The organism is Streptomyces sp. S.PB5, assembly GCF_030403745.1.
In the GTDB taxonomy this organism is placed as follows: domain Bacteria; phylum Actinomycetota; class Actinomycetes; order Streptomycetales; family Streptomycetaceae; genus Streptomyces.
The window spans coordinates 227,725-343,067 of sequence record NZ_JAQMWP010000011.1; the positions used below are offsets into that span (position 1 = coordinate 227,725).

Below are 115,343 nucleotides of genomic sequence, written 5' to 3' on the forward strand. Positions count from 1 at the left end.
ATGCGCCCCGGCGTGCTCGGCGATGCGCGCAGCGGTGGCGCGGACCGTGTGCGGTGCCATGACGCGCGGCTGGTGACGCCAGCCCTGGTCCGCGTGGCGGTACACGTAACAGTGGTCACAGGCGAGATCGCAGCGACTGTGGATCTTGAGCACGAACTGCTGGAAGGGGCGGATCCGGGCGGCCATCGGCGCAGCCGGTCACAGGGCGGAGCTGAACCCATAGGACGCCGGGCCGCCCGCCGGTACGAGACGTTGCACTGCCAGTTCGTCCTCGGGAGTCATCAGATCGAGCGGAACGTCCCGGCGGTCCACGAGCAGGCTGACCGGACCGTCGTCGGCGAGCCCGTTGCTCGATTCCTCGGCAGCTCCACGCATCGCGGGCCCGGCGGAGCGGTTCAGCTCAACGCTGTCCATGACGGTTCCCCTCGGGTCTGCGCCACTGGAGCACTGCGTCCGCGTCGCTTCGCACCACGCTCGACTATCCGGCGGCGGCTCGAGCATCTCGATGTCTTCATGCTGTATTCCCACTGAGAAGCGCGGCAAGACCGACACCAGCCAACCAACGGGCGACGCAGAAGTGGGCCGGGAAGCCGGGTGATCTGCTGCCGGAGGTTGGCCGGCAGCGCGTTCACCATGTTCGTAGCAGGTCAGTGCGGCGATGGAGATGCGGCGACGGGAGCAGCCGCGCGGATCCGGATGACCGGGTACCTCATAAGAGACGGCGTGCCGCGAAGGTCAAGTTCTGTCAGCGACCACGACGACCCACGTTGGAATATGAAGTTCCGTCAGCCTCTTCTTTACATGCATGTAAGAGAACGAGGGCGGTCGACTGTTCACGAAGTGCAGCAAGCAGGTGGCGCCACAAGAAACAGCGGACTGGACCGGCGTGCAGTTTCGGCCATGAAACCTCTCGACCCGTCGTTCGGTACAGATGTCCGCAGGCGCTTGAGCAGGTGTGACCATCTCGGGGACGGCTGACGAATTCCCGCCATTTAGTTCACCTGCCATTGACGGCGCTATCGATCAGCACTGAAGATCCAACAGGCCATTACAGATGTGCGCCAACCACTTCATAGCCGTCGACGACACGTCAGCAACAAGCAGTGCGGGTTACATCAACTCGGCTCTTCCTGCGACGTACACAATATGCGGGCTTCCTACGAGCGCACGCCCCTCCCCTCCCCCTCCTCGACGGCCTTTGCCTGGTCCGGAGTTCCAGCTGGGCGGCCTGGGCGGAGGCGTCCGACAGGCACTGTTCGTGAACAGTACGCACGTTTGGCAAGAGGGAGTCCATGAAGGCTTCATCACCGACCATGACGATCCCGGGATCGTCACCGGCGTGGAGCAGGCGCTGGGCGTGCACGAGCTGCTCGTGGCAACCGCCTGGACGCGAGCGGCCCCCGCGGTGCGTCGGCCGCCGCAGGCAGCAGGCAGGAAGGCGCCTGCCCGGTCGGTACGGGTCTCCTGCCCCAGGGCGACGTCGACGAGGTCACCGCCCTGGCCGCCTTCCTGATCCCGGTGCCGCCTCCCGCCCGCAGCCGGGTCCGAGGGCGGCGGGAAGCCCGTACGGCCGCGCGCCGAGGTGAGGACCACATCATGTCTCGACCACGAGGACTGCCCATGTTCACCGAGTACAACCGCGCGTTCCTGGAGGCCCAACGCGCCTCGCCGGACCATGCGATGGCCGCCCGCGGTGCCGACCAGCTCCTGGACGATCTCGGGATCGCCTTCCGGTCGCTGCCGTACTACTTCCGTATCGACCCCGCGACCCACGCCGCGCTCGCCCGTGCGACGCGCACACTGGTCGACGCGCAGGAGAAGCTCGTGCGGCATCTGTGCACGACGCGAACGCCGGACGAACTGCGGGCACTGTTCCACGTGCCGCCCAAGATGGCAGCTCACATGGACTGGTCCACCGTCGCCTCGCGTGGCTTGCGGATGCTGCGGGCCGACATCATCCCGACCGAGTCCGGCTATTACTTCTGCGAGGTCAACCACTTCTCCGGGGTCGGTGCGACCGAGGGCTACTACAGCGCGTACGTCATGGCTGAGTTGCTGGGGCGGTCCGTGACCGGGGTGTCGCCGATCCGGCAGCAGGCGCATCTGTACATGACCGAGTGCCGGCGCGGCGGTTTCACCCGCTTCGTCATACTCGACTCGACCAAGCATCGGGCCTACGGGTTCAGCCCGCACTGGCTGTTGCAGCGCTATCTCCGGCTGATGGCGCCGGACATCGAGATCCACTACCACGACGAGCTGACGTACCCGTCCGAGTGGCTGGCCCCGGATGAGGCCCGCAAGACACTCATCCACCGCCTCGTCACCGTCGAAGACACCTCTGACGAGGGTGAGTTCCTGGTGGCGCTGCGGGACAGCGGGGCCACCTTCTCGTGCCTGTTCGAGGGCGAGCTGAAGATGCACCGACGATGGTTCTCCATGCTCTGCGACCCCGAGTACCAGAAGATCCTCAGCGAGGAGGAGCGGCAGGTCGTCCAGCAGTACGTGCCGCACACCTTCGATCTGTCCTGCGACACCCTGGAATCGGCGCTGGCGGACAAGGACCGGCTGGTTTTCAAACGCAGTTACACCTACGGCGGCAAAGAGGTGCTCATCGGCGACCGGTACACGCCCGAAGAGCTCCGCGCGCTGCTGAGCGCCGACGTCTGCGGATGGAGCTGCCAGCGAAGGCTGCACACCTCAAGCCTGGAGCTGCCCGGCCCGGACGGTGAAGTCGTGCCGTTCTACTACGTCTTGGGGATGTACCTCTACGGCGAGGGCGCCAGCGGTCTCCTCGTGCGGGGTACCGCGCATTCCCCGGTGGTCAACCTGTCGCAGGGCGGAGGGGTTTCGTGGGCGTTCGTCGAGTAGCCGTACCGATGACCCACCCGGAGTCGATGGCCGCCTCCGACCGGCAGCGGTGGCTCGCGGAACGTATCGCGGCGCTGCGGGTGGACGACCCGGAGTTCGCCGGGGCGATCCCGTCGGTCACGGTGGCGGACGGCATGCGCCGGGCCGAGGGAAGTCTGGCGGACACCGTCTCCGCCGCCATGACGGGATACATCGACCGGCCCGCTCTCGCACAGCGGGCGCGGGAGGTCGTCACGGATCGCACGACCGGCAGAGCCTCCCTGGAACTCCTCCCGCGCTTCGACGCGATCACCTACGGCGAGCTGTGGTCGAGGGTGGGCGCGCTGGCGGGGGCATGGACGACCGGTGTGTCCGGAGGGTTCACAGCAGGCGACTTCGTCGCGGTCCTGGGGTTCACCGGCATCGACTACGCGACCATCGACCTCACCTGCATGGTGCTGGGCGCGGTGTCGGTCCCGTTGCCGAGGAGTGCCTCCGCCGCGCACCTCGCGCCGGTCGTGGACGAGACACGGCCGCGGATCCTGGCGGCGGATGTCGAATCGGTCGGCATCGCGGTGGATGTGGTGCTCCGGAGCGACTCCATCGAACGGCTCGTGGTCTTCGACTACGACGGCAGGGTCGACGACCACCGTGAGACATTCGCGGCAGTCGTCGACAGGCTGCACGGACGCGCCACCGTGGTGACGTTCTCCGCTGAACTGGAGCGCGGTCAGGGGCGGTCGGCGATCAGCACCCCCGCGGACAGCGATCCCGACCGCACGGACAGCGATCCCGACCGGCTGGCCGGCCTCATCTACACCTCCGGCAGTACGGGCACCCCGAAAGGCGCCATGTACACCGAGGGAATGCTCACTCAGATGTGGCAGCGTTCTCGTGGCGGCATGACCAACGCCGGAGCGAGCGGTGACGCGCCGCTGCCGACCATCGTCCTGCACTACATGCCGATGAGCCATGCGAACGGCCGCTCCTGGCTGGTCTCCGGGCTCGCCTCGGGCGGAATCGGCTTCTTCGTGGGACGAAGCGACCTGTCCACGCTGTTCGAAGACATTTCCCTCGCGAGGCCCACCGTACTGAGCCTGGTCCCCCGTATCTGCGACATGGTCTTCCAGCTCTACCAGATCGAGGCGGAACGATACGCGGAACAGGGAACGGAAGACGATTCCGCGCATGCCGCGGCGCGCGCGGAAATACGTGACCGGCTCCTGGGCGGCCGCATTCTCAGCGCGCTGTGCGGTAGCGCCCCGCTCTCCGGACAGATGCGTGACTTCATGGAGTCGGTCCTCGGAATAACGGTGACCGACTGCTACGGGTCGACGGAGACCGGCCGGCCGGTCGTCGTCAACCAGCAGGTCCGGCGACCACCCGTCATCGACTACAAACTGGTCGATGTGCCCGAACTGGGATACTTCCAGACCGACAGGCCCTATCCGCGAGGTGAACTTCGGCTCAAATCGGACGGTCTGGTCCACGGCTACTTCAGACAACCCGAAGCCACCGCTCGGGCATTCGACGAGGACGGGTATTACAGGACCGGCGACATCATGGCGGAGGTCGCACCGGACCGCTTGGTCTACGTCGACCGCATCAACAACGTCGTAAAGCTCTCCCAGGGCGAATTCGTCGAGATCTCCCGCCTGGAAGCCCTGTACTCGAGCAGTCCATGCATCGAGCAGATCTATCTGTACGGCAGCAGCGAGCAGGCGTTCCTGCTCGCGGTGGTCGTCCCGGACTTCGCGAGAATCGGCTCGTCCGACACCGAAAAGGTCCGATCGGCTGTCAGCGATTCCATCCGGCGACTCGCGGCGGAAGCCGAACTGAATCCGTATGAGATTCCGAACGACTTCCTCCTCGAACCCGACAGGTTCTCCGTGGCGAACGGTCTGCTCTCCGGTGTGGGGAAACATCTGCGGCCCGAGCTCAAGGCTCGTTACGGCGAGCAACTGGAGTGCATGTACCAGGAGATCGCGGACCGCAGGGCCGGACTGCTCGCCCGGGTGCGCGCCACCGGCGGCAGCCGGCCGACGCTCGACACCGTCACCGGCACCGCACAGGTCGCCCTGGGACTTCAGCCACCGGAATGCCAGCCGGATCAGAGCTTCAGGGATCTGGGCGGGGACTCGCTCTCCGCGCACACCTTCTCGACGATGCTGGGGCAGGTCTTCGGCATCGAGATACCCATTCAGGTCATCATCGGGCCGACAGCCACCCTGAGCAGCATCGCCGCATATGTCGACACCGTTCGAGGCTCCGAGGCGAGCCGTCCGAGTTTCGCCTCGGTGCACGGCCGTGACAGCTCGCGGGTGAGCGCCGCCGACCTGAAACTCGGCACATTCATCGACGCCGGGACACTGGCCCGGGCCACGCGTCTGCCGCGGGCGGCCGACTCGACCCGGACGGTGCTGCTCACCGGCGCGAACGGCTTCCTGGGCCGCTTCCTGTGCCTGGAGTGGCTTGAGCGGTTCGCCCTGACGGGCGGGAAGCTGATCTGCATCGCGCGCGGACACGACGACGCGGCGGCCCGGCAGCGCATCGAGGACGCGTTCACCAGCGGGTCGGCGGAACTCGACGAGCGCTTTGCCACGCTGGCCGACCGCCACCTGGAGGTGCTCGCGGGAGATGTGTCCGCCCCGAGACTCGGCCTGCGGGACGCTGACTGGGACCGCCTGGCGGGGACCGTGGACCAGATCGTCCACTCGGCCGCGCTGGTCAACCACGTGCTGCCGTATGCCCAGTTGTTCGAACCCAACGTCGTGGGCACGGCTGAGCTGATCCGGTTGGCGCTGACCACGCGCCGCAAGCGATTCGGTTACATCTCGACGGTCGGTGTGGCGATGCTGCCGGACGGATCGTTCGTCGGCGAAGACGCCGACATCCGCACCGCGAGCGCGGTACGCCCCCTCGATGACACCTACGCGAACGGGTACGCGACCAGCAAGTGGGCGGGCGAGGTGCTGCTGCGCGAGGCGCACGAGCGCTGTGGTCTGCCGGTCGCGGTGTTCCGCTCGGACATGATCCTCGCGCACAGTCGTTTCGCCGGCCAGTTGAATGTCCCCGACCGGTTCACCCGGCTGCTGCTGAGTGTGGTCGCCACCGGTGTGGCGCCGCGATCGTTCTACGCGATGGACGCGGACGGCAGACGCCGACGTGCCCACTACAGCGGCTTGCCGGTCGACTTCACGGCAGCCGCTGTCGTCTCCCTCGGCGAGACGCTGAAGGAAGGCCATTCGACCTACAACGTCGTCAACAACCATGACGACGGAGTCTCGCTGGACCAGTTCGTCGACTGGCTCATCGAACTCGGCTGCCCCATCACCCGCATCGACGACTACCAGGATTGGCGTTCGCGGTTCGAGATCGCGCTGAAGGCACTGCCCGAACGACAGCGGAAGCTCTCCCTCCTGCCGCTGATCCACGCGTACGACGCGCCGGCACGGCCGGTACCGGGAGCACTGGTTCCCGCTGAACGGTTCCACGCCACGGTCCGGGACTGCGGAGTGGGCGGCGATCAGGGTGTTCCGCACCTCTCCATGAAGTTGATCGAGAAGTATGTGGCGGACCTCAGACTACTGGCGCTGCTGTAGGAGCTGACACGAGACGATGTCCGAAAAGAATCCCACCGTTGCCGTCGACGGCCCCGGAGAACGGGATGCCGACACGGTTCGGCCCGGCCGGGTACTGACGGCCGCCTGCCTCGGCTACGGCATGGTCGTCCTGGACACCACCGTCGTCAATGTCGCCATCCCCGCGATGCAGACGAGCCTGCACGCCGACCTGGCCATGATGCAGTTGGTCGTGGACTCCTACGTGATCGTCCTGGCGAGCCTGGTTCTCGCCGGCGCCACGGCTGTCGCACGGTTCGGGGCCGTCCCCATGTACCGGGTCGGAGTCGGCGTCTTCGGGGTGGCGTCCCTGCTGTGCGGTGTGGCCCCAGGCGGCCCAACTCTGGTCGCGCTGCGCATTCTGCAGGGCATCGGTGCGATCCTGTTGATGCCGGCCACCTTGGTGATGCTGACGAAGGCGTACCCGAGTCCCGAGGCGCGCGCCAAGGCCATGGCCGTCTGGGCCACCGTTGCCGGAAGCCCGGTGGCGTTCGGGCCGATTCTGGGCGGGGCTCTCGTCGGCGTGATCGGATGGCGCAGCATCTTCCTCATCAACGTACCTGTCGTGGTGGGTGCGTTGTGGATGGCGTCGCGGTTCATGCCTCCTGACGACCAGGGCCGCGCGGAACCACAGGACTTCGTGGGTCAGGCGCTCGCCGCGGTCTTCCTCGGGGGAGCCACGCTGGCGCTGGTCAAGGGCCACGAAATCGGCTGGGGCCGACCCGTGTGGGCCGCGATCGCGGTCGTCTGCGTGGCGTTGGCCGCGTTCGTGGTCAGACAGAGAACCTACGCGTATCCCATGCTTCCGGCCGACCTCCTGCGCAGCCGTGGATTCAGCGGGTTCGTCGGCGTCGGCCTCCTGCTGTTCGCCGGGTACTACGGGTTGGTCTTCGTGGTCAGTCTCTATCTGCAACAGGTACGTGGCTACGGACCCGTGGCCACCGGGCTCAGCTTCCTGCCGGCCGCGCTGCCCATCACGTTCACGCCCTTGCTGGCCAGCAGGATCAGTGCGCGACTGGGCGCCCTGCGGATGCTGCTGATCGCGCTGTCCCTCACGGCTCTGGGCGCGGTGCTTCTGATCGCGTTCGGCAGCTCCGGACCGGTGGGGATGAGCGTCGGCCTCTTCGCGATCGGACTGGGCTTCGGGCTGGCCACCGTTCCGCAGATCACCCTGGTCATGGCCGCGGCGCCGAGCCATCGCACCGCGATCGCGAGTGGCATGCTGACCGCGGGGCGGCAGTCCGGTGCCTCCCTCGGAGTGGCGCTGCTGGGCGGCCTGCAGTCCGGCGACACCATCGTGATCCCGGCATGCGCGGCATTCGCGGTCTATCTCCTGATGCTCCTGGTGGGTGCCGCCGCGGGCAGGCACACCCGCGGCGGCTCACCTCGGCCGGCGCAGGGCTAGAAGCTCGACCAGCTCCTGCGCGACTGTCATCGGCCGGCAGTCGTCTCGCGGGGAACGCTGCTCGCCAGGTCCTGCTGGAGGTCCTCGTGCAGGTGGATGATCCGCCACGAGCCGTTGACGCGTAGCAGGACCGCGGTGTTGCGGATCATCCGGGCGGGGAGGGACGCGTAGTCGACCCGCAGCCAGTACCGGGCGAGGGCGAGGTGCCCGAAGACGTCGATGGTCTCGCCGTGGGCTTCGAGACCGGTTTCCCGGGGGCCCGATTCGGTGGGGGGACGCCGGTCGCGTACTTCGTCCAGTTCCGTCTTGCCCCTGATGAGGCCCGGGGTCGCCGAGTCGAAGACGGTCGCGTCGGGGTCCAGGAAGGAGTCGATCCGCGGCCGGTCCCCCGCGGTGAAGGCGTGGTACATCCCGGTGATCACCGCCCACACGGCCGCGAGGTCGTCGGGGGATCCGCCGGGGCGGGCGCCGCCGGTGGGGGACGGGACGGCAACGTGCATGTGCGATGGCTCCTGTGCAGAGGGAGAGACGTTCGGGGGGCGCGGCGTGGCCGCGCGCCGGGTCAGGGCAGGACGGTCAGTTCGCGGCTGGTGAGGTTGAGTCGCTCACCGCCGCCGTCGGAGCAGAGCACGATGTCCTCGATGCGGGCCCCGAACCGGTCGGGCAGGTAGATGCCGGGTTCGACGGAGAAGGACATACCGGGCTCCAGCACCAGGTCCGAGCCGGTGACGATGTACGGCTCCTCATGGCCCTCCAGGCCGATGCCGTGCCCGGTGCGGTGGATGAAGTGGGCGCCGTAGCCCGAGTCGTCGATGAAGTCCCGGCCGATCGCGTCGAGTTCACCGGCGGTGATGCCGGGGCGGACGCCCTCGGTCTGGAGCCGCTGCGCGGCCAGGAGCACCTCGTGCAGCCGCAGATAGTCCGGCGACGGCTGCCCGACCACGTAGTTGCGGGTGCAGTCGGAGCAGTAGCCGTCCTCGGTCGTGCCCCCGATGTCGACCAGGACCGGATCGCCGGGCCGGATGACCCGGTCGGACACCTCGTGGTGCGCACTGGCGCTGTTCGGGCCCGAGGCGACGATGACGAAGTCGGTCCGGACATGGCCCTCGGTGACGATCGCGTCGGCGATGTCCCGGCCCACCTCGCGCTCGGTGCGCCCGGCCCGCAGCCACTCGCCCATGCGGGAGTGCACCCGGTCGATGGCGGCACCGGCCCGGCGCAGCGCTTCGGCCTCCTCCGGCGTCTTGCGGATCCGCAGGTCGTTCAGCACGGCTCCGGCGAGGCTCTGGTGGGTGTGGGGAAGCGCGGTGCGGAAGGCGGTGGTCTTCTCGGCCCACATGTGGTTGTCCACGGCGACCCGGGCTGCCCCGCGGGGCAGCCGCGCGGCGACCAGGGCGTAGGGGTCCTCGGTCTCGCCCCAGCCCGTGATGTCGATGCCGAGGCTCCCGGCCGGCGAGGCGTGTGCGGCGGCCCGCTCCAACTCCGGTACGACGAGGAAGGCTTCGCCGTCGGCGGGCACGACCAGACAGGTGAGCCGTTCGAGCGGCTTGGCGTCGTAGCCGGTGAGGTAGCGCAGGTCGGCGCTGGGGCTGATCAGCAGGGCGTCGAGGCCCGCGGCGGCGGTGGCCTTGCGGGCACGGGCCAGTCGGTCGCTGAGGTGGAGGGCAGGGGTGCTCACTCGGGTGGTCTCCATGCAGAATCGGGTGCGGGTTCAGTGGGGGGTAATGGGGGCAATGGGGGCAATTGGGAGTAAAGGGTCAGGAGTCCGTGGCCTCACGCCGCGTACAGGCGGCAGGCCACACCTCCCGCGATCAGCTGCGGCTCCTCGCGGTCGCAGCCGTCGAAGGCGGCCGGGCAGCGCGGGTGGAAGCGGCAGCCGGCGGGCGGGGCGGCGGGGTCGGGCACGTCACCGGGGAGTTCGGCGGGCAGGACCCCGGCGCCGTCGGCCCGTGGGACGGCTGCCAGCAGGGCCTTGGTGTACGGGTGCCGGGGAGCGTCCCAGACCTCGGCTGTCGGCCCGGTCTCCACGATCCGGCCGAGGTACATGACCGCGATCCGGTCCGCGATCAGCCGTACGACGGACAGGTCGTGGCTGATGAACAGCAGCCCGGCACCGGACTCCACGGCCAACGACCGCATCAACGTGGCCACTTGGGCCTGCGCGGAGGCGTCCAGGGCGGAGATCGGTTCGTCGCCGACCAGCAGCCGGGGCCGCGCGGCCAGGGCCCGGGCGATGGCGATGCGCTGGCGCTGACCGCCCGAGAACTCGTGCGGGTAGCGCCCGGCGGCGGATTCCGGCAGTCCTACGCGGGTCAGGTACCGCTCCGCGGTGGCGTCGTCCGCCGCCTCACCGCGCTCGGCGGCCGTACGGATCCCGTCCGCGATCTGCGCGCCGACCTGCCGGCGCGGGTTGAGCGAGCCGTAGGGGTCCTGGAACACCATCTGGACGCGGGTGAGGGCGGGGTCGCGCCGCCGTACGCCGAGCGGACGCACCACAGTGCCGTCGAAGTCGATCCGGCCCTCGGCGGGTGCGGTGAGACCGCAGACCGCGCGGGCGAGCGTCGACTTGCCGCAGCCCGACTCGCCGACCAGTCCGACCACCTCGCCGGGGGCGACGTCCAGGCTGACGCCCGCCACGGCCCGGACCGGCGGCGCGCCGGAGCGATGGTACTGGACGACGAGGTCGGAGACCGTCAGCAGGGGCGGGGTCATGACGTACTCCTGGAGGAATCGACGGGGCCCGTGGGTGCGTGGTCCGGCAGCGCGTCCAGCAGACTGCGGGTGTACTCGTGTTCCGGCGCGGTGAGCACCCGGGCGCGCGGTCCCGTCTCCACGATCCGGCCGTGGCGCATGACGCTGACCGTGTCCGCGAGCGCGGACATCACCCCCAGGTCGTGGGTGACCAGCAGGACGGCGAGGCCCAGGTCGTCGCACAGACGGCGCAGCAGTCGCAGCACTCCCGCCTGGACGGTGACGTCGAGAGCGGTGGTCGGCTCGTCGGCGATCAGGACCCTCGGGTCGCAGGCGAGGGCCACGGCGATGGCGATGCGCTGGCGCATGCCGCCGGAGAACTGGTGCGGGTAACGCCCCAGCGCCTCCTCGGGGTTGGGGATCCGCACCTGGCCCAGCAGCTCAACCGCCCGCGCACGGGCGGCCTTTCGGTCCAGCCGGAGGTGGTGGCGAAGGTGGTCGGTGAGCTGACGTCCGACGCTCAGCATGGGGTGCAGGCTGGTCGACGGGTCCTGGAAGACCATGCTGATCGCCTTCCCCCGCAGGGAGTTGAGCTCCTTGGGGGAGAGCGTGAGCAGGTCGGCGGACGCGCCTTCGAGCGTGATCCGGCCACCCGTCCGCGCACCCTGCGGCAGCAGCCCGAGGGCGGCGAGGCCGGTCATCGTCTTGCCCGAGCCGCTCTCCCCGGCCAGGCCGTGGATCCGGCCGGCCTCCACCACGAGGTCCACACCGTGCAGGATCCGTCCGCCCGAGGGCAGGTCCACGGTCAGACCGGTGATCTCCAGCGCGCTCATGCCACCCGCTCCTTCTCCGCGCCGAGCGTGCGGGCGGTGCCCGGGTCGAGGGCGTCCCGCAGCGTGTCACCGAGGAAGTTGAAGGCCAGGACCACGGTGAGGATGGCCAGGCCGGGGAAGACCCCGATCCACCACTTGTCGAACTGCTGGGTGCCCGCGGCCACCATCGAGCCCCACTCGGGCGCGGGCGGCTTGGCGCCGAGGCCCAGGAAGGACAGCCCGGACAGCAGCAGGGTCGCGGTGCCGATGTCCAGGGTGGCCAGCACCAGCAGCGGCCCGAGGACGTTCGGCAGCACGTCGACGCGCAGCGACCGCCAGGGCGAGAAGCCCAACAGGCGTCCGCTGAGCACGAATTCGCGGGAGCGGATGCCCATCACCAGGCCCCGGGTGACGCGTGCGTACGACGGCCAGGAGACGACCAGTACGGCCAGTACGGCGTTCTGGAGGCTGGCGCCGAGCGCCGCCGCGACGACCATCGCGAGGATGACCGTGGGGAAGGCGAAGACGAGGTCGGCGACGCGCATCACGGTCTCGTCGACCCACCGGCCGAAGAACCCGGCGCAGGCGCCGAGCACCCCGCCGATGAGCAGGGACAGGGCGACCAGCAGCAGGGCCAGCGGGATGGAGATGCGGGCACCGTGGAGCACCCGGCTCAGGACGTCCCGGCCTAGTTCGTCGGTGCCGAACCAGTGACCCGCGCCGGGCGCGGCCAGCCTGGGCAGGTCCTGGGCGAGCGGGTCGTGCGGGGCGAGCAGCGGCGCCGCGAGGACGACGACCAGCCAGAAGACGGTGACCAGGGCGCCGATGACCGCGAGGGGCCGGCGCCAGGCGCTCGGCAGCCGCTTCAGGACGCTGAATCTCAACTGACCCTCACCCTCGGGTCGATCACGCCGTACAGCACGTCCACGGCGAGGTTGACCAGCAGATAGATCACGCCGACCACCAGACCGACCCCCATCACGGCGGGCAGGTCGAGCGTGGTCGCGCTGCGGTAGGCGTACGCGCCGAGGCCGGGCCAGGCGAAGATCGCCTCCACCAGGACCGTCCCGGACAGCAGCGCCCCGAAGGCCAGGCCTGCGACCGTGATGACCGGGACCAGGGCCGCGCGCAGCACGTACTGCGTGAGCACCGTCCGGCCGGGGAGTCCCTTGGCGCGGGCGGCCCGGACGTAGTCCTGGCCCAGCACTTCGAGGACCGCGGACCGGGTGAACCGGGTCAGCAGGCCGACCGTGTAGGCGGTCAGCACCAGGGCGGGCAGCATCAGATGGCCCACCGCGCTCCAGAAGACCGGCCACTGTCCGGCCAGCGCAGCGTCGAGCGTGTACAGGCCGGTGACGTCCGGCGGCGCGGTCATGCCGGGGTCGAGCCGTCCGCTGCCGGGGGCGATGCCCAGGCGGTAGAAGAAGAGGTAGAAGGCGAGCAGCGCCAGCCAGAAGGTGGGCACGGAGACCCCCAACAGGCTGAGCACGCGCAGGAGTTGGTCGGTCAGCCGGTCCTTGCGCAGGGCCGCGATCACCCCGAAGGCCACGCCGATGACGAGGGACAGCACGATCGCCGTGCCCGCGAGCTCCACGGTGGCCGGCACCGCCGTGCGCAGATCGTCCAGGACGGCCTGGTGGCTCTGCTGCGACTCGCCGAGGTCGCCCTGGAGCAGATTGCCCAGGTAGGTGACGTACTGGAGGGGCAGCGGCTTGTCGAGGCCGTAGTGCTCCCGGAACTGCGCGACGATCGCCGGGTCCCCGACCGCGCGCTGCCCGAGGGCGGCGGCGGCCGGGTCGCCCGGCACCAGGTTGGTGAGGATGAAAGTCACCAGCGTCACGCCCAGCATGAGCAGGACGGCCGTACCGGCGCGCCGGGCCAGGAAGTTCGCGAACGGGTGGCGGTGCCGGGCGGCGGCGACTCGGTCGCGCAGCCGCCCGGCCCCACCCTTACTTGCTGCCGACGGCCGCGACATCGAGCGTCCAGACGGGGTTGTAGGTGACGCCGGTGACCGAGGCGGCGGTCACCGTGTGCCGGCTGGGCTGGAGGAGCGGGACGAACGGGCCGGAGGCGTTGAGCTTCGTCTGGATCTGCTCGTACAGCGCCTTGCGGGCGTCGTCGCCGATGGTCGTGGCCGCCTTCTCGCCCAGCGCGGTCAGCTCCGGGTCGGCGCCCGCCTTCCAGCCGGCACGCAGGCCGACCAGGTTGCCGGGCAGGAAGACCAGGTAGTCGCTGGGGTCCGGGTAGTCGGGGCCCCAGTACCAGAGCCCGGCCTCCTCCTTGCCGCTGCGGTACTTCTCCAGTTCGGTGGTGGTCGGCGCCGGGGCGAGGTTCACCGTGATGCCGACCTCCTTGAGCTGGGCCTGGAGGCGCTCGGCGATCGTCTGCAGGGACAGGCCGTCCACGGTCAGGTCGCTCGGGTAGCCGAGCGACACCGACGGGTTCTTCAGACCGCTCGCGGCGAGCGCCGCCTTGGCCCCGGCCAGGTCCCTGGAGGTGGCCTGCGCGGCGGGCAGCGCCCCGAGGAAGGTCGACGGGATGACGCCGGCCGCCTGGACCGAGCCCTTGCCCGCGATGGACAGCAGTCCGGCGTAGTCGACGCCCTTGCGCACGGCCTCGGCGAACTTCGCGTTCGAGGTGGTGGAGCTGATCTTCTTGTCCTGGTTGAGCAGCAGGAACACCACGTCGGAGGAGGTGCCGCTGAGCACCTTCAGGCCGCCGGTCAGCCCCTCGGCCTGGTCGGCGGTGAGGTCGAGGGCGATCTGGCTGTCACCGCGCTGCACGTTCAGCTTCTGCGTCGGTGCCTGGACGTTGCGGATCACGATCTTGTCGTAGGCGGGCTTCGCCGAGCCCGTGTACTTCGCGTTCTTCTCCAGCACGACCTGGGTGTTGGTGTTGAACGAGGTCAGCGTGTACGGGCCGGAGCCCGCCGAGTGGGTGTTGAGGTAGGTCTCCGCCTTGTCGGCGGCGGTCGTGGAGCCGCCGTTGGCCTTGACCGTCTTGCTGTTGAGGATCCCCAGCGCCGGGTTGGGCAGGATGTACGGCAGCGCCGGGTTGGCCTTCTTCGAGGTCAGGGTGATGGTGGTGGCGTCCGTCTTCGTCACCGTCACGCCGTCGAGGAGGAAGGACGGGTTCCCCTTGAGGCCGATCACCCGGTTCAGGGAGAACACCACGTCGTCGGCGGTGAGCGCGCTGCCGTCGGAGAACTTCGCCCCCGGCTTCAGCTTCAGCGTGAGCGTCTTTCCGTCCGTGGACTGCTCGTACGTCGCCAGCTCCGGCACGGGCTCGGTGACATCACCGCCCTTGAAGGTCAGCAGGGTCTGGTAGAGCGCCTTGTCGACGATCCCGCCCGTCGGCTCGAACTCGCGCCCGGGGTCGGCGGTCTTGAGGTTGAACGACGTGTCGATCACCAGGGTCTTGCCGCCACCGGCGGAACCCGACGTGGACCCGCCGGAGCAGGCGCTCAGGGTGAGCGCCGCAACCGCGAGCAGGGACAGAGCGGCGGCCGGGGAGGACCCGGTACGTAGTCTCGACATGCGTGTCTCCGTGCTTGGGGCAGAGCTGAGGCAGAGCGGGGAAGGGGGGCCGGGCATCGTCGCCGACGGCGTGAGGAGAGGAACGCCCTGGACAATTCATCGCCAGGGTGGGGTGAAGCTACACAGAAGTTCCAGTGAAGTGGGAACCTCTTGGATGAAAGTCTTGGGAAGGGGTTCTTCATGGGAGATGTGTCCAGAGGCGACTCGTCATCCGGCGACCGGACTGGACGAATCGGCATCGGTCTCACCCTCGACGCCGTCCATCTGAAGATCCTCGACGTCCTGCGGACCCAGGGCCGGATCTCCGTCGCGGCCCTCGCGCAGCGGATCGGCATCTCCCGGGCGAGCGCCTACACCCGCTTCGAGGCCATGGTCGACGACGGGGTCATCGAGGGCTTCAACGCCCGCGTCGACCCGGCCCGGGTCGGCCTGGACATCTGCGCCCTGGTCTTCGTGACGGTCCGCCAGGACATGTGGAAGCAGTTCCGCGCGACCCTCGCGGCCATGCCGGAGGTCGAGTACTGCGCGGTCACCACCGGTCAGCACGACGCCATGATCCAGATCCGGGTGCCCAACGTGGCAGCGGTGCACCGTCTCGTCACCGAGCGGCTCGCCAATGTCCCCGCGGTGCGGGCCACCGAGACCGTCTTCGTCCTGGACGAGGTGTTCCGGCGCCCGTACGTCCTGCCCTCCGACGGGCCGGCCGGTGAGGCGTCGACGACCGCACCCGCGGACCCGCCGGGCGCGAGCCAGTTCGGCATGACGCGGTTCATCCGTGCCAGCGAAGGCCGGGCCGACATGGAGCGGGGCAGCATCTGACGGGTAGCCAGTTTGTGTTGGATGCGGGCGAGTTGACCGCCGCGCGCAGGCACCCACGGGCTCGAATGTCTTGACATCCGAGAATCGCGGCGGCTCTAATTTCCTGCGTGGAGAGGCGAGAGATTCTCGCGCAGGAAATACCCATGTGGACAGCGTAGAGCCCAGTGTGCCGCCGCTCGAGCGTTCGTGAGTAACGCGCAGGTTCGCCAAGGGGAAAATCTATGAAGTCACCATCGCCCGCCCGCAGTTCGTCCGACGTTCAGCCTTGGTGGAACCCGCAGCAGCCGTCCGGGATGCCGATCCACCGCTACCAACGTCCCGGACCGCTGGAACCGCACCGGCCCCTCTCGCGCACCTGGCTGGACCGTCCGCTCGACCACGCCCCCCTGTGGAGCTCGGTGGACCTGCGCGACGGCAACCAGGCCCTGGCCAACCCGATGGACCAGCGGCGCAAGCGCAAGCTGTTCGACCTGCTCGTCCGGCTGGGCTTCAAGGACATCGAGGTCGGCTACCCGTCCGCCAGCGAGGCAGAGTTCGAGTTCGTACGTCACCTCGTGACCGGCGATCGTATACCGGACGACGTCACCGTCACCGTCTTCACACCGGCCCGCCCCGACCTCATCGACCGCACCTTCGAGGCGGTCCGGGGAGCGGACCGTGCCGTGGTCCATCTGTGCCACGCCACCTCCTGCCTGTGGCGCGAGGTCGTCTTCCGGATGACCCCGTCCGAGGTGCTGACGCTGGCCCGGCAGAGCGCGGAGCGCATGGTGCGGCTCGCGGACCGCGCCGACGGTCAGATCCGGTTCGAGTACTCGCCGGAGACCTTCAACGTCACCGAGCCCGACTTCGCACTGGAGATCGCGAACACCGTCGCCGAGATCGTCGACGCCACCCCGCAGCGGCCCCTGACGCTCAACCTGCCGAGCACCGTCGAGATGCACGCACCCGGTGTGTTCGCCGACCAGATCGCGTGGATGCACCACCACCTCGACCGGCGCGACGCGATCATCCTCTCGGTGCACCCCCACAACGACCGCGGCACCGCCGTGGCCGCCGCCGAATACGCGCTCGCCGCGGGCGCCGACCGCGTCGAGGGCACCCTCTTCGGCAACGGCGAACGGACCGGCAACGTCTGCCTGGTCACCCTGGCGCTGAACCTGTTCAGCCGCGGCATCGACCCCCAACTCGACCTCTCCGACCTCCCCGGGATCCGCCGGATCGTCGAGGAGTGCAACGAGATGCCGGTGCCGCCCCGTCACCCGTACGCCGGCGAACTCGTCTTCACCGCCTTCTCCGGCACCCACCAGGACGCCATCGCCAAAGGACTCGCCGGCCTCGACCGGCAGGCCGCCGAGGCACGGGTGCCGGCCCGCGAACTGCCCTGGGACGTGCCGTACCTGCCGATCGACCCGAAGGACGTCGGCCGCGACTACGAGGCGGTCATCCGGGTCAACAGCCAGTCCGGCAAAGGCGGTATCGCCCACGTGCTGCGCTCCCGGTGGGGGCTCGACCTGCCGGTGGAGCTGCGGGCCGAGTTCGCCGGGGCGATCCAGCGGATCACCGACGTCACCGGCGTGGAGGTGGAGCCGGACCGGATCTGGGACACCTTCCGCGCCGAGTACTGCGCCGCGGGCGACCGGTCCGCGCTTCCCTCCCCCGCTGACGACGCCGACGACCCCGTCGAGCTGCTGCTCGCCGCGGTCCGTGCCCGCGGGGTCCGCGCGGAGGTGGACCAGATGACCCCCGGCCCGGCCGGACTCGACACCGGCGCCGCGCACGCCTGCTACGCCAGGCTGCTGGTGGAGGACCGCCCGGTCTGGGGCGTGGGCCTCGCCGAGACGCACCGGGCCGCCGTGGTCCTGGCCGTGCGCGCCGCACTGCACCGCAGCGGTGTCCGGCCCCTCGGAAGCGATCCCACACCGCATCTGGCCGGACCGAGGGGGACTGCCCGTTGAGCGACACGACACCGCCGGCCTACGTCGAGATCGAACCGGGACGCTTCCGCGAGGACGCAGGCCTGCACTACGAGGACTACGTGGTCGGCCAGGTCTTCGAGCACCGCCCGGGCCGCACCATCACCGCGACGGACAACATCTGGAGCTCGCTGCTCAGCCTCAACCAGCACCCGCTCCACATCGACGACGTCTACGCCTCCGGCACCCCCTTCAAGAAGCTGCTCGTCTCCAGCCTGGTGACCTTCGGGATCGTCAACGGCATGACGGTCAGGACGATCAGCCAGAAGGCCGTCGCCAACCTCGGCTGGGACAAGGTCCGGCTGAACGCCCCCGTGTTCGTCGGGGACACCCTCTACGCCGAGACCACCATCGTCGCCAAGCGCCCGTCCGCCACCCGGGCGGGCGAGGGCATCGTCACCGTCCACACCGTGGGCCGCAACCAGGACGGCGTCCAGGTCATCGAGTTCGACCGCACGCTTCTGGCCTCCCTGCGCACCCCCTGAGAACAGGAGACCCACCATGACGGCACTCCCGGTCATCAGCCTCGATCCGGCCCGGTACGGAGACGAGAAGAAGGTCGCCGACGAGATCTCCCGGGCCTGCACCGAGGTCGGCTTCTTCATCGTGCGCGACCACGGCATCGACCGAAAGGTCTTCGACGACGCCTACGAGCTGTCCCTCGACTTCTTCCGCCGGCCCGCCGAGCAGAAGAACGCCCTGCCGATGCGCACCAGCACCGCCCGCGGCGACAACGACTACAGCCCCTACGGCTACAGCGCCCTGCTCTCCGAGAACGCCTACGCCTACACCGGCAAGCAGGGCATGCCCTCGGACTACGTCGAGAAGTTCAGCGTCGGCCGGCTCGTTCTCGACGACACCGAGGACCTGCCCTTCCCCGCCGACCAGGACGGGGCCAGGCTGCGGACCGCGCTGAAGACCTACTTCACGGCCTGCGAGAGCATCGCCGCCCGGCTGACCGAACTGCTCACCGTCGCCCTGGAGTTGCCGCGCGACTTCTTCGCCGTACGCACCGACCGCTCCAACGACTCGCTGCGCTCGCAGTTCTACCCCGGGGTGAAGACGGAGTTCCTCAACGACCAGGGCATGGGCGAGCACACCGACGGCACCCTGATCACCCTGCTCACCGAGGACGGGCCGGGGCTGCAGCTGCGGGACCTGTCGGGCGAGTGGATCGACGTCGACGTGCCCGAACGCGACTGGTTCATCGTCAACATCGGTGACCTGATGGCGCGTTGGTCCAACGACGAGTACGTCTCGACCCCGCACCGGGTCAGGCTCGTCGACCGCCCGCGCCAGTCGATCGTGTTCTTCAAACTGGCCAACGACGACGCCGTCATCGAGTGCTTCCCGATGTTCACACGGGAGCGGGAGGCCCTCTACGAGCCGATCCGCTACGAGACGTTCTCCCTGCAGAAGATGGACGCCCTCTTCGGACGCGAGGTCCGGTCATGAGGGTCGACCCCTGCCTGTTCTACGTGCCCGCGTCGCGCGCCGACGCCCTTCTGAAGAACGTGCCCCGGCACTCGATCGCGCTCGTCCTCGACCTGGAGGACTCCGTTCCCCGGCACGCCAAGCCGACCGCCCGCGAGCGGCTCGCCGACGTCGACCTGACCGGGACGGGACTGTCCGGGGTCTCCGTGCGGATCAACAGTGTGGAGACGCCCGACGGACTGCTCGACATCCAGACGCTCCTCGCCCTGGGCGGGGAGGTCGGCGGCCTTCCGGTGCAGACGGTCCTGGTGCCCAAGGTCGCCGCCGGACGGGACGTGGCCATCTACCGCTCCCTGCTGTCGGGCCTCGCCGATCCGCCGGAGATCTGCAGCTTCATCGAGACGGTGGACGCGGTCGAGAACGCCTTCGACATCGCCGCGGCCAGCGACGGACTCTGCTTCGGACAGGCCGACCTGATCGCCGAGATGTGGGCGCCGGACGAGTCGTACCTGGCCCACGCGCGGGCCCGGATGTGCGTGGCGGCGGCACGCCACGGCCTGCCGGTCATCGACACGAACTCCTTCGAACTGTGGGACATGGACGTCGTACGCGCCCAGTGCGAGGCCGCCAAGCAGTGCGGCTTCACCGGAAAGGCGGCCATCCACCCCAAACACCTGATGCCCATCCTGGAGACCTTCGCCGTCGGCCCCGAGGAACTGGACGGCTTCCGCCAGACGATCAAGGACTACGAGGCCGACGAACGGGGCTTCGCCGTGAGCAAGGACCAGGTCCTCGCCCCGCCCTTCGTCCTCAGAGCCCGCCGCATGCTCGCGCTGCACGACGGACAGGCACGCCCGGTCCGCTGACCCCGCCCGCCCACGACCACGCACCCGCCAGCCGAGACCAGCCCCGGCAACCGTGGAGGACACAGTGAGCACCACGATCACGGACATCGTCAAGCAGGCCGACATCGATGTCTCCACCTACGAAGTGAGCCTGGTGGACGGCAAGTTCACCCCCGTGCCCGGCGACCTCGTCACCCGCCTCGTGGACCTCGTCGCCGACGGCGCGGGCCTGGCCGTCCTGCGCGGCGCGAGCGCGCTGCTCGCCCTGCACGGACGGGACATCCGCAACGAGGCCGACGCCGCGCTCGTGCGCGACTACTTCGAGACGATCTTCAAGGAGTTCAGCGCCGAGGTCGACTTCTCCCTGCACACCCCGGTCGTCATGGGATACGACCAGGTCGCCAGCATGGACGTCGACGGCTTCAACAAGAACACCAGCTTCACGCCCAACTCCGACCACACCGAGTCGCGCGAGTTCCTGACCACCAAGTGCGTCCACTTCGACGCGGCGACCACGTTCATCGGCAATGTCTACGGCCCGTACACGAACATCACCGGCGGCCTGCCGATCGTGAGCGACACCCGTGAGTTCTGCCGGGCCAACGGCGTCGACCCGGCCGACCTGGTCGAGCTGATGCCGCACAGCTACAACGTCGCGGTCAAGGAGGAGTACACCGAGGAGATCCTCGCCCACCACTCCCTCGCGCTCGACGTCGACCTGGACTCCGACATGGTCATGGTCGTCCTCAACAACGAGGTCTCCGGCGGACTGGCCCACGCCGGCACCACCCCACGCCTGACCGACCCCGCCAAGCCGGGCAAGCGCCCCCTGCGCCACATAGAGCTCCAGTTCGCCGACGGCGAGAACCTCGACAACTGGTACCGGCACTACCGCCTCCCCCTCCCCGAGGTCCACGTCACGGTGCCGGAGGTCGACACCCCGGACCACGACCGCTACCACCGCGGTGTCGGCGCCGTGCCCGCGGCGCAGGGCTGAGGCGGCCCACGTGACCTCGCTGCAACGCCCGCCCGTGCCGGGCATGGACGCCGTCGACGAGGCGGAACTCGCCGAACTGCTCGACCTGTTGCAGGCCGACGACTGGCCCGAGGACCTCTTCGAGGGGCGTGAGTTCTACGACCGGTGGGGCACCCCGGTGGCCACGGACATCGAGGTGTCCGCCCGCCGGGTGGGCGGGGTGCCGGCCTTCATGCTGACCCCGCCGGACGCGGACCTCTCACGGGTCGGGATCTGGCTGCACGGCGGCGGCTATGTGTTCGGCTCGCAGCAGAGCCACGGCAGCATGGTGGCCGAGGCGGCCCGCGCCGCCGGCATCCCGTTCCTGCACCCCCAGTACCGCCGGGCACCCGAGCACCGCTACCCGGCGGCCCTGGAGGACGCGGTCGAGGTCTATGCCGCCCTGCTCGCGGAGGGCCGCCCGCCGCGGTCGATCGTGGTGGCCGGGGACTCGGCCGGCGGCGGGCTGGTCCTCGCGATGCTGCTCGCCGCCCGGGACCGGGGACTGCCGATGCCGGGGGCCGCCGCCTGTGTGTCGCCCTGGACCGACCTGGCCGGCACCGGGGAGACCTTCACCTCCAAGGAGAGCATCGACCCGCTCATCACCCGGTCCGTGGTGAACGACGTCCAGAAGGCGTATCTGGCCGGCACGGACCCCGAGACGCCGTACGCCTCACCGCACTACGGCGATCCGCACGGCTTCCCGCCCGTGCTCATCCAGGTCGGCGAGCGGGAGATGCTGCACAGCGACGCCGAACGCTTCGCCGTGAAGCTCGCCGGTGCGGCCGTACCGGTCCGGCTCGAAGTCTGGCCCGGCATGGTCCATGTCTGGCATCTGCACCACACCCGGCTGGCGAAGGCGCGTCAGGCGCTGGAACGGCTCGGCTCGTTTCTGAGGGCGCCGGAGTCCGCCGTACCGTCCCCTGCTCCCGCTGCACGAGGAGACGCATGCACACTCGCGACACCGTGACCGACGCGGAGTTCGAGACCACGATGGGACCGCACCGGTTCCGCAACAACCAGCGCATGGTCCCGGCGGGCGAGGCGGCCTGGAAGCTCGCCGGCGAGCACGGCATGCTCGACATCCGCGTCGACGCCACGAACGGCCAGAACCGGCTGCGCGACGTGCGCACCGGTCACGAGTTCCTCAACCTCGCCTCCTGTTCCTACCTCGGCCTCAACAGCCATCCGACGGTCGTCGAGGCCGGTGTCGAGGCGCTGCGCACGGAGAACGTCACCGGCCTCGCCATGGCCGAGTTCCGGATCCGCCTCGAGGCCGCGCACCGGCTGGAGGAGGAGCTGTCGGAGCTGTTCGGCACGCCCGTGCTGCCGTCGATCTCCTGCGGGGTGATCAGCTCCGCGGTGCTGCCGCTGCTGGCCTCCGGGCACATCACCGACACCGACCCGCTGGTCGTCGTCTTCGACCGGTTCGCGCACTTCTCGATGAACTTCGTCAAGCCGGTCGTGGCCGACGAGACGCTCGTGCTGACTTCTCCGCACAACGACATGGAGTTCCTGGAAGACGTCTGCCGCAAGTACCCGCGCGTGGCCTACGTCTGCGAGGGCGTCTACTCCACCGGCGGCCTCGCGGATCTGGAGGGCATCAAGTCCCTGCAGGAGCGGTACGGGATGTACGTCTACATGGACGACTCCCACGCCCTGTCCACCCGGGGACCGAGCGGCGAGGGCTACGCGCGCTCGGTGTTTCGGGAACTCGACGAGCGCACGATGATCGTCGCCTCGACGGCCAAGGCGTTCGGCAGCACCGGCGGGATCGCGATGCTCGGCTCCTCCAGCGTCTTCGACTTCCTGTACCGCTCAGGCCCGATGGGCTGGTCCCAGGGGCTGCGCACCGCCGCGATCGGGACGACCCTGGGCAGCATCCAGGTCCACCGCTCGGCCGAGCTGGGCGAGCGTCAGCGTCAACTGGCCGAGAACATCGCCCTGTTCGACCGGCGGATGAAGGACCGTCCCATCCGCGGCACCGGGTCGCACATCAAGTTCGTCACCGTCGGCGAGAACGAGTGGGCCGTGGAGCTGGCCACCGAGCTGTACCGGCGCGGCTACTACTGCTCGGCGATGTTCTTCCCGGTCGTCCCGCGCGGACAGGCCGGCATCAGGCTGATGCTGCGCGGCGACATGACGACCGAGATGACCGAGAAGTTCGTCGACGCCCTCCAGGACGTACTGGACGGTTTCCTGTGACGGCCACGGACACCGCGCGGACGTCGTCCGTGCGGTCCGTCCGCGCACTGGCCGCGGCGATGGGGGATGCCCTGCGCGGCGGTTCCGTCGTGCGCATGCTGGTCCCGCCGCGCGAGACCGTCGAGGACGCGACGGGCACGAAGTTCATCTCCATGCCCGCCGTGTCGCCCGACCACGACCTGTACGTCAACAAGGTCGCCACCATCGTGGCCTCGCCGGTGCGGGGCCGCGGCGCGACCGTCACCGCCCTGGTGCCGATGTTCTCCGTCTCCACCGGCCGCTACCTCGGAGCGCTCGACGGCGCCACCGTCACCAACCTCAAGTGCGCGGCCGTGACGGCTCTGGTGACCGACCGGTGCGCCGCGCCGGACGGCAGGGTCCTCGGGGTCATCGGGGCGGGCGTCCAGGCCCGCCAGCAGTTCCTCGGGGTGTCGGCGGTGCGCGACCTCGCCGAGGTACGGGTCTTCGCCCGGAACGCGGGCCGTGCCGCCGCCTTCGCCCGTGACATCGGGGCCGCGGCGGCCGCCGCCGGCTCAGCGGTGGAGGTCGTGGTGTGCGACTCCGCCGAGCAGGCGGCCCGGGGCGTCGACATCCTGTCCACCGCCACCACGTCCGTGACACCGCTGCCGATCCCGGCGGACGACCTTCCGGGCCATGTGCACATCAACTGCATGGGGGCGCACACCACCGAGTCCCGCGAACTGCCCGCCGAACTCCTGCGCACCAGCGTGGTCGTCGTCGAGGACCTGGGCACGGCGATCGCCGAGGCGGGCGAGAGCCATGCCCACGCCGTGGAGCTCGATGTCCTCGTCGGGCCCGGGTCGGACGACTTCGCCGGACGGCGGACGGTCTTCGCCTCCACCGGGTGCGCCTACCTCGACCTCATCACCTGCGCCCACCTGAACAGCCACACCCCACCCCACTGATCACCAATCACGAATCACGAATCACGAATCATGAATGAGGACATCACCTTGGCCAACATCGGACGGGAAGAACGCTCGGGCAGCCACGACCGGGCGATCCCCCAGCCGTTCATCGACCTCATGACGACCGGCTGGCGCACCGAGGAGGTGGATCTCACCCCTGTTCCCCAGGTGAAGCATCTCGCCCGGCGCAGGGCACAGCTCTCGGCGGCGTTCCCGGGCGACACCCTGGTCATCCCCACCGGCACCATCCACTCCCGCACCTTCGGCGCCCCCCACCCCTTCCGGGCGGGCAGCGACTTCCTGTGGCTGACCGGCGATCTGGAGCCCGACGGGGTGCTGGTCCTGCACCCGACGGCCACCGGCCACGATCCCGTGCTCTATGCCCGCCCCCGCTCCGACATCGCCTCCGGAGCCCAGTACCTCGACCGGATGGACGGCGAGATCTGGCACGGCCGGCGCTTCTCGCCCGAGGAGAAGGCCACCGTCCTGGAGATCGAGACCCGCTCCCTGGACGACCTGCCCGCCGTGCTGGCCTCGGTGGCCTCCTCCCCGCGACTGCGTGTCCTGCGCGGCTACGACACCGCCCTCGACGGCGGCCTGGAACCCGGCACGCTGCCCGTCACTGCGGCCAACGTCGAGCGGGACGCACTGCTCGCGAGCGTGCTGTCGGAGCTGCGGCTGGAGAAGGACGAATGGGAGATCGCCCAGCTCCAGGACGCGGTCGACGCCACCGTCCGGGGCTTCGAGGACGTGGCCCGGCGGCTGCGCCCCGACGCGCCGACCGCCGAGCGGCTCATCGAGGGCGTCTTCGCCTGGCGGGCCCGCGTCGACGGCAACAGCGTCGGCTACAACTCCATCGTGGCCGGCGGCACCCACTCCACGATCCTGCACTGGGACCGCAACAACGGCCGTATCGAGCCCGGCCAGATCCTCCTCCTCGACATGGGTATCGAGAACAACCAGGGCTACACCGCGGACGTCACCCGCGTCCTGCCGGTCTCCGGCACGTTCACCCCGGCCCAGCGGGACGTGTACGACATCGTGCACGCCTCCCGCACCGCGGGTCTCGCCGCGCTCGCCCCGGGAGTGGAGTTCGCGGAGATCCAGCGGACCTGCACCCGGGTGCTGGCCGAGGGGCTGCGCGGTCTCGGCATCCTCAAGGGCAGCCTCGACGAGGTGCTCGACCCGGAGACGATGGCCCACCGCCGCTGGACCCTGCACGGCTTCGGCCACATGCTCGGCCTGGACGTGCACGACTGCGGCCATGCCCGCCCCGAGCACTACGCCGGAGGCGTCCTGCGCGAGAACCACGTGCTGACCATGGAGCCGGGCCTGTACCTCCAGCCCTTCGACGAGCTGGTGCCCGAGGAGCTGCGCGGCATCGGCGTACGCATCGAGGACGACGTCCAGGTGACCGAGACCGGCCACCGCCTGCTGACCGGGGCGCTGCCCACCGAGTCGTACGAGATCGAGTCGTGGCTCGCCGCGCAGCGCGAGGCGGGTCCTCGGGAGCCGGGCGTCGATGACTGATGTGAGCGAGGCGGAGTTCGACGCGTGCGCCGCGCGGCTCGGCATCGAGGTGCCCGCCGACCTCAAGGGCGGTGTGCTGCGCGGCTACCAGGGCCTGCGGGCCATGGCCGAGCTGCTGCGCGGGGTCCGCCTCGTCGACCCCGGGCACCGCGGCGCAGAGGGAGACGCCGGGTGACCGACGCACTGCACGAGCTCTCCGTGCCGGAGGCCGGGGCGCGGCTGCGCTCCGGCGAGCTCACCTCGGTCGAGCTCACCCGGCACGCCCTGGACCGGATCGCCCGGCTCGACCCGGCGCTGCACGCCTTCATCCTGGTGACGCGGGAGTCGGCGCTGGAGCGGGCCGCGGCGGCCGACCGGGACCTGCGGGCCGGGGTCGACCGAGGGCCGATGCACGGCATCCCCTACGCGCTGAAGGACATCTTCGACGCCGAGGGCGTGCCCACCACCAACGCCTCCCGGCTGTGCGCGGACACGGTGGCTACGGCCGACAGCACGGTCGAGCGGCGGCTGCGGACCGGAGGAGCGGTCGGGCTCGGCAAGCTGACCACCTTCGAGTTCGCGGTCGGCGGCCCGAGCTTCGACCTGCCGTTCCCGCCCGCCCGCAATCCGTGGAGCGAGGACCACGTGCCCAGCGGCTCCTCGTCGGGCTCGGGCGCGGCGGTCGCCGCCGGGCTGGTGCGCGTCACCGTCGGCTCCGACACCAGCGGATCCACCCGCGGCCCGGCGTTCCACTGCGGCGCGGTCGGGCTGAAACCGACGTACGGACTGGTGTCGGGGCACGGCGCCCGGACGCTCTCCCCCACCCTGGACCACTTCGGCCCGCTGACCTGGACGGTCGCCGACGCGGCGGCGGCCCTGTCGGTGATCGCCGGCCCCGACCCGGCCGACCCGCGCACCCGTGACGCCCGAGTCGGCGACTACACAAGGGCGTTGGGACGGCCGGTCGCCGGGCTGCGCATCGCGCACTCGCCGGGCTGGTATGCCGACGACCCGCTGACCAGGCCCGAGATCGTCACCGGCATCGAGCAGGCTCTCGGCGTCCTCGACGGCCTCGGGGCCCGGGTCGAAACGGTCACCCCACCGCCGTACGAGGTGTTCAACGCGTGCGGCCGGATCGTCTTCGCGGCGGAGGCGTTCGCCGAACACCGTGACGAACTGCGCGACCGCCCACGCCTGTTCGGCCGCTACACCTACCAGCGCGTGATGCCGGGCGCGGGTGTCGGCGCCGCCGATCTGCGGCGCGCCCACGAGGTACGGCGGTGGCTGCGGCGACGGCTCGACGAGACCGTCTTCGACCGCCACGACGTCCTCGTCACCGCGTGCGGGCAGACCACCGCCGCCCGCTGGAGCGACTTCCCCGACGACTGGCCGCCGCCCGGGCTCGTCAACGACATGCAGACGATCCCGTTCAGCGTCACCGGCCATCCGGCGCTCGCCCTGCCGATCGGGTTCGCCGACGACGGCCTGCCCGTCGGCCTGCAGATCGTCGGGCGGCCGCACGCCGAGGCGACCGTGTTCCGCGTGGCGTCCGCGCTGGAGGCAGCCCTCGCACAGCGCGACTTACGGCCGCCGCACCCCGCCCCCACCGAAGGAGTGGCCTCATGAGCCGCGACACGGCACTCGCGACCGACTACGCCTCGGGCGCGCTCAGCAAGGACACTCCCGAGGAACTGCAGCGGCTGCGGCTGCTCCAGGCGTGGGGCGACCCCGACACGCGCACCGCGCTGCGGGCGACCGGGCTCGGCGGCGACTGGCGGTGCCTGGAGATCGGTGCCGGGGCTGGTTCCGTCGCGCGCTGGATCGCCGACCAGTGCCCGGACGGCTCGGTCACCGCCGTCGACATCGACACCCGCTACCTCGGTGACACGGAACGCGGCAACCTCGAATGGCGCACCGGTGACATCCGCGCCCTCGACTTCGCGCCCGGCGCCTTCGACCTGGTGCACTCCCGTCTGACCTTCTGTCACCTGCCGGAACGCGAGGAACTCGTCGCCCGGGCCGTGCGGTGGCTGAAACCCGGCGGGTGGCTCGTCCTCGGTGACGCCATGTGCATGCCGGCCGAGTTCTCGGCCCATGCGCCGGTCCGCCGCTTCTTCGGCGCCCTGGAAGTGGGCTGGACGGCGCAGGGCTCCGACCTGACCCGGTGGGCGACCACGATCCCGGCCCGGCTCGCGCGGGCCGGGCTGCGGGACATCGACGCCCTGTCCCGGATCAACCTCCTGGGTGACAAGGGTTCTTACGGTGCCCTCGCCGCCGCCAACATCCGGCAGGAGGGCGCCTATCTGGTCGAGGCCGGCCTGCTCACTTCGGCCGAGGTCGACGAGGTCACCGCCCTGTGCGCGGACCCCGGCTTCACCGACATCCGTTCGATCACGGTCTATGCGTGGGGCCGCAAACCTCTCGACGCGAAGGAAGGTTCATGACGGCGTCCCGTCCCTCCGGACACGCCAAAGCCGACGCCTCCGCAGGCGCCTCGGGCAACGACGCCTGGGCGCCGGCCCGTTGGCGCGGTGTCCTCGGCTGCATCCTCGCCGCCGCCATGACCGTCCTGGACCTGTCCATGACGAGCACCGCGCTGGGCAGCATCCAACAGGGCGTGGACGCCTCGCTCGGCAAGGGTTCGCTGGTCATCACGGCGTACGCGACCGCCGAGCTGATCACCCTCTCGCTGAGCGCCTATCTGACCCGGGCGATGCGCCCGCGCACCTATCTCGTCCTGCTGGTCGGCCTGTTCGTGGCCGGGGCGCTGCTCTCGGCGAGCGCCTGGAACTTCGAGAGCCTGCTCGTGGCACGCCTCGTGCAGGGCGCTGCCAGCGGGGCGATCATGCCGTTCGCCTACTACGCGATCGTCGTCCTGCTGCCCCTGGACGAGCACCCGAAGGCCATCTCCACGTTCTCCCTCACGGTCACCGGCTCCTACGTCCTCGCCCCGATCCTGTGCATCACCCTGGGAGAGTGGATCAGCTGGCGGGCGCTGTACTGCGTGGCCGTCCCGGCGGGCGCGTTCGCGTTGTGGCTGGCCCTGCCGGCGCTGCGGGCCATGCGGCCGGACGAGTCGCCGCTGGGCCGCCGGTTCAACGCGGTGAGCGTGGCGGCGGTGGTGGTCGCCCTCTTCTGCACCCAGTACGTCCTGGACACCGGCCAGGACCGGGGCTGGTTCTCCTCGGCGGTGGTGACGGCCGGGACGGGCACGGCGGTGGTCGCCTTCGCGCTGTTCGCGTGGTCGGAACTGCGCGGCCGCGCCCCGCTCGTCGACCTGCGGCTGCTGCGGCTGCGCCCCTTCCTGGCCAGCTGCGTGTTCAACGTCGTGGCGGGCGGCGCGGTGTACTCCAGCCTTGTGCTGATCCCCCTCTATCTGACCACCCTGGGCTTCTCGACCGGCGAGATCGGCACCGTCTCGCTCTACGGCGGTACGGTCCAGCTCGTGATCGCGCTGGGCCTGCCCGTCCTGCTGCGCCGCGTCGACACCTTCCTCCTCACCGCCACCGGCGCCACGGTCTTCGCCGTCGCCGCGCTGCTGCCCTTCCTGGCCGGCGACACACCGCCGTACGCCGTGATCGTGCTGGCGCTGATGGCCCGCTCGGTGGGGTCCGGGCTGCTGCTCGCCGCGCTGGGACTGATGGCCACCCGTGCGCTCGGCGCGAGCCAGGCCTCGTCGGGGTCGCTGCTGTTCAACATGGCGCGCAGTCTGGGCGGTTCGGTCGGGGCGGCGCTGTGCGCGGCGTTCCTGGCGATCCGGCAGGCCTACCACACCGACGCGACGCACACGGCGGCCGAGGCGCGGATGCCGGCGCTGCACGACGTGCTCGGCGTCGCCTTCGTGATCCTCCTCCTGCTCGCGCTCGCCCTCCTGGCCGGCCATCTGCTGCGTCGACCGGGGGCCCGGGGGGCGGTCAGAGCGACAGACGGGTGACACACCAGCGGCCAGGGGGCGTTCCTCGCCGCCGTGCGGGACAGCGGCGGAATGTCGTGGGCGTTCGTCGACCAGGGGTGACGGCGGCCGGGTGCGGGGCCGGTCGCCGTCCGCCGCCGTCAGGACAGCTCCGCTCCCCGGGTCTCGGGCAGTCGTATCGCGGCCGCCAGGCCGACCGCGCCGGTGGCGAGGATCCACAGGCTCGGGCCGATCGCCGTACCGGTGTGGTCGATCAGCCACTCCAGCACGAACGGGGTGAGCAGTCCGGTCAGCGACCCGGCGACGCTGTACCCCATCGACAGCCCGGAGTAGCGGACCCGGGTCGGGAACGCCTCGGTCAGCACCGCGGGCGCGGCACCGGTGTAGAGGGTGATCAGCACGCTGAAGAGAACGAAGCCGGCCGCGATCGCGGGCGCGGAGCCCTGTCCCATGAGCAGGAACACCGGGTAGGTGAGCACCAGCACCACGACGGTGGAGCCGATCATCACCGGGCGCCGCCCCCAGCGGTCGGCGGCGATCCCGACGAACGGGCACAGCACCAGCCCGACGGCCAGCCCGATGCTCAGGCCGGTGAGTGCCACGTCGAGGGACGACTTCAGCGTCACCACGGTGTAGGTGGTGGAGTAGGTGAGGAAGACGAAGGTCGCCGCGGTGCCGAAGAACGCCAGCCCCCACACGCGGGCGAGGGCGCCGCGGTGCTCGCGGGCGGTCTCCTTCAGCGGGCTGCGGGAGATCTCCTGCCGGCTGTGGAGCTCGGTGAACGCCGGGGTGTCCTGGAGCCTCAGGCGCAGGTAGAGGCCCACCACGCCGAGTGGCAGCGCCACGAGGAACGGGATGCGCCAGGCCCAGGACAGCAGCGCGTCCTGGCCGAGGCCACGGGTGAGCAGGGCGCCGAGCAGAGCGCCGACGAGGAACGACAGCAGGACTGTGAAGGTCTGCCAGCTGGTGTAGAGGGCTCTTCGGCCCGGGGGCGCGTACTCGGCGAGGAAGGAGGCGGAGCCGCCGTACTCGCCGCCCGCCGAGAGTCCTTGCAGGGCGCGGCAGGTGAACAGCAGTACCGGGGCCCAGACGCCGATGTCGGCGTAGGTCGGCAGGAGCCCGATGGCCGCGGTGGAGACCGACATGAGCAGGACCACCGCGGAGAGCGCGGAGCGGCGGCCGAGGCGGTCCCCGAGCGCGCCGAACAGCAGCGCGCCGGCGGGCCGCAGCACCGAGGCGACCGCGTATCCGGCGTAGGTCAGCAGGAGCGCGGCGGTCGTGCTCTGCTCGGGGAAGAAGAGGGTGGCCAGGACGACCGCGAGGGTGCCGTAGATCGCGTAGTCGTACCACTCGACGAAGTTGCCGATGGAGGCCGCCACGACGGGCAGCTTCCGGTCACGGGCGGAGAGGGCCGGGGAGCCGGCGGAGCCGGGGGCGATGGCGGGGTCGGATGACGTGCCGGGGACGGGAGGAGAATTCCTGTCTGCCATAACAATACTTTTCCATACAGGAATTCCGGCGTACAGTCCCCCTCATGGGGATCATGGAGGACTTCACCAGGGGTATCGCCGAACTCGCCGTCACCGTGGGAGCCAACGTCCAGCCCGGCCAGATCGTGGTCGTGTCCGCCGAACCGGGCCATCTGCCGCTCGCGCGCGAGATAGCCCGAGCCGCCTACGACCGCGGGGCCCGCTTCGTCGACGTGAGCGTGTTCGACCCGCTGCTCAAGCGGGTCCGTGTGCAGCACGCCGAGCCCGACACCCTCGCCTTCGTCCCGCCGTGGCTGCCGAGCGCCGTCCTCGCCCAGGGCGAGGCGGGAGCCGCGACCGTGCGGATCACCGGCCCGACCCGGCCCGGTGCACTCGACGGACTCGACCCGGCGCTCGCCGGCCGGGACATGCTCCCGATGCTCCCCGAGCGCCGCACCGTCATCAACGACCGCAGCATCAACTGGACCCTCGTACCGCACCCCTCGCCCGGCTGGGCCGCCGTGGCCCACCCCGAGCTGCCGCCCGAGGAGGCCTTGGCCCGACTCGTCGACGAGCTCTCCCACATCTGCCGCCTCGACGAACCGGACCCGGCGGCGGCCTGGCGCGAGCGCATGACCATGCTCGCCGGGGTCGGCGAGCGGCTGACAGAACGGCGCTTCGACGCGATCCGGCTGCGCGGCCCCGGCACCGACCTCACCGTCGGCCTCCTGCCCAGCTCACGCTGGCTGACCACCGCCATGACCAACCGCGACGGCGTCGGCCATCTCGCCAACCTGCCCACCGAGGAACTGCTCACCACGCCCGACCCGGAACGCGTCGACGGCGTGGTGGCCTCCTCACGCCCGCTGACCCTGGCCGGTGCCACGGTCGACGGCATGCGCATCCGCTTCGAGGGCGGCCGGGCCGTCTCGATCGAGGCCGACCGCGGCGCGGACGTCCTCAAGGGCTACACCTCCCGCGACCCCGGCGCCGCGCGCCTGGGCGAACTCGCCCTGGTGGACGGCCTCGGCCGCATCGGACCGCTCGGCACGGTCTTCCACGAGACCCTGTTGGACGAGAACGCGGCCACCCATCTCGCCTTCGGCTGGGGCTATCTCGCCCCGGTCGCGGACCCGGACGACCACGCGCGCGTCAACACCTCCGCGATCCACGTCGACTTCATGATCGGGTCGGCGGAGATGACGGTGGAGGGGCTCACGGACGACGGCACGGCGGTGACGATCCTCGACCGGGGGGACTGGCGGATCTGACCAGCGGCGGACATGGTTGCCGGGATTCTCAGGGGCTGACCGGGGTGCGCACACGAGCGTGCTTATGATGGGCGCGATCGGCGTACGGTGCGGCACCGTCTCCCGATGTCGAGGGGCACGGGACGCCCCGGGAGCCATTGGGAGGTGGCGCGTGGACGAGATCGTGGAACTGGGCGGCAGGCTCCGCCGATTGCGCCGCGCGCGGAGCCTCACGCTCGCCGAACTCGCCGACAAGGCCAACCTCACCGCCGGCTACCTCGCCAACGTGGAGAACGGCGTCACCACACCGAGCCTCAGCTCTCTGGCAGCCCTCGCGGCCGTGCTGGGCACGGACATGTCGGCGTTCTTCCCGGCCACCGAACGCACCAACGTGCACGTCCACCGCGCCGCCCAGCTGAAGAACCTGCGGGTGGGCAGGAACAGCAGCAGCGTCTACACGGTGCTCTCCGCGCGCTCCGCCGACCCGGCCTTCACCGGCCTCGTCGACCACATCACGCCGTCGGACTCGACCATGTCCGTCTCCCACTTCGGGGAGCGGCTCGCGCTCGTGCTCAAGGGCGAGATCGAGATGCGCATCGGCACCGCGGTGCACCGGCTGGGCGTCGGTGACACCCTGCACTACTCCTCCCATCCCGAGCACCAGCTCAAGGTGATCTCGGAGGAACCCGCGGAGATCCTGTGGGTCGTCACCCCGGCGGTGCTGTGAGCGCCAAGGACGTCGCCCTCGACGAGGACGCGCTGGCTTCCCGTGTCGGCGGCCGGCTGCGGCGGCTTCGCCAGGACCGCGGGCTGACCCTCGCCGCCCTCTCCCGGTCCTGCGGAGTCTCCGTCTCCTACCTCTCCGCGGTCGAGAAGGGCGTCAACCACCCCTCCCTGAACACGCTGGCCGCGATCACCGAGGCCCTCGGCGTCAGCATCCGCACGGTCGTCGCGGAGGAGGGCCAGGAGACCATCCGGCTGTCCGCCATACCACGCCAGCCGTCGGCCACCGCCGAGGTCTCCCACCCCCTGCTCACCCTGCGCGCGTCGATCGTCTCCGCCGCCCCCGGCGACGAGGGAACCTGCCCGGTCGACCTGGAGGACCGCGGCCTCTTCCTCTACGTCGTCACGGGCACCGTCGTCGTCCGGGTCGACGGCACCGAGTACACCCTCGACGCGGGCGACGCGCTCGACGTGACGGAACTCAGCGAGGTGACGTGGCGGAGTCCGGTGGCGTCCGAGGTCACCTGGGTCTCGTGCCCCAGCCGCCGACGGTGAGGAGGCCGGGGCGGCCCGAGTGCTCCACCGTCCTGCCGCAGCGTGCGCGCCCTCGTCCAGCTCCAGATGTTCATGAGCGACCATCTCTGACGTCACGCACCTGAGGCGCCAGGACGAGCTCGCTCATCCCAGGAAGCTCAGCCTCACCTGACGGTCGGCATTGTCGACGTCGGTGTCCACCGGCCTCCGGGATCGTCGACAAAGCCGGTCAGATCGGCGTCGCGGACACGGGCCCAAGGCGTCGGCGACCCCAACTGGTCCGGCTGTTGTCACAGAGCGCTTTGGAACGCCTGCGTGCCGGACTGCCCTCCTCCCCTGTCGTACAGCTGACCCGCCGGCGCCGGATGCCCGCCGAGATCGCTGCCTTCATCTCGGCCGCCTTCTACCACCACCGGGGTTCCGGGTTCCGAGTGGGTGCTGATCGTCCCCCACCTCGCGCAGCGCTTGGCGGTCGTCCGCCACCTGCCCCTGCTGATCGGTGATTCTCAGCTGGCCGATGCCTCGGTCGGCAGCGTCGACTCCTACCAGGGCGGGGAACGCGATGTCGTCCTGTACGGCTTCACGCGCAGCACCCCGAAGGCCGTACCGGCTTTCTGAAGGAGCTACGCCGGGCCAACGTCGCCTTCACGCACGCCAAGAGCCAGCTGGTCCTCACAGGCGACCTGAGCATTCTGATCCGTGCGAACGATCCCGGCTTCCGCGCTCTCATTCACGACCTGCACCAGCATCTGCTCGACCGCGGCGATCTGAGGGACCACGGGGATGTCATGACGGCCCTCCATGAACTTCCCCGAAGAGCGAGTCCTGGAGGACGCCGCCTTCGGCCAGGGCAGAGTGCCCACCCGGTTCCACGCCATGCTGCTGCCCGTCTGGCAGGTGGAGATCGGCGCCGATGTCACCGAGAGTGGTTCACTCCGCTCTCCCCCTTCGCGTGACGTGCCGGGAACGTAAGTCGGAAATTCACCCCCGATACACCACCCGCCCCGGCAGCTCCCTGCCGTCGATCCGCGCCCAAAGCCGCAGGCCGGCGAGTACCTGGCCCTTGCGTCCCCCTGCGTCCAGCGGGATGTCGTTGCCACCGGTCCGCTGCCGGGCTTCGCGGTAGAAGGGGGCCAGGACCTCCACGGCGACGTCGGCGCCCCTGCCGCGCGCCCTCCGGCGCACTTCGAGTACGGCCCGCTGGGACGCCTCCGCGACCTCGGCCCACCAACTGCCGGTCGCCGCCGGGGGCAGGTGCACCACTGAGCACAGGGCTTCGTCCACGGCCAGCGCCGCATGGAGTTCCGCCGCGGAGTCCTGGGACCGGCGAGCGGCGAGGCGGCTGATCCGCTGAGCGAGTTCCTGCCGATAGGCAAGGCGGTGGGCCGGGTCGCGCAGCGAGACGGTGCCCCGGTGTGTGAGGCTCTCCACACAGTGGTGCAGCTGGTCGTCGAGTTCACCGAGTCCGGCGACCCAGCCCGCGAGTACGACCCACACCGGCAGCTGCGGCTGGCCCTCGCCGACGGGCGCGGTGCCAGGCGTCTCCTCGCAATCCGCCGCCTCCAGAGCCCACGGCGCTGCTTCCCCTCGCACACCCAATCGCACTCCGGCCGATTGGTATCGGGGGAGCGCCGGCACCAGGACCTGTTCACGGTCGAGCGCTCGCCATTCGACCCATTCAGCTCCGGCCGGGTCCGCCAGCGCCAACTGACCTGCTCTCTCTCGCCACTTGGGGACGTGCACAGTCGGCAGTCGCAGCATCGCCAGATGGAACCAACGCCACAGCGCCGGGGTGTCAGCGCTCGACGGGAGCTGCACCGGTCCGAGGTAGTCGACTGCTTCCGGACTTGCCACGAACTCCCCTACGAGGGCGGAGAGTTCGGGGTCCGCGCCTGAGCCCGGCCGGTGGACGCCCGCGGCCGAGGGGGTCCGGTCGAGGGAAGTGGGCACGGGCGCCTCCCGCACTGCTGCGGCGGCCGACACCGCAGCGGGGTCGTCCGCAGTGGCACAGGGCGCCGGGTGCGGCACCGCAGCGAGCACGGCTGCGGTGGACGTTCCGGGAACCACTTCGGCCCCCGTACCCGACGGGCCGCGGACTGTCTTTCCGTCGGATCTCGGCATGGTGGCCGCCGGTGCGGGCAGCCCCGCCGCACCGGCGGCCAGAATCGACTCCACCTCCCGCAACACTGCGCGGCACTCCTCGACTCCGGGGTCGTCGGGCAGGGCGGCGAGGAGTTCACACAGGACGGAGTGCAGTCCGACAAGTTGAGCACGGGCCGTGAGTGCGAGGTACGAGCCCGGGGCCCGGCTCAGCAGTGTCCTGAGAGCGTCCATGGCAGTCAGTGCCTGCCGTTGAACGGATCGCGTTCGGCGATGTGTGCCGCCGTCGCGTCGTTCATGCCCACCCGGAACACCGCCCCGACGTTGTGCCACATGTCGGCGATGGAGTCAGCCGCCCAATAGGGGACCGGCGTCCGGTGTACCCGCAGCCGACCGTGCTCGTCGAGGGTCGCCACGTACTCGACACCCTCGTGGTGGGCGCTTCCTTCGTCGCGGGGTTCCCTCCGGGCGGCCGTGTTCGGCTCCCTCGACTCACGGTCGGGAACATTCACGACATCCACGAGCTCCAGCGCCCGGTCCGGCTGGGTGGGATACCGCAGATAGAACGACCAGCCGTCATGCGGAGGCGGAGGCAGCGGTTCACTCATCCGACCGCGGACGACGCGCGCACCGGCGGCAACGCTCTCCCGGAACAGCAGATTGAACCAGACCGGGCCCGAAGCGTCCGGCTCGGTCCGGCCGGCCTCCGGGTCCGGCCCGGACCGCGGATCCTCGGTCAGGCTGAAGACCACGGTCCCACGGTCCGGGCGGTCTCCGGCCACCCGGGTGTCCACCACGATCTCCATGGGTGTCCACTGACCGTCCGCTCCATCGTCGAGGTTCACCTGCGTATGGGGCCTGCCGTGCACCTCGTACTGCGGCTCCCCGCGGACCAGATGGAGGTGGAGGGAGAGATCCGCGTCGACCTCGACCTGGAACCGGACCTGCCGCGACCACTCCTCCAGGTCGAGGGTGAAGTGCGGTTCCCTCCGGCTCAACCAGTCGTCGGGGTCGAAGGCACCCCATTCGACCCAGCTGGTGCCGGTGCCGCGGTGGACGCGCAGGCTCTTGGGCTGCCGCTCCCACTTGCTGCGGATCGCCCATGTTCCGCCCGGACCGATGGGACTGAGCTGGTCTCCCACCTTCAGCAGGGCGTACGTGGGTGTGGCCGCCGCTCCCAACTGGAAGGTGGCGGCGAAGTCGCAGGGCAGGTAGTAGCGAAGGTTGTCGACCTCGATGCGCAGTACGTAGCGGCCTCGTCCCAGCACACCCTGTGCGTTGCTCTCGTCGTGGGCGAAGCGACGGACGTGATGCCCCCAGCAGGCGCCGATCGACGTGGCCAGCTTGCCGTACTGCTCCTCCACGGCGATCCCGGCCGAGTTCCAGCGCACGCCGCTCTCCCGAAGGAGTCTGCGTTCGAGGGTCCGGCGGATCAGCGGCATCCGGCTGCTCTTGCCACTGAGGAAGATCCGGTCGAGTTCACCGTCCTGCAAGCCGTTCTGGGCGAGGGCCACCACCAGGTCCATGATCTCGTCCAGGACAGGGGTCATCAGCCGTTCGAAGCGGGCGCCGTCCATGGCCGGTGCCCACTGCGTCCCGAGAGCGTCGGGCACACCCAGGCGGGTCAGCACGGCCTCCAGCGCCTCGGGCTGAGGCCGGTGGTCCGCAAGGTCGGCCCCTGCCTGGATCTTCGCGTCCTCCGCGAGCCGCCACAGCAGCCAGAACGTCTGCTCGGCCTCGGCGGCCGATGCCGACGGAAGGCCTTCCCAGCGGGTGGGGACGACGAGGTCGACCAGGTCGTCCGGATAGTCCTCCGCCTCGGCGTCCCTGGCGAGCAGGCTGCCCGGAACGTACTGCCCGTCCATGGCATAGGGCGACTTGAGAGTCGCCACGACCCGCTCATGGCGGTCCGGCCACCGGGTCAGGAGGTGATCGGCGAATGCCGCTTTGTACCAGCGGAACAGACGCAGCGTCATGAGATCGCCGCCCAGCTGCAGATGGCCGGTGGAGCCGAGCAGCTTGGGGGTCAGCGCATACAGACGGCCGGTGAACCGGACGTCCTGGCCGGGAGCGGGGTCCGGAGTGTTGTCCCGCAGTCGCAGGTTGATCAGGGCCAGGTCGCTGGTGCCCCCGCCGATGTCCAGGACCATGACGTTCTGCTGCCAGGCACGGGAATTGCCCGGCAGCGGCCGGCAGCGGGCCCGGAACGCCTCGACACCGGCTGCGAAGTCACCGCCGAAGTCCCGCATGATGAAGAACAGGGCCGCCGCCACCGCCTCGTCGAACTGTGTGTCCACGAGAGTGACGCCGAGCCCGTCCACGCCTTTGCCGTTCCCGCCGACGAGTTGACGCAGTCGCCGTCGGACACCGGGCGGCGCGATCGTCGGGTACGTCATGACGACGTGGTCGATCCTGCCCTGGTCGAACTCCTTGGGGTTGGCGGTGATGAACTCGTCGCTCTGGTCCAGGAGGTAGCGCAGACCCTCACGGATGAGGTCGTCGGCGGTGGTGGGCGTGCCATCGGCACGCGTCGGCAGCTCCGGCATGGGCTGGTCGCGGCCGAGGTACTGCTTCAGCCCCCGGTAGGCGCGCGGGGCGCCGTCCGCCGTGCCGCCCACCGCGACGCGTTCCTCACCCATCCGCACCCGCAACTCGGGCTGGGTGTCGACCACTTCGACCCGGCTGGCGAGTTCGGTTCCGCCCGACTGGTCGAGATCGACGGGAAACAGCCGCAGCACATCCAGCGGCAGTTCGTCGAAGGCATGGTCGAAGCAGGCGTGGAGCAGCGGCGCGACAGCTCCGCGCAACCGGTCGTCCCTCGATGCGAGGCGCAGTTCGAGCGCGGTGTAGAGCGCGTGGAGCCAGCCGTCCCCGCCCTGGCCCCCGACCAGAGCGTCGGCCAGGGCTCGCCCCGGTTCCGCACGGGCGTCGTACGTCACGGCCTCCTCGGTCTCCCGCATCGGGAGCAGTTGGCGCGCCACGTCGTCCAGGAGTTCGCGCCACTGGGCCCGCTCCCTCCCCGGCACCGCGGGGTCGGAGAGCAGGCGGACGAGTTCACGACGCAGCCGCGCCTCCTGCTGTCGCGACATGGCGCGCACGTCGAGCTGTCGCATGTCGTGAATCGTCACCGTCGAGTTGGTGGTGCCGAAGTCGACGGCTGCGAACCCGCGGTGTCGTTGCACATGGTCGGGGACTCGCTGCGCGGGGGTACGGGGCGTGTCACCGACCGGGCCCGAGGCGTGGTGGACGGTCGCGTCAGAACTGCGGGAGGTCGCGGCCCACGGCGCAGCGGGAGCCGCCCCTGGCGCCTCGGTCGTGGTGGGCGCGGTCCACTGCGCGGGGTCGTACCAGGTTCCGGACCCGTCCTCGGCCCGCGATCGTGAGGCCGTCGCCGGGGGCGTGCGAGGTGTCGGCCGGCCTTCCGCCGGGCCCAGGCGGAGCGTGGTGGTGGCTCGCGTCGTGCGCAGTGTGCTGCCAGGGCGTCCTGCGGCCATGGCCTTCTCCTCGTACTGGACGAGCACGGCCAGAGGCAGGCCGGTGCCGCTCGGTACAGCGGTCAGGCGTACAGGTCCGGCTGCGGGCACGACGGTCTGCCCGGTGAGGGCGCGCCCCTCCCCCGCACGCCACAGTTCGCGCAGCACGGCCAGTTCGTCCGCGGGGAGGCCGGACGGGCCGGTGACCTCGACCGAGCGGATCAGCACTCCTCCCGTGCCCGGTGTCGGCACCAGTTCGAGGGCGGGCAGGGTGAGCGCGGAGGCCGGGCCGAGCAGGGTGAAACCATCCCCGGCGGGGTCGGCCAGGCAGGAGGGGCTCGAGGAGCTGAAGAGGGCGAGCAGTCCCATGGCGTCTCCCGGGTCAGTTGCCGGTGGGGGTCCGTGGCCGATTGCGGACCGGCCCGGGCGGAGGGGTGGCCTCCAGTCGCGCGGCCAGATCCAGGGGGGCCGTCCGCGACTCCCCGCTCTCCGGCCCGATGCCGGTGAGGAGCAGGTCGAGGGTGTCGTGAGCCATCACGGTGCGCTCACGGGCGGCGATGATCGATTCGGCTGCCGCGGCGAGTGCGGCCTGTTCCTTGCCCAGTTGGGTGTATGCCAACTGCAGGAGCGCGGCGACCAGTTCCCGGCGGATCCGGACCGCGTGCACGATGTGCCGCTCCAGCGCGTCCTTGGCACCCGGCTGCTCAGGGTGCCAGGGCAGGCAGCGATCCCGGCGCAGCGGGAACGCCGTGTCGACGGCCGCCGGGTCCGGCTCCGGCGCGTCACGCCTGCGCACGCGGTCGCGCCAGTCCTCCGCCCGCGTGGCCGCGAACAGTTCGAGAAACCGCTGCATTCGGGGTGCGGGCAGAGGTCCGCGCTGCCTCTCCTGGGCGATCAGCTGCCGCCACCGGTCGCCGAGTTCCTCCATCGTGTCGCGGTGGCGTTCCAGCCGCGCCTCGTAGCCGGCCCGTACCTGGTCGTGGACGAGCCTCAGCAGCACGGTGTGGCTGGTGTGAAACCTCGGCAGCAGGTCGTCCGGGTGGCCGGTGACGCCGTGGGGTGGTTCGACGGCCTGGTCGACGGTGTCGAGTTCGACGCCCAGGTCCGCCGCGGCCGCCAGCACGCTGTCACTGAACGCCTGGTCCTCGTCCGTCCAGGCCGCGCGTCCCACCGTGATCACCTGTTTGTCCCGGTCGACCGAGGCGAAGATCTCCTTCCATTCCGGCCAGGCCGCGACCAGTTTGGCGGCCTCGTCGGTGACGCGCCGCCGCAGGGCGTCGTCGGCCCGCGCGGAGTCCGGCACCAGTCCGAGCACCAGGCTGTCGCGCAGATCGTTCAGCAGCCGTCGTGTCTCGTCGAGCGTCTGCTGGATCTCCCGGACGGCGGGCGGGTACTCGGCCTCGGGGTGCACCTCCTTCTCGGCGGCGACCAGTGCCAGCCGCATACGGTCCACCGCTCTGGCGCGCCGCCGCACCGCGTCTTCCCGGATGGCTCCGCCGTGGTGCACGGCATGACGGACGAGCTGCCCGCGCAGCAGGTCGAGACCGCCGTCCCGGGAGAACTCGCGTAATGCCCTGCCCAGCGGCGTACCCGGATCGTCCTCGTCCAGACGGTCGGCGACCTTTCCCCACAGCTCGCCGGTCTGTGTCAGCAGGTCGTCCTCCAGGGTGGGCCGTGACCGACCGCGCGAGACCGTGTCGTCCGGCAGGGCGCCGGCCCGGTTCAGCGCGGCCAGTCCCGCCATGGCCGAGACGAGCACGAGCTGCTTGCGCTGCCCGGGCGGCAGCAGTCGCTGGGCGGCCTCCACGATCTGGTCCAGGACGGCCGTGTCCGGCAGTCCCCGCAGCCGCCGTTCGGTAAGGGGTTCGGGAGAGCTGCGCAGCAGCGCCCGGAGTGCCTCGGGTTCGAGGGGCATCTGGTCGAAACGGCCGCCTGCCACCAGCAGACTCTCCCGCAGCACCTCGTCCGGTCGGCGTTCCCGCCCGTCCGCGGTGGGTTCGCGCAGCATGTCGAAGAAATCCTGCTCGCTGGAGACCGGACCTCGCTGGGCGTTCATGAGAACGAGGACGGTGTGGATGTCCCGCAGTTCCCTGCGGCTGAGGAACCGGTCGCGTTCCCCGGACTGAGGGCTGTTGAGACCCGGAAAGTCCATCAGGGTCAGTGCCCCCACGCCCTGGAGATCCCAGACCCGGCGCGGTACCCGCACCCTGAGTTCCACCTTCCGGATCAGTGGGACACAGGCGGCCAGCATGTCGTCGGGGATCCCGCTCTGACCTCCGTCGCCCGCGCCGGCCCCGCCGTCGCTCTCCGCCGACAGTCGCACCTCCGGCAGCACCATGGCGCGTTTGGCCTGGGCGTCGGAGAGTTCGTAGCGTCGGCCGAGCAGTGGTGCCCCGCGCTCGTACGCCGTGTGCAGCAGCCCGACCTCGTCGGCGACCGACCGGAATCTCGTGCCCTTGACGGTGCCGCCGTACCTGTCGCACCACTCGACGAGGGCGTCCCAGCCGTCCGGGCCGGGGCGGGCCGCGCGCAGCTCGCCCAGCCGGGGTCCGGCCAGGTCCTCAAGACGCGCCAACTCCTGAAGCCTGCCGTGCAGATGGCTCATGAGTTCGGTGATCTCCGCCGCCGTGCAGTAGCGGACCGCACGTTCTTCCAGCAGCGAGGAGCCGCCGTCCGTCGCCGACTGGGTGACGTGAAGGCACGTGACGTTCCCGGTGGTCGCCACATCGCTCACGGCCAGCAGGCCGGGCAGCCCGAGCAGGGTCTCGATCAGCAGGGACTTGCCGGCGCCGAACTCACCGACCACCCCCACCGAGAGAGGCCCCCGCGCCTCTCCGAGCAGATGGGCGACGGCGGACCTGAATTCCGTGCGCCCGGCGCGCAGTTCGTGATCCTCGGCGGCTGCGCCCGGATCGGTCCGGTCCAGGGTCTCCAGCATCGCGACCGCCCACTGGACGTACTGTTCCACGCTGCCGCCCACGCCACGGCCTCCCCCTGCGCCTCCCCCACTGCGAAGGTCCGCCTGATCACCCCTGAACCGGCGCACATCCCTTGCAGTCGACGCTCACGGCACTGTCCCGCGAGTTCCGGTGCCCGGCAAGCCTTTTCGGTAAATGACCTGCAATACGCCAGCAGTTGCCGCAAAACTCTCCACAGGGGACCTCCGCGCTGCCACACTCTGCTCTCGTCGGCGCACGGGGGCAGGCAGCCGCCTGGCGACGGCCTCGGGGGATTTCATGTTGCACCCACACCCGGTTCCGCTCACCACTCCGTCGGAACCCGAACACCATCAGCTTTTCGACCGGATCGCCCAGGCGGTCGACTCCGACGACCCCGTCGGAGTCGACCTGCTGTCCGCCGCCCTCGCCGCACGGACCCGCATGACACAGCCGATGCGGGTGGCCGTGGCCGGGCAGATCAAACGCGGCAAGTCGACGCTGGTCAACGCGCTCCTCGGCGAGGAGATCTCCGACACCGGGCAGCTGGAACTGACCTTCAACGTCTGTGAGTTCCACCATGCCGAGCGCCCTCGGCTGCTCGTCCACTTCAAGGACGGACGGGCACCCGAGGAATGGCAGGGCAGAGCACTGTCCAGGCTGACCGCGCGCACATCCGACGGGCTGCACCTGCTGCGCTCGATCCGCAAGGTGGAAGTCGGACGGCCCGCCCCGCTGTTGCGCCGCTTCCGGCTCGTGGACACCCCGGGCCTGGGCAGTGTCCTGGGGACCGACGCCGAGAACACGCTCGCCTTCCTGGGCATCGACGATCCCGCGGAGCAGGCGGAGGCCGCCCGCGTGCTCAAGGAGCTCGGCCAGGACGCCCGTTCGGTGCACACCGAGAGTGCGGCCGAGATGGACCGGGCGGACGCCGTCGTCTTCGTGTTCAGCCGGGGGCTGGGCCGGGCCGACCAGCAGGCGGTGGAGTCCTTCGCCGGCTCGTACGGAGAGGTGGTCAGCCCGCTGAAGGCGTTCGGCGTACTGTCCCGCAGCGACCAGTACTGGCCCCCGGCGGGTGAGACGGACCGGGACGGAATGCCCGTGGACGCGTACGACCACGACCCGATGGCTACCGCTCGCCGTATCGCGGACTCGTACCTGGAACGGCCCGCCGTCCGGCGCGTGTTCCGCACGATCGTCCCGGTCTCCGGACTGCTCGGGGTGGGTGCCCAGTGCATGCCGTCCGACTGCTTCGGACCGCTCGCGGACCTGGCGAAGGTGCCGCCGCGCAAGCTGGCCGATCGTATGGAGGACGTCCATCTGTTCTGTGTGCGGGAGTACCCGGACCTGCCCGTCCCGCCCGGGATCCGGGCCGGCCTCGTGGAGCGCCTGGGGGCCTGGGGGGTGTTCCTGGCGTGCGGGTTCCTGCGCGACGGGCTGGACGAGGAATCGGTGCGCCGGCAGTTGCTGCGGCGCAGCGGGGTCACCGAGCTGCGGGAACTGGTCCTGCGGCACTTCGGCAACCGCGCGGCACTGATCAAGCTGGATCACGGGCAGCGTGAAATCGCGGCCGAGGTGTCCAGGCTGCGGTCGGCGGCACAGCGTTCGGGGCAGCGGGTACCCCAGGTGGCCGACTCCGTCGCACGACTGCTCGAGAGCGCGCGGATGAGTGACCCGGGGCCGTCCGAACTCGCCGCGCTGGGCGCCCACTACCGCGGCCTGCTGACTCTGACGCAGGCGGAGGAGGCCCAGCTGCTGGCGGTCACCGGAGAACGGGGCACCAGCTGCGCGGCCCGGCTCGGACTGCCGCGGGACACTCCGGTCGACGTCCTGCTGACCACGGCCCGTACCCGTGCCGCCCACTGGGCCGCCCGCGCGGCGGACCCACTGCTCGACCGGCAGACGCGCACCACGGCACGCGTGGTGCTGCGGTCGCACGAACGCGTCGCGGATCTCGTGGACCGCGCACGCGTGCTGCTGTACGGCGAGGACGAACCCGTCGGACCGAATGACGAGCGGAGTGACCCATGAGCTGGGATCCGTACGACCCGGGCGCGGATCCGGGCATCGACCCGGGAGCGGACCCGACGGCCCTGGTGGACCCCACGGTCGACTTGGATCCGACGGCCGGCACCGACCCGACGGGCCTGATGGATCCCGTGGACCCCTTCGCAGACCCGTTCAGCGAAGTGGGCGAGATCCCGGACGCCGTGCCGTCCGCCGACGGAGTGCCGGATCTGCCGAACTTCGACCCCGCGGCGAGCGATCCCTCCGCCGTGACCGGTTCCCCCGGCGAGGCCATGGAGGTGTGGCAGCAGCACACCGGGGAGAACGGCTGTGCCATCGGCGCACAGGGAATGGTCCTGGAGTACCTGACGGGCGAGCGGATCAGCGAGGAACAACTCACCCAGGAGGCGGCGAGCCAGGGCTGGTTCGACGGAACGGGCACCGCGCCCGCCGACGTGGGCAATCTGCTCGAACTGCACGGCGTCCCGGTGCAGCAGATCGAGGGCGCGTCGCTGGAGCAGTTGGAGACGGTGCTCGCGGACGGTGGCGCCCCCATCGTCGGTCTCGACGCGGACGAGATCTGGGCCCCGGGGCACGACCCGGCCGACGAGAACGTGGGTAACCTGCCGGGCATCCCCGGCCACGGGGCCAACCACGCCGTGTGGGTCACCGGCATCGACCACAGCGACCCGGCCCACCCGATGGTCGTGCTCAACGACTCGGGCCACCCCGACGGCCAGGGCCTGGCGGTGCCGGTCGATGAGTTCATGGGTGCCTGGCAGGACTCCGGCAACTTCCTCGTGGCGGCGGGCACCCAGAGGGCGGTGTGACATGACGGGGGAAGACACCGTGCGGCGCGAGGGCCTCGACGCGGAGTTGGAGGATCTCGCCGCCAGGTGTGCCGGCTGGCTCGCCGAGGAGCGGGACCGGATCGAGCAGCGGCTGCGCAGGGAGTACGAGCGAGACACGGGCAACACGGCCGGCCGGATCCGAGGAGGCACCGCGGCGGACACGCCACGACCGGACGCGCCGGCCGCGGCCGAGCCGCTGATCGGTCTGCTGGACCGGCTCGCGGAGCTGCCCGCCGTCGGATCCGCCACGGAACCCGCAGAGTCCGCCGACGGGCAAGTCGGCGATGCGGTGCTGGACTGGGTACGCCGCCGTGTACTGGCCGCACTGGCCGCGACCGGTGTCACCCCGGTCGAGGACACCGGCACCGTGGATCCCACCCGGCACAACGTGGTGGCGACCCGTGCCGATCCCTCGGGGCTGCGCTGCGGAGCCATCGCGGAGACGGTGCGCCCGGGCTATCTCTGGGGCCAGGCGATGCTGCGCCACCAAGAGGTCGTCGCCTATGTACCGCCCCCCAAACCGGGGTCCACCCCGGGCGCGTCTCCCGCCCCAGCAGACGACCCACCGGACGACCCACCAGACGACCAGGAAGGCGGCGCACCGGATGACGACGACCCACGCTGACCCGGCCATGACGCGGACCGAGGCACTGAGCCGGGAGTTCCGCCGCTCGCGGATGTTCCACCAGCTCGTTCCGATGGAGTCAGGCATCGGCTGGCCAGTGCCCGTGCCGGTCGTGCAGGACGGCGCGCCCCGCGTCTACGCGCGACTGCCGCTGTTCGTCCTGCGTCCCGATCCCTCCGGCGGCGCCGATCTCTTCCCGCCCTTCGCCACGGCGACGTTCGACTGGTCGACGAGGCGGCTGGTGGAATACACGGACCTGCGGTTCAAAGAGCCGTACCGCTCCCGCGCGGAGTGGTCACACCCCATCGGCCGCTTCCCGCACCCTGCTGTGGACGGCCTGACCACCTCCGCGTACCGGGACCTCCGCAGCGATCTGTTCAGCCGCTACGACGAGCTGTTCGACGAGCTCGCGCGCGGACGGCAGCCCGGCGACGGATGGTCCGAGCGGTTCGACCGTCTGCTGGAGCAGTTGCTGGAACCGGGCTTGGTCCCCTACTACCGGCAGCTCGCCCCGAAGTTCCTCCACCGGCATCTGCCCGAAGAAAGGTGAACGCTCATGCCGGACAACGCCTTCAGCCGCCTGCGCTCGGACATCCTCGGCGTCTTCCCGAAACTCACCGAGCAGCTCGGCGCGGAGCTCGGCCCACGGCAGCAGGAGGTGCTCGACCAGTCGAAGGCCCGGCTGGAGCAGGGCACCTGCCACGTCGTGGTCGTCGGTGAGTTCAAGCGCGGCAAATCCACCCTGCTCAACGCCCTCGTGGAACGGCCTGGGCTGTTTCCCGTGGACGTCGACGTGGCGACGTGCGTGGTGTCCACTCTCGGCTGGGGTCCCCGTGAGCGGGCCGTGGTCCACTTCGAACCGCTGCCGGGCGAATCCGCCGCGAACCCGGTGGAGGTCGGTACGGACCGTCTGCCGGAGTTCGTCACCGAGCAGGGCAATCCGCGCAATCACAAGCGTGTCCGGCTGCTGGAGCTCCAGGCACCGGCGCCTCAACTGGAGAGCGGGCTGGTACTCGCCGACACACCGGGCGTCGGCAGCAGCAACCCCGCACACACCACCGCCACCAACGCCTTCCTGCAGAGAGCGGATGGACTGATCTTCGTCTGCGATGCCATCGAACCGCTCGCGACGTACGAACTCGACTTCCTGAGCCAGGCGCTGACGATGTGCGAGGTGGTGATCACCGTGGTCACGAAGACCGACAAGGTCCGGGATCCCGCCCCGGTGATCGCCGGCGCCCGCGAGAAGATCGCTGCACGCACCGGCCGCCCGGTCGACGACCTGGTGGTCGTCCCGGTCTCCGCCTTCCGCAAGCTCAAGTGGCTCCGCGGCCGCGACGACGACCAACTGCTCGCCGACTCCGGTTTCCCGGAACTGGACCAGGCGCTGTGGGAAGGGCTGGCCACCACGTGCGGCGGCGTCCAGCTTCGCCGGGCGCTCGACGCACTGGCCGATGCCGTGACCACGGCGGGCTCTCCCGTGGTCAACGAGCTGGCGGCCCTGGAATCGGACGAGTCGTTACGGCGCATCCGACAGGAGGTGAGCGAAACCGCCGAGCGGATGAAGCGATTGTCGGCGGGCAGCGCCGAGTGGCGTACGGACCTGCGCCAGCGCTTCGACCGGGACACCCGGCCCGCGCGGACGGCGCTCCAGAACGCCTTCAGCGCGACGTTGCGCGGCTATCAGGAGAAGGTCACCGCGGGCGCCGACCCGGGCGGGGACGAGCTGGTCGGCCAGGTGGCCTCCGAGATGCTCCAAGCCCTGAACACGGCCAACGACCAGTTGGCCGCGAGTGCCGCCTCGCTCATGGAGGAGTTCGCGCGGCGCACCAGCTTGACCCTCACCTCACCCGACGTCCCCAAACCGCCCTTCACGCCTGCCATCTCGGTCCCCACGGTTCCCCTCAACGTGCGTCCGGCGCGCTTCTGGGACATGTTCCGGGCGAGCTGGGCCACAGGGATGGCGGGCGCGGGCGCGGGTGGCACCGTCGCCCTCGTGGAACCGTTCAGCGGGCTCGCGCTGGCGATGGGCATGGGCACGATGGGCTTCGTGCACGGGGTCCGCAACCACCGCAAGGATCTCCACGAGCGTGCCGAGAAGGAACGGAACGCCCGGATGCTCCAGCTGGTCACCCAGGAGATCGCCGAGAGCCGCAGGCTCGCCACCGAGTCCTTCAACCAGGCCCACATGGACGTCGCCCAGGCTCTGATCGGAGAACTGAACACCCAGCTGGCGGCTCAGCAGGAGTCGCTGGCCGAGTCCAGCCGCAGGCTCCAGGAGGCGACCGGAAAGACCAAGGCCGACCTGGCCACGCGGCGCGGCGAGTTGCTGGCGCGGCAGCAGACCTACCGCGCCACGCAGGGTGAACTGGACCGGCTGCGCGCCCGGGTGGAGCGGCTGACCGAGGCACCGTCCAGGCGGCCGGTCCGACCACGCGCAGGGGCCGGCGTGCCGGCCGCCACGACACCGACCCGGGCTGCTTCTGCGACGGCGACTGCGACTGCGAAGAACGCGGCCGCGGACATCGCCCTGGGCGTCGCCGCAGAAGCCGCGATGGGCACGGCTTTCGCTCATGCCGGCCAGGACCCCACAGTGAAGGACGTCACGGCCGGCGACGGGGCCGAGGGCACCCCGGACCCCATGGCTGCCGGCTTCGAGGGCTCGGCCGAGGCCGTTGCCCTGTCTGCCGACCCTGAGGGCCTGGAGGCCGCCTCCGGCACCGCGTCGGCTCAGGATCTCGGCACCGCCTTCGATCCCGACCAGTTCGACGCACCGTGACCCGCGGCAGCGACCCGGCAGGACCGGTCTACGGGATCGACTTCGGCACCTGGACGTCCGCCGCGGTCGTCCTGCGCCGGGGCCATCCGCCGCTGCCGGTGCGCGATCCCGTGAGCCCCTACGGAGCCACCTCCGTGCGCAGCGCCGTCTGCGTGCTGCCGGACGGATCGGTTGTGGTGGGCCAGGCCGCGCAGAACTCACGCCTGCAGCGCCCGGACCGGTTCCGTGCCGAGTTCAAGCGGGAGTTCGGCGAGCCGTCCCCGCTTCAGCTCGGTGAGCGCAGATACACCGCGGCACAGTTGACGGCGAAAGTGCTCGGCTTTCTGGTGGAACAGGCGGGCTCCGCGGTGAACGCCGCCCCCTCCCGCGTGGTGATCACCGTACCGGCCACCTGGGAGGGCAACCGGCGTGAGCTGATGCTGAGCGCGGCCGAGGCGGCCGGGCTGCCGCGGGAGATCGTCGAGGTGCACACCGAACCGGTGGCCGCCATCGTCTACGCCCTTCAGGACCATGGCATGGACCGTGACCGCACGATCCTCGTGTACGACCTGGGCGGCGGCACCTTCGACCTGGCCGTGGCCCAGGGGACCAAGGAGGGCTTCACCGTTCTCGGTTCGCCGGGCGGCCTCTCCGACGTGGGCGGGCTCGCCATCGACGAGGCCGTACTGGGGTTGATCAGGGAGCGCTGCCCGGACACCGTGGACGCCCTGCGCCGAAGTGCCGCCGGTTCCGACGATCCCACAGCGCTGCGGCGGGCGATCCTGCTGGCCGAGGCCTGCACCATGTTCAAGCAGCAGCTTTCCGTGTCTTCCGAACACTCCGACCTGCTGACCATGCTGGACCCGCCGATCGAGGTCACACTGACCCGCACCGACCTGCGGGAAGCCATCCGGCCGCTGCTCTCGGAGACCGTCGAGGAGTGCGAACGGGTGCTCCGGGCGCACCGGCTCGACTGGAATGACATCGACCTGATCGTCCCTGTCGGCGGCAGCTCCCGGCTCCCCATGGTCGCCGATCTGCTGTACGAGCGCTCGGGCCGGACGGTCCTCAACGTGGCCGAACCGGAACTCGCCGTGGCGGTCGGCGCGGCCTGGCTGGCCAGGGGCATCGCCCCACAACAGGTGGCCACAGCCCCACCGGATCCGAGGTCCGCGTCGCCGTCCATCACGGACTCCCCGCCCACCCCGAAGAGTTCTGCGCCCTTGCCCCCTCCCCCGTCACACCTGCCCCACAAGGTCGCGGCGCTGCTGAGGGCGGGACTGAGCGACCGCATGGTGAGAGAGGCCGTACGACATGTCAGGCACTGACCTCCCTGTCACGGAACCGCTTGAACTGGCCGTTCACTGGCGGAAGTTGGTCAACGACTGGGTGCGGCTCCAGCGCCGTACCTACGAGGCCGATGCCTCTTCGGTCGGCCTGGAGTTCGACCACCCCGAGGCCGAGCGGAAGATCCAGCTCGCCTTCACCACGACCGACAACGGCATGCTGCTCATCATGGCCACCGACGACCGGTACCTGAAGGAGGAACAGCTGGCGGTGGCGGCCGCCGCGGCGAACGCCTGGAACATCGAGCAGCTCGCCCCCACACTCTCCATCTGCAATCTCGACGCGGAGCAGCCTCCGTATCTGGTGGGTTTCCACACCCTCCCGCTCGCCTGCCGAGTCACTCAGAGCACGTTCAGGACCATGGCCGACCAATGGCTCACGGCCTCCCGGAGCCTGTTCACCTGGTGCCACCGGGAGTGCCGACTCTGAGACCGGATTCCTCACCGAGGGGGAGCGCATGCCAGGCATGGAGGACTATTTCACGTTGCGCGCACAGGCTGACGCCACGCCGAGTGACGACGAAGTACGGGGGCACGCGGCGCAGAGGGCACGAGAAGCAGTGCAATGGTGCCGCGACCATCTCGGCGCCGAAGCCCCAGAGCCGGCGACTGCCCTGGTCAGGCAAGCCGGAGCGGAGTTCCGGGCGGGCTGGATACTCGACATCGACGGCAGGACCGACTGGGCGTTCGTGTTCAGCGCGGAGGAGGCGTTGAAGATCCGCCGGTCGGCCTTCGTGGAGATCGTCCGGCTGCCCGGCCGGGGCGGGCGGTACTGCGCACTCGTCATCACTTCCACACAGGTCACCGCCCTCGATCTCGGTTCCTCCCAGGACATCGACGCGTTGACCTGGGAGGCACGGATCGTACTGGAGGGGCTTGGGCGTGCGACATCCTTCCGGGACGTCCTGCCTCCGGGGCGCCGCAACGTCGACTCACAGGCCCCGCTCCTGCTGTCGAGACGTCTCCTCGAACCCCTCAGGAGCTGTCTGCGAGAATCGTCGCGGGCGATGGTCGTCCTGGACGGGCCGTTGCTGCACCTCCCCTCGGCGCACTGCCGACAGGCATCGGTTCCCGCCCTTGGCTGGCCGATGTTCCTATCGTGCACATGACCGGGATGGACGATCCCGGTCAGCTGCAGCAGCGAACCGCGCCATCGGCGCCCGGTCGCGACGTGATCGTCACCGCACCCGATTTCGATCTGCTCAGCGGACAACGCCTGGGCCGGGGGCGGTTGTTCGGAGCACTCCGAGGGGCTGGAGGCGAAGCGGACAGCATCGCCCCGCATCTGCCGGGCGCGCTGTTGCTCATGGGTGGTGACGCCGTGAAGGCGCGGGTGCGTGCCGAGCGCTCACCCCGCGTCCTGCACATAGCGACCCACGGATACGCCCTCGTCCCACCGGACGAGGACGACCCCGCCATGGACGCCATGGCCGCGCAGTTCCTCCAGGAGGGGCAGTATTCCGAGACGAGGTTCAGTCAGCTGCGCGCGCACCCCGGTCTCCGCAGCGGGTTGGCGCTCGCCGGCGCCAACACCTGGCTGTGCCACGACGACCCGGGCGTCGAGGCGGAGACCGGCCTGCTCACCACAGCCGACATTGCCGGATTCGATCTCGGCGGCACCGACCTCGTCGTGCTTTCCGCCTGCGACACCGGTCTGGGCGCCATAGGCGATCCGCAGGGCCATGCGAGCCTGCGGGCCGCGTTCCTCCGGTCGGGAGCCCGACCCGCCATAGGGAGCCTGTGGAAGGTACCCGACGACGACACACACATGCTGTTGAGACGGTTCTACGCCGCCCTGGCCGTCGGCTCCGGGAAGGCCGAAGCGCTGCGCCGGGCTCGGCTCGCGATGCAGCGGGCCGGTGCCGATCCCGCGTCCTGGGGCGCTTTCGTCTGCTACGGCGATCCCGGGCCGCTACGCCCTCTGCCGGCGCGGAGTCAGCACGATGACTAGATCCGGTCCACCTCGACGACCTCGAACACGAGCGACATGTCCTGTGCCCTGATCTGGCCTTGAGCCGGATGCCGTCCGATCCCGTCGGCTGCTCCGAAGCGCTGATGCGGAAGCAGCGTCGTCCGGTACACCCCGATGCTCGATCCGCGAGCCTGGTCGATGAGCCGGGCGGCCGTGCGGACAAGGACCGCGACAGCTGCCGCGGACCCGGCGACGAGTGCGGCGGTGGGTTCGGCGACCGCCAGGGCACTCAGCGTCGACAGGGCGGTGGACACCTCCTCGCTTGCCGTCTCGGCCGTCATCAGTTCGGCGAGGTCGACATCGGGCGAGTCGTCCCGGGCCACCCACACCGCCATGTCCAGGAACCGGTCGACCGGCCCCTCGTACACCAGCACATCGTCGAAGGGCAGTCGGTCGCCGTCCTTGATCCGGTCGAAGCGCAGCGTGGCAGTCCGGTAGGGGTCGGCGCCGTCGGCCGCGGAGGCCGTGAGCACCATGGTGTCGATGCGTACGCGTGAGCGCAGGAAGGCGCGGTTGCTGTGCACGGTCACCTCCTTGAGCCGCACCGCCACCCTGCCGGGCGCGTCGACGCCGCGTGGGGTGACCAGGCGGAACGAGGCATCGGGGCGCTCGTCGACCTCGAACACCGGCTCGTCCTCCACCGGCCTCTCCACGGAATGGAGCAGGAAGTCGAACCGCTCCACGCGCCACCGCACACCGTTGTTCCGCCGCCCTGGCGCAGGCACGTCGCGGCGGCCGGTGTCCAGTTCGGCGACCAGTCGCTCGAGTCCGTCGGTGGCGGGAAGGCCGCGCGAGGCACCGGATGTGCCCAGCCGCCCGATCCGGTCCACGGGCCGGTCCGCGACGACCAGCACGAAGCTCTCCTCCCGGGCTCGTCCGCGGGGCACCTCTTCCGGCCACACAAGAGGCATGCCCTCTTCCAGCCACTGCGGACCCAGTGCGTACTCCTCCCCGGGAGCCAGCGTCACGCCGCTGGGATCCGCCGTGGTCAGCGTGGACACGCCACCGAGCACACCGACGTCGAAGACGGTGACGTACCTGTTCTCGGCCGCCCGGTTCGTGAGACGGAGAATGAGCAGATCGCCGATGAACAGGTGCTCGCCCGGCGTAAGTTCCTCCTCCTCTCCCCCGGGCAGCCGCCGCAGACAGGTCACCTCCACGTCGGGCTGCAGCGCGTCGGCATCCACGCCCGACGGCAGCCGTCGTACCGATTCACCGACGGCGAGCGTCCGTACCGCATGGACCGCGGTCTCGGCTGACAGCGGTCCGACCGACAGGGCCTGACCGACAGCGTCGGTCACATGCGCCTCGGGGTGCTCCCCGTCCGTCAGCCGCACGGTCGCCAACGCACCGTCCGTGCTCTCCGTGGGCCGGACCCGGGCGACGTTCCAGAGATCGGCCGCGATCGCGTCACGGCCGCGATGGCCGACGGGCAATACCGCCACCGGAAGTCGGCCGAGCGCCACGTCCACCGGCCAGGCGGACACCCTCGGCGGCAGATCCGCGGCGCGCTGCGCACCACCCTTCAGCGCCAGTACGGCGTCGCCTGCCCGGACTCGCTCCACGACCGCTTCCGCCAGCCGGATCTCGGTGCCCGGTTCGAACAGCTCGTAGCGGTCTCCGACAGCCACACCGAGAACCGCGGCACGGGGCAGAACGGCGACCCCCTCGCGAACGCGGACCGGCAGCACTCCATGGCCGTCACGCTCACTCAGCGAAAACAACAGCCGGTCTGCGGGCCCTTCGACATCCGGCCGCTGCGGCAACGCGTCGACCGGAATCGAGGTCCGTACCGTCTCCAGCACGTCCAGCCAGGTGAGCGCGCCGACGTCGGCCTCGGTGAGCAGCCGCACCAGGGCCGAGGTGAGGACACCGTGCCGTCGGCCGAGCCGCATGTCATCGACCTCGTACGCGCTCTGGTCGGGTGCGCAGGCGACCACCCGCACCGCATACGGGTTCGCCTCCCCTCCGCGGGGCCGGTCGGCCCGCGCCTCGCGCCAGCGCCGGACCAGGTCGTCCTCCGGGAACGCCAACTGGTCCTCGGCCTTCGGCAGGGCAGTGCCGGACCGGGACATCCGGGCGGCGTGGCAGCAGTCCAGGATCACGGTCACGTTCCTGGACCGGTCGGTCAACTGCATTTGCAGCTGCGTCAGTTCCTCGGCCAGCACGCAACGAGCACGGCGCCCGGAGCGGTCGTCGCAGTCCGTCGGCACGATGTACTGCAGCCACGTCGGCAGCGTCCGGTCCTGTACCGCGAGGGGGTTTCGCAGGCGGCCGCCGTGACCGGAGTAGTAGACGACGGCCGTGTCGTCCGGGCCGGTGTCTTCGACCAACCCCCTGTAGTGGGAGACGATCGCGTCGGTGGTGGCGTCTCGACCGGTGGCCGAGAGGACGGTGAAGCCGAACCCGGTCAGCGCCTCGCGCATCACCTCGACATCGGCGTGCACACCCCTCAGCCCACGTGTTTGACTTCCGATCAGGAGAGCTCGCCGCATCACAGACCCCCGGGTCGCGGATTCCAGGCCGGAGAAGAAGACGTACCACGACTACGGCTCCCGGCCGACGGCAATGCCTCCCTCCGCTTGACCGGCCCCTCCAGCGGTGTGCCGAGGCGCTTGCCAGACAGGGCTGGGCAGCCGGCATCTCAGCGAAGGACTGCTCGGTCTGCGTCGCGCGTTCGTCCAAGCCGGGGCGCGCACGCTGGTGACGAGCCTGTGGCAGATGTCCGACGCCGAGACGGAGACGCTGATGACCGACTTCTACCGCCGGGTCAGGGCCGGCGAGGGCAGGGCCGCAGCGCTGCGCAACGCCCAACTGGCCCTGAAGGAACGTCAGTCTCACCCGTACCGCTGGGGGGCCTTCGTCGGTCAGGGCGACCCCGGCGGCCTGGCCGGGCTGTCTCCTGGAACACCGCCATCCGACGAGATGGGCCAATTACCTTAATTGCCAAGCGTATTGGGCAACCTCCCGGTCCGCACGCCGGAGCGCCCTCCGGGAGGTGGACGTCAGGAGCTGACAAGATGGGCTTCGCCGTACACGAACTGCTCACGCTCCTCCTCTCGGACCAGCTGGCCGCGGCTTCCGCGGGAGCCTCTGCCGAGCTCACCGCCGCGGCCCGGGCACTAGCGGCCGGCGAGCCGAAGCGGGCCCTGCGGCAGCTGCCCGGCGCACTGACGTCGCAGGGCGCCCAGGACACCGCCGAGGCCCTGCGGATCGCCGCGTACACCCTGGACCTGAACTGGTATCCGGGCAACGGCGGGGCGGTGGTGATGACGGAGGAGGAGATGCGCCGGGCCGGACAGGAGCCGCCGAGCCCCGCGAACCGCGGCGCCGCTCTGGTCGCGCTCGTCGCGGCACGTTTCCTGCCGCTCGTTCAATCGGCGCGCAGCATCGCCGACAGCGCACTCACGAGCGGGGAGACGGCTGCGACTGACATCGTCCTGTCCCAACTCGCCGGATTGGGCGCCGAGTTGCGCGGTCACGGCGAACCCCTGCTGCAGTCGTACCTGGCGCTCGCGGTGGCCGACGTGGCGCACCGGTCAGGGCGGTTCGACGAGGCGGCAGCCGGGCTCGATGCCTGTCGGCGCCTCGCTGACGGTGATCCTCATGTACTCGCCCGGCTGAGCCTGCTCCAGGGGGATCTGGCCCTGACTCCGTCGGGCCCGCCGGAGCTGATGGGTGAGCGGCTGGGGCCGACCGGGCCGGTCACGCCCGCGCCGGACCCGGTGGCGGCCGCCTCCCACTATGCGTCGGCCGAGCAGTACTACGCGAAGCTCGCCGCACCGCGCGGACGAGCTCTGGTCGCCCTGCGCCGGGCTCACTCGGCCCGGCTGTCCGGTTACCGTCCGGGGCGTGTACGGAAGTTGAGGCAGGCCCACGAGTGGGCCGTCGAGTCGGGCGACGCTGCGCTGTCGCAGGTCGTCACCGTGCACCGGATGCTCGACGAACTCGACGAGGGCGGTGAGATCCCGTGGCGGGAACTGGAAGGGATCGCCCGGTGGAGCCGGACCGAGGGCAGCACCAGCCTCGCCCGTGGCCTCGTCCGATTGTTCGTGGTCCGTGGCACGGCCGCGCAGGCGGCCGGCCGCACACTCACGGCGCTGCGCTGCCTGCGCTCCGGCCGTCGTCTCGCCGCCGGGATCGATGCCCCGGTCGAGAGCGACCTGGCCGACCGCGCCTACCTGGACCTGCTGGACCGGGTCAACTTCCGGCGCGCCTCAACCGTGTTGCTGGCCGCCGACACGATCCGGGCAACGGCCGCCCTGCACACACCGCAGGCGGACACGGTGACATGGATGCGGGCCGCGGAGCTGGCGATGTCTCTCGACGGTGCCGTCGAGGCGTTGGCCGACCCGGACCTCAAGGCCGTCGCGGGAGCGCGGCTGACCGAGGTCGATGCCGCGGCGGAGCGGCTCACACGCTCCTGGCCGCCGGGACGGATGGCAGTGGAGGCCGTGCGGGAGAGCCTTCGCCGGGCACCCACGCTGCTGTTGCGCTACCGAGCCCGCAGGGCACTGCAGGCAGGATTCCGGGAGGAGGCGCACGCACTGCTGGAACGCGCACTGTCCGACGCCGGCGACGACGCACTGCTGCGGATCACGCTGCTGTTCGAGCTCGACCGTCGCGCTGAGGCACATGCCGGGGCCCTTGAGCTGTTTCGGCGCGGAGGCATCCATCCCGATCACGCGGTCGAACTGTTCCTGCGACTGGGCGATCCGAAGACGGCGAGCGAGGCGCTGGTCCGGCTTGACCAGGTAGGACGCCCCGGTGGGACGGTGCGCCCCTGGGAGGAGGCCGGCCGCCGCGCGGATCTCGCCGAGGCCTTTGGCGACCACAGGACCGCAGCCGACCTCGGCGAGGAGGCGGTGGCCCGGTACGAACAGTGGTCCTCCCAGTTGGTGCGGGACGTGCTGCGCACGTCGATGACGGACGACGTCTCTGTCGCCGGCATCTACCACACGGCGGTCATGGCCAGAATCGGTCTCGCCGAGCAAGCCCGCACGACGTCGGTCCGCGACCACGAGATCGCCCGGGCCTTCGAGCTGTCCGACCGCTGCCGGGGCATCGGCGTCGAGATGCTGCGCGTCATCGACGCCCTCACGTCCGGCCCTTCGCTCGACGCGGCCCGGGACTGGCTCCGCGCGGGTTCGGCCTGGGCGGCCGCGTACGAAGGGCTGGTCGACGCGGTCACGGGCGACCCTGCGCACACCCCTTCGTCGGCACGGCTGCGGCGCAGCGTTCTCGCCGTCGAGGAGGACCTGGAGCGTGCCGAGTCACGCGTCACCCGGCTGGCCCCGGCGCTTCTGGCGGGTCGCAGGGGCCCGCGGGCCGACGGCGCCTCTCTCGACGCGGTGCGGGACGGCCTGACCGAGGACGCCCGGCTCCTCATGTACGACACGTTCGACGACGACCTTCTGATCTGGATCGTCGACCGGGAGGGCGTCGGGTACGTCCGCAGCGAGGTCCCCCATCGCGACCTGGCTTGCGACGTGCGGCGCTTTCACAGCGCCTGCGCCTCCGGCCGCCGTGACGAGACGGCGGAGCGGGTCCTGTCGGAACAGCTGCTCGATCCGGTGAGCGAGGCCCTCGGCGGCTGTCGCCGGCTGTACGTCGTCCCGCACCGGTCCCTCGCTCTGGTGCCGTTCCATGTCCTGCCCGTGGGTGGTCTGCCACTGGGGGAAAGGTGCGTCGTGTCCCACCCTCCGGCCGCCGCGCTCCTGGCCCGGCCGGACAGTGGCCGCCCGCCCCGGCTCGACGAGCGCACGCTGCTCGTCGGCGCCCCCGCCTACGCGCCGGACCGGAGGCTGCCCGAACTGCCGGGCACAGCGACCGAGGTGACGGCGATCGCGCGCCTTCTCGGAGCCCGTCCGCTGTTGGGCGGTGCGGCAACGGAGCGTGCCGTCGCCGACGCCGCGTCAGGCTCGACGGTCCTGCACCTGGCGACACACGGCGTGGTGTACGAGCACGCCCCGCATCGCAGCCATCTCGCTCTGTCCGGCCACGATTCACTGACCGTGGGCGATGTGACCGGGCTCGATCTGGCCGCGGATCTGGTGGTTCTGTCCGCCTGTCACACGGGCCGGGGCACGGCCACCGCCGGAGGTGACGTGGTCGGTCTGGTGCGCGCAGCCGTCGCTACCGGCGCACGGCATGTGGTGGTGTCGTTGTGGCCAGTGGACGACGAGGCGGGGGCCCTACTCATGACGTGCCTCTACGAGTCGCTGCTGGCAGAGCCTGGTACCTCGGTGGCTCAGGCTCTCGCCATGGCTCAGCGGCGCGTGCGAGCCCTCGATGCGGTCGGTCGCCGAGAGGCTTACGACGGGTTGCGCACGCAGACGGGTACCGCTGCCGCCGCGGGAGGAGCACGAGACGTGGCAGGAACACCTGTCTTCGCCGACGACGATTCGAACTTGCCTTACTACTGGGCTCCGTTCATTCATGTCGGAACCTGATCGTACTGTGCGATTCCACGCACCGGTGAGTCGAACCCTGAAGCCGGCCCGGGATCACGAGCCGGCGAGAAGGAGAGACAAGCGGACCTTTCGTTGGGGGTTGTCCCTGTTCGTGTCCACCAGGCACACCGACTGCCACGTCCCCAGCTCCAGCCTCCCGCCCACCACCGGCAGCGTCGCGTGCGGCGGCACGAACGCCGGGAGGACGTGGTCGCGGCCGTGGCCCGGGCTGCCGTGGCGGTGCTGCCAGCGGTCGTCGGCGGGGAGGAGGGTGTGGAGGGCGGCGAGGAGGTCGTTGTCGCTGCCGGCGCCCGTTTCGATGATCGCGACGCCCGCGGTGGCGTGCGGGACGAAGATGTTGAGGAGGCCGTCCCGGCCGGCGGCCGCCTCGCGCAGGAAGGCCTCACAGTCGGCGGTGAGGTCGACCACGCGCTCGGTCGATCCGGAGGTGATGTTCAGAACTCGGGTGGTGAACGCATCTGACATACCGCCATCCTCGCCCATCCGCCGGACCGCACGGGTGATCTGCCGCCCGCCCCGCGATACGGCGGGTCCATTCCGCGAGACGCCATTGACCATGGCCACGCCATCTGGCCACGTTCGGCGGCATGTTGCGTTCAGCCCTGCTCACCACGCGCGGTCACATCGACCTGCTGCGGGTGGCCTCCGCCGCGTGTCGCCGCGGCCGCTGACGCCCTTCTGCGGCTCTTCACCCTCTCCGGCGTCCGCGCCGCCCCCTGCCCGTACGCGTCCGTGACGCGGCGGCGCTCCGGCGCGCCCCGCTCTCCCCCTCCGTGGAGCACTCATGAGCATCAGCCATGCCCCACCCAGCGCCTCTGAGCCGGATATTTCCGAAATACCCTGCAGCGATGCCCCGCTGGAGCTCGAACCCCTCGTCCCCACTTCCTCCCGCCGCACCCGCGTCCCTCGCTGGCTGCGCCGCACGACCGGCCCTGTGGTCCTGCTCCTGCTGTGGCAGGTCCTCAGCTCCACCGGCGTGTTGACCTCCGACGTGCCGGCCTCCCCGGGGCGGATCGCCCAGGTCGGGAGCGATCTGATCGCCGACGGTTCGCCGGCCTCCGCCATGGGCACCTCGCTCCGACGGGTCGCGGCGGGGCTGCTCCTCGGCACGCTCGTCGGCACCGGACTCGCCCTGGTCTCGGGCCTGTTCAGGATCGGCGACGATCTGGTGGACGGGCCTGTCCAGATGCTGCGGACCGTGCCGTTCGTGGGTCTGATCCCGCTGTTCATCATCTGGTTCGGCATCGGTGAGGCGCCGGAGATCGCCATCATCACGCTCGGCGTGACCTTCCCGCTCTACCTCAACGTCTACGCCGGCATCCGCGGTGTGGACTCCCAACTCATCGAGGCCGGCAAGTCGTTGGGGCTGTCCCGGTGGGGGCTGGTGCGGCATGTCGTGCTGCCGGGCGCGCTCCCCGGTGCCCTGACCGGGTTGCGCTACTCGCTCGGCATCGCCTGGTTCGCGCTGGTCTTCGCGGAGCAGGTCAACGCGGACTCGGGGATCGGGTTCCTCATGGTGCAGGCGCGGGACTTCCTGCGGACCGACGTCATCGTGGTCTGCCTGATCGTCTACGCCTTCCTCGGTCTGCTCGCCGACTTCATCGTCCGCTCCCTCGAAAGGCTGCTGCTGCACTGGCGACCGACGTTCACCGGCCGGTGAGCACCCGGCGGAACACCCGGGCGGTGCGCGTCGAGGGGCTGACCCGCTCCTTCGGCGGCCGTGCCGTCATCGACGACCTCCGACTCGACGTGCGGGCGGGCGAGTTCGTGGCTCTGCTCGGCCGCAGCGGCTGCGGCAAGTCCACCCTCCTGCGCATCCTCGCCGGGCTCGACCGGGACATCGAGGGCACGGCCCTGGTCCCGCGCCGCAAGGCCGTCGCCTTCCAGGCGCCCCGCCTGATGCCGTGGAAGAGGGTCTGGCGCAACGTCCTGCTCGGCCTGCCCGGCAAACCGGCCCGGACCGTCGCCGACAAGGCCCTGGAGGAGGTCGGTCTGAGCCATCGTACGAACGCCTGACCCAAGACCCTCTCCGGCGGTGAGGCCCAACGCGCCTCCCTGGCAAGGGCGTTGGTGCGCGAGCCCGATCTCCTGCTGCTCGACGAGCCTCCCCCACTGCCCTGAACGGGCGCGGGAGGTGCCCCCAGGCGCGCTCGACGCGCTCACCCGTATCAAGGCCCAGCGTCTGGTGGGCGAGTTGTGGCAGCGGCGGGGCTGCGCGGTCCTGCTCGTCACGCACGACGTCGAGGAGGCCGTCCTGCTCGCCGACCGTGTCCTGGTGATGGACGACGGCGTCATCGCCCATGAGCAGCGCATCGACCTGGACCGGCCACGCGACATCGCCGACCCGCGCTTCGCCGAACTCCGCGCCGGCCTGCTGGAACGGCTCGGCGTCGACACCGCCGCCGAAGCCGCCTGAACCACCACCCCCATCCCCATGAACGGAACCGTCATGCGACGACGCCTCGCCCCCGCCGCCCCGCTCCTCCCGCTCGCCCTCCTGCTCACCGCCTGCGGCGGCAGCACCACCGCCGGTACCGGCTCCGGCACCGACGGCCAGGGCTCGCTCACGCTCGACGTCGGTGACCAGAAGGGCGGTTCGGAGGCGATCCTGCGGGCCGCCGGTGAACTCGAGGGCCTCGACTACAAGATCAAGTGGTCCACGTTCACCTCGGGCCCCCGCTGCTGGAGGCCGTCAACGCCAAGGCCGTCGACATCGGCGGGGTCGGCAACACCCCGCCGGTGTTCGCGGCGGGCGCAGGCTCGAGGATCAAGGTGGTCGCGGCCTGGCACGGCGCCTCCAAGGGCGAGGCCATCCTCGTACCCAAGGGCTCGGTGCTGGAGAAGACCACCGACCTCAAGGGCAAGTCGGTGGCCGTCGCGCAGGGTTCGTCCGCGCACTACCAGCTCATCGCCTCGCTGAAGCAGGCCGGGATCGAGCTCGGCGACGTCAAGGTCAAGTACCTCCAGCCGGCCGACGCCCTGGCCGCGTTCACCAGCGGCAAGGTCGACGCGTGGGCGGTCTGGGACCCGTACACCTCACAGGTCCTTCAGGCCGGGCAGGGCAGCATCCTCACCAGCGGTGCGGGCGTCGTCAACGGCCTCAACTTCCAGGTGGCGGCGCCGGGTGCGCTGGCGGACGAGAAGAAGGCCGCGGCGGTCAAGGACTACCTGCAGCGGCTGCGGCGTGCCCAGGAGTGGGTCCACGGCCACCAGGAGGAGTGGGCCAAGGTCTGGGCGAAGGACACGGGGCTGCCTTACGAGGTGGCGCTGGCCTCGGTGCAGCGCAGCAACTCCACCCGGATCGCAGTCGCTGTCGCCAAGCCGCTCATCGCCTCGGAGCAGCAGATCGCCGACACCTTCACCGAGCTGAAGCTGATCCCGAAGAAGGTCGACTTCGACGACTTCGTGGACACGCGGTTCAACGCCGGCCTGCCGCCGTCGACCACGCCGGCGCGCGGCGAGGGCTGGTCAGGGAAGATCTACGACCCCGGGGCCGTTAGTAGAAACGTGAACAACACTGAGGTCGTCGTCATAGGCGCTGGTCAGGCAGGTCTCTCCAGCGCCTATCACCTGCGCCGCACGGGCTTCGAGCCGGACCGCGACTTCGTCGCGCTGGACCACTCCCCCGGCCCGGGCGGCGCCTGGCAGTTCCGGTGGCCGTCGCTGACGTACGGCAAGGTGCACGGGATGCACTCGCTGCCGGGGTTGGAGCTCACGGACGCCGATCCCGCGCGACCGTCCTCCGCGGTGATCACCGAGTACTTCGACACCTACGAGCGCACCTTCGGTCTGCGGGTGCGGCGGCCCGTGGACGTGCGTGCGGTGCGGGAGGGGGACGGCGGGCGGCTGCTCGTGGAGACCTCTGCGGGGACCTGGGCGACGCGGGCGCTGATCAACGCGACCGGGACCTGGGACCGGCCCTTCTGGCCGCGCTATCCCGGTCAGGAGACGTTCCGGGGGCGGCAGCTGCACACCGCGCAGTACCCCGGGCCCGAGGAGTTCGCCGGGTTGCGGGTGGTGGTGGTCGGCGGAGGCGCGTCCGGGACGCAGCATCTGCTGGAGATCGCCCCGTACGCGGCGTCCACCACCTGGGTCACACGGCGGCCTCCCGTGTTCCGCGAGGGGACGTTCACCGAGGACGTGGGGCGGGCGGCCGTCGCGCTCGTGGAGGAGCGGGTACGGCAGGGACTGCCGCCGAAGAGCGTGGTGTCGGTGACCGGGCTGCCGCTCAACGACGCCATCCGGCAGGGCCTCGCGGACGGGGTGCTGGACCGGCAGCCGATGTTCGACCGGATCACCCCGGAGGGCGTGGCGTGGGACGACGGGCGGCAGGTCGAGGCCGACGTCATTCTGTGGGCGACCGGGTTCCGGGCCGCCGTCGACCATCTGGCGCCGCTGAAGCTGCGTGAGCCGGGCGGCGGGATCCGGGTCGAGGGGACGCGTGCGGTCGCCGACCCGCGGATCCATCTCGTCGGCTACGGCCCGTCGGCCAGCACCATCGGCGCCAACCGGGCGGGCCGGGCGGCCGTGCGGGACATCAGGCGGCTGCTCGAAGGGGAACCCAAGCGGGAGGAGGCCGCCGTCTGACGCCCCGCCGGGTCACTTCTTCGGCTGTGCGGGCGGCGCCGACTGCGAGGTCTGCGCACCGCCGCTCTTCTGGTTCGCGTTGAACTCGGCCACGTTGCGCAGGTGCTCCCCGTAGTCAGCCGTGAAGCGGGTGTCGCCCGGCTTGACCGTGACGAAGTACAGCCAGTCGCCCGGCGTCGGTGAGATCGCGGCGCGCACGGCCTCCTCGCCCGGGTTGTCGATCGGGGTCGGCGGCAGGCCCATGCGCTGGTACGAGTTGTAGGGGCTGTCGATCCGGGTGTCGGCCTCGGTCGTCTTCAGCGTGGAGCGGTTCAGCGCGTAGTTGATGGTGGAGTCCATCTGGAGCGGCATCCCGCGCTCCAGGCGGTTGAAGATGACCCGCGCGACCTTGCCCATGTCGGCCTTGGTGGCGGCCTCCGCCTGGACGATGCTCGCGATGGTGACGGCCTGGTAGACGTTCATCGCGTTGCGCTGGGCGCCGGCGGCGATCGGCGCCCCGTTGAACTTCTGGTTCGCGGTGTTGACCATGAACGACAGCAGCGACTCGGGGGTCGTCCTGTCGTTCAGCGGATACGTCGCCGGGAAGAGGTATCCCTCCGGGTTGCCCTCGGCGTCGTTCGGCAGCTTGAGGGCGGCCTTGGCCAGCGCCTTCCTGGTGGTGCCGGCCGGGCGGGCGAGGGACTTGTCGACGGCGTCGTAGATCTGGCTCGCGCGCCAGCCTTCGGGGATGACCAGCGAGGTGGGCTTGGCGTCCTTGTCGCTGTCCAGGCTGAACAGCGGCACCGCCACGGCGGTGCCGGCCACGACGGCCCCGGTCGCGATGAGGACGAGACGGCCCCGGCGGGTCAGTCGAATCGAGCTCCGTGACGGAGTGTTCTGGTACATGCGGGCACGGTAACCCCCACATCATTACAAACCCGGCATATCTTCAGCTTGTCGGTTCCAGTTGAGCATCCCGGCGTACGAGGGCGGCGTACCGTCCGTCCTTCTCCAGCAGTTCCTCGTGCGTGCCGCGCTCGGCCACGCTCCCGGAGTCCAGGACCACGATCTGGTCGGCGCCGCGGACGGTGGACAGACGGTGCGCGATGGTGAGGGTGGTGCGATTGGCGGACAGGGCGTCGATGGCGTCCTGCACGGCCGCCTCGGTACGGGTGTCCAGTGCGCTGGTCGCCTCGTCGAGGATGAGGACCGGCGGGTCGCGCAGGATCGTACGGGCGATGGCCAGGCGCTGTTTCTCGCCGCCGGAGAAGCGGTGGCCGCGCTCGCCGACGACCGTGTCGTAGCCGTCGGGCAGGCTCGCGATGTGGTCGTGGATCTGGGCCGCGCGCGCCGCCGCGTGGAGCTCCTCGTCGGTGGCGTCGGGCTTGGCGAAGCGCAGGTTCTCGGCGACCGAGGCATGGAAGAGGTACGTCTCCTGGGAGACGACGCCGACCGCGCGGGCGAGGGTGTCGAAGTCGAGGTCGCGCACGTCGACCCCGTCGAGGGTGACGCGGCCGCCCGTCACGTCGTAGAGCCGCGGGACCAGGTGGCCCAGCGTGGACTTTCCGGCGCCGGTCGGGCCCACGACGGCGAGGCTGCCGCCGGCGGGGACGGTGATGTCGATGCCGTCGAGGATGGGAGCGCCCTTGTCGTCGTACCGGAACTCCACGCCCTCCAGACGGACTTCGCCCTTGATCTCGTCGAGGTGGACCGGGTTCTCGCGCTCGGTGATGTCGACGGGCAGGTCGAGGTACTCGAAGATGCGCTGGAAGAGCGCGAGCGAGGCCTGGATCTGGACGCCGGTGCCCAGCAGGCTGACAGCGGGGCGGAAGAGGCCCTGCTGGAGCGAGACAAAGGCGACGATGGTGCCGATCGAGACCTGCGGGCCGCCCGTCTGGAGGGCGAGGCCGGCCGTCCAGTAGATGACGGCGGGCATGGCGGCCATGACGATCGTGATGACGGCCATGCGCCAGCGCCCGGCCATGCTGGACCGCACTTCGAGGTCGACCAGGCGCTCGGACTCGTCCGAGAAGGACCGGGTGAGCGAGTCGGAGCGGCCCATGGTGCGGCCGAGCAGGATGCCGCTGACCGAGAGGGACTCGGTGACGGTGGCGGCCATCGCGGCCATCTGCTTCTGGCGCTGGGTGGTGATCTTCTTGCGTTCGTTGCCGACGCGGCGGCTGATCCACACGAACACCGGCAGGAGCAGGAGCGATACGACGGTCAGGCGCCAGTCCAGGGCGATCATCGCGACGATCGTGGCGACGACGCTGGTGGCGTTGGAGACCAGCGAGGTGGCGGTCGAGGTGACGGTCGCCTGCATGCCGCCGATGTCGTTGGCGATACGGGACTGGACCTCGCCGGTGCGCGTGCGCGTGAAGAACGCGAGCGACATCCGCTGGAGGCGGTCGTAGACGGCGGTGCGCAGATCATGCATGACGCGCTGGCCGACCGTCGTGGAGATCAGGGTCTGCAGGACGCCGAAGACGCTGGTCAGCACGGCACTGAGGATCATGCCGAGCGCAAGCAGGCTGAGCAGCCCGGTGCGGCCCTCGGGGATCGCGACGTCCAGCGTCTCCTTCAGCAGGAAGGGCGTGGCGACCGAGACCAGCGACGCGGCGCCGACCAGGAGGCCCACCACGGCGAGACGGCTGCGATAGGGGCGGAAGAGTTTCAGGATGCGGCGGACCTGCCGGGGCTGCTCCGGTGAGTTGCCGGCCGGCGTCCATTTGAGTTCGTTGTCGGGGTGCATGGGCTCCTTCGGGAGGCTGATTGCGTGAGACTCAGGACCATAGCTCATTGTTACCTATACTCACAATGCACATGGTCCTGTTATTGTTCCCGTATGACCACCCCCGATTCCGACGGCCTGCTCGCCGAGCAGCTGCTCCGGTTCACGCGGCGTGTGCACCGCATCCAGAAGCGGCACATCGAGCAGAGCGGTCTGGGCGTCACACCTGCCCAGTCGCGGCTGCTGCGCACGCTCGCGCACTACGGTTCGCCGCCGCGCATGGCCGATCTGGCCGAGCGGCTGGAGGTCGTACCGCGCGCGGTGACGTCGTTGGTCGACGGCCTCGAGGTGAGCGGCAAGGTGCGGCGGGTTCCGGATCCGACCAACCGGCGGGTCATCCGGATCGAGCTCACGGACGACGGGCGCAAGGCGCTGCGGGAGCTGCGGGAAGCGCGCAGGTCGGCGGCGGCGGAGATCCTGGAGCCGCTGACACAGAAGGAGCGCGCGGTGTTGGGCGTGTTGCTGGACACGTTGGTGGACGGGGCGGCGCCCGAGCCCGGGAAGCGTTGCTGACGGCATGAAAGAAGGCCGCGGCGGTGTGCCGCGGCCTTCTTCGTCGTACTGCTGGGGTCAAGCGTCCTACTGGGGTCAACTGACCCCGGAAGCCGTCTCCTTCGTCTTCTGAGCGGGTACGACCGCCTCGACGACCTCCTCCTCGGGGTCAGGCTCGGCCTTCCCCTCGTCCAGCACCTTCTTCGCCTTGTCCAGGTCCAGGGCGCCCTCCCAACGGGACACCGCGAAGACGGCGACACAGTTGCCGAGCAGGTTCGTCACGACGCGCATCGAGTCCATGATCCGGTCGACACCGAGGAGCAGGGCGACGGCGCCGGCCGGGATCGCACCCAGCGAGGAGGCGGTCGCCGACAGGGCGAGGAACGCCGAACCCGGGATGCCCGCCATGCCCTTGCTGGTCAGCATCAGCACCAGGATGACGGTGACCTGCTGGCCGAGCGTGAGGTCCACGCCGACGGCCTGGGCGATGAAGAGGGTGCCGATGGAGAGGTAGAGCGAGGCACCGTCGAGGTTGAAGGAGTAGCCGGTCGGCAGCACCAGACCCACCGCGTCGTCACGGGCGCCCGCCTTGCGCAGCTTCTGCATCACCCGCGGCATGACGGACTCGGTGGAGGCGGTGCCGAGAGCGAGCAGCATCTCCTCGCGGATGTAGCGCAGGAACTTCCAGAGGCTGAGCCCGGTGAGCAGCTTGAGCGCGATGGCGAGCAGCGCGATGAAGAGCGCGGCGGCCGCGTAGCACAGGATGATCAGCTTGGCGTAGGTCTCGATGACGCCGAGGCCGTAGTTGCCGATCAGGACGGCCATCGCACCGAACACGGCGATCGGGGCGAGGCGCATGATGAAGCCGACGACCGCGAAGATGATCTCCTGCGCCTGCTCGATGGCGGGCAGCACCTGCGGCACCTTGGTGTGGCCGAGGTGGAGCAGCGCGGCGCCCACCAGGCAGGCCAGGATGAGGACTTGGAGCAGCGCGTTCTCGGCGAAGGCGCCGATGAAACTGGTCGGGATCGCGTTGACGATGAACTCGGTCGTCGAGGGCAGGGCGCCGCCGCCCGTCTTGGCGTCGACCGCCGAGGCGTCCAGCGTCGACGGGTCGACGTTCATGCCCGAGCCGGGCTGGACGACGTTGGCGGCGAGCAGACCGATGAGCAGGGCGAGCGTGCTCGCCACCTCGAACCAGATCAGCGCCTTGAGCCCGATCCGGCCGAAGGCCTTGAGGTCACCGGCCTTGGCGATCCCGACGACGACCACGCAGAACACGAGTGGCGAGATGATCGTCTTGATGAGCCGGATGAAGCCGTCGCCGAGCGGCTGGAGGTCCGAGGCGAAGCCGGGCCACAGCTTTCCGACAACGATGCCGAGGACCAGCGCGACGGCGACCTGGGCGAAGAGTGAGGTACGCAGTATGCGTGCGACGCGTCGCGGCAGGGACGGGACGGACGGCGGCACGGGCACTCCTTGTGGGGAACGTGGGTGCACAGAGGCCCCAAGGGGACGTCGGAGACTTCTGCGATACGGAAAGCGGCTTCCGTGGCGATCACTTTGACCGCGCCGTTGATCCCGCACAAGACCGCCGCGTTTCAGCCGCGTAAATCACGCCCTGAGTGACGCATCGCACACAACTCCCCTCAGCAGCCCTTACGGTCCTCGGTCAGTACGCCCTGCACACTGGTCAGCGACCGGTCGTAGCAGCCGTTCGGCCCGTACAGCCGGTACCGCTCGCTCGTCGTGCCGACCGCGTGCCGCTGGTCGCGCGGAACGTTGAGCGTCCAGGTGGCGTCGCCGGTGTAGGTGTCGTCGAGCCACTGGGTGCGCCGGCCGTCGAGGGCGGCCGAGGCACGGTCACCGAGGGTCAGCACGGTCCGCAGCCGGTCGTCCGCGCCGATCGTCGTGATGCCGTCCATCGTGTACGTCCGGTGCGTGCGCGTGGTCCGGGCCGGGCCGCGCCCGTCGACGGTGACCGACTCGTCGTCCGTCCAGGTCGCTTTGAGTGCGTCGAGGTTCTCGCCGTCGGTCCAGCGGTGCGTGGAGGTGTTCGCCAGGGAGCGGCGGACGGTGGTCGCGACCCGCCCGTGCGAGGTGTCGACGTAGCCGGCGACGGTGAGCCGGTGGGCACCCTCGGTGTCCAGCCGGTGCTCCGAACCCGGTGTGTACGTCGAGGAGTTGGTGAGGTCACCGGCGGAGTGCGCGGTGAGCCTGCCGGTGACCTGAGTGCGCTTGGCGTCCTGCCAGACCAGGACGTTCACGGGGGCGCTCCAGCCGGTCTGCCCCTCGGGGACGCCGACGACGTCGACCTCGATGCGGTGCGGGCGGCCGTCGTTGAGGATCCCGGCGAACGGCGTCAGGTCGTATTCGATCGGCTTGATGTCGAAGGCACGGGGGCCCGGAATCACGTACCAGAGAAAGGGGTTGGACCAGCCGCCGGTCCACACGTGCGGGAACGGCGCGGCGATTCCGGCGAGTTGGCCGTCGACCTTGATCTGGACCTCCCGGTAGGGACCGCCCGCGGCCTTGCAGGAGTACGGCGCCTCGTCCGGCACCGTCAGATACCAGTACTCCTCGCAGCCACCGCCGGAGCCGGTGGCGTACACCTCGGCGACGATGCGTTCGCTGTTGCGCGGGGTGGTGACGGTGCCGTCGGCCGGGGTGAGGACCTGGTCGGGGGTGCGGGCGGCGGGACGGCCGGCCGCGTAGAAGGTCAGCGTGACCTTGACGTCGATGATCCCGGTGTACGTGTCGTCGACGACGTTCCCGATGAGCATCTCGACGTCCCGGGTGCCGCGCAGGGTGTCGCTGTAGCGGGTGACGTCCTTCTCGACCGACCACTCGATGCCGTCGGGCGAGGGCTGCGGAGTCGACGTACGGAAGATCTCGACCCCGCCGATGTGCAGATATCCGAGCCGGTCGTACTGACGGCCCTTCACCTTGCCGTCCATCCGCAGGACGACCTTGCTCCAGCGGTCTCCGCAGCCCTCCGGCGGGGTGTAAGTCCCCTTGTACGGCGTGAAGTCACGGAACTGGGCCTCGGCCAGGGTGACTTGGCAGGACTTGCCGGAGGGCTTGGTGACGGGCGGGGCGGCGGTGACGGGGTCGTGCCAGTCGGAGCCGAACTCGGCGGGCACGTCGGCGGATCGGGCCGACGCGCCCGTGGATCGGGCTGTCGTTCCGGCCGACTGGGCGGGTGCCGCCCCGAGGAGGGTGCTCGCCACGAGGGTCGCCCCGGCGAGCATGGACATGATGATCCGTCTCTTCATGGCCGTGTTCTACGGTGAGTTGGGCACCCTCCGCAATGAGGCGTCCTGCGTGAGTGCTAGCTCGCCAGGTCGGCCCTGTCCCCCATCACCACCACAGGATGCTGGTCCGGATCGAGCGTGCGCAGCAGATGCTCCATCGCCGCTCTGGACAGGCTGACGCAGGCGGACGTACCGCTTCCGTGGTCCAGATGCAGCCAGATCCCGCCGCCCTTGGCTGCCCCCTCGGGGCGCGTCGGGTCGTTCGGCGGGGTGCCTTTGACCCGGTTGTAGTCGATGGCGATGACGTGGTCGAAGTCATGCCGGTGGGACTCGTCCCACCAGCGCGGGACGGCGAAGGCGGCGGATTGTGTGTAGGGAAGTTTCGAGCCGGGGTCCTTCAGGACCCCGCCCGCGTCGGTGAGAGTGAACACCCCCACGGGGCTGCGCTTGTCGCCCTCACGGTGGTCCGTCGTCCAGCCCTTCCTGCCGTTGTGCGCGGGCCAGCTGCGCAGCCGCTCCCAGGCGGCACCGCGCTTGCCGTAGAGGACGACCGTGGAATCCGCTGACTCCTTGCCGTCGCCATAGACCGCCACCACCTGACGGGAGTCCGCGGGGACACGGCGCTGGAAGCGGACTCCGATGCCCGGGATGCCGGTGGGCGCGGTGGGGGCGGTGGCCTTCGGCCTCTCCGTGTGGGTCACCGGATGACGTTCGCCGGCCCCGCAGGCGGACAGCGCCGCCAGGAGGATTCCGCAGATCACCACATGTCGTACATCGCTCCGCACTCCGCCATGGTCGCACCCCGCGCGCGGAAAACCGTTTGCCCCCGACCACGCAATGACGCGAACCTTTCACGGTTTGCTACCGCCGACCGCGGTCCTTCCACCCCCTGACACGAGCCACTGGGACGACATCCGTCATGCAGATTCAAGACCTTCCGTATCCGGATCCGGGTGTACCGGACGCGCGCTCGGGTCCCCGGTTCCTGTGGTGGCTGTTCCGGAACCAGCTGGGCGGACAGCTCAAGTCCCTCGCCTGGGGACTGCTGCACTTCACGTCCGTCTCCGCGCTGCCGTTCTGTGTGGGCTTCGCCGTGCAGGCCGTCGTCGACCGTTCGGGTACCCGACTCGCCCTCGCGGGCGGGCTGCTGGCGCTCGCTTGCGCGGGCAACGCGATCGGTGACACCTTCCTGCACCGCACCGCCATCACCAACTGGATCACCGCCGCCGCGCGCGTCCAGCAGCTGCTGGCCCGCAAGGCCTCCTCGCTGGGCTCGGCGCTGACCCGGCGGGTCTCGGCCGGTGAGGTCGTGGCCGTCTCCACCGGTGACATCGAGAAGATCGGCTGGTTCGTGGAGGCCGTCTCCCGGTTCACCGCGGCCGCCCTGACCATCGTGATCGTCTGTGTGGGCCTGGTGGTCTACCAGCCCGCGCTCGGCGTGGTCGTGGCCGTGGGGCTGCCCGTGCTGGCCGTGGCCGTGCTGCCGCTGCTGCCGCGGGCGACCCGGCGGGCCGACTTCCAGCGGGAGAAGGCGGGCCGGGCCACCGAACTGGCCTCGGACACCGTCGCCGGACTGCGGGTGCTGCGCGGCATCGGCGGCGAGGACCTCTTCCTCGACCGCTACCGCCGGGCCTCGCAGGAGGTGCGCCACGCGGCCGTGCGCAGCGCCCGCATGTGGTCCCTGATCTCCGCGATCCAGGTGCTGCTGCCGGGGCTGCTGCTGATCGCGGTCGTCTGGCACGGCGTGGGCCTGGCCCGCGAGGGCCGGATCGAGATCGGCGAGCTGGTCACCGCCTACAGCTCGGTCATGATCCTCACCTATCCGCTGCGGCACTTCGAGGAGATCGCCATGGCGTACTCCTTCTCCCGTCCGTCGGCCCGCCGGGCCGCGCGGGTGCTGTCGCTGGAGCGGGCCACGTCCGCCGAAGGGTCGCTGTCCGGCGAGCCACCGGCCGGCGACTTGTACGACCCGGCGACCGGTCTTCTCGCCCCTTCCGGGCGGCTCACCGCCGTGGTGTGCGGCGACCCGGACGCGGCGGGGGCGCTGGCGGAGCGGCTCGGCGGCCACCCCGCCGAGGAGGGCACGTCCGTGCTGATGGGCGGGGTGCCGCTGGACGAACTGCCGCTGTCCGTCGCGCGGACCGCCGTGCTGGTCCAGGACAAGGACCCGGTGCTGCTGTCCGGCACGCTGCGCGAGCTGCTCGACGTGCCCGCCTCGGGTGACGTCGACCCGCGCGACGCGCTGGCCGCCGCCCAGTGCGAGGACGTGCTGGCCGCCCTGGTCCAGGGCTCGCTCGACGCCCGGGACCCGATGGACGCCCGTATCACCGAACGCGGGCGCTCCCTGTCGGGCGGCCAGCGCCAGCGGCTCGCACTGGCCCGGTCCCTGTTCACGGACCCGGAGGTGCTGGTCCTGGACGAGCCGACCTCGGCCGTGGACTCGCACACCGAGGCCCGGATCGCCGACGGCATACGCGATCTGCGGTCCGGCCGTACGACCGTGGTGTTCACCTCGTCGCCGCTGCTCCTGGACCACGCGGACCGGGTGGTGCTGGTGCACGAGGGTGAGGTCGCGGCCGTGGGCGTGCACCGCGAGCTGGTGCGCACCGAACCCCGGTACCGCGCGGTCGTGACCCGCGAGACCGACGAAGAAGCAGACGAGGCCGCCCTGAAGGGCGTGCTGGAAGAGATCGAGGAGACGGCATGATCGGCGTGGCGCCACCGGCGTACGACCCGGCGGCCCCGACGACGGCGAACACCCTGCCCGTCGGGGGCTCCGCGACCGTACGCGCATACGTGGGCGAGCTGTTCCGCAGACATCGCCGTGCGTTTCTCGTCCTGATCGTCGTCAACACGGTGTCCGTGGTGGCGTCGATGGTGGGGCCCTGGCTCCTCGGCGGGCTCGTGGAGCGAGTGTCCGAGGGTGCTCGGGAGCTCCATCTGGAGCTGACGGCAGGGATGTTCGTGCTCGCGCTCGCCGTGCAGGCCGTGTTCGTACGGCAGGTACGGCTGCGCGGCGCGATGCTCGGCGAGCGGATGCTGGCCGATCTGCGCGAGGACTTCCTCGTGCGGTCGGTCGGCCTGCCGCCGGGTGTCCTGGAACGGGCCGGCACGGGTGATCTGCTGTCCCGGATCACCACCGACATCGACCGGCTGGCCAACGCGATGCGCGAGGCCGTGCCGCAGCTGTCGATCGGTGTGGTGTGGGTGTTCCTGCTGCTCGGCGGACTCGTCGTCACCGCGCCCCCGCTGGCCGCCGCGGTGTTTCTCGCCCTCCCGGTGCTGGTGATCGGCTGCCGCTGGTACTTCAGGCGGGCGCCGTCCGCCTACCGCTCGGAGGCCGCCGGGTACGCGGCCGTCGCCGCCGCGCTCGCCGAGACCGTGGACGCCGGGCGCACCGTCGAGGCCCAGCGCCTCGGCGAGCGCCGGGTCGAGCTGTCGGAGCAGCGGATCAAGGAGTGGACGGCGTGGGAGCGGTACACGCTCTGGCTGCGGTCGGTGCTGTTCCCGTTCATCAACGTCGCCCACGTGATGATCCTCGCTTCCGTCCTGATGGTCGGCGGTGTGTTCGTCCTGCGGGGCTGGATCGACGTCGGTCAGCTGACGACCGGTGCGCTCATCGCGCAGATGCTCGTCGACCCGGTCGGGCTGATCCTGCGCTGGTACGACGAGTTGCAGGTCGCCCAGGTGTCGCTGGCCCGGCTGGTCGGGGTCCGGGACGTCGAACCGGACGCCGGTGACGACTCGGTGGCCCCCGACGGTCGCCATGTGCACGCGGACCGGGTGCACTTCGGCTACCTCGAGGGCGTGGACGTGCTGCGCAAGGTGTCCCTGGAGGTCGCCCCCGGCACACGTCTCGCGCTGGTGGGACCGTCCGGGGCGGGCAAGTCCACCCTGGGCAGGCTGCTCGCGGGGATCTACGCACCCCGGGACGGCCGGATCACCCTCGGCGGCGCGGAGCTGTCCCGGATGCCTGCCGAGCAGGTCCGCTCCCATGTGGCCCTGGTCAACCAGGAGCACCACGTCTTCGTGGGCTCCCTGCGCGACAACCTGCTCCTCGCCCGCACCGACGCCGCCGACGCGGAACTGTGGGCGGCACTGGGCGCGGTCGACGCGGACGACTGGGCGCGGGGACTCGACCAGGGTCTGGACACCGAGGTGGGCTCGGGCGGGTTCTCGCTGACTCCCGCCCAGGCCCAGCAGATCGCGCTGGCCCGTCTGGTGCTGGCCGACCCGCACACGCTGGTCCTCGACGAGGCGACCTCGCTCCTGGACCCGCGCGCGGCCCGGCACCTGGAGCGGTCCCTGGCCCGCGTCCTCGACGGCCGCACCGTCGTCGCCATCGCCCACCGGCTGCACACCGCCCACGACGCCGATGTCATCGCGGTCGTGGAGAACGGCCGGATCAGCGAGCTGGGCAGCCACGACGAGCTGGTCGCGGCGGACGGGGCGTATGCGGCGCTGTGGAGGTCCTGGCACGGGTGACGCCGGGGCCGGCGGCTGCGCCGGCTGAACCGGTTGAGCAGGGCCGGGTGGTCGGGAGCCGTCGTACTTCGGTACGGCGGCTTCCGGCTGTTCGGTGTGCGGGGAGGGGGCGGGGGCTGGCGTCGTTGTCTGGCGCATGGCCTCCGGCGTCGGGCGCCAGGCGGGAGCGGTTCGGTGTCTGGCGTTCGGTGCGTGGCCTCCGGTCTCGGGCGTCTGGCGGTCGGCGCATGGTCCGGTCGCAGGCGTCTGGCGGTCGGTGCATGGCCTCCGGTCACAGGCGTCAGGCATCCGGCACCTGGCATTCGGCGTCCGGCATCCGGCATCCGGCATCCGGCGTCCGGCGAGGCGATCCCCGGTCCGGGCAGTTCGGGCCTCCGCGCCCACCAGATGCGCCACCACACCAGGAGCACGACCACACCAGGTCCGGCGCCACACCAGCGACAGCGCCACCGCGTGCCCCGGCCCGCGGCTCTCCGCCGAACGGGGACCGCGCGGCCCCGCGCCCGCCGCCCGGGGTGTCCCTCCGCCGACCAGGTGTGACGCGGCCCGGCCTCCCTGTGTCCGGGCCCGTCCGCGCTCCGTGCCGTTGCGCGGGGGTGAAAAGGGGTGGAAGTCTGGAGAGCGGCACCGGTTCGGGGAGCGTTCGGGAACCGTGCGTGGCACGCCCGACGTAGCCTGTGCCCACACCGCGGCGGCCGCGGTGGCCGCGGGCCCGGCCCCATCACCTGGAGGTATCCGTGAACAGCGCCGACGGATGGGGAGACGACGTCTACCAGCCCGACGGGTCCGAGATCCAGGACGACGCGGGACTGCTGGACGCTGAGGACACCCTGGAGTACGACGGTGTCGGTGATCCCCTCGACCGCGGCTGGTCCCCTCCGGAGCGTCCCTGGGCGGTCGAGCACACCGGTGTGGCGGTGTCCGAGCGCGAGACCCTGGACCAGCGGCTCGCCGAGGAGCTGCCGGACACCCCGGTGCCCGACGGTGACGGCATCGGCGACGCCGACGGCACCGACGGCGAACTCCTGGACAACGAGGTGGGCGCCCGTCGCTCCGGCCGCCTCGTGGCCCCCGACGAGGGCGCCCATGAGGACGAGGAGAGCGCGCTGATCGCCACGGACGTGGGCATCGACGGTGCGGCGGCGTCGGCCGAGGAGGCCGCGATGCACATCGTCGACGAGGACACCCTGTCCGGCTGACCCCGAGGAGCACGTATGCAGCAGGACAAGCACCCCGACTACCGTGAGGTCGTCTTCCGCGACCGCGCCGCCGGCTACGCCTTCCTCACCCGGTCCACCGCGACGAGCGAGCAGACCATCGTGTGGGACGACGGCGAGACCTACCCCGTGGTCGACGTGGAGATCTCCTCCGAGAGTCACCCCTTCTACACCGGCAAGGCCCGGACGGTGGACTCCGAGGGACGCATCGCGCAGTTCGAGCGACGGTACGGCGGCGGGACGGGCTCCGAGAAGTGAGCTTGCCGTGAAGACGGCACGGGCACCGCGCCCCGGCCGCTTCCTCAGATGAAGTTGAGGGCCGCAGCGCAGCCCACGCCGCCGAGCACCATGAACGCCGGCATCAGCACCTTCAGCTCGACCCAGCTGCCCGCCCGGAACCGCATCGCCTTGGGCGGCCCGATCGGGTACCAGCGCTTGCGGCCCACCGGGATCGGCCACAGGATCGGGCAGCCGGAGACCGTCAGCGCGTCCCCGATGTCGTGGACCAGTGCGCCCAGCAGCACGGGCAGGCCCAGCCACAGGTACTCCTGCCCCGGCTGCGTGAACAGCCAGTCCGAGCCGTTGCCCGGTTGGTCCAGGACGCCGGCGAGGATCCACGCGCTGGTCGCGGCCAGCAGCCAGACGAGGATGTCGGCGCTGGAGCCACGGGTCGCCCGCCACAGCAGGCCCTCGATGGCCAGCACCATGTGCACGAAGAGGATGGCGAGGACGGCCCAGCGGCCACCGGTGATCGCCGCCACCGAGGCACCCGCGCCGATCAGCACGGCCCACAGCCAGGTGTGGGTGAGCGTGCGATGCCCGCCGGAGCGACGGGGGTCGCCCTGCTTCTTCGTCGCCTTGTAGACGGCGTAGGAGAGCTTGTCGACGATCTCGCACAGTCCGCGTGAGACGGGCCCGAAGGCCCGCGAGATGGTGGCGGCCTTGTGGTCGAGGTCGGGGGCGAGGGCGGCCCCGGCGCAGATCAGGGCGCCGGCCAGCAGCACCGGCCAGGGCATGGTGTGCCCCGCCGCGGCGGCGGCCGCTCCGACGCCCAGCCAGGCGGCGGCTCCCGACAGTGAGTGTGCTGGTCCCATCATGGCCGTTGCCCGCCCCATTCCTCTTGTGCCGCTGTCCAGTTGACCGGCCGCGCTGACGCTGTGTCGGCGACACAGCGTACTGGTCGTGATCTTTGTAGCCGCATCCGATTCCCCTCTGGGGTGGAAGGGCAGGCAAGATGGGTGGGTGACCCTCATCGATCAGCTGCCGCAGACCGCAGACCCCGACGCCCTCTACGAAGCCTTCGAGTCGTGGGCCGAGGAGCGCGGGATCACGCTCTACCCCCATCAGGAGGAGGCGCTGATCGAGGTGGTCTCCGGTGCGAACGTGATCGTTTCGACGCCCACCGGCTCCGGCAAGAGCATGATCGCGGCGGCCGCGCACTTCGCCGCCCTGGCCCGTGACGAGGTCACCTTCTACACGGCTCCGATCAAGGCGCTGGTCTCGGAGAAGTTCTTCGAGCTGTGCAAGATCTTCGGCACCGAGAACGTCGGCATGCTCACCGGCGACGCCTCCGTCAACGCCGACGCCCCGGTCATCTGCTGCACCGCCGAGGTGCTGGCGTCGATCGCGCTGCGCGACGGCAAGCAGGCGGACGTCGGCCAGGTCGTGATGGACGAGTTCCACTTCTACGCGGAGGGCGACCGCGGCTGGGCCTGGCAGATCCCCATCCTGGAGCTGCCGCAGGCGCAGTTCATCCTGATGTCGGCCACACTCGGCGACGTCTCGATGTTCGAGAAGGACCTCACCCGGCGCACCGGCCGCCCGACGGCGGTGGTCCGCTCGGCGACCCGTCCGGTCCCGCTCTCCTACGAGTACAAGTTCACCCCGCTCACCGAGACCCTGACCGAGCTCCTCCAGACCAAGCAGGCACCGGTCTACATCGTGCACTTCACACAGGCGCAGGCCGTGGAGCGGGCGCAGGCCCTCATGAGCATCAACATGTGCTCGAAGGAGGAGAAGGAGCAGATCGCCGATCTGATCGGCAACTTCCGCTTCACCACCAAGTTCGGCCGCAACCTCTCCCGTTACGTACGGCACGGCATCGGCGTCCACCACGCCGGCATGCTGCCGAAGTACCGGCGTCTGGTGGAGAAGCTCGCGCAAGCCGGTCTGCTGAAGGTCATCTGCGGCACGGACACGCTCGGCGTGGGCGTCAACGTCCCCATCCGCACCGTGCTGTTCACGGCCCTCACCAAGTACGACGGCAACCGGGTCCGGACCCTGCGCAACCGTGAGTTCCACCAGATCGCCGGCCGCGCGGGACGCGCCGGCTTCGACACGGCGGGCTTCGTCGTCGCGCAGGCGCCCGAGCACGTCGTGGAGAACGAGAAGGCGCTCGCCAAGGCGGGCGACGACCCGAAGAAGCGCCGCAAGGTGGTCCGCAAGAAGGCTCCCGAGGGTTTCGTCGGCTGGACGGAGAACACCTTCGAGAAGCTCATCGCCTCCGACCCGGAGCCGCTGACGTCCCGTTTCCGGGTGACGCACACGATGCTGCTGTCGGTGATCGCCCGTCCCGGCAACGCCTTCGAGGCGATGCGGCATCTGCTGGAGGACAACCACGAGCCGCGCAAGGCGCAGCTCAAGCACATCCGCCGCGCCATCGCCATCTACCGCTCGCTGCTGGACGGCGGCATCGTCGAGAAGCTCGACGAGCCGGACGCGGGCGGCCGCATCGTCCGCCTCACCGTCGACCTCCAGCAGGACTTCGCGCTCAACCAGCCGCTGTCCACCTTCGCCCTCGCCGCGTTCGAACTCCTCGACCCCGATTCGCCGTCCTACGCCCTGGACATGGTGTCGGTCGTGGAATCGACGCTGGACGATCCACGGCAGATCCTCGTCGCCCAGTTGAACAAGGCCAAGGGCGAGGCCGTCGCCGCGATGAAGGCGGACGGCATCGAGTACGAGGAGCGCATGGAGCGCCTCCAGGACATCAGCTACCCCAAGCCCTTGGAGGAGCTGCTCTCCCACGCGTACAACACGTACCGCAAGAGCCATCCCTGGGTAGGCGACCATCCGCTCTCCCCGAAGTCCGTCATCCGTGACATGTACGAACGGGCCATGTCCTTCACGGAGTTGGTGTCCTTCTACGAGCTTGCTCGCACCGAGGGCATTGTCCTGCGTTACCTCGCCAGCGCCTACAAGGCGCTGGACCACAACATCCCGGACGACCTCAAGTCCGAGGATCTGCAGGACCTCATCGAGTGGCTCGGCGAGATGGTGCGCCAGGTCGACTCCAGCCTGCTCGACGAGTGGGAGCAGCTCGCCAACCCGGAGGAGATGACCGCCGAGGAGGCCCAGGAGAAGGCCGACGAGGTCAAGCCGGTCACCACCAACGCGCGGGCCTTCCGGGTCCTCGTCCGCAACGCCATGTTCCGCCGGGTCGAACTCGCCGCCCTGGACCAGGTCGAGGAGCTGGGCGAGATGGACGCCGAGTCCGGCTGGGACGCCGACGCCTGGGGCGAGGCGATGGACAAGTACTGGGACGAGTACGAGGACCTCGGCACCGGTCCCGACGCCCGTGGGCCCAAGCTGCTCCTGATCGAGGAGGAGCCGGAGAACCGCCTGTGGCGTGTCCGTCAGATCTTCGACGACCCGAACGACGACCATGACTGGGGCGTCAGCGCGGAGGTCGACCTGACGGCCTCCGACGCGGAGGGCCGCGCGGTCATCCGTGTCACCGACGTCGGCCAGCTGTGAGCACTGGAGAATCCCACCCATGACGAACCCGGCCGAGAGACTGGTCGACCTGCTCGACCTGGAGCAGATCGAGGTCAACATCTTCCGTGGCCTCAGCCCCAACGAGTCCCTGCAGCGGGTCTTCGGCGGCCAGGTCGCGGGCCAGGCGCTGGTCGCCGCCAACCGCACCACCGAGGGCGACCGTCCGGTGCACTCGCTGCACGCGTACTTCCTGCGGCCGGGCCGGCCCGGGGTGCCGATCGTGTACCAGGTCGAACGGGTGCGGGACGGCAGGTCGTTCACGACCCGCCGGGTCACCGCCGTGCAGCAGGGGCGCACGATCTTCAATCTCACCGCCTCCTTTCACAAGCCTGAGGAAGGTTCCTTCGAGCACCAGCTGCCGCCGGCCCGCAAGGTGCCGGACCCGGAGTCGCTGCCGTCGGTGACCGAGGAGATCCGGGGGCATCTGGGCGAGCTGCCCGAGCAGTTGGAGCGGATGGCGCGCCGCCAGCCCTTCGACATCCGCTATGTGGACCGGCTGCGCTGGACCCGCGAGGACGTCAAGGACGCCGAGCCGCGCAGCGCGGTGTGGATGCGCGCGGTCGGGCCGCTCGGCGACGACCCCGTCGTGCACACCTGCGCGCTGACCTACGCCAGTGACATGACCCTCCTGGACGCCGTCCGCATCCCGGTCGAGCCGCTGTGGGGCCCGCGCAGCTTCGACATCGCCTCGCTGGACCACGCCATGTGGTTCCACCGGCCGTTCCGCGCGGACGAGTGGTTCCTGTACGACCAGGAGTCGCCGATCGCCACGGGTGGGCGGGGTCTGGCCCGCGGCCGGATCTACGACCTGGAGGGACGGCTGCTCGTGTCCGTGGTCCAGGAAGGGCTGTTCCGGGCGCTGGCGTAGGCCGGGCGCTCCAGGGGCAACAGGTCAGACGCTTCTGCGGCGCAGCCAGCCGAGCATGCCGCGGGCCGGTCGCTCCGGCGCGGGCGAAGCGGGCTCGGATGCGGGAGGGGCCTGTTCCGCTGCGGGCCGTGGCGCCGGGCGGAGCCTGCGGGCGTCCTCCAGTGTCCGGGCCAGGTCGGCCCACAGCCTGCTGATCTCGTCCGGGTCGTCGGCCGTCATGATCCTCTCGGTAAGGTGGGCGGCCGGGGAGCCCTGGGCGCTCTGGGACGGTGGGCCCGGCCGGAACCTCAGCAGGTGAGAGCGCTCGTAGGGGTCAGGGACGATTTCCGCGATCCGGGCCGGGTCGAGGAACGCGGAGAGGGCCCCGGCGCTCTCCCACGGCCCGTCGGCCACGCGCAGCAGGAACTTCCTGTGCCGCGCACGCCAGTTGCGTGCCCGCAGGTCCACCCCCGCGTCCAGCAGGTCACGCAGCCCCTCGGGGGTGCGACGGGCGTTCAACAGGGCGGAGTTGCCCTCGTCGGCCGCGACCTGCCGGAGTTCCTCCGCCAGATACAGCCAGACCACGGCCCGGTACCGGTTGAGATGGAAGCGCACCGGCGCCACCACACCCAGTCGCGCCAGCCGGGTGAACCTGCCGGAGGGCACGTTCATGACGGCCGCGCCCTCGCTGGTGCCCACCACCCGCACGCGTTCCAGGAGGGCCTCCCTGAAGCCCTCCTCGGTGCGCAGCCGGTTGATCTCGGAGCGGGTGACCCTGCGGCCCCCGCCTCCCTCGTCGGGGACCGTCTCGATGTGGCCGAGATGGACGGCCAGGTCGAACTCGCTTCGTTTCAGCCCGAGTTCCCGAGCCGCGCGGCTCGGTGCGTAGGACAGCTGGTGAGGCTTGGTGATGGTGCTGCCTGACATGGTGGTACTCCCCCGTGGAGTCGCTCGCTCACGCTGAGTGCGCTCGCCGTGAAAAAACCGTAGCCGGTCCGGCGGATCTCGCGGCGAGCCTGTGGATAACTCCTCGGGGGAGGGAGAAGCAGCAGGTCAGAGGTCTATGGCCGAACCCCGCTCGGGTTGCCGGACGTCCACGCCGAGGTGCTCGCCGACGCGATTGACCAGGAGCGTCATCTCGTAGGCGATCTGCCCGATGTCGGCCTCGGCGGCACTGAGCACGCACAGACAGCTGCCGGTGCCCGCCGCCGTGACGAAGAGCACCGCGTCATCGAACTCGATCATGGTCTGCCGTACTCTGCCCGCCCCGAAGTGGCGTCCCGTCCCCCTGGCCAGGCTGTGCAGCCCGGAGGCGACGGCGGCGAGGTGCTCGGCGTCCTCACGCCGCAGGCCCGTGCTGGCCCCCGCCACCAGGCCGTCGTTGGACAGGACCAGCGCGTGCCGCACATGGTCGACACGCTCGGTCAAGTCGTCCAGCAGCCAGCCGAGTCGTTGGTTCTGCGCCATGTTCCCGCTCTCCCCGTTTGACGTCTCCCCCTGGCCGGAGGATCTCCATCCACCCTTCCCGAGGACCGGGCGGTGGGCAAGGAGGACGGGCCATGGCGCGGAAGTTGGCCGAACCTTTGTACGGGGTCCGGGCCGGACCGCCGAGTCGCCGGGGTCAGCCCACCGAGTCGAGCAGCCGGGCGGTGTGCATCCGTCCCGCGTACTCCACGAGCCGGATCAGCACTTCCTTGCCCGAGTCGCGGTCCCGGGCGTCGCACAGCACGACCGGGGTTCCGCGGTCGAGATCGAGGGCGCGGGAGACGTCGCCGGCGCCGTAAGTGCGGGCGCCCGCAAAGCAGTTGACGGCCACGACGAACGGGATGTGCCGGTGCTCGAAGTAGTCGACCGCGGGGAAGCAGTCCTCCAGGCGCCGGGTGTCGGCGAGGACCACGGCACCGAGCGCGCCTTGCGACAGCTCGTCCCACAGGAACCAGAACCGGTCCTGTCCCGGGGTGCCGAAGAGGTAGAGGGAGAGGCCGGACCGGATGGTGATGCGGCCGAAATCCATCGCGACCGTGGTCGTGACCTTCTGGTCCACGCCGTCGGTGTCGTCGACCAGCTGCCCGGCCTCGCTGAGCAGTTCCTCGGTGCGCAGCGGCCTGATCTCACTGACCGCGCCCACCAGGGTGGTCTTGCCCACGCCGAACCCGCCGGCGACCAGTATCTTCAACGCCAGCGCGGTCTGCTCGCCGCCCTGGGCATCGGAAGTCTCGGAGACCATCGATCACTTCTCTCGGGAGTACCGGCAACGGTCGGCGATGCAGGTGTGCGAAGTCAGCATGATGACAACTGCGGCACCCCTTCGAGGGGTTGGACCACTATTAGCCCGTTGTGACCGACTCGCGCGTGTTCGGTTACGAAGTTTCATCTAGAGTGCCCGCAGCCCTTCGATGACCTCGCGCAGAATCCGTTCGTCAGGAAGCTGCGCGGGCGGTACCGGACGGCTGACGGTGACGCAGCCGAGTTCCAGGAGGTCGCCGAGGAGCACCCGGACCACACCGACGGGCAGATCGGCACCCGCGGCGAGTTCGGCGACCGACTGGGTCTCGACGCGGCACAGTTCGATCAGGGCCCGGTGTTCCGGCCCGAGCGCGGTGTCGTCGTCGGCGCCGGGCGCGGCCGCGTCCAGGGTGACCAGCGCGATCAGGTCGAAGCGCACCCCGGTGGGCCCGGGTTTGGTGCGTCCGCCCGTCATGGCGTACGGCCGCACCAGAGGCCCGGCCTCACCGTCGTACCACTGGCTGCCCGGCTCGCGCGGGGCGCCGGTCCTGTCCTCCGTCATGAGCGTGGACCGCCTTCTCGTCTCATCCGGCGGGCGGCCGCGCGGCGACGCGCGGTGCCGTGTACAGGTGCTCGCCGACGCGTTTGACCAGTCGTGCCATCTCGTAGGCCACCAGGCCGATGTCCGCGGTCACGGCGGTGAGGACGGCGAGGCAGGAGCCGTCGCCCGCGGCCGCCACGAACAGGAAGCCGTCGTCCATCTCCACCATCGTCTGGCGCACTCCGCCGGCGCCGAAGTGCCGGCCCGCGCCCTTGGCGAGGCTGTGGAAGCCGGAGGCGACCGCGGCCAGGTGTTCGGCGTCCTCGCGACGCAGATCGCTCGAGGAGCCCACGGCGAGACCGTCGTTGGACAGCACCACGGCGTGCCGTACCTCGCTGACGCGCAGCACCATGTCGTCCAGCAGCCAGTCGAGTTCACCCGACCGCTGGGCGGCCCTCATACCGGGGTCCTGGATCATGCGTGGTCTCCTTCGCTGCTGTCGCTGACCGCGGGGGAATCCGGGGTGGCACCGCGACCGGGCCGACGGCCGCCGCCGCGTGCCCAGCCGTCGCGATAGGCCGCCATCCGGTCCCGCACGAGCTCGGGGGTGCGCCGGTCCTCGCCGCGTGCGTCGTGCTGCGGTTGTGGTTCCTCGGTGCGTGGTTCGCGCAGTTGGGGGGCGAGGTTCGCCTGCCGGACACGGCGCGGGAGGTCGTCCGATTCCTCGGAGTCCTCCGGGGGCCGGTGCAGTCGCAAGGTGGCGACTCCGGGGGGCGGGGTGTCGGACCCGCTCTCCGCCCGTGCCGCCGCGGGGGCCTCCGCCCTGCTCTCCGCGGCGGCCGGCACCGGGGCCACCAGGGCGGGCCGGTCGGCGGACGCGTGGACGGACTCCTGCAGCCGCGCGGCGCCGGGCATGCGCGCGTACTCGCGTTCCTGGTCGACCGCCTTGCGGGGGGAACGTTCCTCCGCGCCGCTGTGCAGCAGGGCGGTGGGCAGCAGGACGACCGCGGTGGTGCCGCCGTAGGGCGAGGTCCTCAGATGGACCTTGATGCCGTGCCGGGCCGCGAGCCTGCTGACCACGAACAACCCGAGCCGGTCGCTGTCGAACAGGTCGAGCGCCTCGGACTGTTCGATGCGCCGGTTGGCCTCGGCGAGGGTCTCCTTGCCCATGCCGAGCCCCCGGTCCTCGACCTCCACGGCATAGCCGTTGCCGACGGGCTCGCCGGTGATGCGCACGCGCGTGTGCGGGGGTGAGAACTGCGCGGCGTTCTCGACGATCTCGGCCAGGAGGTGGGTGAGGTCGGCGACGGCTCCGCCGACGACGGACGCCTCGGGGAGCTGGCGCACCTCCACGCGCGCGTAGTCCTCGACCTCCGAGACGGCGGCGCGGACCACGTTGGTCAGGGAGACCGGCATGCGCCAGGCCCGGCCGGGTGCCGCTCCGGAGAGGATGATCAGGCTCTCCGCGTGGCGCCGCATACGGGTGGTGAGGTGGTCGAGCCGGAAGAGGTCGCTGAGCTCGCCCGGGTCCTCGGAGCGGCGCTCCATGCTGTCCAGGAGGCTCAGCTGGCGGTGGACCAGGACCTGGCTGCGGCGGGCGAGGTTGACGAAGACGCCGGAGATGCCGCTGGCGAGTTCGGCGCGTTCCACGGCGGCCCGGAGTGCGGCGCGGTGCACGGTGCCCAGGGCCTCGGCGACCTGTCCCGTCTCGTCCTCCGCGGGCGGTCCCGGCGGGGCCTCGGCCTGGACGTCGATCTCCTCCCCCGCGCGCAGCTTCCGCATGGCTTCGGGGAGTTTGCGCCGGGCGATCTCCAGAGCGCTGTTGCGCAGGCCCTCCAGTTCGACGACCAGGCCGCGTCCGATGCGTACGGAGATGACGAGGGAGGCGGCAACGGCGGCGAGGCCCAGCAGGACAGCGGCTCCGGCCGGGGTGAGCAGTCCGCGCGTGAACGGGTCGGCCCGGTCCGCGACGCCCCGTCCCGCGCCCTCCTCGATGGTCCGCATGGCGTCCTGCACACGTGCGTGCGCCTTGGTCCACGTCGCTTCGGGCGCCGCGCCGATCGCCGCCACGCCCGCGCGGCTCGCGAGGACCTTGTCCTCGACGGTGCCCACGTCGGCGAAGTCACTGCCGCCGGCGAGTTCCTGCCAGGCGGCGCGTTCGGGCCCGCGCAGGTCGGCGACGGCGGACTCGGTCAGGGCGCGGCGTGTGTCGACCGCGCCGGTGAACAGCCGCAGCCGCTCACCGTCCAGACGGCCGGCGAGTCGGGCACCGGCCAGCAGGACGTCCTCCTGGGCCAGCGCCTCGCTCGCGCGGGAGAACTCGAGCAGCACGCGCGCGTCGGAGCCGAGTTCGGCGTCCTGGATGCCGGTGAGGGCGCCGCCCACTCCGTAGGCGGTCGCGATGGTGCGTGTGTAGCGCCCGTACGTCTCGCCCCAGCCGGCCCTGCGGTCGAGCACCGCGGTCCGCAGGGAGCGCAGTTGCTCGGCTCCGGAGACGAAGGCCTCAAGTCGCTGGGCCACTCCGGCGGGCAGCTCCTCTGCGTCGGCGACGGTGTTGTCGTCGCCGAGGCGGAGCTCGGCCACTGCCTTGTCCGTGCGTTCCGCGAGAGTCTTGAGGTCGCCGCTTCGGCTGCCGGCAGGGTCGGTCGCATAGCGGACCGCGGCCGCGCGTTCCGCCTGGAGCGCCGCGACGGCGGCCGCGACGGGGGATCGGATCTCGGCGTCCACGCGCTGCAACTGCCGCAGCCTGGAGACGTCCTGAGCGGTGGTGACGGTGGCGTACGCCCACAGGGCCAGCAGCGAGACGACCGGCACCATCAGCAGGCAGACGATCTTGGCCCGTACGGTGCGCGGGCGTATCAGCCATCGCCCCGCGTGCGTGGGCGGCTCGTCGGGTACGGCGCCCACCGGCTCGTCCAGGCCCTCGTCGGCCGGTGGTCCGGCGTGTGCGCGGCGGCCGCGGGCGGGGGACGGCGCCTCGGCGCCGTTCGTGGGGGTCCTACGGGGTGTACGCATGGCCTCCTGCCTCGGCAGTGGTCGATGGGCGGGCCCGGCGGCCCGGCGGGCAGTCAGCGGGCGACGCTCTCGACGACCGGCCGCTGGGCCGAGGCGGACGCCTCGCGCTCCCCCGTCGTCGGCGACAGCGCGACGAAGGCGGAGGTCAGGAACAGATAGGACCCGAGGCCGACGGCGAGGGGGAAGATGAACTGCATCGCCGTGGCCCCGGGCAGGGCGGCGCCGGAGGGGCTGACGTGCACGCTCACCGAGAACATCCCGGTGTAGTGCATGCTGCTCACCGCGGCCCCCATGATCAGGGAGGCGACGGTGACGGCGACGGGCGACTTGATGTTGAGCGCGGCCCACAGAGCGGCCGTCGCCGCGACGACGGCGATCAGCACGGACAGTCCGACGAGGACGGGGTCGTAGTTCACCTCCCCGTGGAGGCGTACGGCGGCCATGCCCAGGTAGTGCATGCTCGCCACGCCGAGTCCGGTGGTGAGTCCGCCGAGGAAGAGCGCGCGGGCACGGTCCTTGCTGTAGCCGACGGCGAAGACTCCTGCGCAGACGACGATCATGGCGACGAGCAGGCTCGCGATGGTGAGCGGCACGTCGTAGCGGATGTCGGTGCCGCTGACGCTGAAGCCGAGCATGGCCACGAAGTGCATGGTCCAGATGCCGGTCCCGATCGCGGAGGCGGCGGTGATGAGCCAGTTGCGGCGTGAGCGTCCCGTGGCGCCGAGCGCGCGGACGGTGCAGCGCAGCCCGAGTGCGGCGCCGATGCAGGCCATCACGTATGACAGTGCGGGGGTCAGCCAGCCGAGGGCGGCGTGGTCCAGGTGTCCCATGGCTCCGGGACGCTAGTCGGGGCATGGGAGCACAAAGGGGGCGCATTTCGAAAGGTGTTGGAATATGGCGAAGAGATGTACCTGAACGATCGCCTCACGCTCGAACGAGTGCACAGCGACGTCATCCTTGACGGTGAGAGATCATGCGGAACATGAGCGACGACCACACACATGTCCAGGAGTTCTTCGGAGCCCGGGCCGCCGACTGGGACGCCCGCTTCCCCGACGACGGCCCCGCCTACGCCGCCGCGGTCGCCGGCCTCGGACTGCGTGAGGGGGACCGCGTGCTCGACGCCGGCTGCGGCACCGGCCGCGCCCTGCCGCCCCTGCGTGCGGCCGTGGGGCCCTCGGGAGTGGTCCTCGGGGCCGATCTGACCCCGGCCATGCTCCAGGCCGCCGTACGGGCCGGACGCGACCGGGACGGGCAGCTGCTGCTGGCCGACGTGGCCGCGCTGCCGCTGCGGGCGGAGTCGCTCGACGCCGTGTTCGGGGCGGGGCTGATCTCGCACCTGCCCGATCCGGCCGAGAACCTGCGGGAGTTGGCACGCGTGGTGCGTCCGGGCGGCGTGCTGGCGCTGTTCCACCCGATCGGCAGGGCGGCGCTCGCGGCACGGCAAGGTCGGCAGATCACCCCGGACGACCTGCGCGCGGAGCCCAACCTCCGGCCCCTGCTGGCCGGTTCCGGCTGGCGCATGACGTCGTACGTCGACGAGGACGCCCGCTTCCTGGCGCTGGCGGTGAAGGACGCCTGAGCCTTCGGGCCGACCTCACCGGCACCTCGTAAGGAGTGAAGGCCGTCGGGACTGAGGCTCTTTCGAACGGGCACTCGTATGTCACCAACGACCTGAGGGGTGGCAGACCGCTCATGGAGATCTCCGGCGTCATCAGCGCCATTGTCATCGGAATCGTGATCGGCGTGATCGGCCGGCTCGTCGTACCCGGCCGGCAACGCATCGGCGTCCTCTGGACGATCGCGATCGGCATCGTCGCCGCGTTCGTCGGCACCGGCATCGCCGCGGGCCTCGACGTGGCCGACACCGAGGGCGTCGACTGGGTCGAGTGGCTGATCCAGATCGCGCTCGCGGCCCTGGGTGTGGCGGCCGTCAGCAAGGTGAAGCTACGCCGTTGAGCGGCGCCTTTCGCGCAGCAGGACGGCAAGGGGCTTGCGGACGCCGTATCCGACGGTACGGCGGGTGACGGCGGACCCCGTGCGCTCGACCCGGGACAGTTGATGCTCCGCCAGTTCCAGCAGGGCCCGCTGCAGTGGCCGGAAACTCGGTGCGGTGCAGTCCAGCAGGGCCTGTGAGTCCGTCAGTGCCTGTCTCGTTCTGCGGCAGGTGTAGGCGACCAGCTCCCGTACGGCCGCGGTGTCCTCGCCCTGTTCCAGGGTGGCGCGGGTGACGCCGAAGCGGTCGAGGTGCTCCTGCGGCAGATACAGGCGTCCTTCGCCCAGGTCCTCGGTGAGGTCGGTGAGGAAGTCCAGCCGCTGCAGACCTTCGGCGAAGGAGCGGCAGCGCGAGCGGAAGACCTCGTCGCCGCCGCCCTCGTGCTGCAGGTCCTCGACCAGCATCAGGGCCGGCAGGGCGAGCGTGTCGACGTAGTGCTGGAAGTCGGCCTCGGTGGCGTGACCGGTGAAGTGCAGTTCCTCGTCGGTGGCCTTGAGGTAGGCGAGCACCCAGTGGTGGGGCAACTGCCGTACGGACACGGTGTGCAGGAAGGCCCGCAGGACCGGGTCCTCGGCGCGGCCGGACTCCAGCCCGGCACCGACCTGCTCGGACCAGGCCCGCCAGCGCGGCAGACGTTGCTCCAGGGGGCCCTGGTCGGCGAGGTCGTCGGTGCGGGCGAGGAAGGCGTAGGCGGCGATCAGGTGCGGCTGGAGCTGCGGGGCCACCAGCAGTCTCACCACGGCGTAGTGGGCGAGGACCCTGCGGGCGAAGACCCGGGCGGCGAAGGAGTAGTCGTCGCGCAGGGCACGTTCCTGCACACCGGCGGCCATCAGCCTGCGGTCCCGACTCGGCACGGGTCATCGCCCTTCCTGCCCCTATGGCGTGATGATCGGCGGCCGGCCTGTGCCGGTCCGGTACCGCGACGGCGGTCGGAGCGACCATAGCCTTCGCCGCCGGTGAATCGTCCTGTTCAGTCGCCCGGCCGCTCCGGTGTCGCCGGCGGCTCGGCAGGGGTGGGCCCGGGGCGGCTGAAGAGGACGGCGCGCATCACGGGCGGCGCGAACAAGGCGCTGACCGGCGCGGCGAGAGTCAGCACGGAGCGGAAGGCGCGCCCCACGACGGGGTCGCCGGGCGATCGCTCCGTGACCCGGCCCAGGTACCAGTCCGCGACGCGGTCCGCGGGCCCGCTGTCGACCGCGGTGCCGACCGCGCCGGGCATCTTGCGGTCCGCGCCGGCGGAAATGTCCCACGCCTGCCGGGATGCCGCCAGGAGGGCCTGCTGCACACGGCGCGTGGTGGGCGTCCTACGGGCGGCGAGTGCGTCGCGCAGGGCGACCGCGCTCATCGCGGCGACGGCCATGCCCTGCCCGTAGATCGGGTTGAACGTGCACAGCGCGTCGCCGGTGGCGAGGAATCCGGCCGGGCGGCGGCCGGGAAGGTCGTACCGGCGGCGGACGTTCGCGGTCCGCCGGTAGCCGAATGCCGGCGAGAGCGGTTCGGCGTCGTCCAGCCACCGGTCCAGGAGCGGATGCCCCAGCCGCTTGGTGTACCTCTCGAACTCGTCGTCCCCCGCGGGCGGTTCGTCGCCGCGCAGCCCCGAGACGATCACCAGATGGCTGCCGTCCTCCAGCGGCAGCGCACCGCCGGCGTGGACCTGTTCGGGGTTGGGATAGACGTAGTAGCCGAGGGTCTCGCCGTCCAGGACGCCCGCCTTGCCGCGGTAGACGCGGGAGGCGTAGGCGAGCCCGGTGTCGATGGTCTCCTCGGGCGGAGTGTCGGCGTCGATCGCCGCGAGCCACTGCGGTGCCTTGGTGCCGCTGCCGGAGGCGTCGACGACGAGATCGGCAGCCAGCGGCCGGGGCTCCGCGCCGGCACCGGCGGAACGCTCCCGCAGCAGCACGCCCCGGACCCGGGCCGCGTCGCCGAGCAGCCCGACGGCATCGGTCCCCTCGACCACGCTGATCACCGGATTGGCGAGAACCCGCCGCCGTACCAGCTCCTCCAGCTGTGCGCGGGAACCGGTGTAGATGTGTGTCGTCGCGGGCAGCCGGCGCAACCAGCGGCCGTTCTGCCACAGGACCATGTCCGAGGGCATGCCCACGCGCGGCGCTCCCGCCGCCCGCAGCTCGGCCAGGAAGCCCGGCAGCAGCGACTCCACCGCCGACTGCCCGCCGTGCAGCAGGACATGGGGATGCCGGCCCTGCGGTACCCCGGGCCGTGGCCCGGTGCCCTGCGGCAACCGGTCGCGCTCGACGACGGTCACCCGGTCGGCGTGTGCGGCCAGGACGTGCGCCGCGAGCAGCCCCGCGAGGCTTCCGCCGACGACGACCGCGTGCCGCCCGCCCCGACCGACCGTTCCCGCAACAGAGTTCACTGATCCACTCCCCCTGGTCAGCACATGGTGAAAGAGACAAGTATCCAGCCCGGTCGACCGGGCTGATCGTGTTCCGGCCTTCCGTGCGCCCCGACAGCGCACGCCGGCAGGGAGCGCGTGAAGCCCCACGGGCGGTGGTACGCCCCGCTTCACCGCCGCTTCCCCCTTCTGCAGCCGAAGCTCCAACCCTACGTTGAACAGGAGGAGATGACCGATCAGCCGGACAACCACGCAGGGGGAAGGTGGTCAGCATGTTGGGCAGGGTCCGCAAGTCCTTCGCCAGATTCGTCAACACCGTACGCGCCGATGAGAACGAGGGCCGGGACAGGCGCACGCACAACCTCTTCGAGGCCGCGGCCGCGTATGTCTCGGCCTGCGCGGAGGACGACCAGGACCGGATCGACGAGGCCGCCGGCTGGGTGTCGCCGGAGGCGTTGTCGTTCGGGGTGAACGAACTGGCGTGCCGGGCGGTCATCGCCCTGGCGCGGGAGCGCGACGAGTCGCCGCGCACCGTGGCCCGTGCCCTGCTGGGGCTGCCGGCTGCGTAACGGACGGGTCAAGCAGTGGTCGATTCGCCCCGTCCGGCCGGAAAACCGCTGCTCCCGGCGAGCCGGGCAGTCGTGACAACGGCCTTCCGGGCGCACTAGGGTGCGCGCCGTTGGACATACCGATGGGGAGGCTGGGATGGCCGGGACGGACGAGCAGACCGTCGCCGCCGAGGACGACGCGCTCTATGTGCTCACGGCGGTGCTGCTGACGCCGGCGAAGTTCCCGAGCGTGCTGGGCGACGACTATCCGGAGGCCTGTGCGGCGCTCGGCCTCGCGCCGCTCGCCGACGGGTACGGCCTGGTGATCGGCCAGGACGGCGACGGCTCGCGCTGGACGGTCGTCATCGACGACGTCTCGCTGGTCGCCGTCGCCATCGCCTCCTGGGACTGCGGCATGGAGTACGACCTCTCGCCCGACGAGCGCACGGTCGTCGCCGCCCTCCCGGGCTGGCCGCTCGCCGTCGCCGTCGCGGCTCCCGGCGTGCCCGCGCCGCACGACCCCGAGCCGGAGGAGGGGGACGGCCCCGTGCTGACGCCGCCGGACACCAGCACCTGGGGGCCGGCTCAGCGACGCCTGGGCGCCGACGAGATCGCCCTCCAGTGGGCGACCTGGCGGGAGCAGATCGACGACGCGGACTTCGCGACGCCGGACACGGACGGGACCGCCGCGCAGTCCGAGGGCGACGAGAAGGACGAGGCGGCCGCGCCCAGGGGGCACAGCGGTGTCCGGCGCGTCCTCGCCGAGGCCCGTGCGTACGTGGAGACACCGCCGCCCCTGGGCCGGGTGCGGTCGTCCTTCGCGTCCGGCGACGCCCGCACCCTGCGCGCCGACGGACCGGGCTGGTCGCTCGTGGCCAGGACCGACGACATCGCCTTCGTCCTGCTCGACGACGAACCGGGCGAGGTCCTTCCGGTCGGCCGCGGCCCGGAGCTGCCCGGTCTGCTGGAAGCGCTCGACAAGATGGCCGTACGACCCAGCTGAACCGGGGCAGCAACGGCCACTGCCGGGCGGGCCCAGCAGCAGTCGCGCTTTCCACCGGCACCCGTACCTCGACGTCATTCCATGTGGCCCCAACCCATGGATGAGGCGGTGAGGCCCTCGCACCATGAGGCAGCCCTCGACTCCCCGCCTTGTCCTGGAGGCCTTCATGCATGTGTCCCGAGGTGTTTCTTTCGTCGCCGCGACGATGGTGGCAGCGGCTCTCACCTGGTCACCTCCCGCCGCGGCCGTGTCGGACGAGCACTGCGCACGCCAGGACCGGCTCCGCGTGCCGGGCGCGGCCTTCCAGCAGAGCGTCTGTCTCCCGGACCTGACGACCGCCGGGCTCGCCGGGACCCCGTACACCGACATGGCCGACCAGGCGGGGCTGACCGCCAAGGCGACCCGCACACCGTCCGGGGTGCCCGGGGTGCAGATCGACGGCTACTTCCCGGACTCCTCCCGCTTCAACGCCACCCATGGCTGGCAGCACGACGCGCAGTTCGTGATCCGGCTGCCGGACCGCTGGAACGGCGGGCTGGTCGTCACGGGTGCGCCGGGCACCCGCCGGCAGTACGCGACGGACACGGCGATCTCCGACCGGGTGCTCGCACAGGGCTACGCGTACGCGGCGACCGACAAGGGCAACAGCGGTGCGGACTTCTACCGCGACGGCACCCGCCCCGGTGACGCGGTCGCCGAGTGGAACGCGCGCACCACCCAGCTCACGCGCGCGGCCGGGCGAGCGGTCGCCCAGCGCTACGGGCACAGTCCGCGGCGCACGTACATGACGGGCATCTCCAACGGCGGCTATCTGACGCGCTGGCAGCTGGAGAACCACCCGGAGCTGTACGACGGAGGCGTGGACTGGGAAGGCGCGCTGTGGACCGCGGACGGCCCGAATCTGCTCACCTCGCTGCCCGCGGCCGTGGCCCGCACAACCGGTTCGGCACGGGACGAGGACCTGTACGCGGTGGGCTTCGCGCGCGGCTCCGAGTTCCTGTGGCCGTACCACGAGAAGGCCTACTGGGGAGTGACGCAGAAGATCTACCGCGCCGAGTTCGACCCGGCCTACGACCCCTCCTGTCCCGGCCCGTCCGCCGGCACCACCCCGGAGCAGGTGCTGGCGCCCTGCGTCTCCGACGCGGCCTACGACTACGCGTCCCGCCCGGAGTCCGTCCACCGCGCCGTCGCCCGTGTGGCGCTCACCGGACGCGTCGGGCGACCGCTGATCACCCTGCACGGCGACCTGGACGCGCTGCTGCCGAAGGCGGCCGACTCGGATGTGTACGCGCGCATGGTCGACGCGAGCGGGCGGGGCCGGCTGCACCGCTACTACACGGTCGAGGGCGGCACACACGTCGACGGCCTGTACGACACCCATCCGGACCGGCTGCGCCCGATCCTGCCCTGCTACCGGTCGGCCTTCGACACGCTGGTGGCATGGGTGGAGCGGGGCACCCCGCCGCCCGCGGACCATGCCGTGAGCAGGCCCGCGAGCGGCGACGTGGTCGACTCCTGCGCCCTGGCCGACCGGGCCACCGCGGCCCGGTAGCCCGAGGCTCTCAGCGACCGAGCTCCTTGCGTGTGATGCGGCGCAGCCTGCGCCGCTGCGAGGGGTCCAGCGTGAGGTACGCGGCGGCCGGCACTCCCAGGACTATCAGGAGCGCGGCCCACCACGGCAGCCAGATCAGCAGAAGGATGCCGGCCGCCACACCTCCTGCGGCGATCTTCGCGTTCTTCGACATGTGTCGCCTCCTCCGCGGCCACTGCCGCTCTCTGTCCTGAGAACGGGCCCGCGCTTCCCGCGGTTCCGACCCACGACCCTGAGACGTCCCTGAGACGCGTCCCCTACACGTCCCTGAGACCGGGATACCCACACCCGCCATGAAGTGACCCGGATCACGGCCCGGTCATTTCATGCGGGCCTGCGCGGTGCTGTACCCTCGGCCACTCCGCGCCCAGTAGTCAAATTTGAGGAGTGTCGCATTCCTGTGCCGAGGATTCCCGCGGCAACACCGTCCGAGATCTCGCAACTGGCCCGCTGCTGCGCCGTGTTCGTCCCCGGTGACCCGGCCCGTACCGGCTCCGTCGCCTTCTGGAACCCCGAGGGCGAGGCGCCGCCGGTCGTCGCGTCCGGGTCCGTGGAGGATCTGACCGTCGTCCTGCCCGGCGACGAGGGCGTCGAGGCGGTGTCCGTGCCCGCCGTGCTGCTCCCGGTGCGGGAGGCCCTGCCCGTCCTCACACGTGCGCGTGCCGCCGCGCACGGGCACCGGGCGACGGTGTTCTGGGGCACGGCCGCCGTGCACGCCCTGCAACTCGCCGCCCGTGGACTGCTGCTGCCCGGCCTGTCCGAGAGCGACCACGACGCCTGGCGCGCCGGTCCGCTGCGCACCGAGGACATCGAGCGCGTCCAGGCACTCGCCGCGGCGATGCCACCCGAGGCGCACGCCGTTCCGCTGGGCGACGCGCCGGCCGGCAGCGAACCGCTGCGGCTGCCCGACCCCGAACGCCTGTTGCGCGCCTTCCTGGACGCGGTCGCCGACGCGCTGCCCCGCTCCCCCGCCGCGGCGCTCGTCACGGGCGGCCCCGCCTATGCGGCGCGAGAGCCCCGGCACGTCCCCGAGCAGCGGGCCTGGGCGGCCGACGTGGCCGCGGGGCACGATGCGGGCGTTCGGCTGTCGCTGCGGATCGAGGTGTCCGGGCTGGATGCCTCGGTGCTGGACGACACGGGACTGTCGTTCCGGGCCGTGCTGCAGATCCACAGCGTGAGCGATCCGGCACTGGCCGCGGACGCCGCCGAGGTGTGGGCCGGGCCCGACGGGCCGTTCGGTCCGCGCGCGCGGATGGACGCTCTGCTCGCCCTGCGACGAGCGGCGCGCGCGTGGCCGCCGCTCGCGCCCCTGCTGTCGGCGACCGTTCCGGACTCCGTCGACCTCGCCGACGAGGAGGTCGCCGATCTGACGGCGGCCGGCGCCCGGGCCCTCGCCGCTGCCGGTGTCGAGGTGCACTGGCCCAAGGAGCTGGCCCGCAAGCTGACGGCTCGCGCGGTGGTCGGTCCGCCGGACGACGGATCGGAGCCCGGCGGACTCTCCTCGGACACCGCCTCGTTCCTGTCCGCCGACGCACTGCTGGCTTTCAACTGGCGCTTCGCACTGGGCGACCGGCAGCTCACGCGCCAGGAGCTGGACCGGCTCGCCGAGGCGACCCGCCCCGTCGTGCGGCTGCGCGACCAGTGGGTTCTGATCGACCCCCAGGAGGTGCGACGGGCCCAGGCGCAGCAGGACCGCAAGATCACCCCGGTCGACGCGCTCGGTGCCGCCCTCACGGGCTCCACGGAGATCGACGGCCACCGGGTCGACGTCCACCCCACCGGGTGGCTCGCGACCCTGCGGGAGCGGCTCACGGACCCGCAGACGCTGGAGCCGGTCGAGCAGCCCGCGGCGCTCGCGGCGACCCTGCGGGACTACCAGCGGCGCGGTCTCGACTGGCTGGCGCGGATGACCTCCCTGGGCCTGGGCTGCTGTCTCGCCGACGACATGGGACTCGGCAAGACGATCACGCTCATCGCACTGCATCTGCACCGGCAGGCCGACCCCGGGTCCGCCGGTCCGACACTCGTGGTGTGTCCGACGTCCCTCATGGGCAACTGGCAGCGCGAGATCGAGAAGTTCGCCCCCGGCACGCGCGTGCGCCGTTTCCACGGGCCGCGACGCGATCTGGACGCCCTGGCCGACGGGGAGTTCGTGCTCACCACGTACGGGACGATGCGGCTCGACGCCGGGAGGCTGGCCGACGTTCCGTGGGGGATGGTCGTGGCGGATGAGGCGCAGCACGTGAAGAACCCGTACTCGGCGACGGCACGGCAGTTGCGTTCCCTCCCCGCACGCGCACGCGTGGCGCTCACCGGCACCCCGGTGGAGAACAACCTGTCGGAGCTGTGGGCGATCCTCGACTGGACGACACCCGGGCTGCTGGGCCGCCTCGGCGCCTTCCGCACGCGGTACGCCGCGGCCGTCGAGGGCGGCCGCGACCCGAGAGCGGCCGAGCGGCTGTCGCGGCTGGTGAGCCCGTTCCTGCTGCGACGCCGCAAATCGGATCCGGGCATCGCCCCGGAGCTGCCGCCGAAGACGGAGACCGACCGCGCGGTGTCGCTCACGCCGGAACAGGCGGGGCTGTACGAGGCCGTGGTGCGCGAGACGCTCGCGGAGATCTCCGGCGCCGACAGCATGGCGCGACGCGGGCTGATCGTGAAGCTGCTGACCGGGCTGAAGCAGATCTGCAACCACCCGGCGCAGTACCTCAAGGAGGAGCGGCCCAGGATCCCCGGACGCTCCGGGAAGCTGGAGCTCCTGGACGAGTTGCTCGACACGATCCTCGCCGAGGAGGCGAGCGTGCTGGTCTTCACGCAGTACGTGCGGATGGCGCGGCTGATCGAACGGCATCTGGCGGGCCGCGGACTGTCCTCGCAGTTCCTCCACGGCGGCACGCCCGTCGCCGAGCGCGAGGCGATGGTGCGGCGCTTCCAGGACGGTGAGGTCCCGGTCTTCCTGCTGTCGTTGAAGGCGGCCGGCACAGGGCTGAACCTCACCCGGGCCGAGCATGTCGTGCACTACGACCGCTGGTGGAACCCGGCCGTCGAGGCGCAGGCCACCGACCGCGCGTACCGGATCGGGCAGAACCGGCCGGTGCAGGTGCACCTGCTGATCGCCGAGGGCACCATCGAGGACCGCATCGCCGACATGCTCAACAGGAAGCGGGAGTTGGCCGACGCGGTGCTCGGCGCCGGGGAGGCGGCGCTCACCGAGCTGACGGACGCGGAACTGGCGGATCTGGTCGAACTGCGAGGGGGCACGCGATGAGTGACGGGAATGAACGCACGTTCGCCGCGTTCCCGCCCGCGCACGGGAGGGGCTTCGCCCGCACCTGGTGGGGCCAGGCCTGGCTGAAGGCGCTGGAGGACACGGCACTCGACTCACAGCAGGTCAAGGCCGGACGCAGACTCGCGCGCGCGGGCGCGGTCGGCGCGGTGTCGGTGCGGCCGGGCCGCATCACGGCCGTCGTCCAGGACCGTGACCACACCTCGCACCGGGCCGACGTCCTGCTGGCGGAGTTGTCCGACGAACAGTGGGACCGTTTCCTGGACATGACCGTCGAGCGCGCCGGCCATGTCGCGGCCCTCCTGGACCGTGACATGCCTCCGCATCTGGTGGAGGACGCGGCCGCCGCGGGCGTCGAACTGCTGCCAGGGCTGGGCGATCTGGAGCCGGAGTGCGACTGCGGCGGCTGGGACCACTGCGGGCACACAGCGGCCCTCTGCTACCAAGTGGCACGGCTGCTGGACGAGGACCCGTTCGTCCTGCTGCTGATGCGAGGACGCGCCGAACGCGCCCTGCTGGACGAACTCCAGGACCGCACCGCCATACCAAACCAGGCGCCCGCCCCGCTGCCCGAGGGGGTGGACGCCGCCGAGGCGTTCGCGGCCGGGGACATCCTGCCGCCGCTGCCCGCCCTGCCGGAACTCCCCGAGGCGCCCGGCACACCACCGTCCCTGGACACCGAGACACCGCCCGCACCCGGCGTCGATCCGGCCGCCCTGGAGTTCCTGGCCGCCCGGACGGCGGCGGAGGCGCACCGGCTGCTGGCCGAACCGGAGGCTGTCGAGGACGAGTTGACGGTGGGCCAGGACGCGGTCCGCCTCGCCGTGGGCTCCCCGCCCGGAACCGTCGCCGCACGGCTGGCGGAAGGCTCGGGGCGCACCCCCGAAGCGCTGGCGTCGGCCGTCCGCGCCTGGCGGTTGGGAGGTGCGGCCGCGCTGTCCGTGCTGGAGGAGGAGTGGACCCTGGAGGGCGAGACGCTCGCACGCGCGCGTGCCGCGCTCGACGCCGCCTGGGACGAGGAGGAACGGCCGTCCCTGCGCGCCCGGGGCAACCGCTGGACGGCCGTCGGCGCTCCCGGCCAGCTGCGCCTGGGGCGGGACGGCCGCTGGTGGCCGTACCGCAAGGAGCGGGGCCGCTGGGCACCCGCGGGCGGCGCTGCCCAGGATCCCGCGACGGCCCTGGCCACGGCTCAGGAGGTCCTGGAGACGGGTTGAGGTGCCATGCGGCACTTCGGCCAGGACATCCTCACCGTCGGGGACGGACTCACCGAGGCGGACGTCGTGGTCTTCCTGGCGTCCGCTACGACTCCATGAGGCGGCCCTGCCAGAGCATCGGCAGGACGTGGTCACGGACCGCCGGTGCGATCCGGATGTCGTCCTCGTGGCCGGTGATCCAGCGCAGCTGGGCCAGTTCGGCGGCGGGACGAGGAACTTGGGCGAGGCGCGCACCGTAGAGGGACATGCGCATGGGGACGCCTTCCAGGGCCGCCACGGCTTCGACGTCGGCCAGGAACCGGGGTTCCAGGGGGCGTACGCCCAACTCCTCGTCCAGTTCGCGGTACAGGGTCTCCAAGGGCGCCTCGCCCGGGTCCGGTTTGCCGCCCGGTACGTAGAAGACCCCGGGGGCCGCCTGCTTGCTCACCACCAACAGGCGTCCCTCGCGGACGATCGCGGCCGCCACGACTTCCAGTACCTCCTGTGTCATGCGCTCATCCTCGCCCATGGTCCACGAGCGCATGCCCGACGGGCCCATGCCGCGAGAACCCATGCCCGACGAGCCCCTGCCACCCGTCGTTCATCTGTCGGCCGCGCGGCGTTCGGCATGGGCGCCAAATCTGGCCGCTGTCAGCGAACTTGTTCACCCAGGAGGCCCGATGTCCCCGTCTGCCGCCGGCCGGCGCCGCGTCCACCGTTCCGTCGCGGCGGGCGTACCCCTCGCCGTGCTGGCCGCGCTCGTGGCGGCATCGCCGGCCTCGGGCGCCGCCTCCGGAAAGACCGCCGCGCCGGGGGACGCGTACGTCAGCCGCACGGCGACGCTCGGGGACATCCCGCTGGGTGCCTTCAGCAACGCCCTGCTGCCCGGCACGGTGGACGACGACCGGGGCGTGGATCTCGGCGGCATCGGCAGCGACATCTACCCGGCGGGACGCCAGGATGAGTTCTGGACCGTCACCGACCGTGGCCCCAATGGCCAGATCAAGGTGGACGGTGCCAAGCGCCGTACCTTCCCCGTGCCCGGGTTCGACCCGGCGATCGTGAAGATCAGGGTGTCCGGCGACTCCGTGAAGGTGCTGGACGCGATCCCGCTCACGACGTCCTCCGGCAAGCCGGTCACCGGGCTGCCGAACCAGGAGCGGCGGGACGAGGCGCCGTACACCTATGACGCGAAGACGCGGCTGGCGTACAACCCGAACGGGCTGGACACCGAGGGTGTCGTGCGGGCCGGGGACGGGAGTTTCTGGCTGGCCGACGAGTACGGTCCCTCGCTCGTGCATGTCTCCGCGCGCGGGAAGGTGCTCACGCGGTACGTCCCCGAGGGGCTGAACCTCACCGGGAGCGACTACCCGGTGGTGGAGGCGCTGCCCTCCGTGCTGCTGCACCGGAAGATCAACCGCGGTTTCGAAGGGCTCGCCCAACTGCCGGGCGGCGACCTGGTGCTGGCCGTGCAGAGCCCGCTCTCCCTGCCGGACACGGCGGCGGGAGAGGCGTCGCGGACGACCCGGCTGCTGCGGTTCTCGCCCAGGAAGAAGGCCGTCACCGCCGAGTACGTCTACCGCTTCGACCCGGTCGAGGTCGTCGACCCGGGCGAGGACGACACCTCCGAGCTGAAGATCTCCTCGGTCGTCGCCGTGGGCGGCAACCGGCTGCTGGTCGAGGAGCGCACCGACAAGGCGGCGCGGCTGCAGCTCGTACGGCTGGACCGGCACGCGGACATACTCGGCGGCGTCCATGACGACGACACGACGTCCCCGTCGCTGGAGCAGCTCGACGACCCGGCCGCCGCGGGCGTGCCGGTGCTCGCCAAGCGCCTGGTCGTGGACCTCGGCACGGTCGAGGGGGTGCCGGGGAAGATCGAGGGCGTCGCGCGCGTGGACCGCGACACGCTCGCCCTGATCAACGACAACGACTTCGGGATGACCGACGGTCCGGGCGCGTTCGACGCCCGGGGCCGGCTGGTCGACAGCGGGGTGGAGACGACGGTGACGTACGTGCGGCTGCCGCGCGGGATCTGATCATGTCAGGGGCGCGGTGAGCTTACGGGTTCCGCCGGTGTCGGCGGCCAGACTGCAGGCGACGTTGTCGATGCCGAGCCGGTAGCCGGCGGGGTCCGGGTACTGCACCAGCATGCCGCGCACGGTCCCCTCGGGCTGGTCCGCCGCCTTGCTGGTCAGGGACTTGTCGCACAGGTCCGACGCGGCCTTCTTCAGGGCTGCGTCGGTCGTGTAGTCGCCCTCCAGCTCCGCCACTCTCACGACCTCGGCGTCGTGCGGTGTCCCGCAGGAGCGCTTGGCCGCCTGCCCGGGCTGCAGGTCGTCGGTGTCGAAGCAGTCGCCTGCCCGCAGCATGTAGTACGGCACCTCGTCGGCCGCGAAGGACGGGATCAGCGATTCGAGGCCGCTCGGGAACTCGCTCGGCAGCTCGGTCGGGAACTGCGAGGGCAGCTCGGACGGCAACCTGCTCGGAAGCCTGCTGGGCAGCTCGGTAGGCAGGCTCAGCGTGGGGCGGGGCGAACTGCTCGCGCTCGCGCTGGGCTTGTCGTCCGGCGAGTCGTCGCCGCTGCCCGACGCCATCAGGACGATGACGGCGACGACGGCACCTGCCGCCAGCACGGTGAGCAGGATGAACAGCGGATTGCGGCCCCGGCGCGGACCATCGGGCGGTTCCGACGGAGGCGGGTCCCAACCCCCGTAGGAGGGCGGACCGCCGCCTCCAGGAGGAGGTATGTAACCCCCCGGTGGCCCGTACCCCCCTCCTTGGCCGAAGCCTTCGGTTGGGGGGCCGAAGCCACCGCCATAGGGCGGTGTGTCGTCCGGCGGCCCGGGCGGCTGAGGCGGTACGGGCGGCATGGCCATACCGTCCAGAGTCGCCGTGCGCCGCACAGGAGGCGACCCCCACACGGAAGTTGATACGGACTCATGCCATGGACCGCATGATTCCGAAGCATTCCGCACGGAGGATGATCAAACAGGCACGCGCGCGTACGCGATCGAAACGACCGGCACGCGCGCGTACGCGATTCAAGCCCGCACGCGCGCGTGCGTTCAGCCGCGCGCGCCCAGCAGGTGGTCCATCGCCAGCTGGTCGAGCTGCTCGAAGGCCATCCCGCGCGCGGCGGCAGCCTCCACGTCGAACTCCTCGAAGGCCGTGCGGTCCGCGAGCAGCGACTTCAGACCGTCCGCGGCCGTGGGCTGCGCCAGCTCGTCCAGACGCGCGGCACGCAACGCCTCCTGGACCTGCGGGTCGGCGCGGAAGGCGGCCGAACGCTCCTTGAGGATGAGGTAGTTGCGCATGCAGCCCGCGGCCGACGCCCAGACGCCGTCGAGGTCCTCGGTCCGCGGCGGCTTGAAGTCGAAGTGCTTCGGGCCCGCGTAACCGGCGCTCTCCAGCAGGTCGACCAGCCAGAAGGCGGCACGCAGGTCACCGGCGCCGAAGCGCAGGTCCTGGTCGTACTTGATGCCGGACTGGCCGTTGAGGTCGATGTGGAAGAGCTTGCCCGCCCACAGGGCCTGCGCGATGCCGTGCGGGAAGTTCAGCCCGGCCATCTGCTCGTGCCCGACCTCGGGGTTGACGCCGTACAGCTCGGGGCGCTCCAGGCGCTCGATGAAGGCCAGGGCGTGGCCGACGGTGGGGAGCAGGATGTCGCCGCGGGGCTCGTTCGGCTTGGGCTCGATGGCGAACTTGAGGTTGTAGCCCTGCTCGGTGACGTACTCGCCGAGGAGGTCGAAGGCCTCCTTCATGCGGTCGAGGGCGACGCGCACGTCCTTGGCGGCGCCGGACTCTGCACCCTCGCGGCCGCCCCAGGCGACGTAGGTCTCGGCGCCGAGCTCGACCGCCAGGTCGATGTTGCGGATCACCTTGCGCAGCGCGTAACGGCGCACGTCACGGTCGTTCGCCGTGAACCCGCCGTCCTTGAAGACCGGGTGCGTGAAGAGGTTGGTGGTGGCCATCGGCACCTTCATGCCGGTGGCGTCGAGGGCCTCCCGGAAGCGCTTGATGTGACCCTCGCGCTCACTGTCCGAGGACCCGAAGGGGATCAGGTCGTCGTCGTGGAAGGTCACACCGTGGGCGCCGAGCTCGGCCAGGCGCTGCACGGTCTCGACAGGGTCCAGGGCACGCCGCGTGGCGTCGCCGAACGGGTCCCTTCCCTGCCAGCCGACGGTCCACAGGCCGAAGGTGAACCTGTCCTCGGGGGTGGGCTGGTAGTTCATGCCGCGGCTCCTACTCGCTGACGACTGCTCTCCACGACTATTTCGTCATGGCGGTTTACAAATTAGTATGCGATCGCATCTCTGGGAAGAGACAAGATGTCTCCGACCGTCTTCGGACGAAGATCGGACGGAGACCCGAGCCGCTTGAGCACGCAAAACTTGAGCCCGCAAAAGGGAGAGCCCGATGTCAGCTGCCGAGGGTCCGCTCGTCGTCGGCGTGGACACGTCCACGCAGTCCACCAAGGCCCTGGTCGTCGACGCGTCGACCGGACAGGTGGTGGCGAGCGGACAGGCCCCGCACACCGTCTCCTCCGGCGCCGGCCGCGAGAGCGACCCGCGCCAGTGGTGGGACGCCCTCTGTGAGGCCCTGCACCAGTGCGGTGACGCCGCCCGGGAGGCCGCCGCCGTGTCGATCGGCGGGCAGCAGCACGGCCTGGTCACCCTGGACGCCGAGGGCGAGCCGGTACGCCCGGCCCTGCTGTGGAACGACGTGCGCTCGGCCCCGCAGGCCGCCCGCCTCGTCGAGGAGCTGGGCGGTGCCAAGGCCTGGGCGGAGCGCACCGGCAGCGTGCCGGGGCCGTCCTTCACGGTCACGAAGTGGGCCTGGCTGGCCGAGAACGAGCCCGAGGCGCTCCGTGCGACCAAGGCCGTGCGCCTCCCGCACGACTACCTCACCGAGCGCCTCACCGGCCAGGGCACGACCGACCGCGGCGATGCCTCCGGCACCGGCTGGTGGGCCTCGGCGACCGAGGCGTACGACGAGGAGGTCCTCGCGCATGTGGGGCTCGACCCCGCGCTGCTGCCCCGCGTGGTCCGCCCGGGCGAGGTGGCGGGCACCGTCCGTGACCGCCACGACCTGCCGTTCTCCAAGGGCACCCTGGTCGCCCCGGGCACCGGCGACAACGCCGCCGCCGCGCTGGGCCTCGGCCTGCGTCCTGGCACGCCGGTGCTCAGCCTGGGCACCTCGGGCACGGTGTACGCGGTGTCGAAGCGGCGCCCCGCCGACCCGACCGGCACGGTGGCGGGCTTCGCCGACGCGCACGGCGACTGGCTGCCGCTGGCCTGCACCCTGAACTGCACGCTCGCCGTCGACCGGATCGCCACGCTGCTCGGCCTCGACCGTGAGGCCGTGGAGCCCACGTCGGGCGTCACGCTGCTGCCCTACCTGGACGGCGAGCGCACACCCGCGCTGCCGGGCGCCTCAGGCCTGCTGCACGGCCTGCGGCACGACACGACCGGCGGCCAGCTCCTCCAGGCCGCCTACGACGGTGCCGTCCACGCCCTGCTCGGCGCGCTCGACCTGGTCCTCGACGAGGACGCGGACCGCTCGACCCCGCTGCTGCTGATCGGCGGCGGCGCCCGGGGCGGGGCCTGGCAGGAGACCGTACGGCGGCTCTCGGGCCGCCCCGTGCAGATCCCCGAGGCCAAGGAGCTCGTCGCGCTCGGCGCCGCCGCCCAGGCCGCGGGCCTGCTGACCGGCGAGGACCCGGCCGCCGTCGCCCGGCGCTGGAACACCACCGCGGGTCCGGTGCTGGACGCCGTGGAGCGGGACGAGGCGACGATGGCGAGGATCTCCGGGGTACTCTCCGACGCGGCTCCGCTGCTGGACAGGCCGACGGAGGACCGCTGACCGAGCCACTGAGCCCGCACCGACCAGCGAGGACTGACGGAGGCATGGCCGCACCCCTGCACGACGCCCACCCGGCCGGGCCGGGGCGCGCGCTGCCCGACACCCAGCAGGGCATGCGCCGCCGCAACCTCGCGCGCGTGATGCACACCGTCAGCGCCGAGGGACCGCTGTCCCGGGCCGCCGTCGCCTCGCGCATCGGGCTGACCCGGGCGGCCGTGTCGACCCTCGTCGACGAGCTCATACGCTCCGGACTGCTCGACGAGCTGGGCCCCGAGCGGCCGGGCCGGGTGGGCCGCCCGGGGTCCGCGCTCGCCGTCAGCGGGCACGGTCCGGCCGGGATAGGCGCCGAGGTCGGCGTCGACCACCTCGCGGTCTGCGCGGTCGACCTACGGGGCCAGGTGCGGGCACGGGCGGTACGCCACGGCGTGAACCGCGGCCGCTCCCCCGAACCGGTCCTCGCGGAACTCACCCAGTTGCTGGACCAGGTCGTCGCCGAGGCCGAGGGCGAGGGCCTGTGGCCGGCCGGGCTCGCGGTGGCCGTGCCGGGACTGGTGGCGCGCGACGGCCGCACCGTGGTCCGCGCCCCGAACCTCGACTGGCACGACACCGACCTCGGTGCCCTGCTGCCCTCGGTGTTCCCCTTGACCGTGGACAACGAGGCCAACTTCGGCGCCCTCGCCGAACTCTGGCTCGGTGACGCCACCCCCTACGACTTCCTGCACGTCTCCGCGGAGATCGGCATCGGCGCGGCCGTCGTCGTGGCCGGCGGGCTGCTGCGCGGGACGCGCGGTTTCGCGGGCGAGCTGGGGCATGTGCCGGTGGAGCCCGAAGGGCCGGAGTGCGTGTGCGGCGGGCGGGGGTGTCTGGAGCAGTACGCGGGCGAGGAGGCGGTGCTGCGCGCGGCCGGTCTGGAGCCGGGCGAGGACCGGGTCGGACTCCTCGCGGGACGCGCCGCGGAGGGCGACGAGGCCGTACGACGTGCGCTGAGCGACGCCGGTACGGCCCTCGGCATCGCGCTGACCGGGGCGGTGAACCTGCTGGACCCCGAGGCCGTGGTGCTGGGCGGCGAGCTGTCGGGGCTGGCTCCGTGGCTGCTGCCCTCGCTGGAGGCCGAGCTGGCCCGGCGTACGGCGGGGCCGCCGTGCGCGGTGTCGGTGTCGCGGCTGGGACCCGAGGGGCCGTTGCTGGGGGCGGCGCACTCGGTGGTCCGGGCGGTGCTCGACGATCCGGCGGCGGTGGCCGAACGGGCTTGAACCCGGGGCGGGTTCGCTCGGACGAGTGAGCGAGTTATCCACAGTTCCGGGGCCGTCCACCGGAACACTCTGCTCTCTTCTGCCCAACCCGCCCGCGCCGTACCGTGATTCACGCGAGGCACGACGGCAGCGGTCGGGGTGCCGGTGTGTACGAGGGGGATTCACATGTCGGGGGAGCATCGCGTCGATGGCGCCAGCCGCGGCTGTACCGCCCCCCACCGACCCCACCGGCCCCACCGGCCCCGCCGACCATCCGCAGAGCCGGCCCCACCGACCATCCGCAGAACGGAGCAGCGCAGCCATGAGCGACCCCCGGATCCTCACCGTGCGACCCGAACCGGGCGAGTACGCCTGGACGTTCGGCGGCGTGCCGCCCGTGGCACGCATCACGCCCGGCACGGTTCTCGACCTGTACACCGAGGACTGCTTCGCCGGTCGGGTGCGGTCGGAGAAGGACCTGGTGTCCGAGGTGTGCGAGTTCCCGTTCCTGAACCCGCAGACCGGTCCCTTCCACATCGAGGGCGCCGAACCGGGCGACACGGTCGCCGTGCACTTCGTGTCGATCGAACCGGCCCGGGACTGGGCCGCGTCCACCACGGTCCCGCTCTTCGGCGCGCTCACGTCGACCCACACCACCGCCACCCTCCAGCCGCCCCTCCCGGAGAAGGTCTGGATCTGGCAGCTGGACCGGACCCGCCGTACCGCGCTGTTCCGGGCGCACGACAGCGACATCGAGGTCGAGCTGCCCATGGATCCGATGCACGGCACGGTGGGAGTGGCCCCCGCCAACCTGGAGGTCCGTTCGGCACTGGTGCCCGACGCGCACGGCGGGAACATGGACACCCCGGAGATGCGGGCCGGCGTCACCTGCTACCTCGGTGTCAATGTCGAGGGCGCGCTGCTCAGCCTCGGCGACGGGCACGCGCGACAGGGCGAGGGCGAGACCTGCGGGGTCGCGGTGGAGTGCGCGATGAACACGGTGGTGATCGTGGAGCTGCTGAAGGGGCTGGCCACGCCCTGGCCGCGCATCGAGTCCAACACCCACATCATCTCGACGGGATCGGCGCGCCCGCTGGAGGACGCGTTCCGGATATCCCAGCTAGACCTGGTGCAGTGGCTGGTGCGCGACTACGGGTTCAGTGAGCTGGACGCCTACCAGTTCGCGACCCAGGCCGTCGAGTCCCCGCTGGCCAATGTGTGCGACACCAACTACACCTGCGTGGCGAAGATCCGCAAGGAGTGGCTGCCCACGCGGGAGACGCACCGCGGCGTGCACGCGCGGCTGCGGGAGACCGCGGCAACCGTCCGCCCCTGACCTGCGTCCCGATCAACACCAGACCGCTGAAAGGCAGCTGAAAGGCATTCGTCGAACCACCGCAAGGCATGAGTCGCACTACCGAAAGGCATTCGTCCATGGAACGGGCAAGACCGCTGCCGAGCAGGCGACGGCTCCTGAAAGGGGCCGCGCTGACCGCGATCCCGTATGCGCTGCTGCCCGATCCGCCCGCCGGAGCCGAGACCCGTCCCGTCGACCACCCGCTGGCCGAGTGGCAGCCCGCGACACCCGCCAACTACACACCCGCGGACCGCCCGACGAGCCACCCCCTCGACCTCGTGATCATCCATGTGACGCAGACGAGCTACCGCAAGACCCTGGGGGTGTTCCGGAGTCCGCGGAAGCAGGTCTCCGCCCACTACGTGGTCCGGTCGCGGGACGGCAATGTCGCGCAGTGCGTCCGGGAGGCCGACATCGCCTGGCATGCGGGGAACTGGGACTACAACGCGCGCAGCATCGGCATCGAGCACGAGGGATGGGTGGATCGGCCCGCGTACTTCACCGATGTCCTCTACGAGCAGTCGGCCAGGCTCACGGCCGACATCTGCGCCAAGTACGGGATACCGACGGACCGTTCGCGCATCATCGCCCACTACGAGGTGCCGGGTACGGACCACACGGACCCGGGGCCCCACTGGGACTGGAGCCGCTACATGAGTCTGGTCGAACGGGCCGCGCGGTGACGTCGTTCGGGTGACGCCTGTCGAAAAGGTTGTCGGCGCACGTACGGGGAGTGACGATGTCCCCAGCCGCATCGCCTTTCGGGGAGGCCCAGTTGACCGATCCGTGGGTGGCCCTTGAGCCGGGGGCCGACCCTGCCGAGCGTGCGCGGGTACTGCTCCGCGCGCACGAGACGTTCACCGAGGCGGGTACCGTGCCGCGGCCGGTGCGTCCGGTGGTGGCGGACTCGTGGCGGCGTTCCGCGCGGGCCGGGGTCGGGCCCGACGGAACCGCGAGCGTCGAGCTCATGGACGGCGACCTCGGCGCCTATCGGGCCGAGCATCCGCTGGCCCGGGTGATGCCGCTGTTCCGCGAGCTGCTGGGCACGTTCGCATCGGACGGGGAGCATCTGCTGGCGGTGTGCGACGCGCACGGCCGGCTGCTCTGGGTCGAGGGGCATGCGTCGACCCGGCGGCAGGCGGGGCTGATGAACTTCGTGCCGGGCGCCCGCTGGGCGGAGACGGCCGTCGGGACGAACGCGCCGGGCACGGCGGTCGCCGTCGACCGGCCGGTGCAGGTGTTCGCGGCCGAGCACTTCACCCGTCGGGTGCAGCCGTGGACCTGTGCGGCGGCTCCGGTGCACGATCCGCGGACCGGGCGGGTGCTGGGTGCCGTGGACATCACCGGCGGGGACGGACTGGCGCACCCTCACAGCCTGGGCTTCGTGCAGGCGGTCGCACGCGCCGCCGAGTCCCACCTGGCGCTGCTCGCGCCGGAGATGCCCGCCGCCGATCTCCCCGAGCTGACCGCGCTCGGCCGTGACGAGGCCCAACTGCTCACCGACGGTCGCCGGATCAGGCTGAGCCGACGGCACAGCGAGATCATGGTCCTGCTCTCCCGGCACCCGGAGGGCCTGACCGGCGACGAGCTGCTGTGCGCGCTGTACGAGGACGAGTCGGTGACACCGGTGACGCTCCGCGCCGAACTGGCCCGCCTGCGCAGGGTTCTCGGCCCCGGTCTGCTGGCCTCGCGTCCGTACCGGCTGACGGTTCCGGTCGAGTCCGACGTCACCGTGGTGGAGCGGCGGCTGGAGACCGGCGCGATCACGGCGGCGGCGACGGCGTACACCGGTCCGCTGCTGCCCGCGTCCCAGGCGCCGGCCGTGGTCCGCCTTCGACACCGGATCGCCGACGGCCTCCGCACGACCCTGATCGCCCGCCGCGACCCCGACCTGCTGGCGGACTGGGCGCACACACCATGGGGCGAGGACGACTTCGACGTCTGGCGGGCACTGGCGGCGACGCGCCCGACGGCGGCGGTACGGTCCCGGCTGGCGGCCCTGGAGGCGGAGCTGACGGCACCGGGTGGGCGGGGTTGGGGAGTTCCGGCGCCCTAGTTGTTCTGTCCATAGAGGTTGGTGACAGCGATCACTGATGTGTGCTCTTGAAATGGGTGAGGGCCTTATGGCTCGGCACCGAGGGTCACGGCGTCAGAACCCTGCCGCCCCGGCCCCTGCCACCGCGGCAACGTAGTTGCAACGTCCCCGTCCCTAGCCTCGCGCCGAGAGCTGCCCAACGGCGGGCAGCGCTGCTGCAGGGAGGCAGGCCAGCATGACCCGTTACGCGGCGCCCGGCACCGAGGGCGCGATCGTCTCCTACCAGGCGCGCTATGACCACTTCATCGGCGGCGAGTACGTGCCGCCGGTCGGCGGGCAGTACTTCGAGAACCCGTCCCCGGTGAACGGGCAGCCGTTCACCGAGGTGGCACGCGGCACGGCGGAGGACGTGGAGCGGGCGCTCGACGCGGCGCACGCGGCGGCACCCGCCTGGGGAAGGACGTCGGTGACCGAGCGTTCCGACATCCTGCTGAAGATCGCCGACCGTATGGAGGCGCATCTGGAACCGCTGGCCGTCGCGGAGAGCTGGGAGAACGGCAAGCCGGTGCGCGAGACGCTGGCGGCCGACATCCCCCTGGCGATCGACCACTTCCGCTACTTCGCGGGCGCGATCCGCGCGCAGGAGGGCTCGCTCGGCGAGGTCGACGACGACACGGTCGCGTACCACTTCCACGAGCCGCTCGGGGTCGTCGCGCAGATCATCCCGTGGAACTTCCCGATCCTGATGGCGACCTGGAAGCTCGCGCCGGCGCTCGCCGCGGGCAACGCGGTCGTGCTGAAGCCCGCCGAGCAGACCCCGGTGTCGATCCACTACTGGCTGAGCCTGGTCGCAGACCTGCTGCCGCCGGGCGTGGTCAACATCGTCAACGGGTTCGGCGTGGAGGCGGGCAAGCCGCTGGCGTCCAGCCCGCGGGTGGCGAAAGTGGCGTTCACCGGCGAGACCACGACCGGCCGGCTGATCATGCAGTACGCCTCGGAGAACATCACCCCGGTCACCCTCGAACTCGGCGGCAAGTCCCCGAACATCTTCTTCGAGGACATCTGGAGGGCCGACGACGACTTCCGCGACAAGGCGCTCGAAGGCTTCACCATGTTCGCCCTCAACCAGGGTGAGGTGTGCACGTGTCCGTCGCGGGCGCTGGTCCAGCGCGGTCACTACGCCGAGTTCATGGAGGCCGCGGTCGCCCGCACCGAGCTGATCAAGACCGGCCACCCGCTCGACACGGACACGATGATCGGCGCCCAGGCCTCCAACGACCAGCTGGAGAAGATCCTTTCCTATCTGGACATCGGACGGCAGGAGGGGGCCAAGGTCCTCACGGGCGGGGAGCGCATCGAGCACGACGGCGAGTTGAAGGGCGGCTACTACGTCCAGCCGACCATCTTCGAGGGCGACAACCGTATGCGGATCTTCCAGGAAGAGATCTTCGGCCCGGTCGTCTCGGTGACCTCCTTCGACGACTTCGACGACGCCATCAAGATCGCCAACGACACGCTGTACGGCCTCGGGGCCGGTGTGTGGACCCGGGACATCAACACGGCGTACCGCGCGGGCCGTGCGATCCAGGCGGGCCGGGTGTGGACGAACTGCTACCACGCCTACCCGGCGCACGCGGCGTTCGGCGGCTACAAGGGCTCGGGCATCGGTCGTGAGACCCACAAGATGATGCTGGAGCACTACCAGCAGACCAAGAACCTTCTTGTTTCATACAGCCCGAAGAAACTTGGGTTCTTCTAGAGCCTGAAGTCGGTTGCCTGGAGGCGTCGTTGCGCCCCAGGCAACCCGACATGGTAGGTACCCGCTGTAATCAATGCGACCTCTCACCTGCGACTACCTACGCGCCGAAGTCTCTTCGCGGGGTGGCGCCGTTGAGGCGCGTACCACGAGTTCGGTGGCGAGTTCGATGTGGTGGGACTCGACCTTTTCACCGTTGGCCAGTCGGAGGGCGGTGCGCAGGGCGGCACCGCCCATCTCCCGTAGTGGCTGGCGCACGGTGGTCAGTTGCGGTGAGGCCATCTGGGCGAGGCTTGTGTCGTCGAAGCCGACCACGCTCAGGTCCTCGGGGACGCGCAGGCCTCGAGTGCGGGCGGTCTCGATGACACCGATGGCGATCTCGTCGTTGCCTGCGAAGATCGCCGTCGGTGGCTCTTGCAGGCCCAGTAGCGCCGTGGCGCCGACGAGCCCGGTCTCGTACGTGAATTCTCCGGGCCGGACGTAGGCGTCGGGTACCTGCGCTTCTTCCGCCTCCATGGCGGCGCGGTAGCCGTGCATGCGTGCCTGGTTGCACACGGCCATGGCCGGTCCGCCGATATAGGCGATGCGGCGGTGCCCCAGGGAGAGCAGGTGCCGGGTCGCCGCCAGGCCGCCGGTGAAGTTGGTCGACCCGACGCTGTGGACGCGGCTGTCCGGCAGGTGCAGTGGGTCCAGCACGACCAACGGCAGCCCGGACCGGGCCAGTTCGTTCAGGTGCGCAGTGGTGTACACGCTGGTGACCGCGATGACGGCGCGGCGCCCGGCTGAGACCAGGTCCCGGGCCCAGTGCGGGGCATGGGACGCCTTACTGATCACCACCGAGGCCCCCGATTCGGCGGCGGAGTCGATGATGCCTTCCAGGGTCTCGGCCACGTACGACTTGAGGCCGCCCTTGAACTGCACCTCGATGGTCGGGCTTTCGACGACCTCGGTGTGGCGGAACACAGGCGCGAGGTAGTCGTGCTGATGCAGCAGTTCCTGCACCCGGTTGCGGGTGTGCGGCGCCACGTCACCGCGACCGTTGACCACTTTGGAGACGGTCGCGACGGAGACTCCCGCCGCTTGGGCGATGTCCGCCAAGGTGGTGCGCCTGGCGTTCGGACGCATCGGTTCCTCCCAGCTGTACGTCCACCGGTGTGGTGAGCTGCCGGTCGGGCCGGCAATGCGGGTGGAACCGGTCAACCGTACGGCAACCCGGCACCGAGCTCATCCGGAGAGGTGCCGACGAGCCCCGCAACCTCGACACGTCCGACGATCTGTGTGAGATCCCGTCCGGTGAACGCGGTCCGGGGCATGCACGCCGACCGGTACGCGTGCGACGCGTACGGGCGCGCTTGCGCCCGGTTCCAGCCGTATCCGGGCGCAGCGGGCCAACTGCCGCACTGTCCCGACCGACCGCCCGGACGGCGGGGATCTGCACCCGCAGCCTGGTGGGCAGGCCCCGGCCGGCCGGGCGATCACCGCGCGCCCTCCTGGCCGGGCATGAACGGACCAGGTCGGCAGCACGGGGACGCCGGTCCGGGACTCCTCCGGGATCTCGTGCTGCGACTCGCCAAGCACTCCGGCGCTCTCCACCGCGGTCACCGGCGGCTGCCGTACACCCGGGTGAGGTTACCGGGACCATGTCGGGCGACCTCTGCCGACGGAACGTTTCCGGGTTCCCGCGAACACATCGTCCGGAGGCACCACTTGTGGACTCTCCGCCTGTCCGTCGCCGCCTTCGGCCACACGCCCCGGGCAGTTGCCGACGCAGCCGCTGCCGAGCTGCGCGACCTTGTGCATGACCTGCACCGACAGTGCGTCAGCCGCGGCCATCGCATCGCCTCTCTGTCCTCAACCAGTCGATTTCGAAACAGTTTCGGTCCCCGTCAAGGGTTTTCTCGAGGGTCGTTCTTGCCCGATATTAAGCGGCTTGCGGCAGCACGACAACGTGCCTGCACACACCTTGACAGGGCGTCAGCCCGAAACCTAATTTGCACAAACAGAGCTCAGAGAAGGCTATTTCGAAAACCTTTCAACCTGACTCACGAGAAGCCGATGGCTCTCGAGTGCGGAGAAGAACATGGCGCTCTCCCGACGTACCCTCCTCGGCCTGGCCGCGGCCGCGCCGGCCTCTGCGGCCCTCGCGGCCTGCGGCTCATCCGGCCCCAGCGAAGGCAGCGACGACACGGCCACGTACTGGCACCTGAGCGGCCAGCCTCAGGAAGGCGTCAGGTCCGGTGCCGTGGACCGGTTCAACAAGGCCAACTCCAAGGGGCAGATCAAGGTCACCACCTTCGAGAACGACGCCTTCAAGACGAAGATCAAGACCGCCATCGGCGCCGGCAAGGCACCGACCATCATCTGGGGGTGGGGCGGCGGCACACTGCGTACCTACGTGGAGGCCGGGCAGGTCGACGACCTCACGCCGTGGTTCGACGAGAACCCCGACATCAAGAACCGGCTCTTCCCGGCCTCGTTCGGCGCGGCGACCGTCGACGGCAAGATATACGCGATGCCGTTCGAGAGCGTGGAACCGATCGTCCTGTTCTACAACAAGAAGGTCTTCGACGACGTCGGCGTGGAACCGCCCAAGTCGTGGGACGACATCATGGCCCTGGTGCCCAAGTTCAACGCGGAGGGCATAGCGCCGTTCTCCCTCGGCGGCCAGTCCCGTTGGACGAACATGATGTGGCTGGAGTTCCTGTTCGACCGCATCGGCGGCCCCGAGGTGTTCCAGGCCGTCTTCGACGGCGAGAAGGACGCCTGGTCCCACCCGGCCGCCATCGAGGCGCTGACCAAGGTGCAGGACCTGGTCAAGGCGAAGGGGTTCATCAAGGGATTCTCCTCGATCACCGCGGACTCCAACGCCGACCAGGCGCTCCTTTACACCGGCAAGGCCGCGATGATGCTGCACGGCTCCTGGTCGTACGGCATCCAGCAGACCGAGGGGGGAGACTTCGTCTCCGGCGGCAACCTCGGTTTCATGAACTTCCCACCCGTCGAAGGCGGCAAGGGCGATCCGGGCAACTCCGTAGGCAACCCCGCCCAGTACCTGTCCATCTCCTCGAAGGCCAGCGCCGAGCAGAAGAAGATCGCGAAGGACTTCTTCGCCACCGGCGTCCTCCAGGACGAAGAGGTGAAGGCGTGGATCGACACCGGGGCGGTGCCGATCCGCAAGGGCTCGGAGAAGCTCCTCGCCGAATCCGAGAACGCCGAGTTCCTGCAGTTCATCAATGACATTGCCAGCAACGCGAAGTCGTTCGGCCAGTCCTGGGACCAGGCGCTCAGCCCGACGGCCGCCGAAACACTCCTTGACAACATCGCCAAGCTGTTCCAGCTGTCCATCTCGCCGAAGCAGTTCACCGACAACCTCAACAAGGTCATCGGCAAGTGAGCGCACTCACGGGCTCTACGGCGCGCGAGGGCCGACGCAGCATCCTGCCCTGGCTGGCCGTGCCGGCGCTGGTGTTCTTCGTCGGCTTCGCCGTCGTCCCGCTCGTCGGCGTCTTCGTGTTGAGCTTCACGACGTGGGACGGCATCGGCGACATCCACCCGTCCGGGCTGACCAGTTGGCGTGCGGTGCTCACCAACCCCGGGCTGCCGCACGCCCTCTGGGTGACGTTCCTTGTGATGGCCGTGTCCTGGGCGGTTCAGACACCGGCGAGCATTCTGCTCGGCACGTTCCTGGCCGGCCGCCAGCGCTACCGCGCGGTGCTGAGCCTGGTCTACTTCATCCCCCTGCTGCTCAGCTCCGCGGCGATCGCGGTCGCGTACAAGGCTCTGCTCGACCCCAACTTCGGGCTCGGCGCCGGGCTGGGGTTCGAGTGGCTCAGCAAGGACTGGCTGGGGCGCCCCTGGCTCGCCTTCGGCGTCGTCGTCTTCGTCGTCTCCTGGCAGTTCGTCCCGTTCCACTCGCTGATCTACCAGGGCGGCGTCCAGCAGATCCCGCAGTCCCTGTACGAGGCCGCGCAGTTGGACGGCGCCGGGCGGATCCGCCAGTTCTTCAGCATCACGCTGCCCCAGCTGAAATACACCATCATCACCTCGTCGACGCTGATGGTGATCGGCTCGCTCACCTTCTTCGACCTCATCTTCGTCCTGACCGAGGGCGGCCCCGCAGACGCCACCCGGGTCCTCGCGCTGGACATGTACAAACGGGGCTTCCAGGCCAACCTGATGGGGCCGGCCAGCGTCATCGCGGTCATCCTCGTCCTGATGGGCCTCGCCATCGCCCTGCTGCTGCGCCGGCTCGGAGGCCGGGACGCCGGTGAGAGCCAGCTCGAGGGAGTCTGACATGACCACCACGCTGACCGAGCCGCAACCGCAGAAGACCCTCCCACGTGAGCGGGGCCGACGCCCCGGCGCGACCGCCCGCCGGCGCAACTGGCTCGGCGGTCTGGCCGGATGGCTCTGGCTCGCCGTCGTCGTAGTACCCCTCTACTGGATTCTCGTCACCAGTCTCAAGGCCCAGAGCAACTACTACGCGAGCAACCCGCTGGCACCGCCGACCGATCCCACACTGGACAACTACGAGCTGGTCCTCGAGTCCGACTTCATCAGCTACTTCTGGAACAGCGTCGTGGTCACCGCCGGCGCGGTGGTGCCGGCGGTCGCCGTCTCCTTCATGGCCGCATACGCCATCGTGCGCGGCTGGCGTATGCGGTTCCTGCGCGTGGTGAACGGCATGTTCCTCATGGGCCTCGCCATCCCGCTGCAGGCGACGGCCATCCCGGTCTATCTGATCATCATCAAGCTGCAGCTGTACGACAGCCTGCTGGCGTTGATCCTGCCGTCGATCGCCTTCGCCATCCCGCTGTCCGTGCTGATCCTCGCCAACTTCATCCGCGACGTGCCCAAGGAGCTGTTCGACTCGATGCGGGTGGACGGAGCCACCGAGTGGGGGACACTGTGGCGCCTGGCAGCGCCGCTCACCCGCCCGGCCATCCTCACCGTGACGATCTTCAACGCGCTGACCATCTGGAACGGATTCCTGCTGCCGCTGATCCTCACCCAGGGCCCTTCCCAGCGGACTCTGCCGCTCGCCCTGTGGACCTTCCAGGGCGAGTACGGGGTCAACGTCCCGGCCCTCCTGGCCGCCGTCGTCCTCACCACCCTGCCCCTGATCATCCTGTACGCGTTCGGCCGCCGCCAGCTGCTGAGCGGTCTGACCGCCGGATTCAGCCGTTGACCGACGAAAGTGGACGCCGACGTGGCTGTAGAGACCACCACCGGAATCTCCCCCTGGAACGACCCCACCCTTTCCATCGCCGCGAGAGTCGACGCCCTGATCGACGCGATGACCCTTCGGGAGAAGATCGCCCAGCTGTACGGAGTGTGGGTGGGCGCCTCCGATCAGGGCGGTGAAGTGGCCCCCCACCAGCACGACATGGAGGAGGCCGTCGATCTCGACGCGCTTCTGCCCAACGGACTGGGCCAGCTGACCCGGCCCTTCGGCACGGTCCCGGTCGACCCCGCCCTGGGTGCGCTCTCCCTGGCCCGCACCCAGAGCCGTATCGCCGCCACGAACCGGTTCGGCATCCCCGCTCTCGCGCATGACGAGTGTCTGGCCGGCTTCTCCGCCTGGGGGGCGACGGCCTACCCCGTTCCGCTGTCCTGGGGCGCCACCTTCGATCCGGACACGGTGCGGCGCATGGCCGCCGCCATCGGCTGCGACATGCGTGCCGTAGGCGTCCACCAGGGACTCGCGCCCGTCCTGGATGTGGTGCGCGACGCCCGCTGGGGCCGGGTCGAGGAGACCATCGGCGAGGACCCGTACCTCGTCGGCACCATCGGGACGGCATACGTGCAGGGCCTTGAGTCCGCCGGGATCGTCGCCACCCTCAAGCA

General features: G+C 70.8%; 97 protein-coding genes and 2 pseudogenes (2 of these 99 only partly in view). 63 read left to right on the forward strand and 36 right to left on the reverse strand.

Translation table 11 applies throughout. From position 1 onward, the window contains the following. Positions 1 to 186 carry the 5' portion of an FxsB family cyclophane-forming radical SAM/SPASM peptide maturase gene (locus PH203_RS28810; protein WP_289923497.1) on the reverse strand. It extends 2,067 nt beyond the left edge of the window, so 186 of the gene's 2,253 nt are visible here — the first part of the coding sequence; its start codon is at positions 184 to 186; its stop codon lies off the left edge, out of view. Between the two features lie 12 nt (positions 187 to 198). After that, positions 199 to 414, reverse strand: a complete 216-nt coding sequence (locus PH203_RS28815) for a hypothetical protein (protein WP_289923498.1) — start codon at positions 412 to 414, stop codon at positions 199 to 201. A 1,182-nt stretch (positions 415 to 1,596) separates the two neighbouring features. Between PH203_RS28815 and PH203_RS28820 the strand changes: the two genes are divergently transcribed. The 3 genes from PH203_RS28820 to PH203_RS28830 are packed head-to-tail and all read left to right on the forward strand — an operon-like array spanning position 1,597 to position 7,872. Beyond that, entirely contained in the window at positions 1,597 to 2,868 is a 1,272-nt protein-coding gene (locus tag PH203_RS28820; protein ID WP_289923499.1) for a hypothetical protein, read from the forward strand. A gap of 8 nt (positions 2,869 to 2,876) precedes the next feature. Next, positions 2,877 to 6,449: a carboxylic acid reductase gene (car, locus tag PH203_RS28825; RefSeq protein WP_289923500.1), complete on the forward strand. Its 3,573-nt coding sequence runs from the start codon at positions 2,877 to 2,879 to the stop codon at positions 6,447 to 6,449. A 16-nt stretch (positions 6,450 to 6,465) separates the two neighbouring features. Further along, positions 6,466 to 7,872: an MFS transporter gene (locus tag PH203_RS28830; RefSeq protein WP_289923502.1), complete on the forward strand. Its 1,407-nt coding sequence runs from the start codon at positions 6,466 to 6,468 to the stop codon at positions 7,870 to 7,872. Between the two features lie 26 nt (positions 7,873 to 7,898). Here the strand turns inward: PH203_RS28830 and PH203_RS28835 are convergent, their stop codons facing one another. From PH203_RS28835 to PH203_RS28865, 7 genes are all read right to left on the reverse strand, one after another. Continuing rightward, positions 7,899 to 8,372: a nuclear transport factor 2 family protein gene (locus PH203_RS28835; RefSeq protein ID WP_289923504.1), complete on the reverse strand. Its 474-nt coding sequence runs from the start codon at positions 8,370 to 8,372 to the stop codon at positions 7,899 to 7,901. 62 nt (positions 8,373 to 8,434) lie between these two features. Next, positions 8,435 to 9,550: a Xaa-Pro peptidase family protein gene (locus tag PH203_RS28840; protein WP_289923505.1), complete on the reverse strand. Its 1,116-nt coding sequence runs from the start codon at positions 9,548 to 9,550 to the stop codon at positions 8,435 to 8,437. A gap of 95 nt (positions 9,551 to 9,645) precedes the next feature. After that, the gene (locus PH203_RS28845; RefSeq protein WP_289923506.1) at positions 9,646 to 10,584 is read right to left on the reverse strand and encodes an ABC transporter ATP-binding protein; all 939 of its coding nucleotides are present in this window, start codon (positions 10,582 to 10,584) and stop codon (positions 9,646 to 9,648) included. After that, positions 10,581 to 11,396: an ABC transporter ATP-binding protein gene (locus PH203_RS28850; RefSeq protein ID WP_289923507.1), complete on the reverse strand. Its 816-nt coding sequence runs from the start codon at positions 11,394 to 11,396 to the stop codon at positions 10,581 to 10,583. The genes PH203_RS28845 and PH203_RS28850 overlap by 4 nt, the downstream gene beginning before the upstream one ends. Next, complete coding sequence (locus PH203_RS28855; protein WP_289923509.1) at positions 11,393 to 12,259, reverse strand: ABC transporter permease; 867 nt, start codon at positions 12,257 to 12,259, stop codon at positions 11,393 to 11,395. The genes PH203_RS28850 and PH203_RS28855 overlap by 4 nt, the downstream gene beginning before the upstream one ends. Then, on the reverse strand, positions 12,256 to 13,350 hold the full coding sequence (locus PH203_RS28860; RefSeq protein WP_289923510.1) for an ABC transporter permease: 1,095 nt from the start codon (positions 13,348 to 13,350) through the stop codon (positions 12,256 to 12,258). The genes PH203_RS28855 and PH203_RS28860 overlap by 4 nt, the downstream gene beginning before the upstream one ends. After that, on the reverse strand, positions 13,325 to 14,911 hold the full coding sequence (locus tag PH203_RS28865; RefSeq protein ID WP_289923512.1) for an ABC transporter substrate-binding protein: 1,587 nt from the start codon (positions 14,909 to 14,911) through the stop codon (positions 13,325 to 13,327). Before PH203_RS28865 ends, PH203_RS28860 begins: the two co-directional genes overlap by 26 nt. Before the next feature lie 180 nt (positions 14,912 to 15,091). Between PH203_RS28865 and PH203_RS28870 the strand changes: the two genes are divergently transcribed. The 14 genes from PH203_RS28870 (at position 15,092) to PH203_RS28935 (ending at position 29,574) form a co-directional block, all read left to right on the forward strand. Continuing rightward, entirely contained in the window at positions 15,092 to 15,730 is a 639-nt protein-coding gene (locus PH203_RS28870) for an Lrp/AsnC family transcriptional regulator (protein WP_289923515.1), read from the forward strand. A gap of 221 nt (positions 15,731 to 15,951) precedes the next feature. Then, entirely contained in the window at positions 15,952 to 17,685 is a 1,734-nt protein-coding gene (locus tag PH203_RS28875) for a 2-isopropylmalate synthase (RefSeq protein ID WP_289923517.1), read from the forward strand. Continuing rightward, positions 17,682 to 18,188, forward strand: a complete 507-nt coding sequence (locus tag PH203_RS28880) for a MaoC family dehydratase (protein ID WP_289923518.1) — start codon at positions 17,682 to 17,684, stop codon at positions 18,186 to 18,188. The genes PH203_RS28875 and PH203_RS28880 overlap by 4 nt, the downstream gene beginning before the upstream one ends. 16 nt (positions 18,189 to 18,204) lie before the next feature. Continuing rightward, entirely contained in the window at positions 18,205 to 19,158 is a 954-nt protein-coding gene (locus PH203_RS28885; RefSeq protein ID WP_289923520.1) for a 2-oxoglutarate and iron-dependent oxygenase domain-containing protein, read from the forward strand. Next, on the forward strand, positions 19,155 to 20,003 hold the full coding sequence (locus tag PH203_RS28890) for an aldolase/citrate lyase family protein (RefSeq protein WP_289923523.1): 849 nt from the start codon (positions 19,155 to 19,157) through the stop codon (positions 20,001 to 20,003). Before PH203_RS28885 ends, PH203_RS28890 begins: the two co-directional genes overlap by 4 nt. Before the next feature lie 64 nt (positions 20,004 to 20,067). Further along, positions 20,068 to 20,979, forward strand: a complete 912-nt coding sequence (locus PH203_RS28895; RefSeq protein WP_289923524.1) for a hypothetical protein — start codon at positions 20,068 to 20,070, stop codon at positions 20,977 to 20,979. Between the two features lie 10 nt (positions 20,980 to 20,989). Then, entirely contained in the window at positions 20,990 to 21,967 is a 978-nt protein-coding gene (locus PH203_RS28900) for an alpha/beta hydrolase (protein ID WP_289923526.1), read from the forward strand. Further along, positions 21,946 to 23,202, forward strand: coding sequence for an aminotransferase class I/II-fold pyridoxal phosphate-dependent enzyme (locus PH203_RS28905; RefSeq protein WP_289923527.1), 1,257 nt, complete (start codon positions 21,946 to 21,948; stop codon positions 23,200 to 23,202). The genes PH203_RS28900 and PH203_RS28905 overlap by 22 nt, the downstream gene beginning before the upstream one ends. Continuing rightward, complete coding sequence (locus PH203_RS28910) at positions 23,199 to 24,128, forward strand: ornithine cyclodeaminase family protein (protein ID WP_289923529.1); 930 nt, start codon at positions 23,199 to 23,201, stop codon at positions 24,126 to 24,128. The genes PH203_RS28905 and PH203_RS28910 overlap by 4 nt, the downstream gene beginning before the upstream one ends. Before the next feature lie 30 nt (positions 24,129 to 24,158). Beyond that, positions 24,159 to 25,661: an aminopeptidase P family protein gene (locus PH203_RS28915; RefSeq protein WP_289923530.1), complete on the forward strand. Its 1,503-nt coding sequence runs from the start codon at positions 24,159 to 24,161 to the stop codon at positions 25,659 to 25,661. Beyond that, positions 25,654 to 25,836: a hypothetical protein gene (locus PH203_RS28920; RefSeq protein ID WP_289923531.1), complete on the forward strand. Its 183-nt coding sequence runs from the start codon at positions 25,654 to 25,656 to the stop codon at positions 25,834 to 25,836. The genes PH203_RS28915 and PH203_RS28920 overlap by 8 nt, the downstream gene beginning before the upstream one ends. Next, positions 25,833 to 27,266: an amidase gene (locus PH203_RS28925; RefSeq protein WP_289923532.1), complete on the forward strand. Its 1,434-nt coding sequence runs from the start codon at positions 25,833 to 25,835 to the stop codon at positions 27,264 to 27,266. Before PH203_RS28920 ends, PH203_RS28925 begins: the two co-directional genes overlap by 4 nt. Further along, on the forward strand, positions 27,263 to 28,084 hold the full coding sequence (locus PH203_RS28930) for a class I SAM-dependent methyltransferase (protein ID WP_289923533.1): 822 nt from the start codon (positions 27,263 to 27,265) through the stop codon (positions 28,082 to 28,084). The genes PH203_RS28925 and PH203_RS28930 overlap by 4 nt, the downstream gene beginning before the upstream one ends. Further along, positions 28,081 to 29,574 (forward strand): MFS transporter, encoded by a 1,494-nt coding sequence (locus tag PH203_RS28935; RefSeq protein WP_289923535.1) that lies wholly within the window; start codon positions 28,081 to 28,083, stop codon positions 29,572 to 29,574. Before PH203_RS28930 ends, PH203_RS28935 begins: the two co-directional genes overlap by 4 nt. A 119-nt stretch (positions 29,575 to 29,693) precedes the next feature. Here PH203_RS28935 and PH203_RS28940 read toward each other — a convergent pair whose 3' ends face one another. After that, a complete protein-coding gene (locus PH203_RS28940; protein WP_289923537.1) occupies positions 29,694 to 31,043 on the reverse strand; it encodes an MFS transporter in 1,350 nt (449 codons plus the stop codon). 44 nt (positions 31,044 to 31,087) lie between these two features. On the opposite strand from PH203_RS28940, the gene PH203_RS28945 reads away from it, so the two are divergent. From PH203_RS28945 to PH203_RS28960, 4 genes are all read left to right on the forward strand, one after another. Next, positions 31,088 to 32,293, forward strand: a complete 1,206-nt coding sequence (locus PH203_RS28945) for an aminopeptidase (protein WP_289923541.1) — start codon at positions 31,088 to 31,090, stop codon at positions 32,291 to 32,293. A 151-nt stretch (positions 32,294 to 32,444) separates the two neighbouring features. Beyond that, entirely contained in the window at positions 32,445 to 32,999 is a 555-nt protein-coding gene (locus PH203_RS28950) for a cupin domain-containing protein (RefSeq protein WP_289923544.1), read from the forward strand. Then, positions 32,996 to 33,550 (forward strand): helix-turn-helix transcriptional regulator, encoded by a 555-nt coding sequence (locus PH203_RS28955; protein WP_289923545.1) that lies wholly within the window; start codon positions 32,996 to 32,998, stop codon positions 33,548 to 33,550. Before PH203_RS28950 ends, PH203_RS28955 begins: the two co-directional genes overlap by 4 nt. A gap of 414 nt (positions 33,551 to 33,964) precedes the next feature. Continuing rightward, on the forward strand, positions 33,965 to 34,147 hold the full coding sequence (locus PH203_RS28960; protein ID WP_289923547.1) for a hypothetical protein: 183 nt from the start codon (positions 33,965 to 33,967) through the stop codon (positions 34,145 to 34,147). 5 nt (positions 34,148 to 34,152) lie between these two features. Here the strand turns inward: PH203_RS28960 and PH203_RS28965 are convergent, their stop codons facing one another. Next, positions 34,153 to 34,308, reverse strand: a complete 156-nt coding sequence (locus tag PH203_RS28965; RefSeq protein WP_289923548.1) for a hypothetical protein — start codon at positions 34,306 to 34,308, stop codon at positions 34,153 to 34,155. A 22-nt stretch (positions 34,309 to 34,330) separates the two neighbouring features. On the opposite strand from PH203_RS28965, the gene PH203_RS28970 reads away from it, so the two are divergent. Beyond that, entirely contained in the window at positions 34,331 to 34,501 is a 171-nt protein-coding gene (locus PH203_RS28970) for a hypothetical protein (protein ID WP_289923550.1), read from the forward strand. Between the two features lie 9 nt (positions 34,502 to 34,510). Here PH203_RS28970 and PH203_RS28975 read toward each other — a convergent pair whose 3' ends face one another. Genes PH203_RS28975 through PH203_RS28985 form a run of 3 tightly spaced genes read right to left on the reverse strand, consistent with a single transcriptional unit; the run spans position 34,511 to position 42,082 of the window. Then, positions 34,511 to 35,863: a hypothetical protein gene (locus PH203_RS28975; protein WP_289923551.1), complete on the reverse strand. Its 1,353-nt coding sequence runs from the start codon at positions 35,861 to 35,863 to the stop codon at positions 34,511 to 34,513. A 5-nt stretch (positions 35,864 to 35,868) separates the two neighbouring features. Beyond that, complete coding sequence (locus PH203_RS28980) at positions 35,869 to 39,471, reverse strand: hypothetical protein (RefSeq protein WP_289923552.1); 3,603 nt, start codon at positions 39,469 to 39,471, stop codon at positions 35,869 to 35,871. A 13-nt stretch (positions 39,472 to 39,484) separates the two neighbouring features. Continuing rightward, positions 39,485 to 42,082, reverse strand: coding sequence for a hypothetical protein (locus PH203_RS28985; RefSeq protein WP_289923553.1), 2,598 nt, complete (start codon positions 42,080 to 42,082; stop codon positions 39,485 to 39,487). Positions 42,083 to 42,338: 256 nt separating this feature from the next. Here PH203_RS28985 and PH203_RS28990 point away from each other — a divergent pair, with 256 nt between their 5' ends. Genes PH203_RS28990 through PH203_RS29030 form a run of 9 tightly spaced genes read left to right on the forward strand, consistent with a single transcriptional unit; the run spans position 42,339 to position 51,576 of the window. Further along, positions 42,339 to 44,069: a dynamin family protein gene (locus PH203_RS28990; protein WP_289923554.1), complete on the forward strand. Its 1,731-nt coding sequence runs from the start codon at positions 42,339 to 42,341 to the stop codon at positions 44,067 to 44,069. Beyond that, entirely contained in the window at positions 44,066 to 44,875 is an 810-nt protein-coding gene (locus PH203_RS28995; protein ID WP_289923555.1) for a C39 family peptidase, read from the forward strand. Before PH203_RS28990 ends, PH203_RS28995 begins: the two co-directional genes overlap by 4 nt. 1 nt (position 44,876) lies before the next feature. Continuing rightward, the gene (locus PH203_RS29000; protein ID WP_289923556.1) at positions 44,877 to 45,521 is read left to right on the forward strand and encodes a hypothetical protein; all 645 of its coding nucleotides are present in this window, start codon (positions 44,877 to 44,879) and stop codon (positions 45,519 to 45,521) included. Continuing rightward, entirely contained in the window at positions 45,502 to 46,071 is a 570-nt protein-coding gene (locus PH203_RS29005) for a hypothetical protein (protein WP_289923558.1), read from the forward strand. The genes PH203_RS29000 and PH203_RS29005 overlap by 20 nt, the downstream gene beginning before the upstream one ends. Before the next feature lie 6 nt (positions 46,072 to 46,077). After that, a complete protein-coding gene (locus PH203_RS29010; RefSeq protein ID WP_289923560.1) occupies positions 46,078 to 48,300 on the forward strand; it encodes a dynamin family protein in 2,223 nt (740 codons plus the stop codon). Continuing rightward, on the forward strand, positions 48,297 to 49,607 hold the full coding sequence (locus PH203_RS29015; protein WP_289923561.1) for an Hsp70 family protein: 1,311 nt from the start codon (positions 48,297 to 48,299) through the stop codon (positions 49,605 to 49,607). Before PH203_RS29010 ends, PH203_RS29015 begins: the two co-directional genes overlap by 4 nt. Beyond that, the gene (locus PH203_RS29020) at positions 49,594 to 50,055 is read left to right on the forward strand and encodes a hypothetical protein (RefSeq protein WP_289923562.1); all 462 of its coding nucleotides are present in this window, start codon (positions 49,594 to 49,596) and stop codon (positions 50,053 to 50,055) included. The genes PH203_RS29015 and PH203_RS29020 overlap by 14 nt, the downstream gene beginning before the upstream one ends. Positions 50,056 to 50,083: 28 nt before the next feature. Continuing rightward, entirely contained in the window at positions 50,084 to 50,734 is a 651-nt protein-coding gene (locus PH203_RS29025) for a hypothetical protein (RefSeq protein ID WP_289923563.1), read from the forward strand. Continuing rightward, on the forward strand, positions 50,731 to 51,576 hold the full coding sequence (locus tag PH203_RS29030) for a CHAT domain-containing protein (protein WP_289923564.1): 846 nt from the start codon (positions 50,731 to 50,733) through the stop codon (positions 51,574 to 51,576). Before PH203_RS29025 ends, PH203_RS29030 begins: the two co-directional genes overlap by 4 nt. On the opposite strand, the gene PH203_RS29035 is transcribed toward PH203_RS29030, so the two are convergent. Further along, a complete protein-coding gene (locus PH203_RS29035; RefSeq protein WP_289923565.1) occupies positions 51,573 to 54,092 on the reverse strand; it encodes a caspase family protein in 2,520 nt (839 codons plus the stop codon). The two genes, PH203_RS29030 and PH203_RS29035, sit on opposite strands and share 4 nt — an antisense overlap. A 106-nt stretch (positions 54,093 to 54,198) precedes the next feature. Between PH203_RS29035 and PH203_RS29040 the strand changes: the two genes are divergently transcribed. Together PH203_RS29040 and PH203_RS29045 are read left to right on the forward strand one after the other, a co-directional pair. Beyond that, entirely contained in the window at positions 54,199 to 54,540 is a 342-nt protein-coding gene (locus tag PH203_RS29040; RefSeq protein WP_289923566.1) for a CHAT domain-containing protein, read from the forward strand. A 77-nt stretch (positions 54,541 to 54,617) separates the two neighbouring features. Further along, on the forward strand, positions 54,618 to 58,049 hold the full coding sequence (locus PH203_RS29045) for a CHAT domain-containing protein (RefSeq protein WP_289923567.1): 3,432 nt from the start codon (positions 54,618 to 54,620) through the stop codon (positions 58,047 to 58,049). Positions 58,050 to 58,103: 54 nt separating this feature from the next. Here PH203_RS29045 and PH203_RS29050 read toward each other — a convergent pair whose 3' ends face one another. Then, positions 58,104 to 58,535, reverse strand: coding sequence for a YjbQ family protein (locus tag PH203_RS29050; RefSeq protein ID WP_289923569.1), 432 nt, complete (start codon positions 58,533 to 58,535; stop codon positions 58,104 to 58,106). 122 nt (positions 58,536 to 58,657) lie between these two features. Here PH203_RS29050 and PH203_RS49725 point away from each other — a divergent pair, with 122 nt between their 5' ends. The 5 genes and pseudogenes from PH203_RS49725 to PH203_RS29070 all read left to right on the forward strand — a co-directional run bounded on the left by PH203_RS49725 (position 58,658) and on the right by PH203_RS29070 (position 62,657). Next, the gene (locus tag PH203_RS49725) at positions 58,658 to 58,741 is read left to right on the forward strand and encodes a putative leader peptide (protein WP_313884353.1); all 84 of its coding nucleotides are present in this window, start codon (positions 58,658 to 58,660) and stop codon (positions 58,739 to 58,741) included. A gap of 113 nt (positions 58,742 to 58,854) precedes the next feature. Continuing rightward, positions 58,855 to 59,730, forward strand: a complete 876-nt coding sequence (locus tag PH203_RS29055; protein WP_289923571.1) for an ABC transporter permease — start codon at positions 58,855 to 58,857, stop codon at positions 59,728 to 59,730. Continuing rightward, positions 59,703 to 60,486 (forward strand): annotated as a pseudogene (locus tag PH203_RS29060) (ABC transporter ATP-binding protein). The gene PH203_RS29055 and the pseudogene PH203_RS29060 overlap by 28 nt, the downstream one beginning before the upstream one ends. Before the next feature lie 33 nt (positions 60,487 to 60,519). Next, a pseudogene (locus tag PH203_RS29065) lies at positions 60,520 to 61,517 on the forward strand (ABC transporter substrate-binding protein); the annotation flags it as partial. Between the two features lie 60 nt (positions 61,518 to 61,577). Then, the gene (locus tag PH203_RS29070; protein ID WP_289923672.1) at positions 61,578 to 62,657 is read left to right on the forward strand and encodes an NAD(P)-binding domain-containing protein; all 1,080 of its coding nucleotides are present in this window, start codon (positions 61,578 to 61,580) and stop codon (positions 62,655 to 62,657) included. Positions 62,658 to 62,669: 12 nt separating this feature from the next. On the opposite strand, the gene mltG is transcribed toward PH203_RS29070, so the two are convergent. Together mltG and PH203_RS29080 are read right to left on the reverse strand one after the other, a co-directional pair. Beyond that, complete coding sequence (gene mltG / locus PH203_RS29075) at positions 62,670 to 63,542, reverse strand: endolytic transglycosylase MltG (RefSeq protein WP_289923573.1); 873 nt, start codon at positions 63,540 to 63,542, stop codon at positions 62,670 to 62,672. A 43-nt stretch (positions 63,543 to 63,585) separates the two neighbouring features. Next, positions 63,586 to 65,388 carry an ABC transporter ATP-binding protein gene (locus tag PH203_RS29080; RefSeq protein WP_289923575.1) on the reverse strand — a complete coding sequence of 601 codons (1,803 nt, stop codon included), beginning with the start codon at positions 65,386 to 65,388 and terminating at the stop codon, positions 63,586 to 63,588. 93 nt (positions 65,389 to 65,481) lie between these two features. Between PH203_RS29080 and PH203_RS29085 the strand changes: the two genes are divergently transcribed. Beyond that, positions 65,482 to 65,940, forward strand: a complete 459-nt coding sequence (locus PH203_RS29085; protein WP_289923576.1) for a MarR family transcriptional regulator — start codon at positions 65,482 to 65,484, stop codon at positions 65,938 to 65,940. A 75-nt stretch (positions 65,941 to 66,015) separates the two neighbouring features. On the opposite strand, the gene PH203_RS29090 is transcribed toward PH203_RS29085, so the two are convergent. The 3 genes from PH203_RS29090 to PH203_RS29100 all read right to left on the reverse strand — a co-directional run bounded on the left by PH203_RS29090 (position 66,016) and on the right by PH203_RS29100 (position 69,874). Beyond that, entirely contained in the window at positions 66,016 to 67,389 is a 1,374-nt protein-coding gene (locus PH203_RS29090) for a cation:dicarboxylase symporter family transporter (protein ID WP_289923578.1), read from the reverse strand. Positions 67,390 to 67,568: 179 nt separating this feature from the next. Next, positions 67,569 to 69,194, reverse strand: a complete 1,626-nt coding sequence (locus PH203_RS29095; protein WP_289923581.1) for a peptide-N4-asparagine amidase — start codon at positions 69,192 to 69,194, stop codon at positions 67,569 to 67,571. A 56-nt stretch (positions 69,195 to 69,250) separates the two neighbouring features. Further along, positions 69,251 to 69,874: a L,D-transpeptidase family protein gene (locus PH203_RS29100; RefSeq protein ID WP_354671271.1), complete on the reverse strand. Its 624-nt coding sequence runs from the start codon at positions 69,872 to 69,874 to the stop codon at positions 69,251 to 69,253. A gap of 218 nt (positions 69,875 to 70,092) precedes the next feature. Between PH203_RS29100 and PH203_RS29105 the strand changes: the two genes are divergently transcribed. The 4 genes from PH203_RS29105 to PH203_RS29120 all read left to right on the forward strand — a co-directional run bounded on the left by PH203_RS29105 (position 70,093) and on the right by PH203_RS29120 (position 75,133). Continuing rightward, positions 70,093 to 71,880: an ABC transporter ATP-binding protein gene (locus PH203_RS29105; RefSeq protein WP_289923582.1), complete on the forward strand. Its 1,788-nt coding sequence runs from the start codon at positions 70,093 to 70,095 to the stop codon at positions 71,878 to 71,880. Further along, positions 71,877 to 73,658, forward strand: coding sequence for an ABC transporter ATP-binding protein (locus tag PH203_RS29110; protein WP_289923583.1), 1,782 nt, complete (start codon positions 71,877 to 71,879; stop codon positions 73,656 to 73,658). The genes PH203_RS29105 and PH203_RS29110 overlap by 4 nt, the downstream gene beginning before the upstream one ends. 737 nt (positions 73,659 to 74,395) lie before the next feature. Further along, a complete protein-coding gene (locus tag PH203_RS29115) occupies positions 74,396 to 74,857 on the forward strand; it encodes a DUF5709 domain-containing protein (protein ID WP_289923584.1) in 462 nt (153 codons plus the stop codon). Between the two features lie 15 nt (positions 74,858 to 74,872). Then, on the forward strand, positions 74,873 to 75,133 hold the full coding sequence (locus PH203_RS29120; protein WP_289923586.1) for a type B 50S ribosomal protein L31: 261 nt from the start codon (positions 74,873 to 74,875) through the stop codon (positions 75,131 to 75,133). Positions 75,134 to 75,177: 44 nt separating this feature from the next. Here the strand turns inward: PH203_RS29120 and PH203_RS29125 are convergent, their stop codons facing one another. Continuing rightward, positions 75,178 to 75,972 (reverse strand): metal-dependent hydrolase, encoded by a 795-nt coding sequence (locus PH203_RS29125; protein WP_289923588.1) that lies wholly within the window; start codon positions 75,970 to 75,972, stop codon positions 75,178 to 75,180. 145 nt (positions 75,973 to 76,117) lie between these two features. On the opposite strand from PH203_RS29125, the gene PH203_RS29130 reads away from it, so the two are divergent. Both PH203_RS29130 and PH203_RS29135 read left to right on the forward strand, forming a co-directional pair. Continuing rightward, positions 76,118 to 78,631 carry a DEAD/DEAH box helicase gene (locus PH203_RS29130; RefSeq protein WP_289923590.1) on the forward strand — a complete coding sequence of 838 codons (2,514 nt, stop codon included), beginning with the start codon at positions 76,118 to 76,120 and terminating at the stop codon, positions 78,629 to 78,631. Between the two features lie 19 nt (positions 78,632 to 78,650). Further along, positions 78,651 to 79,520 carry an acyl-CoA thioesterase II gene (locus PH203_RS29135; protein ID WP_289923591.1) on the forward strand — a complete coding sequence of 290 codons (870 nt, stop codon included), beginning with the start codon at positions 78,651 to 78,653 and terminating at the stop codon, positions 79,518 to 79,520. A 24-nt stretch (positions 79,521 to 79,544) separates the two neighbouring features. Here the strand turns inward: PH203_RS29135 and PH203_RS29140 are convergent, their stop codons facing one another. The 7 genes from PH203_RS29140 to PH203_RS29170 all read right to left on the reverse strand — a co-directional run bounded on the left by PH203_RS29140 (position 79,545) and on the right by PH203_RS29170 (position 86,111). Then, on the reverse strand, positions 79,545 to 80,426 hold the full coding sequence (locus PH203_RS29140; RefSeq protein WP_289923592.1) for a DUF6397 family protein: 882 nt from the start codon (positions 80,424 to 80,426) through the stop codon (positions 79,545 to 79,547). 126 nt (positions 80,427 to 80,552) lie between these two features. Then, complete coding sequence (locus PH203_RS29145) at positions 80,553 to 80,966, reverse strand: roadblock/LC7 domain-containing protein (RefSeq protein WP_289923594.1); 414 nt, start codon at positions 80,964 to 80,966, stop codon at positions 80,553 to 80,555. A gap of 154 nt (positions 80,967 to 81,120) precedes the next feature. Then, positions 81,121 to 81,726, reverse strand: coding sequence for an ATP/GTP-binding protein (locus PH203_RS29150; RefSeq protein WP_289923596.1), 606 nt, complete (start codon positions 81,724 to 81,726; stop codon positions 81,121 to 81,123). 147 nt (positions 81,727 to 81,873) lie between these two features. Next, complete coding sequence (locus tag PH203_RS29155) at positions 81,874 to 82,287, reverse strand: DUF742 domain-containing protein (protein ID WP_289923597.1); 414 nt, start codon at positions 82,285 to 82,287, stop codon at positions 81,874 to 81,876. A gap of 22 nt (positions 82,288 to 82,309) precedes the next feature. Further along, the gene (locus PH203_RS29160; RefSeq protein ID WP_289923598.1) at positions 82,310 to 82,744 is read right to left on the reverse strand and encodes a roadblock/LC7 domain-containing protein; all 435 of its coding nucleotides are present in this window, start codon (positions 82,742 to 82,744) and stop codon (positions 82,310 to 82,312) included. Further along, positions 82,741 to 85,281 (reverse strand): nitrate- and nitrite sensing domain-containing protein, encoded by a 2,541-nt coding sequence (locus PH203_RS29165; protein ID WP_289923600.1) that lies wholly within the window; start codon positions 85,279 to 85,281, stop codon positions 82,741 to 82,743. Before PH203_RS29165 ends, PH203_RS29160 begins: the two co-directional genes overlap by 4 nt. Before the next feature lie 53 nt (positions 85,282 to 85,334). After that, positions 85,335 to 86,111 carry an MHYT domain-containing protein gene (locus PH203_RS29170; RefSeq protein ID WP_289923601.1) on the reverse strand — a complete coding sequence of 259 codons (777 nt, stop codon included), beginning with the start codon at positions 86,109 to 86,111 and terminating at the stop codon, positions 85,335 to 85,337. A gap of 152 nt (positions 86,112 to 86,263) precedes the next feature. Here PH203_RS29170 and PH203_RS29175 point away from each other — a divergent pair, with 152 nt between their 5' ends. Then, positions 86,264 to 86,863 carry a class I SAM-dependent methyltransferase gene (locus tag PH203_RS29175; RefSeq protein ID WP_289923602.1) on the forward strand — a complete coding sequence of 200 codons (600 nt, stop codon included), beginning with the start codon at positions 86,264 to 86,266 and terminating at the stop codon, positions 86,861 to 86,863. Between the two features lie 113 nt (positions 86,864 to 86,976). Beyond that, positions 86,977 to 87,240 carry a GlsB/YeaQ/YmgE family stress response membrane protein gene (locus PH203_RS29180; RefSeq protein ID WP_289923603.1) on the forward strand — a complete coding sequence of 88 codons (264 nt, stop codon included), beginning with the start codon at positions 86,977 to 86,979 and terminating at the stop codon, positions 87,238 to 87,240. On the opposite strand, the gene PH203_RS29185 is transcribed toward PH203_RS29180, so the two are convergent. Together PH203_RS29185 and PH203_RS29190 are read right to left on the reverse strand one after the other, a co-directional pair. After that, the gene (locus PH203_RS29185) at positions 87,229 to 88,131 is read right to left on the reverse strand and encodes a squalene/phytoene synthase family protein (protein WP_289923604.1); all 903 of its coding nucleotides are present in this window, start codon (positions 88,129 to 88,131) and stop codon (positions 87,229 to 87,231) included. The two genes, PH203_RS29180 and PH203_RS29185, sit on opposite strands and share 12 nt — an antisense overlap. A gap of 116 nt (positions 88,132 to 88,247) precedes the next feature. After that, positions 88,248 to 89,651: an FAD-dependent monooxygenase gene (locus tag PH203_RS29190; protein ID WP_289923606.1), complete on the reverse strand. Its 1,404-nt coding sequence runs from the start codon at positions 89,649 to 89,651 to the stop codon at positions 88,248 to 88,250. A 251-nt stretch (positions 89,652 to 89,902) separates the two neighbouring features. On the opposite strand from PH203_RS29190, the gene PH203_RS29195 reads away from it, so the two are divergent. The 3 genes from PH203_RS29195 (at position 89,903) to PH203_RS29205 (ending at position 92,733) form a co-directional block, all read left to right on the forward strand. Then, on the forward strand, positions 89,903 to 90,199 hold the full coding sequence (locus PH203_RS29195; RefSeq protein ID WP_289923608.1) for a hypothetical protein: 297 nt from the start codon (positions 89,903 to 89,905) through the stop codon (positions 90,197 to 90,199). Positions 90,200 to 90,335: 136 nt separating this feature from the next. Continuing rightward, on the forward strand, positions 90,336 to 91,181 hold the full coding sequence (locus tag PH203_RS29200) for a hypothetical protein (RefSeq protein ID WP_289923610.1): 846 nt from the start codon (positions 90,336 to 90,338) through the stop codon (positions 91,179 to 91,181). Between the two features lie 166 nt (positions 91,182 to 91,347). Then, a complete protein-coding gene (locus PH203_RS29205; RefSeq protein ID WP_289923612.1) occupies positions 91,348 to 92,733 on the forward strand; it encodes a tannase/feruloyl esterase family alpha/beta hydrolase in 1,386 nt (461 codons plus the stop codon). A 10-nt stretch (positions 92,734 to 92,743) separates the two neighbouring features. Here PH203_RS29205 and PH203_RS29210 read toward each other — a convergent pair whose 3' ends face one another. Next, a complete protein-coding gene (locus tag PH203_RS29210) occupies positions 92,744 to 92,926 on the reverse strand; it encodes a hypothetical protein (protein ID WP_289923613.1) in 183 nt (60 codons plus the stop codon). Positions 92,927 to 93,172: 246 nt separating this feature from the next. Here PH203_RS29210 and PH203_RS29215 point away from each other — a divergent pair, with 246 nt between their 5' ends. Together PH203_RS29215 and PH203_RS29220 are read left to right on the forward strand one after the other, a co-directional pair. Beyond that, on the forward strand, positions 93,173 to 96,040 hold the full coding sequence (locus tag PH203_RS29215; protein ID WP_289923614.1) for a DEAD/DEAH box helicase: 2,868 nt from the start codon (positions 93,173 to 93,175) through the stop codon (positions 96,038 to 96,040). Further along, entirely contained in the window at positions 96,037 to 97,272 is a 1,236-nt protein-coding gene (locus PH203_RS29220; RefSeq protein WP_289923616.1) for an SWF or SNF family helicase, read from the forward strand. The genes PH203_RS29215 and PH203_RS29220 overlap by 4 nt, the downstream gene beginning before the upstream one ends. A gap of 85 nt (positions 97,273 to 97,357) precedes the next feature. On the opposite strand, the gene PH203_RS29225 is transcribed toward PH203_RS29220, so the two are convergent. Continuing rightward, positions 97,358 to 97,762: an NUDIX domain-containing protein gene (locus tag PH203_RS29225; RefSeq protein WP_289923617.1), complete on the reverse strand. Its 405-nt coding sequence runs from the start codon at positions 97,760 to 97,762 to the stop codon at positions 97,358 to 97,360. Between the two features lie 169 nt (positions 97,763 to 97,931). Between PH203_RS29225 and PH203_RS29230 the strand changes: the two genes are divergently transcribed. Next, the gene (locus PH203_RS29230; RefSeq protein ID WP_289923618.1) at positions 97,932 to 99,290 is read left to right on the forward strand and encodes an esterase-like activity of phytase family protein; all 1,359 of its coding nucleotides are present in this window, start codon (positions 97,932 to 97,934) and stop codon (positions 99,288 to 99,290) included. Here the strand turns inward: PH203_RS29230 and PH203_RS29235 are convergent, their stop codons facing one another. Together PH203_RS29235 and xylA are read right to left on the reverse strand one after the other, a co-directional pair. Continuing rightward, a complete protein-coding gene (locus tag PH203_RS29235) occupies positions 99,291 to 99,887 on the reverse strand; it encodes a hypothetical protein (RefSeq protein ID WP_289923619.1) in 597 nt (198 codons plus the stop codon). It abuts the gene before it with no gap. Between the two features lie 432 nt (positions 99,888 to 100,319). After that, a complete protein-coding gene (xylA, locus tag PH203_RS29240) occupies positions 100,320 to 101,486 on the reverse strand; it encodes a xylose isomerase (RefSeq protein WP_289923622.1) in 1,167 nt (388 codons plus the stop codon). Positions 101,487 to 101,670: 184 nt separating this feature from the next. On the opposite strand from xylA, the gene xylB reads away from it, so the two are divergent. The 6 genes from xylB to PH203_RS29270 all read left to right on the forward strand — a co-directional run bounded on the left by xylB (position 101,671) and on the right by PH203_RS29270 (position 109,499). Then, on the forward strand, positions 101,671 to 103,116 hold the full coding sequence (gene xylB, locus PH203_RS29245) for a xylulokinase (protein ID WP_289923623.1): 1,446 nt from the start codon (positions 101,671 to 101,673) through the stop codon (positions 103,114 to 103,116). Positions 103,117 to 103,160: 44 nt separating this feature from the next. Then, a complete protein-coding gene (locus tag PH203_RS29250) occupies positions 103,161 to 104,369 on the forward strand; it encodes an ROK family transcriptional regulator (protein WP_289923624.1) in 1,209 nt (402 codons plus the stop codon). 301 nt (positions 104,370 to 104,670) lie between these two features. Further along, positions 104,671 to 105,684, forward strand: a complete 1,014-nt coding sequence (locus PH203_RS29255; protein WP_289923625.1) for an acetamidase/formamidase family protein — start codon at positions 104,671 to 104,673, stop codon at positions 105,682 to 105,684. 98 nt (positions 105,685 to 105,782) lie between these two features. Next, complete coding sequence (locus tag PH203_RS29260; RefSeq protein ID WP_289923626.1) at positions 105,783 to 106,388, forward strand: N-acetylmuramoyl-L-alanine amidase; 606 nt, start codon at positions 105,783 to 105,785, stop codon at positions 106,386 to 106,388. A gap of 56 nt (positions 106,389 to 106,444) precedes the next feature. Beyond that, positions 106,445 to 107,761 carry a GAF domain-containing protein gene (locus PH203_RS29265; RefSeq protein ID WP_289923627.1) on the forward strand — a complete coding sequence of 439 codons (1,317 nt, stop codon included), beginning with the start codon at positions 106,445 to 106,447 and terminating at the stop codon, positions 107,759 to 107,761. A gap of 214 nt (positions 107,762 to 107,975) precedes the next feature. Next, positions 107,976 to 109,499: an aldehyde dehydrogenase family protein gene (locus PH203_RS29270; protein WP_289923628.1), complete on the forward strand. Its 1,524-nt coding sequence runs from the start codon at positions 107,976 to 107,978 to the stop codon at positions 109,497 to 109,499. A 93-nt stretch (positions 109,500 to 109,592) separates the two neighbouring features. Here the strand turns inward: PH203_RS29270 and PH203_RS29275 are convergent, their stop codons facing one another. Further along, complete coding sequence (locus tag PH203_RS29275) at positions 109,593 to 110,621, reverse strand: LacI family DNA-binding transcriptional regulator (RefSeq protein ID WP_289923631.1); 1,029 nt, start codon at positions 110,619 to 110,621, stop codon at positions 109,593 to 109,595. A gap of 955 nt (positions 110,622 to 111,576) precedes the next feature. Between PH203_RS29275 and PH203_RS29280 the strand changes: the two genes are divergently transcribed. The 4 genes in view from PH203_RS29280 to PH203_RS29295 are tightly spaced (at most 9 nt apart) and all read left to right on the forward strand, a layout consistent with a single transcriptional unit that may run on beyond the window. After that, positions 111,577 to 112,890 (forward strand): extracellular solute-binding protein, encoded by a 1,314-nt coding sequence (locus PH203_RS29280; RefSeq protein WP_289923634.1) that lies wholly within the window; start codon positions 111,577 to 111,579, stop codon positions 112,888 to 112,890. Next, complete coding sequence (locus tag PH203_RS29285) at positions 112,887 to 113,789, forward strand: sugar ABC transporter permease (RefSeq protein ID WP_289923635.1); 903 nt, start codon at positions 112,887 to 112,889, stop codon at positions 113,787 to 113,789. The genes PH203_RS29280 and PH203_RS29285 overlap by 4 nt, the downstream gene beginning before the upstream one ends. Position 113,790: 1 nt before the next feature. Next, positions 113,791 to 114,684, forward strand: a complete 894-nt coding sequence (locus tag PH203_RS29290; protein WP_289923637.1) for a carbohydrate ABC transporter permease — start codon at positions 113,791 to 113,793, stop codon at positions 114,682 to 114,684. 9 nt (positions 114,685 to 114,693) lie between these two features. Then, positions 114,694 to 115,343: the 5' portion of a glycoside hydrolase family 3 N-terminal domain-containing protein gene (locus PH203_RS29295; protein WP_289923638.1), read on the forward strand. 1,732 nt of this gene lie beyond the right edge of the window; only the first 650 of its 2,382 coding nucleotides appear in the window; its start codon is at positions 114,694 to 114,696; the stop codon falls past the right edge of the window.

Excerpts from the sequence above, each read along its gene's own strand:
- PH203_RS28815 (WP_289923498.1), bottom strand. The coding sequence starts at position 414 with ATGGACAGCGTTGAGCTGAACCGCTCCGCCGGGCCCGCGATGCGTGGA.
- PH203_RS28820 (WP_289923499.1), top strand. The coding sequence starts at position 1,597 with ATGTCTCGACCACGAGGACTGCCCATGTTCACCGAGTACAACCGCGCG.
- car (WP_289923500.1), top strand. The coding sequence starts at position 2,877 with ATGACCCACCCGGAGTCGATGGCCGCCTCCGACCGGCAGCGGTGGCTC.
- PH203_RS28830 (WP_289923502.1), top strand. The coding sequence starts at position 6,466 with ATGTCCGAAAAGAATCCCACCGTTGCCGTCGACGGCCCCGGAGAACGG.
- PH203_RS28835 (WP_289923504.1), bottom strand. The coding sequence starts at position 8,372 with ATGCACGTTGCCGTCCCGTCCCCCACCGGCGGCGCCCGCCCCGGCGGA.
- PH203_RS28845 (WP_289923506.1), bottom strand. The coding sequence starts at position 10,584 with ATGACCCCGCCCCTGCTGACGGTCTCCGACCTCGTCGTCCAGTACCAT.
- PH203_RS28850 (WP_289923507.1), bottom strand. The coding sequence starts at position 11,396 with ATGAGCGCGCTGGAGATCACCGGTCTGACCGTGGACCTGCCCTCGGGC.
- PH203_RS28860 (WP_289923510.1), bottom strand. The coding sequence starts at position 13,350 with ATGTCGCGGCCGTCGGCAGCAAGTAAGGGTGGGGCCGGGCGGCTGCGC.
- PH203_RS28865 (WP_289923512.1), bottom strand. The coding sequence starts at position 14,911 with ATGTCGAGACTACGTACCGGGTCCTCCCCGGCCGCCGCTCTGTCCCTG.
- PH203_RS28870 (WP_289923515.1), top strand. The coding sequence starts at position 15,092 with ATGGGAGATGTGTCCAGAGGCGACTCGTCATCCGGCGACCGGACTGGA.
- PH203_RS28875 (WP_289923517.1), top strand. The coding sequence starts at position 15,952 with ATGAAGTCACCATCGCCCGCCCGCAGTTCGTCCGACGTTCAGCCTTGG.
- PH203_RS28885 (WP_289923520.1), top strand. The coding sequence starts at position 18,205 with ATGACGGCACTCCCGGTCATCAGCCTCGATCCGGCCCGGTACGGAGAC.
- PH203_RS28890 (WP_289923523.1), top strand. The coding sequence starts at position 19,155 with ATGAGGGTCGACCCCTGCCTGTTCTACGTGCCCGCGTCGCGCGCCGAC.
- PH203_RS28905 (WP_289923527.1), top strand. The coding sequence starts at position 21,946 with ATGCACACTCGCGACACCGTGACCGACGCGGAGTTCGAGACCACGATG.
- PH203_RS28915 (WP_289923530.1), top strand. The coding sequence starts at position 24,159 with ATGAATGAGGACATCACCTTGGCCAACATCGGACGGGAAGAACGCTCG.
- PH203_RS28920 (WP_289923531.1), top strand. The coding sequence starts at position 25,654 with ATGACTGATGTGAGCGAGGCGGAGTTCGACGCGTGCGCCGCGCGGCTC.
- PH203_RS28930 (WP_289923533.1), top strand. The coding sequence starts at position 27,263 with ATGAGCCGCGACACGGCACTCGCGACCGACTACGCCTCGGGCGCGCTC.
- PH203_RS28935 (WP_289923535.1), top strand. The coding sequence starts at position 28,081 with ATGACGGCGTCCCGTCCCTCCGGACACGCCAAAGCCGACGCCTCCGCA.
- PH203_RS28940 (WP_289923537.1), bottom strand. The coding sequence starts at position 31,043 with ATGGCAGACAGGAATTCTCCTCCCGTCCCCGGCACGTCATCCGACCCC.
- PH203_RS28945 (WP_289923541.1), top strand. The coding sequence starts at position 31,088 with ATGGGGATCATGGAGGACTTCACCAGGGGTATCGCCGAACTCGCCGTC.
- PH203_RS28970 (WP_289923550.1), top strand. The coding sequence starts at position 34,331 with ATGAACTTCCCCGAAGAGCGAGTCCTGGAGGACGCCGCCTTCGGCCAG.
- PH203_RS28975 (WP_289923551.1), bottom strand. The coding sequence starts at position 35,863 with ATGGACGCTCTCAGGACACTGCTGAGCCGGGCCCCGGGCTCGTACCTC.
- PH203_RS28980 (WP_289923552.1), bottom strand. The coding sequence starts at position 39,471 with ATGGGACTGCTCGCCCTCTTCAGCTCCTCGAGCCCCTCCTGCCTGGCC.
- PH203_RS28990 (WP_289923554.1), top strand. The coding sequence starts at position 42,339 with ATGTTGCACCCACACCCGGTTCCGCTCACCACTCCGTCGGAACCCGAA.
- PH203_RS28995 (WP_289923555.1), top strand. The coding sequence starts at position 44,066 with ATGAGCTGGGATCCGTACGACCCGGGCGCGGATCCGGGCATCGACCCG.
- PH203_RS29000 (WP_289923556.1), top strand. The coding sequence starts at position 44,877 with ATGACGGGGGAAGACACCGTGCGGCGCGAGGGCCTCGACGCGGAGTTG.
- PH203_RS29005 (WP_289923558.1), top strand. The coding sequence starts at position 45,502 with ATGACGACGACCCACGCTGACCCGGCCATGACGCGGACCGAGGCACTG.
- PH203_RS29010 (WP_289923560.1), top strand. The coding sequence starts at position 46,078 with ATGCCGGACAACGCCTTCAGCCGCCTGCGCTCGGACATCCTCGGCGTC.
- PH203_RS29020 (WP_289923562.1), top strand. The coding sequence starts at position 49,594 with ATGTCAGGCACTGACCTCCCTGTCACGGAACCGCTTGAACTGGCCGTT.
- PH203_RS29025 (WP_289923563.1), top strand. The coding sequence starts at position 50,084 with ATGCCAGGCATGGAGGACTATTTCACGTTGCGCGCACAGGCTGACGCC.
- PH203_RS29030 (WP_289923564.1), top strand. The coding sequence starts at position 50,731 with ATGACCGGGATGGACGATCCCGGTCAGCTGCAGCAGCGAACCGCGCCA.
- PH203_RS29035 (WP_289923565.1), bottom strand. The coding sequence starts at position 54,092 with ATGCGGCGAGCTCTCCTGATCGGAAGTCAAACACGTGGGCTGAGGGGT.
- PH203_RS29045 (WP_289923567.1), top strand. The coding sequence starts at position 54,618 with ATGGGCTTCGCCGTACACGAACTGCTCACGCTCCTCCTCTCGGACCAG.
- PH203_RS29050 (WP_289923569.1), bottom strand. The coding sequence starts at position 58,535 with ATGTCAGATGCGTTCACCACCCGAGTTCTGAACATCACCTCCGGATCG.
- PH203_RS49725 (WP_313884353.1), top strand. The coding sequence starts at position 58,658 with ATGTTGCGTTCAGCCCTGCTCACCACGCGCGGTCACATCGACCTGCTG.
- PH203_RS29055 (WP_289923571.1), top strand. The coding sequence starts at position 58,855 with ATGAGCATCAGCCATGCCCCACCCAGCGCCTCTGAGCCGGATATTTCC.
- mltG (WP_289923573.1), bottom strand. The coding sequence starts at position 63,542 with ATGTACCAGAACACTCCGTCACGGAGCTCGATTCGACTGACCCGCCGG.
- PH203_RS29080 (WP_289923575.1), bottom strand. The coding sequence starts at position 65,388 with ATGCACCCCGACAACGAACTCAAATGGACGCCGGCCGGCAACTCACCG.
- PH203_RS29085 (WP_289923576.1), top strand. The coding sequence starts at position 65,482 with ATGACCACCCCCGATTCCGACGGCCTGCTCGCCGAGCAGCTGCTCCGG.
- PH203_RS29095 (WP_289923581.1), bottom strand. The coding sequence starts at position 69,194 with ATGAAGAGACGGATCATCATGTCCATGCTCGCCGGGGCGACCCTCGTG.
- PH203_RS29105 (WP_289923582.1), top strand. The coding sequence starts at position 70,093 with ATGCAGATTCAAGACCTTCCGTATCCGGATCCGGGTGTACCGGACGCG.
- PH203_RS29110 (WP_289923583.1), top strand. The coding sequence starts at position 71,877 with ATGATCGGCGTGGCGCCACCGGCGTACGACCCGGCGGCCCCGACGACG.
- PH203_RS29120 (WP_289923586.1), top strand. The coding sequence starts at position 74,873 with ATGCAGCAGGACAAGCACCCCGACTACCGTGAGGTCGTCTTCCGCGAC.
- PH203_RS29125 (WP_289923588.1), bottom strand. The coding sequence starts at position 75,972 with ATGATGGGACCAGCACACTCACTGTCGGGAGCCGCCGCCTGGCTGGGC.
- PH203_RS29135 (WP_289923591.1), top strand. The coding sequence starts at position 78,651 with ATGACGAACCCGGCCGAGAGACTGGTCGACCTGCTCGACCTGGAGCAG.
- PH203_RS29140 (WP_289923592.1), bottom strand. The coding sequence starts at position 80,426 with ATGTCAGGCAGCACCATCACCAAGCCTCACCAGCTGTCCTACGCACCG.
- PH203_RS29145 (WP_289923594.1), bottom strand. The coding sequence starts at position 80,966 with ATGGCGCAGAACCAACGACTCGGCTGGCTGCTGGACGACTTGACCGAG.
- PH203_RS29150 (WP_289923596.1), bottom strand. The coding sequence starts at position 81,726 with ATGGTCTCCGAGACTTCCGATGCCCAGGGCGGCGAGCAGACCGCGCTG.
- PH203_RS29155 (WP_289923597.1), bottom strand. The coding sequence starts at position 82,287 with ATGACGGAGGACAGGACCGGCGCCCCGCGCGAGCCGGGCAGCCAGTGG.
- PH203_RS29160 (WP_289923598.1), bottom strand. The coding sequence starts at position 82,744 with ATGATCCAGGACCCCGGTATGAGGGCCGCCCAGCGGTCGGGTGAACTC.
- PH203_RS29165 (WP_289923600.1), bottom strand. The coding sequence starts at position 85,281 with ATGCGTACACCCCGTAGGACCCCCACGAACGGCGCCGAGGCGCCGTCC.
- PH203_RS29170 (WP_289923601.1), bottom strand. The coding sequence starts at position 86,111 with ATGGGACACCTGGACCACGCCGCCCTCGGCTGGCTGACCCCCGCACTG.
- PH203_RS29175 (WP_289923602.1), top strand. The coding sequence starts at position 86,264 with ATGAGCGACGACCACACACATGTCCAGGAGTTCTTCGGAGCCCGGGCC.
- PH203_RS29180 (WP_289923603.1), top strand. The coding sequence starts at position 86,977 with ATGGAGATCTCCGGCGTCATCAGCGCCATTGTCATCGGAATCGTGATC.
- PH203_RS29195 (WP_289923608.1), top strand. The coding sequence starts at position 89,903 with ATGTTGGGCAGGGTCCGCAAGTCCTTCGCCAGATTCGTCAACACCGTA.
- PH203_RS29200 (WP_289923610.1), top strand. The coding sequence starts at position 90,336 with ATGGCCGGGACGGACGAGCAGACCGTCGCCGCCGAGGACGACGCGCTC.
- PH203_RS29205 (WP_289923612.1), top strand. The coding sequence starts at position 91,348 with ATGCATGTGTCCCGAGGTGTTTCTTTCGTCGCCGCGACGATGGTGGCA.
- PH203_RS29210 (WP_289923613.1), bottom strand. The coding sequence starts at position 92,926 with ATGTCGAAGAACGCGAAGATCGCCGCAGGAGGTGTGGCGGCCGGCATC.
- PH203_RS29220 (WP_289923616.1), top strand. The coding sequence starts at position 96,037 with ATGAGTGACGGGAATGAACGCACGTTCGCCGCGTTCCCGCCCGCGCAC.
- PH203_RS29225 (WP_289923617.1), bottom strand. The coding sequence starts at position 97,762 with ATGACACAGGAGGTACTGGAAGTCGTGGCGGCCGCGATCGTCCGCGAG.
- PH203_RS29230 (WP_289923618.1), top strand. The coding sequence starts at position 97,932 with ATGTCCCCGTCTGCCGCCGGCCGGCGCCGCGTCCACCGTTCCGTCGCG.
- xylA (WP_289923622.1), bottom strand. The coding sequence starts at position 101,486 with ATGAACTACCAGCCCACCCCCGAGGACAGGTTCACCTTCGGCCTGTGG.
- xylB (WP_289923623.1), top strand. The coding sequence starts at position 101,671 with ATGTCAGCTGCCGAGGGTCCGCTCGTCGTCGGCGTGGACACGTCCACG.
- PH203_RS29250 (WP_289923624.1), top strand. The coding sequence starts at position 103,161 with ATGGCCGCACCCCTGCACGACGCCCACCCGGCCGGGCCGGGGCGCGCG.
- PH203_RS29255 (WP_289923625.1), top strand. The coding sequence starts at position 104,671 with ATGAGCGACCCCCGGATCCTCACCGTGCGACCCGAACCGGGCGAGTAC.
- PH203_RS29260 (WP_289923626.1), top strand. The coding sequence starts at position 105,783 with ATGGAACGGGCAAGACCGCTGCCGAGCAGGCGACGGCTCCTGAAAGGG.
- PH203_RS29265 (WP_289923627.1), top strand. The coding sequence starts at position 106,445 with ATGTCCCCAGCCGCATCGCCTTTCGGGGAGGCCCAGTTGACCGATCCG.
- PH203_RS29270 (WP_289923628.1), top strand. The coding sequence starts at position 107,976 with ATGACCCGTTACGCGGCGCCCGGCACCGAGGGCGCGATCGTCTCCTAC.
- PH203_RS29275 (WP_289923631.1), bottom strand. The coding sequence starts at position 110,621 with ATGCGTCCGAACGCCAGGCGCACCACCTTGGCGGACATCGCCCAAGCG.
- PH203_RS29280 (WP_289923634.1), top strand. The coding sequence starts at position 111,577 with ATGGCGCTCTCCCGACGTACCCTCCTCGGCCTGGCCGCGGCCGCGCCG.
- PH203_RS29290 (WP_289923637.1), top strand. The coding sequence starts at position 113,791 with ATGACCACCACGCTGACCGAGCCGCAACCGCAGAAGACCCTCCCACGT.